The organism is Amycolatopsis rubida (assembly GCF_900115345.1).
GTDB classification, from domain to species: Bacteria; Actinomycetota; Actinomycetes; order Mycobacteriales; family Pseudonocardiaceae; genus Amycolatopsis; species Amycolatopsis rubida.
Genome location: NZ_FOWC01000001.1, coordinates 1,017,776 through 1,132,274, shown reverse-complemented (window position 1 = coordinate 1,132,274; position 114,499 = coordinate 1,017,776). Strand labels below are relative to the sequence as shown.

107 protein-coding genes and 1 tRNA gene (2 of these 108 cut by a window edge) are annotated in these 114,499 nt (G+C 68.6%); 46 read left to right on the top strand and 62 right to left on the bottom strand.

The features are described 5' to 3' along the window. The 3 genes in view from BM362_RS05535 to BM362_RS05525 are tightly spaced (at most 22 nt apart) and all read right to left on the bottom strand, a layout consistent with a single transcriptional unit that may run on beyond the window. A protein-coding gene (locus BM362_RS05535) for a GNAT family N-acetyltransferase (RefSeq protein ID WP_093572369.1) crosses the window boundary here: on the bottom strand, positions 1–360 show its 5' portion. 69 nt of this gene lie to the left of the window's left edge; the window shows 360 of its 429 coding nt (coding positions 1–360); the start codon lies at positions 358–360; the stop codon falls past the left edge of the window. Between the two features lie 22 nt (positions 361–382). Further along, positions 383–943: a TetR/AcrR family transcriptional regulator gene (locus tag BM362_RS05530; protein ID WP_067577567.1), complete on the bottom strand. Its 561-nt coding sequence runs from the start codon at positions 941–943 to the stop codon at positions 383–385. Beyond that, positions 940–1,266 (bottom strand): DMT family transporter, encoded by a 327-nt coding sequence (locus BM362_RS05525; RefSeq protein WP_067577569.1) that lies wholly within the window; start codon positions 1,264–1,266, stop codon positions 940–942. The genes BM362_RS05530 and BM362_RS05525 overlap by 4 nt, the downstream gene beginning before the upstream one ends. 169 nt (positions 1,267–1,435) lie before the next feature. Here BM362_RS05525 and BM362_RS05520 point away from each other — a divergent pair, with 169 nt between their 5' ends. The 3 genes from BM362_RS05520 (at position 1,436) to BM362_RS05510 (ending at position 5,798) form a co-directional block, all read left to right on the top strand. Continuing rightward, the gene (locus tag BM362_RS05520) at positions 1,436–3,727 is read left to right on the top strand and encodes a (Fe-S)-binding protein (RefSeq protein ID WP_067577571.1); all 2,292 of its coding nucleotides are present in this window, start codon (positions 1,436–1,438) and stop codon (positions 3,725–3,727) included. Positions 3,728–3,859: 132 nt separating this feature from the next. Further along, positions 3,860–4,795, top strand: coding sequence for a hypothetical protein (locus BM362_RS05515; protein ID WP_093572368.1), 936 nt, complete (start codon positions 3,860–3,862; stop codon positions 4,793–4,795). A gap of 10 nt (positions 4,796–4,805) precedes the next feature. Further along, complete coding sequence (locus BM362_RS05510) at positions 4,806–5,798, top strand: cation diffusion facilitator family transporter (RefSeq protein WP_067577575.1); 993 nt, start codon at positions 4,806–4,808, stop codon at positions 5,796–5,798. Here the strand turns inward: BM362_RS05510 and BM362_RS05505 are convergent. The 4 genes from BM362_RS05505 to BM362_RS05490 form a co-directional block, all read right to left on the bottom strand. After that, complete coding sequence (locus tag BM362_RS05505; protein ID WP_198545197.1) at positions 5,792–6,469, bottom strand: CAP domain-containing protein; 678 nt, start codon at positions 6,467–6,469, stop codon at positions 5,792–5,794. The two genes, BM362_RS05510 and BM362_RS05505, sit on opposite strands and share 7 nt — an antisense overlap. A 103-nt stretch (positions 6,470–6,572) precedes the next feature. Next, positions 6,573–9,164, bottom strand: a complete 2,592-nt coding sequence (gene rph, locus BM362_RS05500) for a rifamycin-inactivating phosphotransferase (RefSeq protein WP_093572366.1) — start codon at positions 9,162–9,164, stop codon at positions 6,573–6,575. 174 nt (positions 9,165–9,338) lie between these two features. Next, positions 9,339–13,325: a DUF7507 domain-containing protein gene (locus BM362_RS05495; RefSeq protein WP_093572365.1), complete on the bottom strand. Its 3,987-nt coding sequence runs from the start codon at positions 13,323–13,325 to the stop codon at positions 9,339–9,341. A 63-nt stretch (positions 13,326–13,388) separates the two neighbouring features. Then, entirely contained in the window at positions 13,389–13,859 is a 471-nt protein-coding gene (locus tag BM362_RS05490; protein WP_067577584.1) for a MarR family winged helix-turn-helix transcriptional regulator, read from the bottom strand. Between the two features lie 71 nt (positions 13,860–13,930). Here BM362_RS05490 and BM362_RS05485 point away from each other — a divergent pair, with 71 nt between their 5' ends. Next, the gene (locus tag BM362_RS05485) at positions 13,931–15,121 is read left to right on the top strand and encodes an FAD-dependent oxidoreductase (RefSeq protein WP_093572364.1); all 1,191 of its coding nucleotides are present in this window, start codon (positions 13,931–13,933) and stop codon (positions 15,119–15,121) included. A 3-nt stretch (positions 15,122–15,124) separates the two neighbouring features. On the opposite strand, the gene dcd is transcribed toward BM362_RS05485, so the two are convergent. Both dcd and BM362_RS05475 read right to left on the bottom strand, forming a co-directional pair. Next, on the bottom strand, positions 15,125–15,706 hold the full coding sequence (gene dcd, locus BM362_RS05480) for a dCTP deaminase (protein ID WP_037354328.1): 582 nt from the start codon (positions 15,704–15,706) through the stop codon (positions 15,125–15,127). Between the two features lie 9 nt (positions 15,707–15,715). Continuing rightward, a complete protein-coding gene (locus BM362_RS05475) occupies positions 15,716–16,888 on the bottom strand; it encodes an oxygenase MpaB family protein (protein WP_067577588.1) in 1,173 nt (390 codons plus the stop codon). 114 nt (positions 16,889–17,002) lie between these two features. Between BM362_RS05475 and BM362_RS05470 the strand changes: the two genes are divergently transcribed. After that, positions 17,003–17,073, top strand: a tRNA-Gly gene (locus BM362_RS05470). 135 nt (positions 17,074–17,208) lie between these two features. Here the strand turns inward: BM362_RS05470 and BM362_RS05465 are convergent. From BM362_RS05465 to BM362_RS05455, 3 genes are read right to left on the bottom strand one after another with little or no spacing between them, the layout of a single operon-like run. After that, positions 17,209–18,534 carry an MFS transporter gene (locus BM362_RS05465; RefSeq protein ID WP_093572363.1) on the bottom strand — a complete coding sequence of 442 codons (1,326 nt, stop codon included), beginning with the start codon at positions 18,532–18,534 and terminating at the stop codon, positions 17,209–17,211. Between the two features lie 41 nt (positions 18,535–18,575). Beyond that, positions 18,576–20,285: a hydantoinase B/oxoprolinase family protein gene (locus tag BM362_RS05460; protein WP_093572362.1), complete on the bottom strand. Its 1,710-nt coding sequence runs from the start codon at positions 20,283–20,285 to the stop codon at positions 18,576–18,578. Next, positions 20,282–22,357, bottom strand: a complete 2,076-nt coding sequence (locus tag BM362_RS05455; RefSeq protein ID WP_244287047.1) for a hydantoinase/oxoprolinase family protein — start codon at positions 22,355–22,357, stop codon at positions 20,282–20,284. Before BM362_RS05455 ends, BM362_RS05460 begins: the two co-directional genes overlap by 4 nt. A gap of 130 nt (positions 22,358–22,487) precedes the next feature. Between BM362_RS05455 and BM362_RS05450 the strand changes: the two genes are divergently transcribed. After that, positions 22,488–23,207 carry a GntR family transcriptional regulator gene (locus BM362_RS05450; RefSeq protein WP_244287046.1) on the top strand — a complete coding sequence of 240 codons (720 nt, stop codon included), beginning with the start codon at positions 22,488–22,490 and terminating at the stop codon, positions 23,205–23,207. A 10-nt stretch (positions 23,208–23,217) separates the two neighbouring features. On the opposite strand, the gene BM362_RS05445 is transcribed toward BM362_RS05450, so the two are convergent. The 4 genes from BM362_RS05445 to BM362_RS05430 form a co-directional block, all read right to left on the bottom strand. Beyond that, the gene (locus BM362_RS05445) at positions 23,218–24,318 is read right to left on the bottom strand and encodes a pyridoxal phosphate-dependent aminotransferase (protein ID WP_067577597.1); all 1,101 of its coding nucleotides are present in this window, start codon (positions 24,316–24,318) and stop codon (positions 23,218–23,220) included. Between the two features lie 109 nt (positions 24,319–24,427). Next, entirely contained in the window at positions 24,428–25,807 is a 1,380-nt protein-coding gene (locus tag BM362_RS05440) for an amino acid permease (RefSeq protein ID WP_067577599.1), read from the bottom strand. Positions 25,808–25,934: 127 nt separating this feature from the next. Beyond that, positions 25,935–26,585 (bottom strand): hypothetical protein, encoded by a 651-nt coding sequence (locus tag BM362_RS05435; protein ID WP_067577604.1) that lies wholly within the window; start codon positions 26,583–26,585, stop codon positions 25,935–25,937. A gap of 2 nt (positions 26,586–26,587) precedes the next feature. Then, entirely contained in the window at positions 26,588–27,256 is a 669-nt protein-coding gene (locus BM362_RS05430) for a hypothetical protein (RefSeq protein ID WP_232791522.1), read from the bottom strand. 113 nt (positions 27,257–27,369) lie between these two features. Between BM362_RS05430 and BM362_RS05425 the strand changes: the two genes are divergently transcribed. Together BM362_RS05425 and BM362_RS05420 are read left to right on the top strand one after the other, a co-directional pair. Beyond that, entirely contained in the window at positions 27,370–27,747 is a 378-nt protein-coding gene (locus BM362_RS05425) for a nitroreductase family deazaflavin-dependent oxidoreductase (protein ID WP_093572360.1), read from the top strand. A gap of 12 nt (positions 27,748–27,759) precedes the next feature. Continuing rightward, positions 27,760–28,290 carry a GNAT family N-acetyltransferase gene (locus tag BM362_RS05420; protein WP_093572359.1) on the top strand — a complete coding sequence of 177 codons (531 nt, stop codon included), beginning with the start codon at positions 27,760–27,762 and terminating at the stop codon, positions 28,288–28,290. A gap of 1 nt (position 28,291) precedes the next feature. Here the strand turns inward: BM362_RS05420 and BM362_RS05415 are convergent, their stop codons facing one another. From BM362_RS05415 to mug, 4 genes are all read right to left on the bottom strand, one after another. Next, a complete protein-coding gene (locus tag BM362_RS05415) occupies positions 28,292–28,567 on the bottom strand; it encodes a GlsB/YeaQ/YmgE family stress response membrane protein (RefSeq protein ID WP_067577607.1) in 276 nt (91 codons plus the stop codon). Between the two features lie 158 nt (positions 28,568–28,725). After that, positions 28,726–30,570 carry an acyl-CoA dehydrogenase gene (locus BM362_RS05410; protein WP_067577609.1) on the bottom strand — a complete coding sequence of 615 codons (1,845 nt, stop codon included), beginning with the start codon at positions 30,568–30,570 and terminating at the stop codon, positions 28,726–28,728. A 158-nt stretch (positions 30,571–30,728) separates the two neighbouring features. Then, positions 30,729–31,517: a response regulator transcription factor gene (locus tag BM362_RS05405; RefSeq protein WP_067577611.1), complete on the bottom strand. Its 789-nt coding sequence runs from the start codon at positions 31,515–31,517 to the stop codon at positions 30,729–30,731. 245 nt (positions 31,518–31,762) lie between these two features. Beyond that, the gene (mug, locus tag BM362_RS05400) at positions 31,763–32,341 is read right to left on the bottom strand and encodes a G/U mismatch-specific DNA glycosylase (protein WP_093572358.1); all 579 of its coding nucleotides are present in this window, start codon (positions 32,339–32,341) and stop codon (positions 31,763–31,765) included. Between the two features lie 29 nt (positions 32,342–32,370). Between mug and BM362_RS05395 the strand changes: the two genes are divergently transcribed. Beyond that, positions 32,371–33,009 carry a class I SAM-dependent methyltransferase gene (locus tag BM362_RS05395; protein WP_167545208.1) on the top strand — a complete coding sequence of 213 codons (639 nt, stop codon included), beginning with the start codon at positions 32,371–32,373 and terminating at the stop codon, positions 33,007–33,009. Between the two features lie 183 nt (positions 33,010–33,192). Here BM362_RS05395 and BM362_RS05390 read toward each other — a convergent pair whose 3' ends face one another. Beyond that, positions 33,193–33,834 carry a VanZ family protein gene (locus BM362_RS05390; protein ID WP_067577618.1) on the bottom strand — a complete coding sequence of 214 codons (642 nt, stop codon included), beginning with the start codon at positions 33,832–33,834 and terminating at the stop codon, positions 33,193–33,195. A gap of 103 nt (positions 33,835–33,937) precedes the next feature. Continuing rightward, positions 33,938–34,063, bottom strand: coding sequence for a hypothetical protein (locus BM362_RS49850; protein WP_255366059.1), 126 nt, complete (start codon positions 34,061–34,063; stop codon positions 33,938–33,940). A 169-nt stretch (positions 34,064–34,232) separates the two neighbouring features. Here BM362_RS49850 and BM362_RS05385 point away from each other — a divergent pair, with 169 nt between their 5' ends. Further along, positions 34,233–35,921: a bifunctional metallophosphatase/5'-nucleotidase gene (locus tag BM362_RS05385; RefSeq protein WP_093572356.1), complete on the top strand. Its 1,689-nt coding sequence runs from the start codon at positions 34,233–34,235 to the stop codon at positions 35,919–35,921. Between the two features lie 96 nt (positions 35,922–36,017). Further along, the gene (locus BM362_RS05380) at positions 36,018–36,359 is read left to right on the top strand and encodes an MmcQ/YjbR family DNA-binding protein (protein ID WP_198545198.1); all 342 of its coding nucleotides are present in this window, start codon (positions 36,018–36,020) and stop codon (positions 36,357–36,359) included. Here the strand turns inward: BM362_RS05380 and BM362_RS05375 are convergent. Genes BM362_RS05375 through BM362_RS05365 form a run of 3 tightly spaced genes read right to left on the bottom strand, consistent with a single transcriptional unit; the run spans position 36,349 to position 40,375 of the window. Next, the gene (locus BM362_RS05375; RefSeq protein ID WP_093572355.1) at positions 36,349–38,187 is read right to left on the bottom strand and encodes a VanW family protein; all 1,839 of its coding nucleotides are present in this window, start codon (positions 38,185–38,187) and stop codon (positions 36,349–36,351) included. The genes BM362_RS05380 and BM362_RS05375 overlap by 11 nt on opposite strands. 24 nt (positions 38,188–38,211) lie before the next feature. Continuing rightward, the gene (locus BM362_RS05370) at positions 38,212–38,544 is read right to left on the bottom strand and encodes a GroES family chaperonin (RefSeq protein WP_037808959.1); all 333 of its coding nucleotides are present in this window, start codon (positions 38,542–38,544) and stop codon (positions 38,212–38,214) included. Position 38,545: 1 nt separating this feature from the next. Then, the gene (locus BM362_RS05365) at positions 38,546–40,375 is read right to left on the bottom strand and encodes a thioredoxin-like domain-containing protein (protein WP_093572354.1); all 1,830 of its coding nucleotides are present in this window, start codon (positions 40,373–40,375) and stop codon (positions 38,546–38,548) included. A gap of 169 nt (positions 40,376–40,544) precedes the next feature. On the opposite strand from BM362_RS05365, the gene BM362_RS05360 reads away from it, so the two are divergent. Further along, positions 40,545–41,117 (top strand): SMI1/KNR4 family protein, encoded by a 573-nt coding sequence (locus BM362_RS05360; RefSeq protein WP_067577626.1) that lies wholly within the window; start codon positions 40,545–40,547, stop codon positions 41,115–41,117. Positions 41,118–41,120: 3 nt separating this feature from the next. On the opposite strand, the gene BM362_RS05355 is transcribed toward BM362_RS05360, so the two are convergent. The 7 genes from BM362_RS05355 to BM362_RS05320 all read right to left on the bottom strand — a co-directional run bounded on the left by BM362_RS05355 (position 41,121) and on the right by BM362_RS05320 (position 50,638). Beyond that, positions 41,121–41,576: an SRPBCC family protein gene (locus BM362_RS05355; RefSeq protein WP_093572353.1), complete on the bottom strand. Its 456-nt coding sequence runs from the start codon at positions 41,574–41,576 to the stop codon at positions 41,121–41,123. A 17-nt stretch (positions 41,577–41,593) separates the two neighbouring features. After that, a complete protein-coding gene (locus tag BM362_RS05350) occupies positions 41,594–43,897 on the bottom strand; it encodes an oxidoreductase (RefSeq protein ID WP_093572352.1) in 2,304 nt (767 codons plus the stop codon). Between the two features lie 639 nt (positions 43,898–44,536). Then, complete coding sequence (locus BM362_RS05345; RefSeq protein WP_067577632.1) at positions 44,537–45,310, bottom strand: amino acid ABC transporter ATP-binding protein; 774 nt, start codon at positions 45,308–45,310, stop codon at positions 44,537–44,539. Then, positions 45,307–46,266, bottom strand: coding sequence for an amino acid ABC transporter permease (locus tag BM362_RS05340; protein ID WP_161269444.1), 960 nt, complete (start codon positions 46,264–46,266; stop codon positions 45,307–45,309). Before BM362_RS05340 ends, BM362_RS05345 begins: the two co-directional genes overlap by 4 nt. 22 nt (positions 46,267–46,288) lie before the next feature. After that, positions 46,289–47,200 carry an ABC transporter substrate-binding protein gene (locus BM362_RS05335; RefSeq protein ID WP_067577636.1) on the bottom strand — a complete coding sequence of 304 codons (912 nt, stop codon included), beginning with the start codon at positions 47,198–47,200 and terminating at the stop codon, positions 46,289–46,291. A 1,444-nt stretch (positions 47,201–48,644) separates the two neighbouring features. Then, positions 48,645–49,625 carry a FecCD family ABC transporter permease gene (locus tag BM362_RS05325; RefSeq protein WP_093572351.1) on the bottom strand — a complete coding sequence of 327 codons (981 nt, stop codon included), beginning with the start codon at positions 49,623–49,625 and terminating at the stop codon, positions 48,645–48,647. After that, positions 49,622–50,638 (bottom strand): FecCD family ABC transporter permease, encoded by a 1,017-nt coding sequence (locus BM362_RS05320; protein ID WP_067577640.1) that lies wholly within the window; start codon positions 50,636–50,638, stop codon positions 49,622–49,624. Before BM362_RS05320 ends, BM362_RS05325 begins: the two co-directional genes overlap by 4 nt. Before the next feature lie 63 nt (positions 50,639–50,701). Here BM362_RS05320 and BM362_RS05315 point away from each other — a divergent pair, with 63 nt between their 5' ends. Next, positions 50,702–51,715, top strand: a complete 1,014-nt coding sequence (locus BM362_RS05315) for an ABC transporter substrate-binding protein (protein WP_067577642.1) — start codon at positions 50,702–50,704, stop codon at positions 51,713–51,715. 40 nt (positions 51,716–51,755) lie between these two features. Here BM362_RS05315 and BM362_RS05310 read toward each other — a convergent pair whose 3' ends face one another. Next, positions 51,756–53,177, bottom strand: coding sequence for a M20/M25/M40 family metallo-hydrolase (locus BM362_RS05310; protein WP_067577644.1), 1,422 nt, complete (start codon positions 53,175–53,177; stop codon positions 51,756–51,758). A gap of 360 nt (positions 53,178–53,537) precedes the next feature. Here BM362_RS05310 and pdhA point away from each other — a divergent pair, with 360 nt between their 5' ends. The 11 genes from pdhA (at position 53,538) to BM362_RS05255 (ending at position 64,107) form a co-directional block, all read left to right on the top strand. Further along, a complete protein-coding gene (gene pdhA, locus BM362_RS05305; protein WP_067577646.1) occupies positions 53,538–54,743 on the top strand; it encodes a pyruvate dehydrogenase (acetyl-transferring) E1 component subunit alpha in 1,206 nt (401 codons plus the stop codon). Then, positions 54,743–55,735: an alpha-ketoacid dehydrogenase subunit beta gene (locus BM362_RS05300; RefSeq protein WP_067577648.1), complete on the top strand. Its 993-nt coding sequence runs from the start codon at positions 54,743–54,745 to the stop codon at positions 55,733–55,735. The genes pdhA and BM362_RS05300 overlap by 1 nt, the downstream gene beginning before the upstream one ends. Positions 55,736–55,751: 16 nt before the next feature. Beyond that, entirely contained in the window at positions 55,752–57,071 is a 1,320-nt protein-coding gene (locus tag BM362_RS05295; RefSeq protein ID WP_093572350.1) for a dihydrolipoamide acetyltransferase family protein, read from the top strand. 108 nt (positions 57,072–57,179) lie between these two features. Next, a complete protein-coding gene (locus tag BM362_RS05290; RefSeq protein WP_167545246.1) occupies positions 57,180–57,752 on the top strand; it encodes a TetR/AcrR family transcriptional regulator in 573 nt (190 codons plus the stop codon). Between the two features lie 20 nt (positions 57,753–57,772). After that, positions 57,773–59,707 carry an ABC transporter ATP-binding protein gene (locus BM362_RS05285; protein ID WP_093572741.1) on the top strand — a complete coding sequence of 645 codons (1,935 nt, stop codon included), beginning with the start codon at positions 57,773–57,775 and terminating at the stop codon, positions 59,705–59,707. Between the two features lie 10 nt (positions 59,708–59,717). Further along, on the top strand, positions 59,718–60,323 hold the full coding sequence (locus tag BM362_RS05280) for an ABC transporter ATP-binding protein (RefSeq protein ID WP_093572348.1): 606 nt from the start codon (positions 59,718–59,720) through the stop codon (positions 60,321–60,323). Further along, a complete protein-coding gene (locus BM362_RS05275; protein ID WP_093572347.1) occupies positions 60,320–61,504 on the top strand; it encodes a hypothetical protein in 1,185 nt (394 codons plus the stop codon). The genes BM362_RS05280 and BM362_RS05275 overlap by 4 nt, the downstream gene beginning before the upstream one ends. Positions 61,505–61,520: 16 nt before the next feature. After that, positions 61,521–62,018 carry a P-loop NTPase family protein gene (locus tag BM362_RS05270; protein WP_093572346.1) on the top strand — a complete coding sequence of 166 codons (498 nt, stop codon included), beginning with the start codon at positions 61,521–61,523 and terminating at the stop codon, positions 62,016–62,018. Between the two features lie 54 nt (positions 62,019–62,072). Then, positions 62,073–62,540, top strand: coding sequence for an FxsA family protein (locus BM362_RS05265; protein WP_067577658.1), 468 nt, complete (start codon positions 62,073–62,075; stop codon positions 62,538–62,540). 12 nt (positions 62,541–62,552) lie between these two features. Beyond that, on the top strand, positions 62,553–62,981 hold the full coding sequence (locus BM362_RS05260; protein WP_093572345.1) for a very short patch repair endonuclease: 429 nt from the start codon (positions 62,553–62,555) through the stop codon (positions 62,979–62,981). 10 nt (positions 62,982–62,991) lie between these two features. Further along, a complete protein-coding gene (locus tag BM362_RS05255) occupies positions 62,992–64,107 on the top strand; it encodes a DNA cytosine methyltransferase (RefSeq protein WP_093572344.1) in 1,116 nt (371 codons plus the stop codon). Here the strand turns inward: BM362_RS05255 and BM362_RS05250 are convergent. Next, positions 64,104–64,682 (bottom strand): SCP2 sterol-binding domain-containing protein, encoded by a 579-nt coding sequence (locus BM362_RS05250; protein WP_067577677.1) that lies wholly within the window; start codon positions 64,680–64,682, stop codon positions 64,104–64,106. The two genes, BM362_RS05255 and BM362_RS05250, sit on opposite strands and share 4 nt — an antisense overlap. Before the next feature lie 30 nt (positions 64,683–64,712). Further along, on the bottom strand, positions 64,713–65,357 hold the full coding sequence (locus BM362_RS05245; protein WP_093572343.1) for an SCP2 sterol-binding domain-containing protein: 645 nt from the start codon (positions 65,355–65,357) through the stop codon (positions 64,713–64,715). A 121-nt stretch (positions 65,358–65,478) separates the two neighbouring features. Between BM362_RS05245 and BM362_RS05240 the strand changes: the two genes are divergently transcribed. Beyond that, a complete protein-coding gene (locus tag BM362_RS05240) occupies positions 65,479–66,138 on the top strand; it encodes a TetR/AcrR family transcriptional regulator (protein ID WP_093572342.1) in 660 nt (219 codons plus the stop codon). Here BM362_RS05240 and BM362_RS05235 read toward each other — a convergent pair. Together BM362_RS05235 and BM362_RS05230 are read right to left on the bottom strand one after the other, a co-directional pair. Further along, a complete protein-coding gene (locus BM362_RS05235; protein WP_093572341.1) occupies positions 66,127–66,963 on the bottom strand; it encodes a MaoC/PaaZ C-terminal domain-containing protein in 837 nt (278 codons plus the stop codon). The two genes, BM362_RS05240 and BM362_RS05235, sit on opposite strands and share 12 nt — an antisense overlap. A gap of 3 nt (positions 66,964–66,966) precedes the next feature. Further along, positions 66,967–68,301 (bottom strand): 3-oxoacyl-ACP reductase, encoded by a 1,335-nt coding sequence (locus BM362_RS05230; protein ID WP_067577686.1) that lies wholly within the window; start codon positions 68,299–68,301, stop codon positions 66,967–66,969. 95 nt (positions 68,302–68,396) lie between these two features. Between BM362_RS05230 and BM362_RS05225 the strand changes: the two genes are divergently transcribed. Next, positions 68,397–69,686 carry an acetyl-CoA C-acetyltransferase gene (locus BM362_RS05225; RefSeq protein ID WP_067577688.1) on the top strand — a complete coding sequence of 430 codons (1,290 nt, stop codon included), beginning with the start codon at positions 68,397–68,399 and terminating at the stop codon, positions 69,684–69,686. Between the two features lie 54 nt (positions 69,687–69,740). Here BM362_RS05225 and BM362_RS05220 read toward each other — a convergent pair whose 3' ends face one another. Then, positions 69,741–70,247: a DoxX family protein gene (locus BM362_RS05220; RefSeq protein ID WP_009085133.1), complete on the bottom strand. Its 507-nt coding sequence runs from the start codon at positions 70,245–70,247 to the stop codon at positions 69,741–69,743. Positions 70,248–70,432: 185 nt separating this feature from the next. Here BM362_RS05220 and BM362_RS05215 point away from each other — a divergent pair, with 185 nt between their 5' ends. From BM362_RS05215 to BM362_RS05200, 5 genes are all read left to right on the top strand, one after another. Continuing rightward, positions 70,433–71,191, top strand: a complete 759-nt coding sequence (locus tag BM362_RS05215) for a MerR family transcriptional regulator (protein WP_093572340.1) — start codon at positions 70,433–70,435, stop codon at positions 71,189–71,191. Between the two features lie 130 nt (positions 71,192–71,321). Then, positions 71,322–72,512, top strand: a complete 1,191-nt coding sequence (locus BM362_RS05210; protein ID WP_067577692.1) for an ATP-binding protein — start codon at positions 71,322–71,324, stop codon at positions 72,510–72,512. Between the two features lie 256 nt (positions 72,513–72,768). Continuing rightward, complete coding sequence (locus BM362_RS47280; protein WP_162836041.1) at positions 72,769–72,918, top strand: hypothetical protein; 150 nt, start codon at positions 72,769–72,771, stop codon at positions 72,916–72,918. A gap of 262 nt (positions 72,919–73,180) precedes the next feature. Further along, on the top strand, positions 73,181–74,110 hold the full coding sequence (locus BM362_RS05205; RefSeq protein WP_244287045.1) for a bifunctional helix-turn-helix transcriptional regulator/GNAT family N-acetyltransferase: 930 nt from the start codon (positions 73,181–73,183) through the stop codon (positions 74,108–74,110). After that, complete coding sequence (locus BM362_RS05200) at positions 74,111–74,398, top strand: hypothetical protein (RefSeq protein WP_067577696.1); 288 nt, start codon at positions 74,111–74,113, stop codon at positions 74,396–74,398. Here BM362_RS05200 and BM362_RS05195 read toward each other — a convergent pair. Next, a complete protein-coding gene (locus BM362_RS05195) occupies positions 74,386–74,961 on the bottom strand; it encodes a peroxidase-related enzyme (RefSeq protein WP_067578127.1) in 576 nt (191 codons plus the stop codon). The two genes, BM362_RS05200 and BM362_RS05195, sit on opposite strands and share 13 nt — an antisense overlap. 164 nt (positions 74,962–75,125) lie before the next feature. Here BM362_RS05195 and BM362_RS05190 point away from each other — a divergent pair, with 164 nt between their 5' ends. After that, complete coding sequence (locus BM362_RS05190) at positions 75,126–75,713, top strand: pentapeptide repeat-containing protein (protein ID WP_143132384.1); 588 nt, start codon at positions 75,126–75,128, stop codon at positions 75,711–75,713. Positions 75,714–75,757: 44 nt separating this feature from the next. Then, positions 75,758–76,408 carry a hypothetical protein gene (locus BM362_RS05185; RefSeq protein ID WP_093572337.1) on the top strand — a complete coding sequence of 217 codons (651 nt, stop codon included), beginning with the start codon at positions 75,758–75,760 and terminating at the stop codon, positions 76,406–76,408. Positions 76,409–76,415: 7 nt separating this feature from the next. Here the strand turns inward: BM362_RS05185 and mctP are convergent, their stop codons facing one another. Together mctP and BM362_RS05175 are read right to left on the bottom strand one after the other, a co-directional pair. Further along, complete coding sequence (gene mctP / locus BM362_RS05180; RefSeq protein WP_093572336.1) at positions 76,416–78,080, bottom strand: monocarboxylate uptake permease MctP; 1,665 nt, start codon at positions 78,078–78,080, stop codon at positions 76,416–76,418. Then, the gene (locus tag BM362_RS05175; protein ID WP_067577704.1) at positions 78,077–78,355 is read right to left on the bottom strand and encodes a DUF3311 domain-containing protein; all 279 of its coding nucleotides are present in this window, start codon (positions 78,353–78,355) and stop codon (positions 78,077–78,079) included. Before BM362_RS05175 ends, mctP begins: the two co-directional genes overlap by 4 nt. 305 nt (positions 78,356–78,660) lie before the next feature. Between BM362_RS05175 and BM362_RS05170 the strand changes: the two genes are divergently transcribed. Continuing rightward, complete coding sequence (locus BM362_RS05170) at positions 78,661–78,930, top strand: helix-turn-helix domain-containing protein (protein ID WP_067577706.1); 270 nt, start codon at positions 78,661–78,663, stop codon at positions 78,928–78,930. A gap of 54 nt (positions 78,931–78,984) precedes the next feature. Here BM362_RS05170 and BM362_RS05165 read toward each other — a convergent pair whose 3' ends face one another. Further along, positions 78,985–79,881 carry a LysR family transcriptional regulator gene (locus BM362_RS05165; protein ID WP_093572335.1) on the bottom strand — a complete coding sequence of 299 codons (897 nt, stop codon included), beginning with the start codon at positions 79,879–79,881 and terminating at the stop codon, positions 78,985–78,987. A 75-nt stretch (positions 79,882–79,956) separates the two neighbouring features. Between BM362_RS05165 and BM362_RS05160 the strand changes: the two genes are divergently transcribed. Next, on the top strand, positions 79,957–80,670 hold the full coding sequence (locus tag BM362_RS05160; RefSeq protein WP_067577710.1) for an SDR family oxidoreductase: 714 nt from the start codon (positions 79,957–79,959) through the stop codon (positions 80,668–80,670). 4 nt (positions 80,671–80,674) lie between these two features. Here the strand turns inward: BM362_RS05160 and BM362_RS05155 are convergent, their stop codons facing one another. From BM362_RS05155 to BM362_RS05095, 13 genes are all read right to left on the bottom strand, one after another. After that, a complete protein-coding gene (locus BM362_RS05155; RefSeq protein WP_067577712.1) occupies positions 80,675–81,250 on the bottom strand; it encodes an EndoU domain-containing protein in 576 nt (191 codons plus the stop codon). A 46-nt stretch (positions 81,251–81,296) separates the two neighbouring features. Then, positions 81,297–82,565 carry a DUF6297 family protein gene (locus BM362_RS05150; RefSeq protein WP_093572334.1) on the bottom strand — a complete coding sequence of 423 codons (1,269 nt, stop codon included), beginning with the start codon at positions 82,563–82,565 and terminating at the stop codon, positions 81,297–81,299. Then, the gene (locus BM362_RS05145; protein WP_067578129.1) at positions 82,559–83,164 is read right to left on the bottom strand and encodes an ATP-binding cassette domain-containing protein; all 606 of its coding nucleotides are present in this window, start codon (positions 83,162–83,164) and stop codon (positions 82,559–82,561) included. Before BM362_RS05145 ends, BM362_RS05150 begins: the two co-directional genes overlap by 7 nt. Continuing rightward, the gene (locus tag BM362_RS05140) at positions 83,161–84,054 is read right to left on the bottom strand and encodes a TIGR03621 family F420-dependent LLM class oxidoreductase (protein WP_093572333.1); all 894 of its coding nucleotides are present in this window, start codon (positions 84,052–84,054) and stop codon (positions 83,161–83,163) included. The genes BM362_RS05145 and BM362_RS05140 overlap by 4 nt, the downstream gene beginning before the upstream one ends. Positions 84,055–84,139: 85 nt before the next feature. Further along, complete coding sequence (locus BM362_RS05135) at positions 84,140–85,960, bottom strand: phosphoenolpyruvate carboxykinase (GTP) (protein ID WP_067577716.1); 1,821 nt, start codon at positions 85,958–85,960, stop codon at positions 84,140–84,142. 400 nt (positions 85,961–86,360) lie between these two features. Further along, positions 86,361–87,056: a hypothetical protein gene (locus BM362_RS05130; protein WP_067577718.1), complete on the bottom strand. Its 696-nt coding sequence runs from the start codon at positions 87,054–87,056 to the stop codon at positions 86,361–86,363. A 93-nt stretch (positions 87,057–87,149) separates the two neighbouring features. Beyond that, complete coding sequence (locus tag BM362_RS05125; RefSeq protein ID WP_143132383.1) at positions 87,150–87,455, bottom strand: hypothetical protein; 306 nt, start codon at positions 87,453–87,455, stop codon at positions 87,150–87,152. A gap of 87 nt (positions 87,456–87,542) precedes the next feature. After that, positions 87,543–89,369: a dynamin family protein gene (locus BM362_RS05120; protein WP_093572331.1), complete on the bottom strand. Its 1,827-nt coding sequence runs from the start codon at positions 89,367–89,369 to the stop codon at positions 87,543–87,545. Beyond that, complete coding sequence (grpE, locus tag BM362_RS05115; protein WP_202506290.1) at positions 89,366–89,830, bottom strand: nucleotide exchange factor GrpE; 465 nt, start codon at positions 89,828–89,830, stop codon at positions 89,366–89,368. The genes BM362_RS05120 and grpE overlap by 4 nt, the downstream gene beginning before the upstream one ends. Positions 89,831–89,901: 71 nt before the next feature. Next, positions 89,902–90,501 (bottom strand): TetR/AcrR family transcriptional regulator, encoded by a 600-nt coding sequence (locus tag BM362_RS05110; protein WP_093572330.1) that lies wholly within the window; start codon positions 90,499–90,501, stop codon positions 89,902–89,904. Then, complete coding sequence (locus tag BM362_RS05105) at positions 90,498–90,977, bottom strand: YqeB family protein (protein WP_093572329.1); 480 nt, start codon at positions 90,975–90,977, stop codon at positions 90,498–90,500. The genes BM362_RS05110 and BM362_RS05105 overlap by 4 nt, the downstream gene beginning before the upstream one ends. 193 nt (positions 90,978–91,170) lie before the next feature. After that, positions 91,171–91,764: a hypothetical protein gene (locus tag BM362_RS05100; protein ID WP_067577726.1), complete on the bottom strand. Its 594-nt coding sequence runs from the start codon at positions 91,762–91,764 to the stop codon at positions 91,171–91,173. 32 nt (positions 91,765–91,796) lie between these two features. After that, positions 91,797–93,341, bottom strand: a complete 1,545-nt coding sequence (locus BM362_RS05095) for a dynamin family protein (RefSeq protein WP_067577728.1) — start codon at positions 93,339–93,341, stop codon at positions 91,797–91,799. A gap of 151 nt (positions 93,342–93,492) precedes the next feature. Between BM362_RS05095 and BM362_RS05090 the strand changes: the two genes are divergently transcribed. The 8 genes from BM362_RS05090 to trmB all read left to right on the top strand — a co-directional run bounded on the left by BM362_RS05090 (position 93,493) and on the right by trmB (position 100,506). Beyond that, a complete protein-coding gene (locus BM362_RS05090; protein ID WP_420867543.1) occupies positions 93,493–94,701 on the top strand; it encodes a sensor histidine kinase in 1,209 nt (402 codons plus the stop codon). After that, entirely contained in the window at positions 94,698–95,354 is a 657-nt protein-coding gene (locus tag BM362_RS05085) for a response regulator (protein ID WP_067577732.1), read from the top strand. Before BM362_RS05090 ends, BM362_RS05085 begins: the two co-directional genes overlap by 4 nt. Positions 95,355–95,558: 204 nt before the next feature. Further along, positions 95,559–96,494 (top strand): ABC transporter ATP-binding protein, encoded by a 936-nt coding sequence (locus tag BM362_RS05080; protein ID WP_067577734.1) that lies wholly within the window; start codon positions 95,559–95,561, stop codon positions 96,492–96,494. 28 nt (positions 96,495–96,522) lie between these two features. After that, positions 96,523–97,263, top strand: a complete 741-nt coding sequence (locus BM362_RS05075) for an ABC transporter permease (RefSeq protein ID WP_067577736.1) — start codon at positions 96,523–96,525, stop codon at positions 97,261–97,263. A gap of 156 nt (positions 97,264–97,419) precedes the next feature. Further along, the gene (locus BM362_RS05070; protein WP_093572328.1) at positions 97,420–98,328 is read left to right on the top strand and encodes an ABC transporter ATP-binding protein; all 909 of its coding nucleotides are present in this window, start codon (positions 97,420–97,422) and stop codon (positions 98,326–98,328) included. After that, positions 98,325–99,068: an ABC transporter permease gene (locus tag BM362_RS05065; protein ID WP_067577740.1), complete on the top strand. Its 744-nt coding sequence runs from the start codon at positions 98,325–98,327 to the stop codon at positions 99,066–99,068. The genes BM362_RS05070 and BM362_RS05065 overlap by 4 nt, the downstream gene beginning before the upstream one ends. 215 nt (positions 99,069–99,283) lie before the next feature. Further along, positions 99,284–99,778 (top strand): hypothetical protein, encoded by a 495-nt coding sequence (locus BM362_RS05060; RefSeq protein ID WP_198545199.1) that lies wholly within the window; start codon positions 99,284–99,286, stop codon positions 99,776–99,778. Positions 99,779–99,798: 20 nt separating this feature from the next. Continuing rightward, on the top strand, positions 99,799–100,506 hold the full coding sequence (gene trmB / locus BM362_RS05055; RefSeq protein ID WP_093572327.1) for a tRNA (guanosine(46)-N7)-methyltransferase TrmB: 708 nt from the start codon (positions 99,799–99,801) through the stop codon (positions 100,504–100,506). 768 nt (positions 100,507–101,274) lie between these two features. Here trmB and BM362_RS05050 read toward each other — a convergent pair. Together BM362_RS05050 and BM362_RS05045 are read right to left on the bottom strand one after the other, a co-directional pair. Continuing rightward, complete coding sequence (locus BM362_RS05050; RefSeq protein WP_067578186.1) at positions 101,275–103,545, bottom strand: FtsX-like permease family protein; 2,271 nt, start codon at positions 103,543–103,545, stop codon at positions 101,275–101,277. Next, complete coding sequence (locus BM362_RS05045) at positions 103,542–104,237, bottom strand: ABC transporter ATP-binding protein (protein WP_067578189.1); 696 nt, start codon at positions 104,235–104,237, stop codon at positions 103,542–103,544. Before BM362_RS05045 ends, BM362_RS05050 begins: the two co-directional genes overlap by 4 nt. Positions 104,238–104,424: 187 nt before the next feature. On the opposite strand from BM362_RS05045, the gene BM362_RS05040 reads away from it, so the two are divergent. The 3 genes from BM362_RS05040 to BM362_RS05030 are packed head-to-tail and all read left to right on the top strand — an operon-like array spanning position 104,425 to position 108,215. Continuing rightward, positions 104,425–106,227, top strand: coding sequence for a sensor histidine kinase (locus tag BM362_RS05040; RefSeq protein ID WP_067578190.1), 1,803 nt, complete (start codon positions 104,425–104,427; stop codon positions 106,225–106,227). Continuing rightward, complete coding sequence (locus tag BM362_RS05035; RefSeq protein ID WP_093572326.1) at positions 106,224–106,877, top strand: response regulator; 654 nt, start codon at positions 106,224–106,226, stop codon at positions 106,875–106,877. Before BM362_RS05040 ends, BM362_RS05035 begins: the two co-directional genes overlap by 4 nt. 30 nt (positions 106,878–106,907) lie before the next feature. Continuing rightward, entirely contained in the window at positions 106,908–108,215 is a 1,308-nt protein-coding gene (locus tag BM362_RS05030) for an amidohydrolase family protein (RefSeq protein WP_067578194.1), read from the top strand. A gap of 2 nt (positions 108,216–108,217) precedes the next feature. Here the strand turns inward: BM362_RS05030 and BM362_RS05025 are convergent, their stop codons facing one another. The 5 genes from BM362_RS05025 to BM362_RS05005 all read right to left on the bottom strand — a co-directional run. Further along, positions 108,218–108,895, bottom strand: a complete 678-nt coding sequence (locus BM362_RS05025; RefSeq protein WP_093572325.1) for an SDR family oxidoreductase — start codon at positions 108,893–108,895, stop codon at positions 108,218–108,220. A 25-nt stretch (positions 108,896–108,920) separates the two neighbouring features. Continuing rightward, a complete protein-coding gene (locus tag BM362_RS05020) occupies positions 108,921–110,618 on the bottom strand; it encodes an arabinofuranosyltransferase AftB family protein (protein WP_093572324.1) in 1,698 nt (565 codons plus the stop codon). A gap of 84 nt (positions 110,619–110,702) precedes the next feature. Next, positions 110,703–112,100, bottom strand: coding sequence for a DUF7850 domain-containing protein (locus BM362_RS05015; protein WP_093572323.1), 1,398 nt, complete (start codon positions 112,098–112,100; stop codon positions 110,703–110,705). A 54-nt stretch (positions 112,101–112,154) separates the two neighbouring features. Next, the gene (locus BM362_RS05010) at positions 112,155–114,233 is read right to left on the bottom strand and encodes a PhoX family protein (RefSeq protein ID WP_167545207.1); all 2,079 of its coding nucleotides are present in this window, start codon (positions 114,231–114,233) and stop codon (positions 112,155–112,157) included. A 160-nt stretch (positions 114,234–114,393) separates the two neighbouring features. Further along, positions 114,394–114,499, bottom strand: partial view of an MFS transporter gene (locus BM362_RS05005; protein WP_093572322.1) — the final stretch only. It continues 1,115 nt past the right edge of the window; only the last 106 of its 1,221 coding nucleotides appear in the window; the start codon falls outside the window, past its right edge — the gene reads right to left on this strand; the stop codon is at positions 114,394–114,396.

Genomic DNA, 114,499 nt, shown 5'->3' with positions numbered 1-114,499 from the left:
CAGATCATGCGCGTCCGACGTGTGCAGCATCCAGCGGAAGTTCGCTCCCGGCCCGTTGTCGATCATCTCTCGCACGATTTCCTTGCCCAGCCCCGCGCCCCGCGCGTCCGCGGTGATGAACACATCCGCGAGATAAGCCATCGCGACCCCGTCCGAGAACGCCCGCGCGAAGCCGACCTGACGCCCGCTCGCCCTCTCGTACACGCCGACCACCCGCCAAGCGGTCCGCACCTGCTGCTCGACGTGTTCCCGGGTCCGCCACCGGGCCCAGTACGCCTCCCCGGACAGGAACTTCCACACGACATCGAGATCCACCCGCGCGATGTCGTCGTCCAGCTCGTAAGCACCCACAATCCTCATGGCCGCAAGGTAATCAGCGGCGTCAAGCGGGTTTGAGCAGGTAATCCACCACCGGCCGCAACTCCTCCGCCGACGGCGGCTCGTCGTCGATCAACCCCTGGATCAGCAGCCCGTCGATACCCGCGAGAAACACCCGGAAGGCGACCTCGTCGTCATGCCGGACCATCGACGTCAACACATCCAGCCAGCGTCGCGCGGCCGGGCGCAGTTCGGGTTTGCGCGCGGCCAGCAGGTACAGCTCGTACTCCGCCATCGTGCGACCACGGCGCGGCCCCAGCGCCTCCGCGAGCAGGCCCGCCACCTCTTCCGCACCTCGGCTGCCGCGCGAACGGGCGCGGTCGATCATCCAGTACACCTCGGTCGCCATGTCGCGCGCGCACGAAATGAGCGTCGCCACGAGGAGGTCGTCCAGCGAGGAGAAGTGATACGTCGTCGACGTCACCGGTACGCCCGCCTCGGCCGCGACCGTACGGTGGGTGACCCCGGCGACGCCGTCGCGTTCGATCACGCGCAAAGTCGCTTCGATGATCTCCGTCCGGCGCTTCTCGCCGCGGGCCTTGCGGCCGTCGCTCTGGATTTTCACGACTGGCTCCCGACCTCGATGAGCACCACCCCGCCGATCACGAGCACCAGCCCGGAGATCATCGCGAGGTTGATCGGCTCCTTCAGGAACAGCACGCCGACCAGCGCGACCAGCGCCACGCCCGCCGCCGCCCAGATCGCGTAGGCCACTCCGATCGGCAGCCCGAGCTTCAGCACCCGCGACAGCGCGAAGAAGGCGAGCCCGTACCCGACGACCACGAGGATCGACGGCGTCAGCTTGGAAAAGCCCTCGGACAGCTTGAGCGAAACGGTGGCGGTCACTTCTGCGGCGATCGCCAAAGCGAGGTACAAGTAAGCACCCATAGCTCACTAAATTACCTGAACGATCGTCCCACTTGCCAGCGAGGCGTGCACCACATCGGTGGGACTTGGGGCCGCCAGACCGGTTACCCATCAGTAAGAAGCGTTACCCTGCTCGGCACCGGCGCGCTCGCGCGGCGGGACCACCACACCGGACGAAAGGCACCCGACGATGGGCGCTGTACAGCTGACGCTCGGGGGGATCTCCGTCCTCCTGGGCATCGTCGCCTGGGGAATGTTCATCGCGACCATTGCCCGCTTCGTGCGGGTGATCAAGCTCGGCCAGCCCGACGCGACACGCAACGGCCCGTTCGTGCCGCGCATGATCACCCTGGTCAAGGAGTTCGCGGCACACACCCGCATGGCGAAGTTCCGCCAGGTCGCCCCGTGGCACTGGCTGGTCATGTGGGGCTTCCTGATCGGGTCGCTCGCGCTGTTCGAGGCCTACGGCGAGGTGTTCGTCCCGACCTGGGGCTGGCCGATCCTCGAAGACTGGTCGCTGTGGAGCCTCCTGATGGAGCTGCTCGGCGTCGGCACGGTGGTCGGCGGCGTCGCGCTCGCGATCATCCGGCAGCTGAACCACCCGCGCCGCGCCGACCGGCTGTCGCGCTTCGCGGGCTCGAACTTCAAGTGGGCCTACTTCGTCGAGGCCGTGGTGATCGTCGAGGGCATCGGCATCATCGGCGTGCGCGCCGGCAAGGCCGCGATGCACGTCCACGAGACGCCGACCTGGGCCGCGTTCGTGTCGAACCCGCTCAGCGAGCTGCTGCCCTCAAGCGCGGCGCTGGTGTCGGTGTTCGCCTTCATCAAGCTGATGAGCGCCACCGTCTGGCTGATCGTCGTGGCCCGCACGATGACCATGGGCATCGCCTGGCACCGGTTCAGCGCGTTCTTCAACATCTACTTCAAGCGCGAGGCGGACGGCGGCGTCGCGCTCGGCAAGGTCAAGCCGATGATGAGCAAGGGCAAGGTGCTCGATCTCGAAGAGGCTGACCCGGACGAGGACACCTTCGGCGTCGGCGCGATCGAGGACTTCAGCTGGAAGGGCTGGCTGGACTTCTCCACCTGCACCGAATGCGGCCGTTGCCAGTCGCAGTGCCCGGCGTGGAACACCGGCAAGCCGCTGTCGCCGAAGCTGCTCATCACGCAGCTTCGCGACCACGCCTACGCGAAGGCTCCGTACCTGCTCGCTGGCGGCAAGCGCGACATGGCGGGCGATGAGGTTGGCCTGTCCGGCGACAACATGTACGCGGGCATCGACGTCCTCGCGATTGCCGAGTCCGAGAAGGCGCTCATCGGCGACGACGGCGGCGTCATCGACCCGGACGTGCTGTGGTCCTGCACCTCCTGCGGTGCCTGCGTCGAGCAGTGCCCGGTGGACATCGAGCACGTCGACCACATTGTCGACATGCGCCGCTACCAGGTGATGATCGAGTCGTCGTTCCCCACGGAGCTGAACGGCATGTTCAAGAACCTGGAGAACAAGGGCAACCCGTGGGGCCAGAACGCCAAGGACCGGCTGCAGTGGACCGAAGACCTCGACTTCGAGGTCCCGGTCTTCGACGGCGACCTCGGCGACGCGGAGTACCTGTTCTGGGTCGGCTGTGCCGGCGCGTTCGAGGACCGCGCGAAGAAGACCACCCGCGCGGTGGCCGAACTGCTGCACATCGCGGGCGTCAAGTACACCGTGCTCGGCTCGGAGGAGTCCTGCACCGGTGACCCGGCTCGCCGCGCGGGCAACGAGTTCCTGTTCCAGATGCTGGCGCAGCAGAACGTCGAGGTGCTGAACTCGGTGTTCGAGGGCCGGGAACGCAAGGCGCGCAAGGTGGTCGTCACCTGTGCGCACTGCTTCAACACCCTCGCCAACGAGTACCCGGAGCTGGGCGGCCAGTTCGACGTCGTGCACCACACGCAGCTGCTGAACCGCCTGGTGCGGGAGAAGCACCTGACGCCGGTCGCGCCCGTCGCCGAGGACGTCACCTACCACGACCCCTGCTACCTGGGCCGGCACAACAAGGTCTACGACGCTCCCCGCGAGCTAGTCGGCGCGTCCGGTGCGCAGCTGCGCGAAATGCCGCGGCACGGCGACCGGTCGATGTGCTGCGGCGCGGGCGGCGCGCGGATGTGGATGGAAGAGAAGATCGGCAAGCGGATCAACGTCGAGCGCGTGGACGAGGCGCTCGGCACCGCTCCGTCGAAGATCGCCACCGGCTGCCCGTTCTGCCGCGTGATGCTCACCGACGGCGTCACCTCGCGCCAGAGCGACGGCATGGCGAGCGAGAAGGTCGAGGTCGTGGACGTCGCGCAGCTGCTGCTGACCGCGGTGAAGCGCAAGCCGGAGCCGGCGCTGGTCGCCTCAGGCGCGCCGTCGCTGGGCGAATCGGACGCGGAACTGTCCGCCAAGCCGGACGTCCCGACCGACGAGAAGCCGACCGGAACGCCGTTGCCCGAGGGCGACGACTGAGGTTCTCTCCCTGACGACGGCCCCTGGCATCCGCGGATGCCAGGGGCCGTTGGTGTTACCGGGACATTTGTCAGGGTCAGATCAGGATGTTCGGCCCGGGTCCGAAGGTCGGCGCGCTGCGACTGTCCCGGCATGACATTCCGGAAGACCGCGATCGCCGCCTTGGCCGCGCTTTCACCGCTCTTCGCCGAGTTCCTGCTCGGCGACCAGTACCTGGCCGGCCCGCCGGAAGCCGGTCGGCAGCTGGCCATGTTCGCGATGTTCGTGACGCTGTACGGCGCCGGGGCGGTGCTGATTCGCGAGGTCGCGCGGCGGATGAACCGAGGCTGGCCGACCATCGTCACGCTGGCGCTGGCATACGGGGTCGCTGAAGAAGGACTGCTGACTCAGACGCTGTTCAACCCGCACTATCTCGGTCTCGATCTGCTTAAGCCCGCCTACATTCCTTGGCTGGGCGTCGGCGGGCAGTGGACTGTGTACGTGGTGACGCTGCACGTGGTGTGGAGCATCGCGACGCCCATCGCGATCGCGGAAGCCTTCTTCGGCCGTACGCCGTGGTTGCACCGACCTGGCCTATGGGCGTGGAGCGTCGTGTTGGTCATCGGCTGCGCGGCAACGTTCTTCGTGAGCTACCAAATGGGGCACTTCCTCGCGGCGCCCACACAGTTGATCGGTGCGTTCCTCGTGGCCGCTGGACTCGTGTTCGCTGCTCTTCGACTGACGGCCACCCCGAAACCGGTGCGCGGCAAAAGTTGGCTCGGCTTCGTGGTCGGCCTCCTCGCAAGCACCGCGTTCCAGGTCGTCATGAAGACAGGCTTCCTGCCTCCGTGGCCGACTGTTGCCGTCATGCTGGCGTTGGAAGCGGCAGTGGTCGCGTACGCGAGCCGTGTGCGTCCTCCAGCCATTTCGCTGGCTGCGGGTGCCGCGGTGACGTACGGCTGGGTCGGTCTGCTGACAGCCGTCGATGCGGGCCTCGCCGCGACGGTTGAGCAGTCGTTGCTGGTCGCGGGCACGCTCGTACTCGTCGTGGCCGCTTGCAGCAGGCGCGGCACCCCGCAGTGCAGTTAGTCTTTCCGGCGTGAGCGACGAATCGGAGGGCGGCGGCGAAAGCACTCTCACCGTGGTGCTGGCCGGCGGGGTGAACCTGGCCATCGCGATACTGAAGCTCGTCGCGGGCATCATCACCGGATCGGGCGCGATGCTGTCCGAGGCCGCGCATTCGGTCGCCGACACCATCACCGAGGTGCTGCTGCTCACCGCGTTGAAACGGTCCGAGCGACCGGCTGATCGCCGCCATCCGTTCGGGTACGGCAAGGAGCGGTACTTCTGGTCGCTGCTGGCCGCGGTGTCGATCTTCGCTTCCGGTGCGGTCTTCGCACTGTACGAAGGATTTGCCACCGTCTTCGGCGAGGGTTCGGAGCAAACGAAACCGATTGTCGGCTACATCGTGCTGGCGCTGGCTTTCGCGCTCGAATCGGTCTCGTGGGCGCAGGCGGTTCGCCAAGTCCGTCGCGACGCGAAAGCCGAGCAGCGGCCGTTCTTCGCTTACCTGCGGATGATCGACGACCCGGCACCCAAGACGGTGCTCTTCGAGGACTCGGCGGCGCTGGTCGGTCTGCTGCTCGCGTTCGCCGGGATCGGGCTGCACCAGTTGACCGGCTCGGACGTGTGGGACGGCATCGCGTCGATCCTCATCGGCGTGCTACTGGCGTGCGTCGCGTATCTGCTCGGCAGCACGAACCGGGGTCTGCTGGTCGGCCGTCAGGCGGATCCGCGCTTGGTCCGCGGCATCCGGGACCACCTCGGCGCCGCGCCGGAGATCGACGCCTTGGTGGATCTGCAGACCATGCTGATGGGCACCGACAACGTCCTGGTCTGCGCCCGCGTGGACTTCGACGACGCGCTCGGCGCCGCCGACCTGGAACACGCCTGTGTGCGGCTGGCGGACGAGTTGAGCGAGCGGTTCCCGGACGTCTCCGAGGTGTTCATCGAGCCGGTTCCGCGGACGGATCCGAAGCTGCGGGCGGCAGTGCTGGCCCGATACGGCCTCCCGCCGCGGCCGAATCAGTAGCCGAAGTCCTGCGTCCAGTACCAGCCGTCCGTCGTGACGCCGACGCCCAGCTTCTTCAGCGAGCAGTTGAGGATGTTCTTGCGGTGCCCGCTGGAGTTCATCCACATCCGCATCACCTGGTCCGCGCTGGTCGCACCCTTCGCGATGTTCTCCGCGCCCGGCTTCGGGTACCCGGCGTCGGTGATGCGGTCGGCGAAGCTCTTGCCTTCCGGGGTGTCGTGGGAGAAGTAGTCACGCTCGGACATGTCGTCGCTGTGCCCTTGCGCGGCTTTGCCGAGATGTGCTTCCTCGGCCACTGGATCGCAGCCCGCCTTGTCCCGTTCGTCGTTGACCAGTGCGATGACCTGGCCCGCCAGCGTCGGCGCGCTGCGCGGCTGGGGCGACGGCTTCGCGCTGCTGCGCGTCGGAGTGTCCTCTTTGGACTCTTCGGCGGGCGGCGGGGGCGGCGCGGGCGTGGCCGAGGTCGAGGCCGTAGTCGCGGGCGCGCTGCTGCTCGGTGTCGCCGACGTGGAGGACGCCGGCGACACCGCGAACGGCCGCAACGCACCCGAGGACAGGCCGCCGTTGCGGGTTTCCGGGACAGCGACGCTCAGTGTGTCGAGATGCCCGGAGCGCAGCGCGAAAGTCCCGCTGGCTGCTCCGAGGCCCCCAAAGAGAACACTGAGAGTCACACTAACGACCCGGACGCGCACACTAATGGAGGACACAGCCGCGGAAACTATCACGAACTGATTACGATGGTTACCTCCAAATGGCGCAGCGCCCGGAGATCCCCTACCGCGCGTCGAGAACTTCGAGGTACCCGTCCGTCCCGTTGACGCGGATCCGCTGTCCGTCCTTGATCAGCCGCGTGGCGTTCTGCACCCCGACGACCGCGGGCAGGCCGTACTCCCGCGCGATCACCGCGCCGTGCGTCATCTGGCCGCCGACCTCGGTCACCAGACCGGTGATCGCCACGAACAGCGGTGACCAGCTCGGATCCGTGTACGCCGTGACGAGGATGTCGCCCGGTTCGAGATCGGCGTCGGCGAGATCCAGGATGACGCGGGCGCGTCCCTCGATGGTCCCGGCGGACACCGGCAGCCCGCCCAGCGCGCCTTCGGGCAGGTCTTCGCGGCGATAGCTGCCGGAAACGGCCTCGCCGTCCGACGTGAGCACGCGGGGCGGCGTCAGCGATGCGTAGGACCGGAACGCTTCCTTGCGCTGCCGGATCAATTCGCGGTCGACCTCGTTCGTCCGCACGACCTCCTGGAATTCCCGCAAGCGCAGGAAGAAGAGGTCCTCCGGTTCGTCGAGCACGCCGGCCCGCACCAGGCGCTCTGCCTCGCCCAGCAGAGCTTTCTTGTACACGAAGTAGCGGCTGACCATGCCGTACTTCGGATACTCGCGGTACCCGGTGAACGTGCGGACGCGCGCGAGCATCCGCTCGGTTTCCTCCGCCTTCGCCTCGCCGTCCGGCAAGGCGCGCAAGCGCTCCAGGACCTCCCGCGCCTTGTCCAAAGCTTCCCGGCGGCCCTGGTCGAAGCGGCGGTGCCCGGCCCCCGGCTCGAAGTTTTTGATGTTGGACAACAACATCGGCACCAGCGCGACCGGCTGTTCGCTCCACCGCGGCCGGGTAATGTCGATCTCGCCGACGCAGCGCATGCCGTACTTGTCGAGGTATCCCTGGATCGCGGCGCGCGATTCCTCCCCGCCGGCCAGCTTGGGCAACTCGGCCAGGAACCCGTTGTCCTCGACGTCCTGGAGGAACGCGACGACCTCGGGATGGGTCCGGAGCACGTCCGCGACGTCGAGGAGCGCGAGGCCCATCTCCGCGGTGATGTTGTGCGGGACAGACTGGGTGAGCGTGTCGGCGACGTTCTTTTCGCCGAGCCACTCTCGCAGATGGTCGTTCAGCCACCAGTACGACTGCATCGCCGCGGTGAACACCTGATGACTGCGCGGATCGAAGAGGATCCGGCGCATTTCCTCGATGTCGGTGAAGAGGAAGTCGAGCAGCTCGCTGCCGGACTTCGCGGCGATTTCGCGCTGCAGCGCGGCGATGGAAGCCTCGCTGTGCTGGATCAGTTCGGTGACGACGGCCGGATCGGTTTCGATGGTGGCCGGTGCGGCGCCGGGGACCTGCTGACCGGGTCCGTCGTCCTCGGCCGGGGAAATGAAGCCCTCGCGGGAAAGAACGGTCTCCAGTGCGTCCGCCATCAGCGGATCGGATTTCCCCACCACGGCAAGGAAACTGGTGCGGCTCTTGGGCACCGACAGCAGTGCGGTGGCGTCCGCGAACAGCCGCCCGCCCGCCTCGGCCATCGGGCGCGGGGTCGTCAGCTGCCAGACCGACAGGCCCAGCGGCTTCATCGCGTCGGTCATCATCTGCTGGTGGCCGACGGAGAGGTAGACGTGGTTTCCCTCGTCGATGGCCTCCGGGATGGGGAACAGCGTGGTGATCGGGCGGCTCTGGACGAGCTGGAACTCGTCGTCGGCCAGGCACCATTCGATGTCCTGCGGGCGGCCGAAATGCGCCTCGATCCGGCGGCCGAGTTCCACCAGCCGAAGGACCTGGTCGTCGGTCAGCGCGGCCTGTTCCCGCTGGTCCGCGTCGATCACCTGTTCTTCGGTGCCGCCGCCCTCGACGGCGAGGATGGCGCGCTGCTTGACGGAGATCACCTTGTCGACAATCGCGCCGTCGCGTACCTGGTAGTTGTCGGCGTTGACCAGACCGGAGACCAGCGCCTCGCCGAGGCCGAAGCTGGCCTCCACGACGGCGACCTTCCGGTTGGACGTCACCGGATCGGCAGTGAAGAGCACCCCGGCCGCCTGCGGGAAAACCATCTGCTGCACGACCACGGCCATGTGGACTTTCCGGTGGTCGAAGCCGTTGCGCAGCCGGTAGGTCACCGCGCGTTCGGTGAACAGCGACGCCCAGCACCGGCTGATGTGCGCCACGACCGCTTTCGCGCCGAGGACATTCAGGTAGGTGTCCTGCTGACCGGCGAAGGACGCCCCGGGAAGATCCTCCGCGGTCGCGCTCGACCGGACCGCGTAGGCGCGTCCGTCCACCAGCGCGCCGGTGATCTCCGCTGCCAGATCGTCCGGGATGACGATCGCTTCCAGTGCCCGCCGAACCTCCGCACTACCCTCGCTGATCGCGTCCCGGTCGTCCGGATTCAGCTTCGCCAACCGCTCCAGCGGCCCGGCCAGTTCCGGCGCGTTCGCGATGATCCGCTCGAACGCTTCGGTCGTCACGCAAAAACCGGGCGGCACGCGGACCCCGTCGATCCGCGCGAGTTCGCCCAGATGCGCGCCCTTGCCCCCGACGATCGCGACCTGCTCCCGGTCGATCTTCTGGAGACCGAGCACGTAGTTGCCCATTCGTTCGTTTCCCCCGCCTGTGGTCGTTCCTGGCTTTCGTTCGCCGGTCGAGCGGCAGCCTGGTCGGCTGGAGATTCTGCGGCACCACCCGGGTCTTGCGGCAAGCCCCCCAATGCGTTATAAGTTAATTACGGCAGGAAGAGTTGTTCTTCGCTGCCTTTTCTTTTGCCTTCCTCAAGGGCCGATCTTCGTCGTCGTGGTGGCTTCCCTGGTGACCGGACGGCCGGTCTGATCGGTCGCGGTCGCGGTGGTTGTCGTGGTGCCGTCCCCGCGAGCGGAAAGCGTGCAAGCTCGGGTGAGCTGTTCGCCAGGGGCCAGCTGGGTGACGGTGAACGAGCAGGCCGGGTCCGCGGCGCGAACGGCCACCTCGTGCAAGAGTGCGTCCCCGGTATTGCGCAGGGTGCTCACGTACGTCACCGGGTCACCCGGCCGGATCGGCTGCTCCAGGTGCTCGCGGCGCAGGTCCAACGCCGGGTGAAGCACCGCGAAGCCCGCTTTCCCGGTCGCGGTGACCGGCGGGCCCCACGGGGCGGCCGCGGTCGCGGTGACCGGGGCGGCGCTTGCCGAGGCCACGCACTGATAGCGCTGGGTTCCGCCGACCGGCAACTCGGCGAAGACGTGCGCACAGGCAGGGTCGCCAGCCACCCGTACGTCGTGCAACGGCTGGTCGCCGATGTTGGTCAGCACGATCTCGAACGGCACCGCGTCGTCGGCTCGGTATGCGCTGCCGTTGGCGTGCTTGGCCACGGCCAGCGCGGGCTTGTTCACCCTGAACGACGCCTGGGCCGAAGCGCTCACCGTCCGCTGTGTCGGGTCGGTGCCGGTCACCTTCGCGGTATTCGTGAACCCGGCCGGACCTGCGGTGATCGAGCACTGGTACTCAAGTTGAGCGTCCGGAGCCAGGCTTGGGATCTGGTGGGCGCAGGCCGGAGTTCGATCGTCCACAACGGACACAGCGGTCAGCGGGACGTCGCCGACGTTGCGGACCAGCAGCGAGAAGGTGACCTTGTCGCCCTGGCGCACCTCGTAGGGCTGGGCGTCCTTCATGATCGCGATCTCCGGGTGGATGACGTCGATCTTCGCCGAGCCGGACGCGGTGACCGGGCGGTTCGTCGGGTCGGTGCCGGTCAGGGTGGCGAGGATGGCGAAGTCGTCCGGTTTGGCCTTCACCGTGCATGGGTAGCTCTGCGCGGCACCAGGTTCGAGGCGGTCGAACTTCTTCGGACACGCGGGATCAGCACTGGTCACCGCCGTGAGCGGGACGTCGCCGGTGTTGGTGACGGAGACCGTCGCGGTGAGCGTGTCGCCAGCCCGCGCGACGGTCGGGTTCGCCGAGGTCATCACGGTGAGCGCGGGATGGATCACGTCGATGTGCGCGTCGGCGGAGGCAGTGAGCGGCGGGCCGACCGGCGGGGTGCCGGTCACGTGCGCGGTGCTGACCGCGTCGTCGGCGGGGGCGGGGATGGTGCAGTCGTAGGCCTTGTTCGCTTTCGGGGCGAGCGGGTCGAGGGCTTTCGCGCACGGGCCCTGGTCGGCGACCTTGACGGCGGTCAGCGGGGCGTCGCCGGAGTTGGTCGCGGTGATGGTGAAGGTGACCGGGTCGCCTGCGCGGAAGGGGCCGCCGTGGACGGTCTTCGTCAACGACAATCCCGGGTGCACGACGGTGAACGCGGCGTCCGCCGTGGCGGTTGCCGTGCCGCCGATCGGGTCTGCGGCGGTCACCTTCACGGTGTTCGAGTAGCCGTCACTCCCGGCTTTGGTGGCGCAGGTGTAGCGCTGTTCTTCTCCGGGGGCCAGAGTGGGGAAGTCGCGGGCGCAGCCGGGGGTCTTTTCGTCCACAATGGACGCCTTCGTCAGCGGGACGTCTCCGCTGTTGCGCACGGTGACGGTGAAGGTGACTTGGTCCCCCTCGCGCACCTGGGTCGGCGCGACTGTCTGGGTGAGCTGGACGGCGGGGTGGATGACGTCGACGTGCGCGCTCGCGTTCGCGGTGACCGGACGGCCGGACGGGTCAGTGCCGGTGACCGTCGCGTCGCTAGCGAGGTCGTCAGTCGCGGTCCGGGCGCAGGGGTAGGTTTGCTTTGCCTGCGGGGCAAGGGTTCCTATTCGCTTCGCGCATTCCGGGACATTCGGGTCGGCGACCTGGATGTCGTGGAGTTCGGTGTCGCCAGCGTTGGTGACGGTCACGGTGAACGTCGCGGGCTCGCCCGGGCGCACGACGGCCGGCGCCACGCTCTGCGCGAGCGTGACGAGCGGGTGGATGACGTCGATCGCCGCCTCTGCTGCCGCCGCGACCGGTGCTCCGACTGGCGGTTTCGCCGTGACCTGTAGTGCTTCGGTCACGTCAGCCCCCGGCGCGGTCGTGGCACAGTCGAAGGTCCAGTTGGCTCCGGGAGCAAGCGTGTCGTGCTGTTGTGCGCAGCCTTCGGCACGGGCCATGGTGGTGACGGCCAGTCCGTTGAGCGGCACGTCGCCGGCGTTCGTCACGACGACATGGACAGCGATGGCGTCGTTTTCGCGGAACGGTCCACCTTGGACAGTCGCGGTCAAGGTGACCGCCGGGTGCTGCACGGTGAACGATGCGCTCGCCTTTGCCGTGGCCGGGCGGCCGGTCGGGTCGGTGCCAGTGACGGTCAGGTCGTTCGTGACGCCCCGCGTTCCGGCGACCGTGGTGCAGGTGAAGGCCTGCTTTCCTTGCGCGGCAACAGTTCCGAGGGTTCGCGCGCATTCCGAGACCTGGTCGTCTGCCACCGTGACGTCATGGAACTCGGCGTCGCCGGTGTTGCTTACCGTGACGGTAAAGGTGACACGGTCCCCCTCACGCACCTGCGCGGGCGCGGCGGCGACGGCCGCCTCCAGCGCGGGGTGAACTACGTCGACCCGCGCCTCCGCGGTTGCGCGTTGTGTCGTTCCGAGCTGATCTTTACCAGTCGCGACAACGGTATTCGTCACGTCGTCCGCCGGGGCTAACTGTTCGCACTTGTACGTCTCGACCACGTTGGGCGCCATGGTGTCGAACTTGCGCACGCAGCCGGGCGCGCTGTCGTCGGCCACCGCGACGTCGTCGAGCGGCACATCACCGGTATTGCGCACGGTGACGGCGAAGGTGACACGGTCCCCTTCGCGCACCTGCGTGGGGGAGGCGGCAGCGGTGACCGACAAGGCCGGATGGATCACCGTGACAGTGGCCGAGGACTTGGCCGTGACTGGTCGGCCAGTGGCGTCCGTGCCCGTGGCGGTGACGCTGTTTGTGGTGGTGAGCGCGGGTTTCGCGGTGCAGGAGTAGGTCTGCTGGGCACCCGGAGTGAGTCCTCCGAAGGACCGCGAGCACTCCGGCGTCGTGTCGTCGGTGACGTCGACCGGGTTGAGCAAACTGTCGCCGGTGTTGCGCACGGTGACTTTCCAAGTGACCTGGTCCCCGCCGTGCACCACCGGCGGGACGGCCTCCTTCGAAACGGAGATCGCGGGCGCGATGAGCGGGACTTTGGCGGCCGCGGTCGAGCTGACGACCTTGCCCAGCGGGTCGATCCCCTTCACCGTCGCGCTGGCTCCGCCCGGCAACGGCACAGTCGCCGTGCAGATGCCCACCACCGATTGCCCCGGCGCGAGGGATCCGATGGTGCGTGCGCACGAGGGGACCGCTGGGTCGGCGATGGTCACGTCGTGCAGCGGAACGTCGCCGGTGTTGGCGGTCTTGAGCGTGAAGGTCGCCTGATCGCCAGCGCGGTAAGCCGGTTTGTCGACCTGTTGACTCAACGTCACGGCCGGACGGAGGACATCGACGTTGCTGCTCGCCGAGGCCGACAGTTTCTCCCCGCCGGCGCCCACGCCCGTCACCTTGACCGTGGCGACGAACCCCTTCTCCGGCGCGGCGAACGTGCAGTGATAACGCGTGCTGGCACCCGGAGCCAGGGTCCCGATCTTCTTGCCGCACTGCGGGTTCCGCTCGTCCGCTACGTCCACATCGGACGCTGGGACGGAAGCCGGATTCGTCACGCTCACCGTGAACTCCACCTGGTCGCCAGCGTGCACCCGATGTGGTTCGGCGACCGCCGTGACCTGCAATTCCTGCGTTGGCCGGGGCGTCGCATACGCCGCGGGGGTCAGCAGAGTGGCCACCAGGCCGAGGACTAAGAGCAGACGTTTCCCGGCCGAAACCATGCGGGCAAGTTTTCCACCATCCGGTGACGTCGCGGCGATTTCCTACCCGGCAGTGGGATTACCTCACTCCGCTGAGCGATGGGTGAGACGCACGGTTGACTCGTGGGTGATCGCCGCCGCCTGATCGAGGAAACCGATCACCGTTTGGAGTTGCTCGTCGGAGTAGCCGGCCGCGATCGACTTCATCGCGGCGACAATGAAGTCCCACAGCGGCGCGGCGCGTTCGACGTTCGCCGGGTCGACCCGGACGAGGACTTTCCGCCGGTCGTCCGGATGCGGCATCCGGTTGACGACGCCCTTGCGCTCAAGCCGGTCGACCAGCGCGGTGACCGACGCGGGCGCGAGCCCGGCGTACTCGGCCAGTTCCTTCGGTGTGAGCGGGCCGAGCCGGGCGAGGTAGTCGGTGACCTTGCTTTCGACCGCCGAGAGCCCGTTCTGCTCGGCGATGGCGGCATGGAACATGACCGTCTCGGTCGACAGCTTGCGGGAACGAAGCAGCAGCTCAGCGACCAGATCCTCGCGTTCGCTTGACATGCCCCGGAGTCTAGCGGAGTATTTAGTTCGATAGAACGAATTACTTTTCAAGATATTCGAAGGGGCGAACCATGACACGAGTTTTGATCGCGGGCGGGGGCATCGCGGGGGCGATCACCGCGATCGCGCTGCACGAGGTGGGGCACGAACCGGTCCTATACGAGGCGTACGACCGCAGCGCGGAGGGCGTCGGCGCGTTCCTGACACTCGCCGTGAACGGTCTCGACGCGCTGACGCCGTTAGGACTGAAGCCGCTGGTCAAAGACCTGGGTTTCGACACTCCGCGGATGACGCTCGGGCTCGGCAACGGCCGCAGGCTCAGCGAGTTCCCGCTCGGCGGGGCGCTGCCGGACGGCACGGTGAGCCAGACCGTCCTGCGCTCCGATCTCTACGTGGCGTTGCGCGACGAAGCGGTCAGACGCGGCGTGCCCACGGAGTTCGGCAAGCGGCTGACTGACGCCCAGCAGACGGCGGACGGTGTCACCGCGGTCTTCGCCGACGGCACGAAAGCCCACGGCGACCTGCTGATCGGCGCGGACGGGCTACGGTCGGCAGTCCGCCGGATCCTGGATCCCTCCGCTCCGTCGCCGCGATACGTACCGCTGCTCAACACCGGCGGTTTCGCGCGCGGACTCGACCTCGACGACGAGCCGGGCGTCCTGCACATGACGTTCGGCCGCAAGGCGTTCTTCGCACACGTGCTCGCCCCGGACGGTGCGGTCTGGTGGTTCGCGAACGTGCCGCACGCCAGCGAGCCGACGGAATCCGACCTTGCCGCGATGCGCGGTCCCGGCTGGCGGAAGCGGCTGCTCGACCTGGCCCGCCCGGACCGCACCCCGGCCACCGCGATCATCGAGGCCAGCGAAAACATCTACGAACCCTGGGCGACGTACGACTTCCCGACGGTCCCGGTGTGGCAGCGCGGCCGGATCGGCCTCATCGGCGACGCCGCGCACGCGACGTCACCGGCGGCCGGTCAGGGTGCGGCGATGGCGATCGAGGACGCGGTGACGCTCGCGATGTGCCTGCGCGACGTCTCGAACCCGGCAGCCGCGTTGCCCACCTTCGAGGCGTTGCGCCGCGAGCGAGTGGAAGCTGTTGTGGCCCAAGGCAAACGCAACGGCGACGCCAAGGCCCCCGGACCAGTGGGCCGGGTGCTTCGGGACTTCTTCATCACGCGCGCGATGCGCAAACCCGCCACCGACGACCCGAACCGGTTCATGTGGGAGCACCGGATCGACTGGGCGGCCCCGGTGTCGTGAGGCTCAGCGCCAGGTGTCGACGCGATGAAAGTTCTTGTACGCGCGGCTCGGCGTCGGCCCGCGCTGCCCCTGGTAGCGGGAGCCGGCCTCGCTGGAGCCGTACGGGAATTCCGCCGAGCTGGACAGCCGGAAAATGCACAGCTGGCCGATTTTCATCCCCGGCCACAGCGTGATCGGCAGGTTCGCGACGTTCGACAGTTCGAGCGTGATGTGCCCGGAGAAGCCGGGGTCGATGAAGCCCGCGGTGGAGTGGGTGAGCAGCCCGAGGCGGCCGAGCGAGGATTTGCCCTCAAGCCGTCCGGCGAGGTCGTCGGCGAGCCGGACCTGCTCGAACGTGGAGCCGAGCACGAACTCGCCGGGGTGCAGCACGAACGGCTCGTCGCCCTCTTTTTCGACCAGCGAGGTCAGCTCGTCCTGCTGCAGCTGCGGGTCGATGTGGGTGTATTTGCTGTTGTCGAAGACCCGGAAGTACCGGTCGAGCCGGACGTCGATGCTGGACGGCTGGACCATGGCAGGGTCGAAGGGGTCGATGCCGAGGCGGTCGGCGTCGAGCTCTTTGCGGAGGTCACGGTCACTGAGCAGCACGGATGCAGCCTATCGGGCGGGTAACGCGGCCGGGGCACCCCTCCGTCCGAACACCGCGTCCATCCGCTTGAGGTACCGCCGCCGCCCGAACGCGCCGAGCGCTTCCTGCAGCGCAGTCGCGCCGGGCACGAGCTGCCGGACCGTCTCCGCCGCGTAATTCACCCCCGCGGCGGCGAGCACCGCGGCCTGCGCGACCGGGTTGTCCGGCAGCCCGAGAAAGTCGGCGTTGTCCCGCCCGAGCACGAGCCGGCTGATCGCGGAGTGCACGCCGACGTTCACCTGCGCGAGCACCTTGCCGGCGGCCCCGCGCCCCTCGCCGATCGCCGCGTGCGTATCGACGAGGGCGCGGGCGAGCCGTTTGGAGTCGTCGTCGGGGATGAACTCGGTGGCGGCGAGCATCCAGAGCAACCGCCAAGCGTCGTCCTCGTCGGCGGGCAGCAGTTCGTCGGCGACGCCCATCAGCCAGCCGACGTAGCGCCAAAGATGCAGGATGTCGGCCTTCTCGCGGGCGGTGTAGCGGAGGCCGAGCAGCTGCGTGCCGAAGACGTAGACGAGCGAGAAGAGCAGAAGAGTGCCCGCGGTCTGGACCTGATTGACCGGCCGGTCCCACCGCTCGTAATCCCAGTCGGGCCGGTTGTTCATCGCGCGCCGGACGTGCGCGTGCACCAACCGGATCCTCAGCGCGGCTTGATAACCGGTGCCGTGCTTCTCGAGCGCCCCTGGCGTGGTGACGTCAATCCACCACGCCGCGGTCTCGACCAGCCGCCGCGGTGCCCGGTGCTCGATTTCCCCGGTTCCGACCAGGGATTTCGTCGCACGTGAAGCCAGGTAGCCACCCATCAGCGACATGTCGCCAAGCGGGAAGAGCCCGAGCAGCCCGGCCCGCGTGATCGCCTTCGCGCCGCTGACGAGCCGCCGGTGATCGACCCAGTACGGGGTGGCTTCGACCTGCTCGACGAAGGCGGCCAGTTCCGGCGGGACTTGGTCCCCGGCCAGCGCCCGGTCGACTCGGCTCTGGTGGTGGGGTTCCCGGTGCAGCCACTCGACGACCGCGTCGGCAAGGGCGTCTTCCTGCTGCGCGAAGCCGCGGAGCCGGTTGAGCTGGGTTTCGTCGGCGGTGGCGCCTCGGGTCCGGGCTGCCAGCCGGAACCCGCCTTGGCGGAACATCTCGGGGTCGTCCATCGCGCACCTCCGCAGCGTGGGTCGACAACAAGTGTTGTCACTTTGCCGGGGGAGCGTCAAGGCGTGGCCCGCTGGACAGGGGAGTGCCGTGGTTGTGTATGCTGGCGGAGCACTGCGGATGTAGTTCAATGGTAGAACATCAGCTTCCCAAGCTGAATACGCGGGTTCGATTCCCGTCATCCGCTCTCCAAGAGAAGCCCCAGGTCAGTGGATGTCCACTTAGGACCTGGGGCTTTTCTCTTGGACACTCCGCGATTCCCGTCGTGCCATTAACCCGCGAGCGAGCCGACGGTGGTGCCGTGCTGGAGGTCACCCCGTCTTCACGGGATCAGGTGGCCGTCGAGGCGCTCCATCCGGCGGCCTGCTGTCAGCAGCACGGCGAGACCGGCGACCATGATCGCGGCGATCGCCAGCAGGGCGAAGGTGAAGCTCCCGGTCGCGGTTTTGATCGCGCCGGTGAAATACGGGCCGACGAATCCGCTGAGGTTGCTGACCGAGTTGATCAACGCGATCCCCGACGCCGCCGCGGTGCCGGTCAGGCCGATCGCCGGGATGCGCCAGAACTGCGGCATCGCGGTGTAGATCCCGGCCACGCTCAGGCAGACCGCCACGATGAACAACGCGCCGTTTCCCGCGAACGTCGCGAGCAGCAACCCGGCCGCGCCGACTGCCATCGGCACCGCGGTGGCCGTGACGGCGGACCGGCGGCCCGCGAAGCGTACCCAGGCCAGCATCGCGAGCGCCGCGACCACGTAGGGGATGCCGGACAGCAGCACGCTCCCGATCTCCGCCGCACCGCCGACGCCGTGCGTGATCGTGGCGATCATCGTCGGCAGGAAGAACGCGAGCGGGTACAACCCGAACACGATCGCGAAGAACGCCGCCGCGAGCGCCCACACCCGGCCGCTGGTCAGCGCCTGGCGCAGTCCGGTCAGCGCACCGTGCCCGCGCTGCTCGTCGGTCTCCGCGGCCAGGGTTTCTTCCAGCGCCGCCTTTTCCGCTTCGCCGAGCCAGCGCGCGTCGGCGGGCCGGTCGGGCAGGAAGGCGAAGATCAGCACGCCGATGAGAATGGTGACCGCGCCTTCGACGAGGAACAGCGAGCGCCAGCCCGCGATGCCGAACAGGTGCCGCCCCCACTCCAGCAGCGCCGCCGCGAGCGGAGAACCGACGATCGAAGACACCGGAATCATCAGGAAGAATCCGGTCAGCGCCCAGGATCGCTGCCGCCGCGGGAACCAGTAGGTCAGATACAGCAGGATCCCGGCCGCCAGCCCGGCCTCCGCGAACCCGAGCAGCAACCGCGCCGCGTACAGCGAACCTGCCGAGCCGACCGCCGCCGTGGCTCCGGTGACCAGGCCCCAGGTGAGCATGATCCGGGTGATCCACTTGCGCGCGCCGAACCGTCGCAGCGCGAGGTTGCTCGGCACCTCGACGATGACGTAGCCGATGAAGAACAGCCCCGCGGCGAGACCGAGCTGCCCGCTGTCGAGGTGCAGATCGCGCGACATCGGACCCGCGATGTAGCCGAGATTCGCGCGGTCGACGTAACTCATGACGTATGCGACGCCGATGAGCGGGATGATCCGCAGGCCGACTTTGCGCCAGGTGCGCGCGGACACCGCGGTGGTGGTGACGACCGGTTTCATGAAGGAGTCCTTTCTGGACAGTCCTTTCCGGATGACGGGGATCAGCGAGCGCGCAAGGCGGCCGTGGCGTTGTGGTCGAGCACGCCGTCCGCGGTGACGACGACGCCGTAATCGCGGGCCGCGCCCGCTCTGGTCACCTTCTCTTCCCGCACGTCGTCGAGGACGCGACGCGGCTCCCGGGTGAACGGGTCGCCGTGCCCGCCGCCGCCCGCGGTCACGTGCCGGTGCCGGGTACCCGCGGTCAGCACGAGATACGGTTTGGATTCCAGCAGGCGTTCGCCGGGTCCGCCAGGATCGACGATGTTGAGCGACGGCGTGCCCGCGGCTCCGCCGTCGAGGCCGTAGGGCAGGAATTTCCGCCGGTCGGAACGGATCTGCACGCTCGCTTCCGGAGCGAGGACCGTCATGTCGCGGAAGGTCGCCAGGCCGCCCCGGAACCTCCCGGCACCGCCGGTGTCGGGCAGGAAGCCGTAGCCGTCGATGCGGATATGGCCCGCGCGTTCCAGTTCCTCCACCGGCGTGTTGGCCAGGTTGGCACCGAGCGGGCTGATCGCGTCCACCCCGTCGCGGTCCGGCCGGGCGCCCCACGCTCCGCACAGGATGTCCCACAGCACCACGGAGTTCCCGTCCGAGTCGGTGACCCCGACCGCGACGGAGTCCGGACCGCCGTCGCCCGCGGCGGGCACGCGATCCGGGAAAACCGGGGCGAGGGCGCCGAGCACGGCGTCGATGATCCGGTACGCGACCAGGCCGCGCGCACCGCGGGCGGACGGCCGCCGTCCGTCCAGAATGGACGCTTCCGGAATGACGAACGTGAACGGCCGGTAGAACCCGCTGTTGGCCGGGATGTCGCGAGCGAGCGCGCCCTGTACCGCGGCATAGGAGGCTGAGCGGGTGAAGGACGCGGTCGCGTTGAGCGCGGACGCGACCTGCGGCGAGGAGCCGCTGAAGTCCAGCTCGATCCCGGTGCCGGACAACGTGACTTTGACGCGGAACGGGATCGGGCCGGAGCCGAGGCCGTCGTCGTCGATGTGGTCGGTGAACTCGTAGCTGCCGGGTACGGCCTCGGCGAGCGCGGCACGCAGCAAGGTTTCCGAATAGTCGAGCAATTCGTCGGTCAGCTCCGCGAGTCCGTCGGCGCCGTGGCGGGCGGCGAGCGCGCGCATCCCCTCGGCACCGGCGTGGCACGCGGCGAGCTGGGAATCGAGGTCGCCGCGCAGCAACTCCGGTTCCCGGACGTTACGCAGGATGAGGTTGAGAAAAGCAGTGTTCAGCTGTCCGCCGTCGATCAGCCGCGACGGCGGGATCTGCACTCCCTCGGCGAAGATGCTCGTGGACTGCACACCCATCGACCCGGCCACCCAGCCGCCGACGTCCGCGTGGTTGACCACGGTCACCGAGAAGCCCAGCAGGTCCTGGCCCGCGAAAACCGGGGCGACGGCGAAGATGTCCGGCAGGTGCATCCCGCCGCGCGACGGGTCGTTGAGCAGGTAGAGGTCGCCGGGCCGGAGGTCGTCGCCGAACTCGGCGAGCATCGCGGCCATCGCGTCCGGAACCGATCCCAGGTGCACCGGACACGTGTTGGCCTGCGCGATCACGCGGCCGCGGATATCGCACAGCGCGGCCGAGAAGTCCATGCTGGACGCGACGATCTGCGAGTGCGCGGTGCGCACGATGGTGATCGCCATTTCGTCGGCGATGCCGGTGACGGCGTTGCGGAAGACCTCGAAGGTGACGGCGTCGCGGATCATGCGGCACTCCAGGTGATCACGATGTTGCAGAACTGGTCCCGGTGCACGCGGGCACCGGGCGGCACGAGAGTGGTGGCGTCCATGTCCTCGACGATGACCGGGCCCTCGACCGGCTCGGCTCCCAGATCCGCGCGCCGCAGCACAGGGGTGCGGGTCATGGCGGCGAACCGGCATTCGCGGGTCGACGGCGTCCGATCGTCGTCCGGGGCCGGGCGCAAGACATCCTCCAGCGGCACAGTGCTGGGCACCACGCCACGCACGCGAAGGTTGACCAGCTCGACCAGGTCGTCGCCGCCGGCGCGGCCGTAGGTGCGTTGGTGTTCGGCGTGAAACCGCGCCCGCGCCGCGGCGAGGAGGTCTTCGGTGAGGTCGCCGTCGTCCAGGCGGATGCGCAGTTCGAAACGCTGGCCGCGATAGCGCAGGTCGAGCAACCGTTCGAGCACGGCGTTCTCGCCCAGCTCCGCGGTCACCTTCGCGGTGAGCGCGGCGAATTCCGTCGCCAGTGCGTCGATGTCCGCCAGCTCCTCGCGGTACGGGGCGATCTCGTGCAGCTCCGTGTCCGCGACGAGGAGGCCGAGGCTGCTGAACAGCCCGGGATGCGCGGGGACCAAGACGGTGGCGATGCCCAGTTCCCGGGCGAGTTCGGCGGCATAGAGCGGTCCGGCACCGCCGAAGGCGACCATGGTCGCGTCGCGGGGATCGCGACCGCGTTCGCTGGTGACCGCTTTGACCGCCGTGGTCATGTTCGACACGGCGACCTCGTACGCCCCGCGCGCGGTGTCCAGGGGTTCGCGCTTCAGCTGCTCGGCGACGGTGGTGAGGGCCTTGGCGGCGAGGTCGGGGTGGACGGCGACGCGCCCGCCCGCCAACGCGTCCGGGCTGAGGTAACCAAGGGACACGTTGGCGTCGGTGAGCGTGGGCAGTTCGCCGCCGTTGCCGTAGCAGGCGGGCCCGGGCCGCGAACCGGCGCTCGCCGGACCGACGTGCAACGCGCCTGCCTCGTCGACAGCGATGACGCTGCCACCGCCGGAACCGACCTCGGCGATATCGATCGACGGCGTCCGCACCGGGTAGCCCGCGCCGGAACCCAAGCCCCGTGCGACGTTCATCCCGCCGCCGACCTCGTAGTCCGCCGAGACGAACGGCTCGCCGTGCTCGATCAGCGACGCCTTCGCGGTCGTGCCGCCCATGTCGAACGCGACCACCGACGGCAGGTCGAGCAGGTGCGCGAGCCGCCGGACCGCGGTGACGCCCGCGGCCGGGCCGGACTCGATGATCTGCACGGGCCGGTGCGACACCGACTCCGCGTCGAGCAAACCGCCGCTGGACTGCATGACCATCAGCGGCGCGTGCACGCCCTCCGCGCGCAGTCCTGCTTCGAGCCGGGTGAGATAGCCGTGCACGGCCGGCCCGACGTACGCGTTGACGGCGGCGGTGCTGGTGCGCTCGAACTCGTGCGGCTGCGGGGAAATGTCGACCGAAGCGGTCACGTAGACCCCAGGCAGCTCCGCACGCAGCGACTCGGCGACGCGCCGCTCCTCGTCGGGACGGACGTAGGAGTTGAGCAGGCACACCGCGACCGCCTCGATGCCGTCCGCGCGCAGCCGGGAGGCCAGCGCGCGGACCTCGGCCTCGTCCGCGGCCGGGTCCAGGCGGCCGTCCGCGGTGATGCGCTGCGCGAGTTCGTGCCGGTCGCGACGCGCGGCGAGCGGGACTGGCTTGACCCACGACAAGTCGTAGAGCACCGGGCGGCGCAGCCGGCCCAGTTCCAGCACGTCCCGGAAGCCCAGTGTGGTGACCACGGCAGTGCGCGCTCCGGCGGCCTCGAGGATCGCGTTGGTGGCAACGGTGGTGCCGTGCAGCATCGCGGTGACCGCGTCCGGAGCGGCACCGGCCTCCGCTAGCACGCCAGTGGTCGCCGTGACCACGCCGGTCCCGAAATCGGGCGGGGTGGACAGGACCTTCATCGGCACCACCTGTCCGGCTGGGCCGAGCGCGATCACGTCGGTGAACGTGCCCCCGATGTCGGCGCCGACGCGCCAGCCGGAACGAGGATCGGAACTGGGAAGCACTGCGGTCTCCTTCGCCCTGTCCAACATCTGGATGCAGAGTAGGAATCCGTTAAGATATTAGCAAGACGTCTCTAAGATATTTTTCGCCCGGTGTACCGTTTCAACGACCGCCGGACCAAGGGAGCAGCAGGTGCGTTACGAGCCCGACCTGATCCGCGAGCACCCGCCAACGGGCAGCCTGATGGAGAACGCCTACCGGCGGCTCAAGCGGGAGATCATCGAGCTGGACCGGGCACCGGGCGCGACGTTCACGGAGCTGGAGGTCGCCACCGCGTTCGGGCTGAGCAAGACTCCCGTGCGCGAGGCACTCGCGCGATTGCACCGCGACGGCCTGGTGCGGCCGCTGCCCCGCGCCGGCTACGTCGTCTCCCCGGTCACGCTCGGAGACGCGACCGACCTCTGCGACATGCGCGCACTGCTCCAGTCGCAGGCGGCCGCGCTGTGTGCGGAGCGAGGGCTGCCGGCGGCCGACGGCGCCCGGCTGGCGGAGCTGGCCATCGACACCGACGAGGACCAGCTCGGCGGCCCGCACTTCGAGGAGCGGTTCCGCGCGAACTACGAGTTCGAATCGATCATCGCGAACGGCTCCGGCAACCACCGCCTTGCCGCGGCGTCGATCGGCGTGCTCGACGAGATCGAGCGGATCTCCAGGCTGAGCATCCGGCTCGACCCCTCGATGCCGCCGGAACGACTGCGGGAGCGCCAGGCTGTCGTGGACGCCATCGCCGCGCGAGACCCCGACGCGGCCCGCGCCGCGATGCGGCGGCGGACCACGTCGGCACGCCGGGAGACCATCGGCGCGCTGGCCGCGAGCCGGTCGATCACCGACGCCGAGATCGCGGTCCCCTGACCCGCCGCGCTCAGCCCGCCAGCGCGGCGAGCCGTTTCCCCGCCTCGGCGAGATCCGCCTCGGCACCGCCGTAGAGCAGCCGAGCATGCGTGCCCGGCCCCTGGAACGCGTCCCCAGCGACGCCGGGGATTCCCGCACGCAGCAGCAGGTCTTCGAGATCTCGCCCCCGCCTCCCGAGCACGGACAGGTCCGGGAACACGAAAATCCCCGAATCCGGCCGCACCACCGGCAGTCCCGCCGCGTCGAGCGCGGCGCACAGCTGATCCCGCCGTTGCCGGAAAGAGGCGAAGACGACGTCGAGCCAGTCCTGCGGCCCAGAGAGCACCGCACACGCCGCCGCCTGGGGCACGTCGCCGACGTTGATCGCATCCCACTCGAACGCCCGGTGCACGCGCTCGGCCAAGTGGGCCGGAGCGTGCACGTAGCCAATGCGCCACTGCGTGAACGCGTAGTTCTTGCTCAGGCTGGTCACCGTCACCAGCTCGGGCCATTCGCCGCGCAGCAGCTGCTGGGGCGCATATCCAGGTCCGCTGTGGACATACCGGGCGTAGGACTCGTCGGCGAGCACCAGCAGCCCGTGCTCGGAAGCCAGCGCGAGCACGGCCGACAGCTCGTCCCGCGAGGGCGTGTGTCCAGTCGGGTTGTTGGGGTTGCACAGCAGGATCGCCCTTGTCGCCGGGGTGACCGCGCCGCGGAGGCCGTCGACGTCGGTGGCCCACCCGTGCTCCGGCCGTCCCGGCACGTAGACCGGACGGGCTCCGGCCATGCGCACCATGCCATCGAAGAAATACGTCGGGGCGGGCACCAGCACCTCGTCCCCGGTCGCGAGCAGGGCGCGCAGCACGACGCTCATCCCTTGCTGCGCGCCGTGCGTGACCAGCAGTTCGCGGTCCGGGTCGACTGCCAGACCGGATTGCCCGCCCAGGTGCTCCGCGATGGCCCGGCGCAGTTCGGGCGTCCCCCACGACTGGCGCGGCCTCACCCGCCCGGCGGCGTGGCGCACGGCGTCGAGCACGTGTTCGGGCATCGGCAGCGCGGGCACCCCGGGCATCGGGATGCCCGGCAGGACACGCGCCCGGTCGGCCAAGGCCAGTGCAGGCAGCCGCTCCATCTCGCCTCCTAATATCTTAGCGTAAGTTTTTAAGATACTAGGAGGCGACCGATCAGGCCGGCAAGCCGCGGCGCTGGCTCCGCGACCGGGCCAGCTCGATGTCCGCTGCTCACGGGCCCACATCCGCGAAAGCGTTCGCCGCGGGTTTGGCCGACCGGCGGTGGAACCAGTACAACGCGCACAGCACCGCCAGCCACACCACTCCGACCAGCAGCGCCAGGCGAGTGTCCTCGGCGAAGGCCATCACCACGAAGACGAACACCATGAACACCATCGTCAGAACCTGGCCCACCGGCCAGAACGGCACCGGGAACGCCAGATCGGCGGCGGACTTCCCGCGCCGGGACCGGTAGTGGGTAAGCAGGATCATGAACCACACCCACACCGTCGCGAACGTGCCCACCGACGCGATCAGCAGGAAAGCGCTGTCCGGCAGCAGATAGTTCAGGACAACAGCCAGACTCAGCGCCGCGGCAACGACCAGGACGGTCATCCACGGGATGCCATTACGCGTGACCCGGGCCATGATCGCGGGTGCCTGGCCGCGCCGGGCCAGGCCGTAGATCATCCGTCCGGCGCCGAAGATGTCGCTGTTGATGGCGGACAACGCGGCGGTGACCACGACGATGTTCAAAACCGTTGCGGCGGAGTGCAATCCAAGACCAGCGAAGATTTGGACGAAGGGGCTTCCGGACGTGCTGATCGTGTTCCACGGGTTCAGCATCATGATGATCGCCAGGGTCGCCACGTAGAAAAGCAGAACGCGAACCGGGACCGTGTTGACCGCCTTGGGCATGGCGGTGCGCGGGTCCTCGGATTCGGCGGCGGTGAGACCCAAGATTTCCGTGCCGCCGAAGGCGAACATCACCAAGGCGAACGAAGCGATGAAACCGCTGAGGCCGTTGGGGAACCAGCCGCCGTGGGACCACAGGGTGGCGGCGCTGCCGGAGGCACCGCCGAGGCCGAAGATCAGGATCGCCGCGCCGCCGAGGATCATCGCGACGATGGCGACGACCTTGACCAGGGTGAACCAAAACTCCAGCTCACCGTAAACCCGTACGCTCACCAGGTTCGCGGCGGCGATGACCAGGATCGTCAGCACCACCCAGATCCAGCGTGGCACATCGGGAAACCAGAATCCCATGTACACAGCCAAAGCCGTGACATCGGCGACGCAGACGATCACCATCTCGAACGCGTAGGTCCAGCCGGTCAGGAAGCCTGCCAGCGGGCCCAGGTGTTTCCGCGCGTATTCGCCGAAAGAACCGGGCGCGGGATCGTTGACGGCCATCTCGCCCAGTGCACGCAGGACGAAGAAAATCGCCGCGCCGCCGATGAGGTACGCGAGCAGAACCGACGGCCCGGCCTTGGCGATCGTGTCCGAGGAGCCGTAGAACAATCCGGTGCCGATCGCCGAACCAAGGGCGATGAACCGGATGTGCCTGCCGGTCAACCGGCGACTCAAACCGTCCCCGGACTTCGTCGTCATCGACGGAACCTCCCGAAGCGGCCCGCGGCGTGCGAGCGAGTCGGCACAGTAGAACTGATCCGGCCGGGGCCGCCCAACCAACGACTACCGGAAAGCGTCTGCGATTTCAGACAGTCCACAAAGGACGTCAGCCTTCCACCAATTCCCACGGCGCGCCCGGTTCCGCCCGGTCGAACACCTGGCCCGGCGCGGCGAGCAGGGTCGGCACGACGTCCGGGTACAGCTGCACGACGTGTTCCAGTTCCAGGCCCTCCACCTCGAAATCCTCCGCTTCGGGGACCTCGAAGCCGACGAACAGCCAGGTGCCGTCCTGCTCGCGAACGACCTGGCGCACTGCCCGCGCCGGTGCGCCGGCGGTCGTTCCGATCTCGGTCAAGCCGGTGCTCAGCTGGACTTCTTCCAGCGGCGAGCCGGGGTGCGTCCAGGCGGCGATCCGGGCCTCCCGGTGCACGAAATCCTCGTCGAGGTCATCGGAATCCGACACCGAGCTGAGCAGCCAGGTGCGGCGGTCCGGATCCCAGTCCGCGGCCATCCCCGGCGGCACGTCGGCCAGCGCGACCAGGTGCGGCAGCAGGGTCACCGCCTCGCGCAGGGCCGTCGCGCCGAACAGCTGGCGGTTGACCTCCATGTCCTCTTCGAACTCGGCACCGTCGCTGATGAACCAGTCGTCGTCATCGTCGAGGACGACGAAGGCCAGTTTCTCCGGATGGTCCACCAGGTCGTGCGCGATGATCACCGGGGATTCCGGGTCCTGTCGCAGCGGCCATTCCTCGGACATGTTCACTCCCCGTCGTCGATTACGTGCAGCCACTCGGCATCCGGAGCCTCGCGGAAGAACACTTCGCCCGGTTCCGCGTCCAGCAGCTCGACGACGTCCGGGTACAGCTGGGCCACGTGCCCGAGCTCCAGCGTGTCAACCTCGACCTCGGTCTGCTCGTCGGGATCCGGCACCTCGAAGCCGACGAACATCCACGTGCCGTCTTCTTCCCGGCTGACGTAACGCACGCCGCGCGCAGGCGCGTCCGCCGCGGTGCCGATCTCCATCAACCCCAGGCTGAGGTTCACCTCGTCCATCGGCGACCCGGCGTGCGGCCAAGCGGCGGCGCGAGCCTCCCGGTACGCGCGGGCTTCGTCGTCATCGCTCGGCACGAGCGGCGAAATCAGCACCCAGGACGCGTTGTCGGCGTTCCACTCCGCGCCCATCCCGGCAGGCAGTTCGCCCAGCGCCGACAGCTGCGGCATCAGCTCCACGACGTCATGGAGGCACATCGTGGCGAACTGCTCCTCGTCCAGCTCCGGATCCTCGCCGAACTCCGTGCCGTCGCTGACGAACCAGCCTTCTTCGTCGTCGAGCAGCACGTGATCCAGCTGCTCCGGATGCTCGATCAGGCCTCGCGCGACGAGCACCGCCGCGTGCGGTTCCTGCCCCATCGGCCAGTCTTGCGACATCCCGCTCCCCACCTCGTGTCCACCTGCGGGCCCATCCCACCAGACCGGCCCGCGCAGGCGCACAGCGCGTCTCCGGCAGGAAATTCCACGTTCGTTGGATTAGGCTCGGCGGCATGGTGCTGCCCGAACGTCTCGCCCGGTTCAACCGCGTGGTCACCAACCGGGTCACGAAACCCTTCGCCGGCAAACTGCCCGGATTCGGGGTGGTCGTGCACCACGGCCGGAAGTCCGGCCGCGAATTCCGCACCCCGCTCAACATCTTCCGCACCGACGACGGATTCGTCGTCGCGCTCACCTACGGACCGGACGCGGACTGGGTCCGCAACGTCCGCGCCGCGGGCGAGGCGGAGGTGATCACGCGCGGCCGTAAATACCGCGTGCGCGATCCGGAACTCGTGCATGATGAATCGCGCCAGCCGATGCCGCCCGGGGTGCGGCAGTTCCTCGGACTGGTCGGCGTCACGGATTTCCTTGTGCTGAAACGAGAATGAGGGGGAGCGCGGATGCTCACGGGGAAGCTGGTCCGGCTGCGGGCGATCGAACCTTCGGACGCCGAATCGTTTTACCGCTGGATCCACGACCCGGAGGTGGGCCGGTACATGACCGGCGATTACCCGCGTTCACTCGCCCAATTGCGCAAGCGAGGCGAGGAACGCCCGGTGAATACCTACGAGAACGTCGTGCTCGGCATCGAATCGATCGAGGCCGGCAAGCTGATCGGCGTCGTCGACCTGCGGGACGCCCGCCCAGAGATCGGCCGCGCCGAGCTGGACATCTACATCGGCGAGACCGACCACTGGGACGGCGGGTACGGCACCGAGGCGTTGAAACTCATGTGCCGCTACGGGTTCAACGTGATGCGGCTGCACCTGATCGCGCTCTGGGTCGTCGCCGAGAACGAGCGCGCCCGGCACGTCTACCGCAAGGTCGGGTTCGTGGAGGACGGCAGGCATCGCCAATGCCATCGCGGGCCCGACGGCCAGTACCACGACATGTACCTGATGAGCCTCCTCGAACCCGAACTCGACGACTGAACTAGCCCTTGACCTTCCGCTTGCCGTACAGGCTCGCGGCGAGGCTCACGCCGATCGCGGCCAGTACGACCTGGGTGATGATCTCCAGCCAGTCGATGCCCTTCGTGTCGGCGTACCCGATCCCACGAGCGATCGCGGTGCCGACGAACGCGGCGACGATGCCCACGATGATCGTCAGCCAGATCGGGATCGACTGCTTGCCAGGTGCGACCAGCTTGCCGAGCAGGCCGAGAATCAGACCGATCACGATCGCGCTGATGATGCCGGAAACCGCCATGCCGAACTCCTTCTGCCGAGAGAACCGGGCTCGTCCGGTTTAGCCCGGAACCCGGGAGGTTAAACCCGGCTTACCGCTCGCCCGGAACCACCGCCACCGGAAGCACGAAAAATGCCCCGGTCCGGGTGCGGAGCGGGGCATTTTTCCAGCCAGTGCGATCAGAACGCGGCTTCGTCGATCTCCATCAGCGCGTTGTCCGCGGCCTCCACGATGGCGCGGCGCGAGGTCAGCTCCGGCAGCACGCTCTTCGCGAAGAACGACGCCACCGCCAGCTTGCCCTCGTAGAACGGCTTGTCCTTGGCCGACGCGCCGTTGTCGAGCTTGGCCAGCGCGACCTCGGCGCCCTGCAGCAGCTTCCAGCCGACCAGCAGGTCGCCGACCGACATCAGCAGCCGCACGGTGTGCTGGCCGACCTTGTTGATGTTCTGCGGGTCTTCCTGCGACGAGGTCAGATAGCCGATGAGCGAGCCCAGCATGCCCTGGGTGTCCTCAAGCGCCTGCTTGAGCAGCGCGCGCTCGTTCTTGAGCCTGCCGTTGCCAGCCTCGGACTCGATGAACTTCGTGATCTCGCCCGCGACGAACGCGAGCGCCTGGCCCTTGTCGCGGACGATCTTGCGGAAGAAGAAGTCCAGCGACTGGATCGCCGTGGTGCCCTCGTACAGCGAGTCGATCTTCGCGTCGCGGATGTACTGCTCGATCGGGTAGTCCTGGAGGAAGCCGGAACCGCCCAGCGTCTGCAGCGACTGCACGAGCTGCTCGGTGGCGCGCTCGGAGCCGACGCCCTTGACGATCGGCAGCAGCAGGTCGTTGACGCTGTGCGCCAGCTTCAGGGCGGCTTCATCACCCTCACCGGTCCACAGCTGGTCCTGGAACGACGCGGTGTACAGGTAGACCGCGCGCAGGCCCTCGGCGTACGCCTTCTGCAGCATCAGCGAACGACGCACGTCGGGGTGGTGCGTGATGGTGACGCGCGGCGCGGCCTTGTTCAGCATGTTCGGCAGGTCAGCGCCCTGCACGCGCTCCTTGGCGTACTCCAGCGCGTTCAGGTAACCGGTGGACAGCGTGGCGATCGCCTTGGTGCCGACCATCATCCGGGCGTACTCGATGACCTGGAACATCTGCGCGATGCCGTCGTGCACCTCGCCGAGCAGCCAGCCCTTGGCCGGGGTGCCGTGCTGGCCGAAGGTCAGCTCGCACGTGGTGGACACCTTGATGCCCATCTTGTGCTCGATGTTGGTGACGAAGGCGCCGTTGCGCTCGCCGAGGTCGCCGGTCTGGGAATCGAAGTGGAACTTCGGCACCAGGAACAGCGACAGGCCCTTGGTGCCCGGCTTGGTCTCGATGCCGGGGCCCTCGGGACGGGCCAGCACCAAGTGCATGATGTTCTCGACCATGTCGTTCTCGGCCGAGGTGATGAACCGCTTCACGCCGTCGATGTGCCAGGAGCCGTCCTCCTGCTTGACCGCCTTGGTGCGGCCCGCGCCGACGTCCGAACCGGCGTCCGGCTCGGTGAGCACCATGGTGGCTCCCCAGCCGCGGTCGATCATCAGCTGAGCCCAGTGCTTCTGCTCTTCGGTGCCGTTCTTGTCCACGATCATGGCGAAGTTCGGACCCGCCAGGTACATGAACAGCGGGGCGTTCGCGCCGAGGATCAGCTCGGCCGCGGCCCACTGCACCGTCGGGGGCAGGCCGAAGCCGCCGAGGGAGTTGGTGAGGCCGAGCCGCCACCATTCGCCGTCGACGAGCGCTTTGTAGCTCTTCTTGAACGAGTCGGGGATCGTCACGCTGAACGTCTTGGGGTCATACACCGGCGGGTTGCGGTCCGCGTCGGCGTAGGACTCGGCGAGCGGGCCGGTGGCGAGGTTGTTCAGCTCCGACAGCACGCCGCGGGCGGTCTCCTCGTCCGATTCGGCGAGCACGCCCTTCCCGAGCCGTTCCTGCACGCCGAGTACCTCGAAGAGGTTGAACTCCAGGTCTCGGACGTTGCTCTTGTAGTGGCCCATGTCGTCACTCCGTGTCGTGTTCGGCTTTCCGGCCGGGCGCTGGTTCCCTTACTCGCCGGTAACATCAGGATATTACCTACCAGTAACCAGAGCAAGCGAATCCGCCCTTCCAGGGGTGGATATTCGCTCGGAATGACGGGTCGACCAGGGAGCCGGGCTCACCGGGTGCTGCGCGCCACGACCTCCTGCACAGCCGGGGGGACGGCGCTGTCGTCAAGCTGAGGGACCAGAATGCCGCTGCGGAACGCGATGGTCACCGCGTGTGTCCGGTCGCGGGCGGAAAGCTTGCGGAGAATGCTCTTCACGTGGGTCCGCACCGTTTCCACGGACAGGAAGAGCAGCTTCGCGATCCCCGAGTTCTCCAGCCCTTCGGCGACGAGCTGCAGAACCTGGTACTCGCGCCGGGAAAGCGGCATGGCGCTCTTCGGCTGCACGAGGTGACCGTCCGCCGGAGCGGCTCTTGGCGACGGCTCGCGCTTGGGCCGTGCGGTGAGCGCGGACAACGCCGGGTCGATGTAGCGCCGGTCGTGGTGCGCGCGCCGGACCGCCTCGGCGAGCCGCCGGGAATCGACCGCGCGCGGAACGATGGCGTGCGCACCCGCCCCGATGGCGGCGGCGAGGTACTGCTGGGTGCGGTTGGTGTCGCGCACGAGGGTGACCAGCACGAGCGCCGGGTCGCCCGCGTTGAGCAGTTTCGCGAGATGGCAGTTGGGGTCGAGCGCGGAGTCGAGGATCACGACGTCCGGACGGACCTGCTCGCACAACTGCATCGCCGCGTGGTGGCTCGCCGCCTGGCCGGACCAGTGCAGGCCCAGCGTGCGGTGCACCATCGCCGCGATGCCCTCGCGGAAAATCGGGATCGGGTCGACGACCGCGACTCCCAGGCTTCGACCGCCGGCTGGCTGACCGGCCGACATGGGCGTTCGGTGGGGCTCGATGCCACGCATCTCGGGCCTCCGTCCTCAATGGTCGCTCCCGGTGACCGGCACGCCCCCTCGGCGTGCCCGCGGTCCCCCCTGCCGGAACCGGCCGGGAACGACACCTCGTCCCTGGTTCGACTCCGCCGGGACCGGCCTGTGACGCGGTTTCCCCCTCATGGCCGTAACGGCTGGTCGCAGCAAACTCTGAGTAGAAAAGTGGCCCCGAAATGCGGGCGGACGGCGCAGCGAGGGTCCGCCCGACTGGGTTAGCTCTACTGAGGGTTTAACCGCTCGGGTGAATCTCCGATGACCGCCTGTGCGCGCAGCCGACCGAACTCCCCGGCGAGCGTTTTCGGGGTCCAATGGGCGTTCAGGCCGCTCGGATTGGGCAACAGCCAGACCCGAGTTGTTCCTATTGTCCGTTCTTGCGGCCCGACCGCGGCCCGCCGCTCGCCGAACGCGACACGGTAGGCGGTGATTCCCACCACTGCCAGCCAGCGCGGTCGGTACTTCTCGACCTTCCCGGTCAGGATCTGCCCGCCCTCGCGGAGTTCGTCGTCGGTCAGCTCGTCGGCGCGGGCGGTGGTCCTGGCTACGACGTTGGTGATGCCGAGGCCGAGGTCGAGGAGTTCGTCCTGTTCGCTCGGGTCCAGCAGGCGCGGGGTGAAGCCGCTGGCGTGCAGAGCGGGCCAGAAGCGATTGCCGGGACGGGCGAAGTGCAGGCCGAGCGCGCCTGAGTAGAGGCCGGGGTTGATGCCGCAGAACAGCACGTTCAGGTTGGGGGCCAGGACGTCCGGGATGATGGTCCCGTGCGCGGCGGCTTGTTCGGCCTTGGTGGGTTTGGCGGGCATGGGTCCAGTTTCCCGGCACACTGGGCGGGATGAACGTGACGCCTGACGGCTGCCCGGTCGACCTCTACCTGGAGCTGCCCGCCGCTGGCGAGCCGGAGGTGATTCACGGTGCGATCCCGGCGGGTGCCGCGGTGCTTGAGCTCGGCTGCGGAACAGGCCGCGTGACGCATCCACTGCTCGCGCTCGGACATCCGGTGGTCGCGGTCGACGAATCAGCGGAGATGCTCGCGCACGTCGGCGGTGCGGAGACCGTCTGCGCGCGAATCGATGAGCTTCGGCTGGACCGGCGATTCCCGGTCGTCGTGCTCGGCAGCCACTTGGTCAACGGGCCGGATCGGCACGCGCTGCTGGCGGCAGGGCGGCGACAGCTGACCCCGGACGGGCAACTGCTGGTCGAATGGCATCCGCCCGCCTGGTTCGACCAGGTCGCCGACGGCTGGGGCGGCCGGCTGGGCGAGGTGCGTATCGCGCTGGAAGGCGTGCGCCGGGACGGCGACCGGCTCTCCGCCACTGTCGCTTACGCCCTCGGCGACCGGACCTGGAAACAGCCGTTCACCTGCGAAAACTTCCCCCTCGAACCCGCACTCGAACAAGCCGGGCTGAGGTTCGGGCGCTGGGTCACCGCTGACCGGGACTGGTTCTCCGCACGACCTTCGAACGCGGGGTAGCCAACCCGGCGCCCCGCTCGGTAGCCTGTGTGATCTCTCGCACAACGGCGTCGATGAGGAGAGCACATGCAACTGTGGCTAGTGCTCGGCCTGGTAGCACTGATCATCGCCATCGCCTCGTTGATCGTGATCCTGGAAGACCGCCGCGCGGCGCGCCAAGCCGCGATCGCGAGACGAGCCCGGTTAGCGCGTCTTGGCGAGGTCGATCCGCTCGCTCCGGGCAGGCTCCACGCGGAGGGTTGAAGAGATCGGCCGGAGCGCGAGCAGCAGCGCGCCGGCCAGCCAGCCGAGACCGGAGCCGAAGGTGTTGGTCATGAGGTCGTCGACGTCGAAAATCCGGTAGACGAACGGCGCGGTCCCGAAGTTCGCCGTGAGCTGGGTGATCTCGACGGCCAGTGAGGCCGCGAAGCCGATCGCCAGCGCGCCCACCAAGCCACGCCGCCACAGCACTCGGGCGAAGAACCCGAGCGGGACGAACAAGAGCACGTTCATCGCGGCCTGCTGGAACGTCTGGGTGGTGAACCAGTCCGCCGCCGACAGACCGTGTTTCACCAGCTCGGTGTGGATGTCCGCGATCCACTGGAACGGCTCCAGCTGCACGGTCTGCTCCAGCCGCCTGCTGTTCGGGCCGGGCAGCGGCAGGAAGACGACCGCCAGCGCCATGCACGCGTAGAAGACGACCGCCGCCGTGGTCACCAGGCCGCGCAGCCGCACGTGGCCGTAGCGGGCGACCTGGAGCACGAGCTGCGGGACCAGGATCGTCGCCCATCCGGCGAGGAACCCGATGAACCCGTACTGCAGGGCGGTGACCTGTGCGTTCGTCATGCCGAGAACGCTATTGATCGTGCCGCCGCGGCACTTCGGTCGAACAGCCGGAGGCATTGCGACCGGGATCGGCCAGATGGCCGAGTGCTCGCCGACCGATCGGTCAGCCGTCGCGGGGAGGCGGTTCGTCGTCGCGGTCCACCCGCTCCGAGCGCCAGGCCGCGAAGACAGTGCCGGCGATCAGCAAGAGCACGACGGCGAGCGTGAGCACGACGAGCTGCAGTTCCATTCGTCCCCCTCGGCACCTAATGCACAGATCGACGCGGGGTGGGCGAACGTTACCGAAACTTTCATCCGGCACCGGCCGTTCCGCCCTGGTCAGGACCGTCCGATTTGGGCAGACTGCTTCGCCGGGCGTCCGCATCAGGGGTCAGGCGGGCGCGAACACCGGAGGAAACATGAAGCTCTTCACCCGGCTCGCGGCCACCGCCGCGGCCGCACTGGCCACCGTGGCCGTCACGAGCGCGCCCGCCGAGGCCGCACAGACCACCGACGTCCGGATCATCGCGTTCAACGACCTGCACGGGAACCTCGAACCGCCGTCCGGGTCGAGCGGGAAGATCACGCTCCCGGACGGGACCAAGGTGGACGCGGGCGGCGCGGCCTACCTCTCGACGCACGTCAAGCAGCTCGAAGCGCAGGTGCGCAATTCGATGGTGCTGTCCTCGGGCGACAACGTCGGCGCGTCGCCGGTGATCTCGGCGCTGTTCCACGACGAACCGACCATGGACTTCCTCAACGAACTCGGCGTGAAGGCGTCCGTGGTGGGCAACCACGAGTTCGACGAGGGCTACCAGGAACTGCTGCGCATGCAGTTCGGCGGCTGCAACAAGACCGACGGCTGCCAGTTCCGCAAGAGCTACGACGGCGCGCGGTTCCCGCTGCTCGGGTCCAATGTGTACTTCGACAACGGGCTGCCCGCGCTGCTGCCGTTCAGCATCCAGTTCTCCGGCGGCGTCCCGGTCGGCGTCATCGGCGCGACGCTCAAGGACCTGCCCTCGGTCGTGACGCCGGAGGCCATCAAGGGCCTCAAGTTCGGCGACGAGGTCCAGGCGATCAACCGCACCGCGGACATCCTCGACCGGCTCGGGGTGAAGGCCCAGGTCGTGCTGCTGCACCAGGGCGACGAGGCGCTGCCCACCGCCGGTCCGAACGACTGCGAGGTGCAGCCGAACGGCGACGCCTCGGCGATCGCGAAGAAAGTGACGCCGAAGGTCGACGCGATCTTCAGCGCGCACAGCCACCAGCAGTACAACTGCGTGGTCAACGACCCGGCGGGCCAGCCGCGGCCGGTGATCCAGGGCGCGTCGTTCGGCAGGCTGCTGTCGGTCGTGGACCTGAAGATCGACCGCCGCACGCGCGACGTGGTCCGGTCGCAGACCAAGGCGCACAACGAGATCGTCACCCGCGACGTCACGGCGGACCCGGCCGTGACGAAGCTCGTCGACGAGGCCAAGACGAAGGCCGCCCCGATCGCGAACAAGCAGGTCGGCACCATCACCGCGGACCTGCCCGCGGCGGGCGGATCGTCCGGCGAGTCGCCGCTCGGCGACGTGATCGCCGACGCCCAGCTCGAAGCGACCAAGTCCAACAACGCGGTGATCGCGATGACGAACCCGGGCGGCATCCGCGCCGACCTGACGTACAAGTCGTCGTCGGCGGGTGAAGGCGACGGTGTCGTCACCTACGGCGAGGCGTTCACCGTGCAGCCGTTCTCGAACATCATGCAGACGATCACGCTCACCGGCGCGAACCTGAAGAACGTGCTGGAACAGCAGTGGGGTCAGCCCGGCGGCACCAAGATCCTGCAGATCTCGAAGTCGCTGCACTACACCTACTCGGCGGCCGCTCCGGTCGGCTCGCGGGTTTCGAACATCACGGTCAACGGCACGGCGGTCGACCCGGCGGCCCAGTACCGGGTGTCGGTGAACAACTTCCTCGCCGCAGGCGGGGACGGATTCACCGAGTTCACCAAGGGCACCGACCTGGCGGGCGGGCCGGTGGACCTGGACGCGTTCATCGCCTACCTCGGTGCGCACCCGGGCATCGCTCCGCCGCCCGCGGACCGGATCACCGCGACCCCGTAGTTCCGTCCGTGAAGGACTCCTTGCGGGAATCAGGTTCCCGCGAGGAGTCCTTCACGGCTTTTCGGGCTCTCGTTTCGCCAAGACAGCCGGGGGAGAATGGTCGGCATGACGATGAACTGGGACGATGTGACCGCGTGGGCGCAGGAGGAGCTGCCGGAAACCGAGGTGGCTACCTGGTACCGCACACCCGCGCTGAAGGTGGCGGGCAAGGGTTACGCGCGGCTGCGCACCGAGTCCGAAGGCGGGCTGGTGCTGTTCGTCGGCCTCGACGAGAAGGCCGCACTGCTCGCGTCCGGCGATCCGGCCTTCTTCACCACGCCGCACTACGACGGTCACGGTTCGATCCTCGTGCACCTCGACCGCGTCGATCCGCAGCAGCTGCGGGAGCTGCTCACCGAATCCTGGCGGTCGAAGGCCCCGGCGCGGCTCAGCAACTGACAATCGGCTGCGGCGAATACGTCGTGCTGCGGCTTTCTTCGCGGACCTCGCCCCCGCTGGCCAGGTCGTAGAACACCCGGGTGTCGCTGACGGTGAACCCGGACGCGCCCGGTGAGGCGTGACACTGACCGTCCGGACCGGGCCCGAGCTGCACCGGCGGCGGCACCTGGTCAGACGGCGCGCCGCTGCGGCCTTCGACGCGGTAGTGCTTGGTACCCCAGATCTTCACCGTCACCGAATCGCCGTTGACGCTGGCCTGGATCGCGAACCCGGTCGGATCGTTGTTGGCCAGCTTGAGGTCCACGGCGTTGCCGGAACTGTCCACGGCCACCGCGTCCCGGCCAGCTGGATAGCGGTTGATGAAGTGGTCGTGCGCCGCGTGGCCGCCGTCGCCGAGACCGGCGAGGTAGGCCGCGTTGTACAAAGTGGACGAAAGCTGCGACAGCCCGCCACCGGTTACCGCCGGGCCGGTGCCGTCCTCGTCGACCGGCGCGGACGCGTATCCGCCGCCGCGATAGTCGTTGAGGCTGAACGACTCTCCCGGTTTCACCAGGACGCCGTTGATGCGTCCGGCGAGCGTGGCGACGTTCGCCGCGGCCGGGCCGCTGAGCCCGCCGGTGGTGTACTCGCCGATGACCTCCTTGACGCCCAGCGCGTTCGCGCCGTCGGTGGTCAGCGTCGGGTGTTTCTGATCGTAGGCGACCGGCAGATCGCGGCCGGAGGGCTTGGCGAGCACCGCGGTGAGGGTTTTGAAAGTGGTGGCCCAGTTGATCTTTCGCCCGTCCTCGGACGGGGTGACGGCCGGGACGCCGGAGTCGAGGGTGATCTGCGCGTCCTTGCTGTTCGCCTCGGTGGACGCCAGGTCCGGCTGAACGGCCGCGCGCAGCTTCTCCTGGTCGATCCGCAGTTCGAGACCGCCGCCTCCGTTGGGCTGGAACTGGAACGAAGACGCGATGGCCGACGGTCGCAGCGTGCTGTCCTTGCCCTCGCCGTGCAGCACGACCGGCGCGGCGACCGCGGGCGCGACCACGGTGTCCAGCAAGCGGTGCACGTCAGCGGAGGTGGTTTGGGCTGGTGTCACAGCCATCTTCACCGTGACCCCGCGCGGCGAAAGCCAGTCCGCCACTACCGACTGCACCGCGGCCGGGACGTCGGCCAGCTCCTGGCCCTGCCGCGGCTCGACCGCATACGCGGTGACCCCGTTGTTTTCCTTCGGCGTGAACCCGATGCTGCCCTCGACCCGCGGATGGTTGAGCTGCTTCCCGGCAAGCTGCTGGACCGCGGCGGTCACCTCAAGCTGGTCGCTGCGCGTCACGACGCCCACCTCGCGGGTGGTGAAGAACGACAGCAGCCGGGTGAGCGGGCTCCACGGCTGGTGCCCGGCCTGGGCGAGCGTGCCCGGCCAGTCGAGGCCGAGTCCGGAATCCGCGGGCACGAGCGTCGCGGTGACGTCCCCGGCGTGGACCGGCACCGGACGGGTCAGCCGGGGCTGGAGTTCGGTGTGCAGCTTGGCTTCCGCCTCGGCATACGACAGGCCGCCGACGTCGATCCCGGCCACCTGCACGCCGCGCGGCACGTCGCCGGCGCTGGTCATCAGGTCGATGGTGTAGAGCAGCACGAACAGCCCGAGCAGGCAGCCGACGATCATGAAACTGCGGCCGAGGCGGGTGCGGAAGCGGCGGAACGGGGTGTCCGGCGGCGGGGGCGCGTCGGCCACCGCGAAGATCTCCGCGGCCAGATCGGCTTCGCTGACCAGGGCGGAGTCGTTCAGCAGCTCGTCGCTCAGCAGGTCGTCGGCGAAAGCCGACGAACGGTCTTCTTCACGCAACGCCTGCCTCCCCTGGTACGGGAGCTACAGGTAAAGCCCCGTGCCGTGTTCGGTCCGCTCCGTGGCCACCGCGTGGATGTCGCGTTCGCGCATCACCAGATGGCCCTCGCCCTGGATCTCGACCTCGAGCTGGTCCTCCGGGTTGAACAGCACCCGGTCTCCCTGCTTGACGTTCCGCACGCTGTTGCCGACACCCAGTACATCACCCCACACCAGCCTGCGCGCGACTTGCGCGGTGGCGGGAATCACGATGCCGCCGCTGCTGCGGCGCTCGCCTTCCTCCTGCGACAACCGCACGAGGACGCGGTCGTGCAGCATCTGGATCTCGAGCTTCGGCGTGTCCGGCACGCCAGCCATGCTACTGACCGGTTGCCGGAGCCTTGGGCTCGCCCGCCATCATCAGGCTCAGCGCCTTCTCCCCTCCGTTCTCGAACCGCACCGGGACGCCCCAGTCCTGCCGGGTGATCCGGCACGCCGGGTGCTCGCCGCCGTCGTCGCAGCTCGCGGCCTGCGCCACTACCTGCAAGACACCTTCGGTCGCGCCCTCGGCGAACTTGATCCGCCGAACGAGATCAGTTCCGATCCCGGCCCCGTCGGCGAGCAGTTCCGGCGGCGACGCGGTGATCTCCAGCCGCGTCGAAGGCCCGTAGCGCTCGTCGAGCTTCTCGCCCGGCGGTGGGGTGAAAACGACGGAAAACTCGATCTCGCCGGGCGCGAGCAGCGTCGGCGGACGCTGCACGGCCTGGCGCGTGCCCGCGACGGCGGTCGCCTGGCCATTGCCCCCGAGCGGGGTAACCCGGTTGCCCGCCGACTCCACGACGTACAGCTCGCCGTCGTGGCGCACCAGGCCCTGCGGTTCGGCGAACCCGGTCGCGAGGGTCGTGACGTCGCGGGTGAACGGGTCGTAGCGGCGGATCGCGCCGTTGTAGGTGTCGGCGATCGCGACCCGGCCGTCGGACAGCACGGCGAGCCCGAGCGGATGCTGCAGCAGCGCCTGGTCGGACGGGCCGTCGGCGTGGCCGAAGGTGAACAGGTCGGTGCCGACCGCGGTGTGCACGGCGAACGACTCGCCAGCCGGTTCGATCCAGCGCAGGGCCGAGGTTTCCGCGTCGACGAGCCACAGTTTCTGGCCGTCCACGGCGACTCCGGACGTCTGCGCGAAGAACGCCTCGTGCACGTCGCCGTCGCGCAGGCCTTCGACGGTGGTTCCGGCGAACCGGCGGATGTCTCCGGAGACCGGGTCGAACACGCTCAGCGTGTGGTTTCCGGCCATCGCGACGACCACGCCGCCCGCCGGGGCCCACCAGATGAGGTCCCATGGGCTGGTGAGGTCGATGTCCGGCGCCTTGCCGGTGTCGGTGCCATCGCGCCACTGCTTACCGGTTCCGGCAACGGTTTTCACCTCGCCGGTGTTGAGGTCCAGGCCGCGCAGGCGGTGCCCGGCGGTGTCGGCGACGACCGCGTGGTACCCGGCGCGCTCGGCGACTTCGTTGGGCAGCAAGGTGATTCCGGCCGGTTCGGCGAACTGGGCCAGGTCGAACGGCCCGTCCTGCGTCCCGCGCACCCCGCTGCCGAAGCGTCGGATGACGGTCTCGCCGTCCGAAGCGAACTCGACGATGGAGTGGTGTCCGGTGTCCGCCACCAGAATCCGCCCGCCCGCGGTGACCACGGCCTTGCTGGGGAAACGCAGTTCCGTGCGCTGCTCCTCGACCGGCACGTACGGGCTGCCGCCGCGGCGGAGCGTGCCCTTCGCCTCGTGCTTGGCGACGAGGTCGGCGATCACGCGGCGTAGCGCCTCGCCGTGGCCTTCCCCGGCCGCGACGTGCACGACGTAACCCTCGGGATCGACCACGACCAGCGTCGGCCATGCCCGCACGGCGTACTGCGACCACAGCTCCATCTTCGGGTCGTTGACCACCGGATGGTGCACCTCGTAGCGACGCACTGCGGCCTCGATCGACGTGCGCTCGCCCTCGCGGCTGAACTTCGGCGAGTGCACCCCGACGGTGACCAGGACGTCGGCGAATTCCTGTTCCAGCGGACGCAGTTCGTCGAGCACGTGCAGGCAGTTGACGCAGCCGCTGGTCCAGAAGTCCAGCAGCACCACGCGTCCGCGCAGTTGCGCCAGAGTCAGCCGGTGGCCGCCGGTGTTGAGCCAGACGTCGCCGGTCAGCTCGGGCGCGCGCACGCGGGCTTGCCGGGCTTGCGGTGAGGGAGTCACGGAAGGAGTGAACTACATCCGGTCACGCAGTGTTCCGTCAACCACGGCTGGAGAGAAGAACCTCACCCCGGCGAGGGAGCTCATTCCGGCGAAAAAGGACGCGCGAACGCGGGCCGGCGCTACGTACGCTTCGGGCATGACACACGTTCAGCCGGCCGAAGCCTTCACCGTGGAGGAGGCCCGCATCCTGCAGCAGAATCTCGGCGAGCCCTTGCGGCCTGGCCTCACGCCCGCCGAACTGAGCGACGTCGAGGACCAGTTCGGGTTCACCTTTTCCGACGACCACCGGGTTTTCCTCACCGCGGGCGTGCCAGTGGGGGACCGCTGGCCCGATTGGCGCCACGGCGACCCGGACCAGCTGCGCAAACGCCTGGACTGGCCGGTCGACGGCGTCCTGTACGACGTGGAGAACAACGACCTGTGGCTGCCCGAATGGGGGGCCCGGCCACGGTCGATGTGCAACGCACTGGCGGTCGCGCGCCGGCATCTGGCGACGGTGCCGCAGCTCGTGCCGGTGTGCGGGCATCGGTATCTGCCCGCGACCGCCGGGGAATCCGGGTATCCGGTGCTGTCGGTGTACCAGACCGACGTGGTCTATTACGGCTGGGACCTGCGCGGCTACCTGCGGCATGAGTTCGGCGGGGAGCCGCTGGGGGAGGAACCCGCGAACGTCAAGGTCGTGGAGTTCTGGTCCCGGTTCGTGGAGTGAGCCCTACTCGACCGCGCTCTTGAGCCGCGCGAGCGTCTCCCCGATGTTGACGCGGTTGGTCACCGAACGGTCCTTCACCCCGGTGGCCACCACGGTCAACGGCGTGAACCAGCCGGGCCGCTGGTCCCACATGCTCTCGGTGACGACGCAGCCGTCACCGGCGGGCTCGATCACGTACTCCCAGCGGGAGACCGGGATCGGCCCGAGCTTGACGTCGAAGGCGAACCGGCGTCCCGCGTCCGCCGCCGTGATGACGACCGTCGTGGACCACCGGCGCACGCCGCGGCGGTTGCTGCCGCGGAATTTCGCGCCGACCGCCGGACCGGTCGCGCCGCCGAGCCAGCGGTGCCCGCAGTACTCGGTGGCCGCCCCCGCCAGCGCACCCGGGTCGCTGACCAGCGCGTACACCTTCGCCGGAGCGGCGCTGACCTCGATCTGACCCGTCGCATCAGGACTCACATACCCAGAGTATGCGATCAGGACTCCCGGCGCAGCATCCGGCTCACGCCCGCCGCGACCGTCGTCGCGAGGATCCAGCCGGACGCGGTGAATCCGGCCGCCACCCAGTTGTCCGCGCCGTGCATGTACCAGCGCGACTTGTTGCCGAAGTCGACGATCGGCACCAGCAGGTCGGCGGTGTAGATGACCGGGTTCCACTGCAGACCGGAGTCCTGCTGGTTGACCAGGCAGCGCGGGCCGCTGGTCATGTAGCGGCCGGTGTGGTCGTTGACGCAGTCGTCCTTGCCGAGGCCGAACCACAGGCTGCCGAGCACCAGCAGTGTGAACAGCCAGCCGAGCGCGCGCACCGGACGGAAGCCGTAGCCGACCATCGACCGTTGCAGCCAACTCCACACGCGGACGCCGGGGCCGAAGAACTTGAAGCCCCTGGCGAGCGCTTCGTAGCGGAACTGCTGCTTTCGCAGGGCGACCGTCGAGGCGTGCTCTTCGTTTCCGGCCGCGCGCAGGGTTGCGGCGAGCTGATCATAGGGACCTGGCCGGTAGCCGCGCATTGCCTTGCGCAGCAACTCGATCCGGTGATCCAGCGCTTTGTCGTCATCGAGGGCTATACCGTGTTTCAGGGCGTCGTAACGGAAATCCTCGAGTTCGAGACCGTCGGTGGCGTTCCAGATCTCCTCGTTGTCGGCCAGTGCACCGCAATGCGCCCTGCGCAACCGCACCGAACCGGTCGGCGGTTCCGAGGGAGACAGAACGAACTCGTCCGCTGTGACGTCGCTGGCGTCGAGCGCGATGTCATGCGGGGCAAGCGAGCCGAGCTTCGCGCCGTTCAGGTCGAGCCTCCGCGCGATCTGTGCGCCGTCGAGGTTCACGCCGCCCTCAGCGAGGAACGGACGGTCCTTGTCCTCGGTGAGCACCAGGTCGCGCCCGATCCGCGCGGTACGGATGTCGAGGGAGAAGCTGCTCGATTTCCGTTGCCCCGGCTCGGTCAGCAACGTGCCGAACATGTTCACGCTGCCGCCGATTTCCGCGCCCTGGAGTCGCAGCGTGCCCTGCAGCGTAGCGTCCGTCAGCTGGAAATTCCCGGAGATTTTGGCTCTCCGCGCGGAAAACACGTCGCGCCCCGGATGCAGGAACATCGAATTCCAAGCGAGGAAGTTGCCGCCGACCGTGACGTCCGCGAGCCGCAACTGCCCGATCGGCACCCGGAGATTGGTCGCCTCGATGTCGCCGCCGACCGTGGACCCGTCGAGGTGCAACGCCCGGTCGTAATACGGCGTCGCCCGGCCGCGCACCATGGTGATCTCCGCGCCCGCGAGCCTGAGCGACCCGCCGATGCGCGCGTTGACCATGCGGAGCGTGCCGAACGCCCGGAGCCCGTCGGACAACTCCAGATTGCCGTCCACCTTGAGCCGGTCCGCGACCAACGCAGGCCGCGGATCGAGGTAGGGATCCCCGGATTTCCAGGCATCCACGACGATCGGCCCGCGCTGGTCGACCTGAAGCCGCGCCTCGCGCATCACGATGTCACTGTCCACAGTGGCGCTTGGCAGGTAGAGGACTCCCTTGGCGGAGAACCTCTTGCGATCGCTGGCAGGACCGTAGTTGTCGACCTCGCACAGCAAGCTACCGCCGATGTGCAGCCCGTTCCCGTTGAACGCGAAGCCATCCGGATTGTCGAACGTCGCCCCGGAGAAGTTGACGTTACCGCCGGTCCGCATGCCCGGCAGCCGCACCTCGCCCTTGGCGACCATGCGATAAGCCAGCAGGGCACCGGTAATCACCAGACGGTCACCGTGGATCGCCTTCCCGTGCGGATGGCTGATCGTGGTCCTGGTGAGCACGACCGACCCGTCGATCACCGCGTCGGTGAGATTGACCGCGGCATTGGGCATCCCGCGCTCGCGATCATCCCCGCGCTGCACGGTCGTGGTCTCCAGCTCGAACTGATCCGGCGCGACCTCCACGACACTGCGAATCAACCGCACATCATTGCGACTGCGTAAATTTCGCGCCCTCAACCCGGGAAGCCAGCATTTCCGGAAAACGAGCCCGAGAAGCGTCGCCTCGCGCACGTCCGGCGGATGCTCGAACCGGCAGCGTTCGAATTGGAAGAGAAAATTGAGATCGGCGGCGCGAAGATCGAGGGTACCGGTGATGTAGGCGTCCTCGACCAGCACGATCGGCGCGTTGGTGGCCTGCCGTCTCCAGCGAAGGATGCCGCTGCTGCCAGGTTTGAGCAGGTCCGCTGCCGTCACCTCGTACCGCTTGTCGGGAACCCCGGCAAACGGATCAAGCGGCGGCAAGGTCGTATCGGTCGGCACGAGCCCCTTCTCCCCACGATCGTCGGCCCTCAGGGAATCGGATCAACGGCGGATGGGCAAGGGCCCGGGCGGAGTAGTGCTGAATGACCCGCTGGTTCGGTCACTTTGCGCATACGGATGACTACTTGACTGGCCTATTCCGCCCAGATCCGCGCCGGACGATCTCGTCCGAACGCCCCTTATGGGCGGTTCGTGCCTGCTCCCGGAGCTGATCAAGAGCAGCGGGTAGGCCGCACCCGGGAAGCCGCGGCCCACGACATACCAGGCGGAGACGCGGAGTGGATTCTCAAAGAGACGCTCGCCCCGCCTCCGCAGCAGCCACCTGCGGGCAGCCCGCCGCTCCCGCTCCCCGCGACGGAGCAAGTCATGACAACTGGGCAGCCGCCGAACACCAGGAATGGGTGCGAGCCAAGCCAGCACCGACGTTGCCCCGCGTCGGCCAACCGTGGCTGGGAATTCGATAAAGAAACCATGGCGATCTTCGCCACGCGCAGGACACGGCCGTAAAACTAGTGCAGATACGCGCACCCGGAACCGATTTCGGAAGCGACCGCGAAGGCATATCAGCGGTTCCTTCAAAAATGCGGGGCCGACGCCAGGCAAGGCCGCCCGGAGAATCTCCGGGCGGCCTCAACCAACTCAAGCGTTCGGGTTCAACACCCGGGACAAGAACGCCTTGGTCCGCTCATGCTTCGGGTCGCCGATGACCTCGTCCGGAGCACCGGACTCCACGACAACCCCGCCGTCCATGAAGAAGACCTTGTCGGCAACCTCACGGGCGAACTGCATTTCGTGGGTTACCACGACCATTGTCATGCCGTCCTTGGCCAGTTGGCGCATGACGCCCAGGACGTCGCCCACCAGTTCCGGGTCCAAAGCGGATGTCGGCTCGTCGAAGAGCATCAGTTTCGGTTGCATGGCCAGCGCTCGCGCGATGGCGACGCGCTGTTGCTGGCCGCCGGAAAGCTGGCCTGGGTAAGAACCCGCCTTGTCGGCGAGTCCTACCCGGTCCAGCAGTTCCAGCGCGCGTTCCCGGACCTGCGCCTTCGGCTCCCGGCGAACCTGGACCGGGGCCTCCATGACGTTTTCCAGCGCCGTCATGTGCGGGAACAGGTTGAACCGCTGGAACACCATGCCGATGTCCTTGCGCTGAGCCGCGATTTCCCTGTCTCGCAGCTCATGCAGCCTGCCGCCGCGTTCGCGGTAGCCGACTAGCACGCCGTCGACATACAACCGGCCCGCGTCGATTTTCTCCAGGTGGTTGATGCAGCGCAGCAGAGTGGACTTGCCGGAACCGGACGGGCCGATCAGGCAGAGCACCTCTCGGTCGTGCACCTCCAGGTCAATGCCCTTCAGCACATCGAGCGAGCCGAAGCTCTTGCACACCTTCTGTGCGGAAACAACGGGAGTCATCGTGAAGCACCCCCGCCTCCGCTGCCACCGCGGCCGAAGCGGTAGCCCAGCATTCGCGCTCCCCACTTGTTCTTCTGCGTGGTCGCCCGGGAAGTGCCGCGGGCAAAATACCGCTCAATGTAATACTGCACGACCGTCAGCACCGACGTCATGAACAGATACCACAACGCCGCGACGACCAAAATCGGAACAGTTTTGTAGTTCTGCGCATAAATTGTCTGCGCCGACACCATCAGCTCGAAATAGCCGATGGCGACCACCAGCGACGTCGACTTCAGCATCGAAATGGTTTCGTTGCCGGTCGGCGGGATAATCACTCGCATCGCTTGCGGCAGCACGATCCTTCGCAGCGTCCGGCTGCGGCTCATACCGAGCGCGGAAGCCGCTTCGAGCTGGCCTGAATCAACCGCCTGGATACCGCCTCGCACGACTTCCGCCATGTACGCGGCCTCATTTAAGCCAAGCCCAAGCAAAGAGGCGATGAACTGGTTGATTAGCGTATTTGTATCCCAGCTGAAGAATGTCGGGCCAAACGGAACCCCAATTCCGATCTTTGAGTAGGCCAACGCCAGAAAGTTCCAGATGATCAACTGGGTGTACAACGGAGTGCCCCGGAACAGCCATATGTAGATCCCCGCGGCACCAGACATCAACGGGTTCGGCGATAACCGCATCACCGCGAGAAGTACGCCGCCGACGATGCCGATGATCATGGAGATCACCGTGAGCAATAACGTGTTTCGAACCCCGTTGAGAATTCGGTCGTCAAAGAGGAACTGCCCAACGACTGGCCACTGCAAGGCGCTGTTTGTAACCACGCTGCGGATCACGATGAACGCAAGGAACACGATGATCGCGCCAGCCACCCAGCGGCCGTAGCGCCGGACGGGAATCGCCTTGATCGGAGTGGTGTCGACCTCCTGCCGGATTTCGGCAGGACCAGAGAGATTTGACACGAGTACTATATCCTCAGCTCGTTCAGGAGGAGGCCGGATTGATCTCCGATTTGGTAATCGAACCAGAACCGGACAGACCCCACTTGTCGAGGATCTTCCGGTACGTTCCGTCCTCGATCAGCTTCTGGATCGCGCCTTCCACCGCTTTGCCATAATCGCCACTGTTCTTTGGCAGGACAACGCCGTACGGCGCGGTGTCATAGGGCTGACCGACGGCCTCAAGTTGCCCGGCGGTCTGCTTCAACGCGTAGTCGATTACTGGCGAGTCGGCCAATTCTGCCGCTACCCGCTTCGCGGTGAGCGCGAGATTCACGTCCGTCTGCGCTTGGAACTGGGTGATGTTGATTGCCGGCTTGCCCGCGCCAACGCACGCCGTGTTCCGCTTGTCGAGGTCGTTGACCTGCGTCGTGCCTTTCTGCACCGCGACGTTCTTGCCGCACAGATTGGTCACGGACAAGCCCTCTGGATTGCCTTTGAGCACTGCCAAGGAGGTCCCCGCGCGATAGTAGGAGACCATGTCGACTGTTTGGATCCGCTCAGCATTGATCGTGAACGACGAAATGCCCATCTCATACTTCTTCGCCGAGATGCCCGGGATGATACCGTCAAACGACGCGCTCTGGAACTCTGTGGTTAAGCCAAGCACCTGGCCGACAGCGGTGCCGAGGTCGACGTCGAATCCGGTTGGCTTGCCATTCTCCAAGAACTCGTTCGGCGGATAGGTCTGATCCTGGCCGACGACGATCTTGCCATCTGCCTTCACCTCGGCCGGCACGAGCGCGGCCAGCGAGTCATCCTTCTTTTCAGTCAGTGCGCTCCCCCCGCCACCCGGGGCAGTCGACGTCGCCACCCCGCCCGCCCCGTTGCCGCCTGCACCGCAGGCCATAGTCAGGCTGGCCAGCGCAAAAGCCGGGAGAAGGGCGAACGCCTTCATCTGGTGTCCTCGGGCCACTTCGTCACTCCTCGTAGTTCTCAAGAGTCGAGAGCATGCATACTGCCACCCGTACGCGGAGATGCACAGCATCCGAGCGTTACGAGGCAGTTTCACACAGGACAAGTCCTGTCATGCCTGTCGCGCCGGACTGGCAAGGGAACGCGCCTCACCAGTGCCTCAGCCCAACTCTCCGCCTGCTCCTTCTACATCCGCCCCTCCGGCCCGCAGCCGGAGCTGGGTGTGTATCTGAACGGCGAACCACGCTTCAGTCCACGCCGTGAACCGCTAACTGACCGACTTACCTCGCGGTCACCGCGACTGCCTCGCCGCGAGCACGGGCGGGCGACTCGGTGAATTCATCAGCATAAGTCCATCGAGGGTGCACCCCACGGGTCGTCAGACCAGCTCGGACGTTCCAGTACAAACACCCGCCCGATGCCGCAGATGCCAAAGACGGCCCAGGCTGACAGGTCCGCCGTGGTACGGCAACTGGTTAGCGTCACCAGCGATACGCAAGACGGCGACCAGTCACTGAACCACGGCGAACCGATAGTGCCGGGACCGTCCAGCGGAACGCATGCACTAGTCCACAACCTGTGGATCGCTGATCACCACGATAGGTCGATGACTGCGGTGGCCACCCGGACCGGCCAGAGCGCGTCCAGGCCCGGCTCCGCTTCCAGACCTCACGAGTCCCCCTCCGCTCGGTCAGTACAGAACGCGCTCTTCGGACATCGGTACCGGCTGAGTATCGAGTTCAGCGCCGCACCACGGCTGCCTCGGTCAACAATTCCAAGGGATTCACGCCGAGCTGCTCGGCGACTACGAGAAGCGGTGCTCGCTGGAGTACTTCGACGAGCTCCGGCGGACACTCGACCGCCGCGAACAGCGCGGTGGCAAAACTCGACCATGCTGGCACGGCCCGCTCGGGCCTCGCGCACAGACTTGCAGGAAGCGATCAAGGAAGTCGGGGAGCAGTGTCCATTCAGTACCTCCACACGTCGCCGTGACGCACCGGACCGGCTACCGGTACGCGACGCCACCCGGGCCTGTCGCAACACCGATTACTGGGGCACCGACGTCACCTCGTTCGATCTGCACGCGCCGACCGTCCGCGATCAGCGCACGGAGTACATGACGCCGCCCGCCGAACGACCAGGAACTGTCCAAACAGGAGCAGTTGAAATACCAGGCCGGGGGACCGACTCGTGGCGGGTGCGCGAGGACTTCGCGCATGTCTCGCTGGTGATGCTCGGGGTACCTGCACACCAAACCGGAGGCCAAGCTCGGCGAGAAGGTGAAAGCCACGCCTGGGTCGACGTGTGGGCCGGTGGCTGGTGGGCGCACGACCCGACGAACGCGATGCGGCTCCGTTGAGGGGATCTTCACCGGAGCCAGTCAGTCCACTTTGGATGTCTTGGTGGAACTGACCAGGATGGCGTAGTCACGCGGTCTGGCGACGGCGGGAAACTGCCAACAGCCACAACAGATACCCGCCACCCAGCGCGGCCGCGACCACGCCCACCGGGAGCAGCGAAGCGTCCAGCACCCGTTGGCCCACGAAGTCCGCCGCCAGCACCAGCACCGCGCCCATCACCGCGGAGGCGAGCAGGTTCGGGCCCGGCCGACGGGTCAGGCGGCGAGAGAGTTGCGGTGCGGCAAGGGCGACGAACGGAATCGGCCCAGCCGCAGCGGTCGCGGAAGCGGCCAGCGCGACCGCTGCCAACAGCACCACCGCGCGCACTCGTGGCACCGCGACACCTACGGCGACAGCGGCGTCGTCGCCCATTTCCAGCATTCGCAGCGCGGGCTGGTGCACGAAGATGAACGGCGAAAGCACCAGGACGGCCAGGCACAACGGGATGAAGTAGTTCCAGTCGCGGCCCGCGAGGTCACCGGTCAGCCAGCCGACCGCCTGTGCCGCGGCCTCGAGTTTCGCTTGCACCAGAAGGTAACTGTTCACGCCAGCGAGCACCGTGCTCACCGCGATGCCCAGCAGCACCAGCCGTGAGCTGAGCAGACCGTGCGGAGCGCAGAGTGCGGTGATCAGCGCGGCGGTGAGCAGCCCGCCCACGATCGCGCCGACGGAGACCAGTCCGGGACCCGCGCCGAACAGCAGGATCATCATGATCCCGCCGGTCGCCGAGCCGGTGGTGAAACCAATGATGTCCGGGCTGCCGAGCGGATTCCGCGTCACCGTCTGGAAAACCGTGCCCGCCAGCGCGAGCGCGACACCGACGAGAATCGCCACCAACGCGCGCGGCAGCCGGCCGGTGACCACCAGGTACTGCGCCTTCGTGCCGGACCCGGCGAGCGTGCGCAGGACTTCGACCGGCGACATCTCGTAATCACCGGTACCCACGGCAAGCACCAAGAGCACCGCGGCCATCAAGGTCAGCACTGCGACGACCACCCACGTCCTCATCGCCGCACCGCCTTGAGCCGCCGCGCCACGATCACGAAGGCGATCCCGCCGATCACGTCTGTCATCACGCCCACCTGGATTTCGCCGCTGCCGCCGAGCAGCCGGCCGAGCACGTCGCAGCCGAGCAGCAACACCGGCCCGAGCAGCGCGGACAACGGCAGCACCCACCGTTCGTCCTGGCCGACCAGCGCGCGCACGACGTGCGGGATCATCAGCCCGATGAAGGCGATCGGCCCGCATGCCGCGGTCGCGGTCGCCGAAAGCAAGCCGACCGCGATCATGCCGGCCGCGCGGGTCAGCGCCGGGTTCGCGCCGAGTCCGCGCGCGCTGTCGTCGCCGAGCGCGACTGCGTTGAGCGGCCGGGCGAGCGCTCCCGCGAGCACCACGGCGGCCAGGAAGAACGGCAGGAGTCCGGCGAGGCTGTCGAGGCTCCGGTTCACCAGCGAGCCGACGAGCCAGTACCGCATCTGGTCGAGATTGTGCGTGTTGATCATCTGCATGCCCTGGTTGATCCCGACGAACACGGCCTGTACCGCCACGCCCGCGAGCACCAGCCGCAGCGGGCTCACCGAGCCGCCGATCACCGTGACCAGGACCGTGCCGGCCAGCGCGCCGAAGAAGGCGAACCACACCAGCTGCTGCGGCGAAGACACCGAGAACACCGCGCCGCCCAGGACGATCGCGACCGCCGCGCCGTGGTTGATGCCGAGCAGGCCGGGGTCGGCGACCGGGTTGCGGGTGATCGCCTGCAGCAGCGCGCCGGCCAGCCCGAGCCCGAGGCCGACAGCGAGCCCGAGCAGCGTCCGCGGCAGCCGGTCGTCGCGGATCACGACGTCGTCGAACGTACCGCTGTAGGAGAACAGGGCGTGCCAGACGCTGCCGATCGGCAACCGGTTCGAGCCGAAGGCGATGGACAACACCACCACCGCGGCGAGTGCGACGAGCGCCGCGACCAGCACTGTCGCGCGAACGCCCCAGCGCCGGGATGTGACGCGCTCCCCAAGCAGGACCATGGCGTTTACCCTAAGGCAAGGCTAACCTCAGGCGGTACCTCACCCGATCCTCCGGAGTTCCCGATGACCATCTCACCGGCGCGGCTGTCCCGCCGCGGCTTCCTCGCGGGCACCGCCGCCGCGGGCACCCTCGGCCTGCTGAGCGCCTGCGGGTACAAAGACGACCAGCCCGCGGCCGGTGGCGCCACCACCTGGTCCTTCACCGACGACCGCGGCCGCAAGCTCAGCGGCGAGCGTCCACAACGGATCGTCGCACAGGTGACCGCCGCCGCCGCACTGTGGGACTTCGGCGTGAAATCGGTGGGCATCTTCGGCCCGTCGCGGCTGCCGGACGGCAAGACCGATCCGCAGGCGGGCGGCGTCGACCTGAAGTCGGTGACCTCGCTGGGCAACGTCTGGAACGAGTTCAACTTCGACAAGTTCGTGTCGCTGAACCCGCAGCTGCTGGTCAGCGTGATGTACCTGAAGCAGCAGATGTGGTACGTACCGGACACCTTGGCGGACAAGGTGGACAAGGCCGCGCCGAGTGTCGGCATCGGACTGGAGAACATCGCGATGCCGCAGGGGATCGCGAAGTTCGAGGCGCTCGCGAAGGCGCTCGGCGCGAACGTCGAGGCACCGGAAATCCAGCAGGCGAAGGAGCAGTACCAGGCCGCGGACGCCAAGTTCGGCGATGCGGTCAAGAAGGCGGCCGGGCTCAAGGTAGTGCTGCTTTCCGCGCAGAAGGACACGGTCTACGTGGCCAACCCGACGAAGTTCGCGACCTCGAAGCACTACCAGGACAAGGGGATGAAGTTCGTCCTGCCGGAGAAGCCGGACGAAAGCCAGGGCGGCTACTACGAGCAGGTGAGCTGGGAGAACGTCGGCAAGTACTCGGCCGACGTGATCATGTACGACTCGCGCGGCGGCTCGCTGTCGCTCGGCCCGGACGGGCTCGGCGGCGTCCCGACCTGGCAGCAGCTGCCCGCGGTGAAGGCGGGCAAGCTGATCCCGTGGAACAACGAGACGCCGTTCTCCTACCAGCGGTTCGCGCCCGAGCAGACCCGGGTCGCGGACGCGTTGAGCAAGTTCTCGTGAGTGCCTATCGCGGTTCTGACCGCGATAGGCACTCACGAGGTCAGCCGCGGGCGTGCGCGTCCAGCACGTGCGCCACGGCTTCGGTGACCTGCTGGGCGTAGTCCAGGTTCAGCCACTCGTCGGGCACGTGGATGTTCGAGTCCGCGCCGCACGCGCCGGTGACCAGGAACTGCGCCTCCGGGTACTTCTCGCCGAGCATGCCCATGAACGGGATCGTTCCGCCCATGCCCGTGGCGCGGTGCGGACGGCCGAACACCTCGTCGTCGACCCGGCGCAGCGCGTCGGTCAGCCACGCGGCTTCCTCCGGCGCGTTCCAGCCGTTCTCGGCTTGCTGGCCATCAGCGATGGTGACCTTCGCGCCGTACGGAACGTCCGTGGTGAGCACGCGCTTGATCGCCGCCAGCGCCTCGTCCGCGATCGCGGTCGGCGGCAGCCGGAAGCTGAGCGTGAGTGTGGTGCTCTGCCGCAGCACGTTGCCTGCTTCGGCGGGCACCGGGAGCCCCTCGCCGCCGATGATCGACAGCGTCGGCCGCCAGTAGTTGTTCAGCAGCAGCTCAAGCGCGTCCTCGGACACCGTCTTTCCGCCGCTCACCAACGGGAACGCGGTGCGCAGCGCGTCCGGGGCCACCTCCGCGACTGCCTCGATCTCGGCCCGGCGGCTGGCCGGCACCTCGACGTTCAGCTCGGACAGCTTGATCTCGCCGGTTTCGGCGTTCTCGATCCGTTCCAGCAGCTGCCGCAGCACGCGGAACGAGCTGGCGACGACGCCGCTGGCCAGCCCGGAGTGCTGCGCGGTGGCGAGCAGCTGGACGTTGACCGTCAGGTGCACCATGCCGCGCAGGCTCGTGGTGAGCCACAGCCGCTCGTAGTCCATGCCGCCCGCGTCGAGGCAGACGACGAGGCCGACTTCGCCGAGCCGTTCGCTCAGGTGCTCCAGGTAGGCGGGCAGGTCCGGACTGCCGGATTCCTCGCCGGTTTCCAGCAGCAGCGCGATTCGCGCGTGCTCGCCACCGGCCGCGTGCACCGCTTCCAGCGCGGCGCTGGCCGCGTACCCGGAGTAGCCGTCGTCCACCGAGCCGCGGCCGTACAGCCGCCCGTCGCGGATCACCGGCGTCCACGGGTCGAGGCCCTCGGACCAGCCGCCGACCGGGGGCTGTTTGTCCAAGTGGCCATACATCAGGACGGTGCTGTTGCCGGTCGCGCCCGGGGTGGCCGGCACGTCGACGTACAGCAGCGGGGAACGGCCTTCCAGCTCGACGACCTCGATCCGCGCGCCCGGCAGGTCGCGCCCTTCGAGGTAGGTCCTGACGTGCTGGACGGCGGCGGCGAGATGCCCGGTCGACGCCCAGTCCGCGTCGAACGCCGGGGACAGCGCGGGGATCGCGATCAGACCGGACAGGCTCGGCGTGACGTCGTTGCTCCACGTCGAGACCACGGATTCGCGTACGGATTTTTGTTCCACAGCGCCATCTTGCCACGGTGACCGACGTCACCGGCACGAGTGAACGTCGTGAGTGGCGATCCCGGCGAGAACCGCGATCGCCACTCACGAGGCCAGGTCGGACCCCGGTTGAGCACCCGAGTGTCGCCCCTCCGATCCTCGGCCTTCCAAACGTTTCCCCTGTTCAGCGAGGTTTTCTCAGCAACAAATCAGCAACTGCCGCTCTCCATCGGAGCAATTCTCGTGCCAGGATGTGGCCACGAACCGTCAACGCCGACGGTGGCCGGGAGCCTCGGACCCGAGGAGCCGGTCCCCGCCGGTGCAGTCGCTGTGGCCGCCACAAGCGGCCGCTCGCGGCGCCGACACCGAGGAGAACAGCTCATGCCGTCCGAACAGTGGACGCACCCGGAACCTGGAGACGGGCCTGCCGCCGTAGCGGCCCAGCCTTCCCCTGAACAGGTGATCGCCGGTTTGCGAGCGACAAGCGAAGGTGGCGCTGAGCTGACTCAGCTGCTCACCCCCGAGGGCCAGCGGGTCCCGTCCGAGCGGTTCGACCGCTACGTCGAGGACGTCGACGACGAAACGCTGAAGAACCTCTACCGCGACATGGTGCTGGTGCGCCGCGCGGACCGCGAGGCCAACGCGATGCAGCGACAAGGGCAGCTGGGCATCTGGGTGCCGCTGCTCGGCCAGGAAGCCGCGCAGGTCGGGTCCGGTCGCGCGCTACAGCCGCGGGACATGGCGTTCCCGAGCTACCGCGAGCACGGCGTCGCGTACACGCGCGGCGTCGACATGCGCGAGCTGATCGGGATTTTCCGGTGCACGGACCACAGCGGCTGGGACTACCAGGCCCACCGGTTCCACCCGTACACCATCGTCATCGGCAACCAGGTGCTCAACGCGGCCGGTTACGCGATGGGCCAGAAGTTCGAAGGCAAAGTTGGCGACGAGGGTGGCGAAGCCACCATCTGCTACTTCGGTGACGGCGCGACTTCGCAGGGCGACGTGCACGAAGGTTTCGTGTGGGCCGCGGTGTACGACGCGCCGCTGGTCTTCTTCTGCCAGAACAACCAGTGGGCGATTTCCGAGCCGACCGAACGCCAGTCGCGGCTGCCGCTGTACCAGCGCGCCCGGGGCTACGGCTTCCCCGGCATCCGCGTGGACGGCAACGACGTCCTCGCCTGCCTCGCCGTCACCCGGTGGGCGCTGGAGGAATGCCGGCACGGCAACGGCCCGGTGCTGATCGAGGCGTTCACCTACCGGATGGACGCGCACACCACGACCGACGACCCCACTCGATACCGGCTCTCCGACGAGCTGGAGGAGTGGAAGCTCAAGGACCCGATCGAGCGCGTGCGCGCGTTCCTGGCTCGCAACGGATACGCCGACCAGGCGTTCTTCGACAGCGTCCAGGCCGAGGCCGACCAGTTCGCCGCGGAGCTGCGCGACTACACGTTCAACATGCCGGAGCCGCCGCCGGACCGGGTGTTTTCCCAGGTGTACGCGGAACCTTCGCCGGTGCTGGAAGCGCAGCGCGAGGAGTATCTGTCCTATCTCGACGGGTTCGCCGCGGCAGGTGAGCACTGATGACTGATCTGCAGAAGCTCACCATCGGCAAGGCGCTCAACCTCGGTCTCCGGCGCGCGATGGAGGAGGACCCGAAGGTCCTGATCATGGGGGAGGACGTCGGCAAGCTCGGCGGCGTCTTCCGGATCACCGACGGACTGCAGAAGGACTTCGGCGAGCAGCGCGTGCTGGACACGCCGCTGGCCGAATCGGGCATCATCGGCACCGCGGTCGGCTTGGCCGTGCGCGGTTTCCGGCCGGTGTGCGAGATCCAGTTCGAGGGATTCATCTTCCCCGGCTTCGACCAGATCTCCTCGCAGCTGGCGAAACTGCACTACCGCACGCAGGGCAAGGTCAAGATGCCCGTCGTGATCCGGGTGCCCTTCGGCGGCGGGATCGGCGCGGTGGAGCACCACTCGGAATCGCCGGAATCGCTGTTCTCGCACATCGCCGGCCTCAAGGTGGTGTCGATTTCGAACGCGGTGGACGCCTACTGGGGCATCCAGGAGGCGGTCCGTTCGGACGACCCGATCCTCTTCTTCGAGCCCAAGAAGCTGTACCACTCGGGTGCGTTGAAGATGGAGGTCGACACCGCGACGGCGCCGTCGCGGGTGTTCGCTTCGCAGGTGGTGCGCGCGGGCACGGACGCCACGGTGGTCGCGTACGGCCCATCGGTGAAGGTGGCGCTCGACGCCGCCACTGCCGCCGAGGGCGAGGGCAAGTCGCTGGAGGTCATCGACCTGCGCACGCTCTCGCCGCTCGACCTCGGACCGGTGTTCGAATCGGTCCGCAAGACCGGACGGCTCATCGCGGTCAGCGAGGCACCGTCGGAATCGTCGCTGACCTCGGAGATCGCGGCCCGGGTCCAGCAGGAATGCTTCTACTCCCTTGAGTCCCCCGTCCTGCGCGTGACTGGATTCGACACGCCGTACCCGCCTGCGAAGCTTGAGGAGCACTACCTCCCCGACCTCGACCGGGTCCTGCACGCTGTCGACCGTTCGCTCGCCTGGTAAGGGGGTTCCCGCAGAAATGCCCGAGTACAAACAATTCCCCTTGTCGGACACGGCGGAGGGGCTCACCGAGGCCGACATCCTCGCCTGGCGCGTCAAGCCGGGCGACACGGTCACGGTCAACCAGATCGTGGTCGAGGTCGAGACCGCGAAGGCCGCGGTCGAGCTGCCGATCCCGTGGGCCGGTGTGGTCACCGAGCTGCACGTGGAGCCGGGGCAGACGGTCGAGGTCGGGACCACGATCCTGACCATGGACGTGGATCCGGACGGGAAAGCCGCGCCCGCCGCGGCTGAGCCCGCTCCGGCCGCTCCGGCTGCTCCGGCCGAGGAGGAGATGAAGCCGCTGGTCGGCTACGGCTCCAAGGCGGCCGGGACGACCCGGCGGGCGCGTAAGGGAGCCGCCCCGGCTCCTGCCGCGGCTCCGGCTCCGGCTGCGCCGGTGGCCGAAACCCCGCGCGGCGGTTACGTCCCGCTGGCCAAGCCGCCGGTCCGCAAGCTGGCCAAGGACCTCGGCGTCGACCTGCGCTCGCTCACCGGCAGCGCGGACGGCGGCGTGATCACCCGCGACGACGTGCACCGCGCGGCCAACGGTTCGGCCGCTCCCGCAGTGTCCACTGTGGAGAATGGCTACGACCCGGCCACCCGCGAACGGCGCGTGCCGATCAAGGGTGTCCGCAAGGCGACCGCGGCCGCGATGGTGCAGAGCGCGTACACCGCTCCGCACGTCACGGAGTTCCTCACCATCGACGTCACGCCGATGATGGAACTGCGCGAGAAGCTCAAGAAGTCGCGTGAGTTCAACGGCGTCAAGCTCACTCCGCTGGCGTTCGCGGCGAAGGCGGTGTGCCTCGCGGCGAAGCGCACGCCGGATGTCAACGCGGTGTGGGACGAGGCCGCGCAGGAGATCGTCTACCAGGACTACGTGCACCTCGGCATCGCGGCGGCCACCCCGCGCGGTCTCGTGGTGCCGAAGATCCGGGACGCGGATTCCTTGTCGCTCAAGGAACTCGCGGTCGCGCTCACCGAACTGACCGACGTCGCGCGCGAGGGCAAGACGACGCCGGCGGCGATGCTGGGCGGCACGTTCACGATCACCAACGTCGGCGTGTTCGGCGTCGACACCGGCACGCCCATCATCAACCCGGGCGAGTCGGCGATCCTGGCGGTCGGGGCGATCCGCGACACCCCGTGGGTGGTCGACGGCGAGATCAAGGTGCGCAAGGTGATGCAGCTGTCGCTGAGCTTCGACCACCGGGTGGTCGACGGGCAGCAGGGGTCGGAGTTCCTCGCCGACGTCGGTGCGCTGCTGGCGGATCCGGCGGTCGCGATCACGTACTGAGCCGAGGGGCCGTGCCCGCGGGCGCGGCCCCTCGCTGTGCCCAGTTGACGGAGTGAGCACTCACTCCGTAACTTGGAGCGCATGGAAACGAGAAAGCGAGCACCGGGCATGGCGCCGGACGACCGGCGGCGGATGATCGTGCGCGCGGTGCTTCCGCTGGTCGTCGAGCACGGCCGCGGGGTCACGACCGCGCAGATCGCCCGCGCCGCGGGGATCGGCGAGGGCACCATTTTCCGGGTTTTCCAGGACAAGGACGAACTGTTCGACGCGTGCGTGGAAGCCGCGCTCGATCCGGCGGAGGCACTGGAGATGATCGGGGAGATCCCGGCCGAGCTGCCGTTGGAGAAGCGACTGGCGGAGGCCGCCGAGGCGATGAACGCGCACCTCCAGCGAATGGGCGCGGTGATGGCCGCGACAATGAAAGGGCGGCCGCGCGCGTCGGCGGAGGAGGCGCGCAACCGCAAGTCGGTGACCGGGGACAGCCGCCGCGAGTCGCTCGAAGCGATGCAGCGCGCGGTGCGGGAACTGTTCGTCCCGGACTCCGCCCGGCTGCGACTGCCGGTCGACAAGGCCGCTTCGCTGTTCCTGGCGCTGCTGTTCACGCAATCCCGTCAGATGCCCGGTTCCCCGACTACTGACGAGGTCATCGACGTCTTCCTGCACGGTTCGGTGCTGGCGTGATCCCCGGCGGTGGGGGCGGGATCGAGCTGGCCCTCGGCCGCCGCGGTCGCCGCCGGATGGCGCAATCCGTGCCGGACAGCGGACTCACCGGACCGGTCGACATCCCGGAACCGGAACAACCGGAACAACCGAAAGGCCTGCGGGCGCGGCTGTCCCGGATGCGCACTTCGGTGGCAGGCACCGTCCGCGGCCTGCCGAAGGTCGCGAAGCTGACCTGGCAGGCCAGTCCGACGCTGACAATCCTGCTCGTGGTGGTCACGATGGCCTCCGGACTGCTGCCGACGGTCACCGCGTACATCGCGAAAATCCTGCTGGACTCGGTGGTCGCGGCGATCCAGCAGCGCGGGTCGACCGCGGACATCGTGCGCATCACGCTGTTCCAGTTCGGCGTGCTGGCGGCGACCGCGATCAGCAGCGCGATCACCACGATCGCGCAATCCCTGCTGCAGGAACGGATGACGCTCTCCATCCGGCACCAGGTCATGCAGCACGCGAGCGACCTGCACCTGGCGTACTTCGAGGGTTCGACTTCCTACGACATGCTGCGCCAAGCCGCGCAGGAAGCGCCGACGCGTCCGTTGTCGATGATGACCTCGGCACTCGGCCTGATCCGGACGATGATCACTTTCGCCAGCATGATCGCGTTGCTGGTGTCGATCAGTCCGCTGCTCGCGCTGGTCGCCTTGCTGGCCCCGATTCCGGCGTTCATCTCGCAGTCGAAGTACGGTTCGCGGGCGTTCTGGCTCACGTTCATGATGTCGCCGATCAAACGGCGGATGGACTATCTGTCCTCTTTGGTCACCACGGACACGTATGCCAAGGAGACCAAGCTGTTCGGCCTCGGCCCGTACTTCGTGGACCGGTTCCGGAAGCTCGGCGTGGTGGCTTACGAACGGCAACGGAAGCTGACGGTGAAGCGGAATGTCAGCTCGACGTCGTGGGGATTGCTGAGCACCCTGGTCGGCTCGGGGATCGCGTTGTACATCGCGTTGGAAGCGGTCGGCGGCAGGCTCACGCTGGGCGATCTGGCGCTGTACACCGCCGCCGCGACGTCCGTGCAAACCTCGGTGACCGGGTTGTTCACCGCGTTTTCCGGGATGTACGAGAACAATCTCTATCTGGACACGCTGTACAGATTCCTCGACACCAAACCGGAGATCACCGCACCGGCGAAACCCCGGCCACTTCCGTCCACTGTGGAAGGACACATCCAGTTCGAGTCGGTGAGCTTCAGTTACCCAGGCGCGGACGAACCGGCATTGCACGGGGTGAGTTTCGAGATCCGTCCCGGCGAAACCGTCGCGGTCGTGGGCCGCAACGGCGCGGGCAAGTCGACGCTGTTCAAGCTGTTGTGCCGGCTCTATGACCCGACGGCGGGCCGGATCCTGTTGGACGGCGTGGACATCCGCGAGTACGACCCGGTCGCATTGCGTACCAGGATCAGCGCGATGTTCCAGGATTACGTGACCTACCAGGGAACCGCGGCGGAGAACATCGGCCTCGGCGACCTGAACCGGCTCACCGATCGCGAGCACATCGAGGACTCCGCCCGCCGCGCCGGAGCCGACGAGCGCATCGCCCGGCTGCCGACGGGGTATGACAGCCCGCTCGGCCGGTGGTTCGACCAGGGCGTGTCGCTCTCCGGCGGGGAATGGCAGAAAATCGCGCTGGCCAGGGCTTTCCAGCGCGAGGCCCCGATCCTGATCCTGGACGAGCCGACCTCGGCGCTGGACGCGCAAGCCGAGCACGACCTGTTCGACCGGCTGCACACGTTGTCGCGCGGGCGGACGACGCTGTACATCTCGCACCGGTTCTCGACAGTCCGCCAAGCCGAGCGAATTCTGCTGCTGGACCACGGGAAGGTCGCGGAATACGGCACGCACGAAGCGCTGATGGCGGCCGATGCCAGGTACGCGGAATTGTTCACGCTGCAAGCGGAGGCGTACTTGAAGTGACTATCTTGGGGTGATCAGCCGAGGGGGTTTCGTGCTCATCACCACTCAAGAACTGGGAGTCACCGCGGGCGAGACAGCGCTGTTCAGCGGTCTCGACCTGGCCGTCGACGCCGGCGAATGCCTGGTCGTCCGCGGTGCCAACGGAGCGGGCAAATCGACGTTGCTGCGTTGTCTCTACGGGAATCAGGAGCCGACGTCCGGTTCCGTATCCGTCTGCGGCGGGCCGCCCGATGAGCGGTCCGCCGCTTTCCGCCGCCGGGTTTCCGTGCTTTTCGACGATTCGGCGCTCTTCGACGAACTCACCCCGCGCCAGCATCTCGATCTGCTGCGCAATTCCTTCGGCGGCGAGCTGGCCGAAGGCCCGGTCCCGGCTCCCGATGTGCCCGCGGCGGAACTGTCCGCCGGACAACGCCGTCGCCTCCTGCTGCACGCCGCGGTCGCGCGGCCGCACGAAGTGCTGCTGCTAGACGAACCGGAACGCGCCCTGGACGCCGAGGGCCGGGCCTGGCTGTCCACCCTGGTCACCACCAGCACGCAACGCGGCGCTGCGGTCGTCGTGGCGAGCCATCACCCGCCGCTCGCGGACGAGGTCGCGGACTACGTGGTGGACCTGTGAAACGGCCGGACCTGGTCCTGGCGCTGGTCATCGCGGTCGGGCTGCTGGGGTCGCCGTTCTACAACACCGAACTGGTGCGGAGCCAACTGATCGGCGGTGCCCCGGTGGGCGCGCTCGGCAGCGTGCTCGTGCTGTGCACCGGCCTGGCGCTGGCGTGGCGCGCGACCTTGCGCCGCGGCTATCTGTGGGCCCATCCGGCGACGCTGACCTGGGACGATTTCGACGGTCAGCGCCCTGTCGTGCTCACCCGACGGCTCGTACTGGACTGGGCCGCCCGGTTCGCGGTCGCCGCGTATTTCTTCGCCGTTTCCGGGATGCTGATCGGTTTCCCCAGCTCACTCGTCGGCCCGATCGCGCTTTTCGTAGTCGTCGCCGCGCTGGCCTTGACGATGGGCCGCCGCCGTTCGTTCCCGGGCGAATCCCTTCTCCCGCTTACCCTGGCGCTGCCGCTGATCGTTCCACTGTGGACATACGTGGTCGCGGCCGGCCTCGCGTCGGTCGCTTTGGCCCGGTCTTCTTCCGTGCCGCACACGGCTTCTCGCGACACCTTGATCCGGCACTACGCCGAACGCATGGTGCGCCGGACGTCCGCCGCCTTCCTGGACGTCTGGGCACTGCTCCCGGCCGGACGCCCAGTGCCGTGGCGCAACGCGCTGGCCGGGCGCTTCATCGTCACCCGGTATGTCGTCACGGGGACTCTCGCGCGCCGGTCCGCGCTCGGCCTGCCGGTCTTCCTGGCACTCGCGGTAGTCGCGACCCACGCGACCTTCCCCGCCGTGACGTCAGTGTGGCTGCTCGGCGTCGGCGGCTATCTGGCGCTGCTACCGTTCACCGCGCCGGTCGCGCAGCTGCATCGAGTGCCCGGACTGCGCCGCTGGCTTGACGCGTCGAACCTGCGCCTAAATGCCGTGACCTGCGCTTTTCTCTGCCTGCTGGCCGTGCTCTGGGCGGGCGTCGTCCTGCTGCTGGGCATCCCGGCTTCAGTCAGCGCGATCGTGGCCGTTCTGATCGCCGCGCTGTCCGCGGTACGTTCGGTGACCCGCGGCCCGCTGGACTTCAGCTCGATGGGGATGGTGCTGTACGAGGGCGTCCTCATCCCCGCCGGCCTGGTGCGGCAACTCGTCCGGGGCCCGGATCTCCTGGTGCTCGGATTAATTGCCGCGAGTTTCCTCCCGATCTAGTTCTAGGCTGCCCGCCATGGGGCGACGCATCATGGTCACCGGGTGCTCCGGGGCCGGAAAATCCACCCTGGCCAGGCATATCGGCGCAGCCCTCGACATCCCGGTCACGCACCTGGACCGGCTCCACTGGCGTCCCGGCTGGGTCGAGGCTCCGCGCGAGGAGTTCCGCGCCGCCGTCGCCGAGGCCGCGAGCACGGACAGCTGGGTGATCGACGGCAACTACAGCAGGACCTTCGACCTGCGCCTGCCGTTCGCCGACACCGTCGTGCTGCTGGACGCGTCGCGCTACACCTGCCTGTACCGCGTCGTGCGCCGGCAACTGCGCGAATGGGGCCAGGAAACGCAGGCTCCCGGATGCGTGTCGAAGATCGACGCCGAACTGGTCCAGTGGATCTGGAAGTGGCCGACCCGCCGCCCGCTGATGCTGCGGCGGATCGCCGCCGAAGCCCCGTCCGCGCGGCAGGTGCTGCTGCGCTCGCCACGCGAGGTGACCGCGTTCCTGAATACCCTCTGACCTGGGCTTTTTCGCACCCGGGAGCAAAACACGGCACTCGTTCGTTCACTGGGTATGGCTGTCGTGTTCCTGCTCTACGTCATCGCTGAAGTCGCCGCCATCTGGGCGGTCGGCTCGGTCGTCGGTGTGCTCGGCACGATCGCTCTGCTGATCGCGGGCGCGTTCGTGGGCTCGTGGCTGGCCCGCCGCGAGGGCGGCAAGGCGATGCGCGCGTTCATGGCGACCGCGCAGTCCGGCCGCAACCCGGAGAAAGAGCTGACCGACGGCATGCTCGTCGCGCTCGGCGGCGTGCTGATCATGATCCCCGGCTTCGTCAGCGACGTGCTGGGCCTGCTGTTTCTGCTGCCCCCGACCCGTTCGATCGCCCGGCGGTTGTGGCTGCGCCGCGCGGAGAAGCGCGCCATCCGGTACGCCAACCAGCGCCGCGGCCCGGTGATGGTGGTGGACAGCGAGGTCGTCGAGGAGGAACCGCGGCCGGCGAAGAATCACCCGGTGATCGAAGGCCGGATCGTCGAAGGCTGAGCCTTTGCCACAATGACTCCCGTGGAGCGGCTGGAAACGACTTCCGCGGTGAGCGCCCGCATGAGCAAACAGAAGTCCCGCAACACCGGGATCGAAATGGCGCTGCGCAAGATCCTGCACGCCGCCGGGTACCGCTATCGAGTGCACCGCCGTCCGGTGAAAGGCGTCCGCCGCGAGGCTGACCTGGTGTTCGGCCCCTCCCGGGTAGCGGTTTTCGTGGACGGCTGCTTCTGGCACGGCTGCCCGGAACACGGCACGTGGCCGAAGAACAATGCCGATTACTGGCGGACCAAGATCGAAACCAACCGCCGCCGGGACGCGAATACCGACGCGGTGCTGCTCGAAGCGGGCTGGCTGCCGGTGCGCATCTGGGAACACGAGGCGACCGAGGTCGCCGCGTTGCGGGTGATCGAGACCGTCAAGGAACGCCGGCGCCATTAATGTTGGCACCATGCCTCTACCGGGTCAGCCCACCGCCGCGGAGTTTTTCGCCGGCATCGGTCTCGTGCGCCTAGGCCTCGAACCGGCCGGCTTCGACGTCGCGTGGTCCAACGACATCGAGCCGGCGAAGCAGGCCATGTACGAGGCGCACTTCAACGACCGGGGCGCGCACGAGTACGTACTAGGCGATGTCGCCGCCCTCCGCGGCACCGATCTGCCCGCCGGCCTCAGCCTGGCGTGGGCGTCCTTCCCCTGCACAGACCTTTCGCTGGCCGGCTGGCGCCGCGGCCTGGCGGGCTCGCACTCGTCGACGTTCTGGGAATTCACCCGCATCCTCGACGAACTGGGCCAAGACCGTCCGCCGGTAGTCGCGCTGGAAAACGTCGTCGGCCTAGCGACCAGCCACGGCGGCGGCGACCTCCGCGCGGCGATCAGCGAACTCAACCGCCTCGGCTACTCCGCCGATGTCTTGACCCTGGACGCCCGGCGGTTCGTCCCGCAGTCCCGGCCTAGGTTGTTCATCGTCGGCGCGCAAAACCCGCCCTCGGACTCGCCTGCCCCGTCGCCGCTACGCCCTCCTTGGCTCGCGCTCGACCCTTCCCTGCGGACACATCGCGCCTCCTTGCCCACACCGCCACCGCTGCTGGTCACCGGCCTGTCCGCCGCCGTCGAACGCCTCTCCGCCGATGATGAACGTTGGTGGACCGCGCCCCGTGCCGACGCGTTCATCGGATCGCTGTCGCCGCTCCAGCTGGAACGACTGACGCAGCTCCAGGCAGGGAAGAAACTGGTCTACCGGACGGCCTACCGGCGCACCCGGAACGGAAAACCAGTGTGGGAAGTCCGGCCGGACGACATCTCCGGCTGCCTACGCACTGCCCGCGGCGGGTCGTCCAAACAGGCCGTCGTGCAAGCTGGCCGTGGCTCAGTGCGGGTCCGGTGGATGACGCCCCGCGAGTACGCCCGGCTGATGGGAGCGGGGAAGTACGCGCTGGATGGACTGCGGAACAACCAAGCCTTGTTCGGCTTCGGGGACGCGGTGTGCGTGCCGGTGGTGCGGTGGCTGTCGGAGAACTACCTCATGCCGTTGGCTCGTGGGGAGATGAGCCTCGAAGTCGCGGGCTAGTCCGCCCCAGTCGGCTTAGGAATGTCGAAATACCCCGACAACCGCACCGCCGGCGCGTACTCTCCCTTGACCTTCACCTTCCCCGTCACGAACATCGCCGCCACCGCGGCGTTCCCGGTCGCCATCCGGATGAAGTCCTCCACCGCCACCGTGATCGTCGTGTCCGGGGTGCGGGTCAGGTCGGTGCTCGACACGCACAGGCCGTCCTCGATGACCGTTTGGTAGCGGTCGAAGTCGTCTCCGGCGGGGAAGCGCCAGGAGACCACGACGTCCACGTGCCGGGCTCGGTCCGGGCGGAAGTGTTCTGACATCCGGCGGAAGATCTCGTCCAGGAAGACCGCGCGCAGTTCGTCGTGGTCGGCGATGCCTTTCAGCTGCTCCCGCGAAGCCGCCGCGACGACATCCACCAAGGACTGGGTCGTCAGCGAGCCGATGTCGATGCCGGCTCCGGCCGTGCCGAGCATGTGCAGGGTCTCCAGGACCTGCACGAACTGCTCCGGGGTCAGTTTGCCCACCTCAAGGGTGCGGGCGAAACCGTTGACCGCGTGCTCACCGGGTGAGTGCGCGGCACGCATGCGCGAGCGCCAGCGGGACACCGGAGCGGCTCAGGCCGGTCGGGGGAGGTCGAAGTGGCCGACCAGCCCGGCCGCGAAGGCCAGGTCGCCCTTGACCTTCAGTTTTCCGGTGACGAACAGGACCGCGGGCGTTGCCTGGTGGGTGATGATGCGGAAGAAGTCCACGGGCGAAAGCGTAATCGTCACGCGGGGTTTCTCGCGCATTTCGCGGGAAACCGTGCAGGTTCCGTCGGAAAGCACCGTCTCGTAGCGGTCGTAGCCGCCGTCGCCGGTGCCGCCGGACAGCCGCCAGTGCACCACCGCGCGCAACGATTTCGCACGGATGTGCGCTCCCATGCGCGCGAAGATCTCGTCGAGCACCCGCTCGCGCAGCGGACGTTCGGCGACCACGGCTTCCAGCTGTGCCCGCGACGCCCGCGCGACCAGCGTGGCGAACTTCGTCGGGTCGACCTTGTCCAGCGAGAACGCCGGCACCTGCTCCGACAGCCGCATCAGCGTCGCCAGCAGCCGGTTCATGTCGGAGCGGCCCAGCTCTCGGGGATCGATGGCGTCCGCGACCGCGTTGACGTCGAGCGCGCTCGCGTCGACGGCTTCGGTGCGGTCCAGCGCGTCCAGCAGCGCGACCCCGCGCAGGCCGGCCAGGTCAGAGCTGGTCGCCTCCGGGTTGTCGGCCATCTTCCACCCCTTCCGGAACTTTCCGCCGTAAGGCTACCGGCGAGTAGGTAGCGCGGCAAGCAACGCCGCCGACCTGGGGACGGGTACCGTCCGTGCCAGCGAGAGGGAGGAAACAACCACCGTGTCCGACGAAGACCAGCGCCCACCCGAGCGAGCGAGACGGCTCCCGAGAGCGGTCCGTGAACGCCAGATCCTGGACGCCGCGGTACAGGTGTTCTCCCAGCACGGCTACCACTCGGCGTCGATGGACGAGATCTCCGAGGTCGCGGGCGTCTCCAAGCCGATGATCTACACCTACCTCGGCTCGAAGGAAGACCTCTTCGGCAAGAGCATCCAGCGCGAGGCGACCCGCCTGCTGGAAGCCATCCAGGCCGGCGTGCAGCCCGATCTCCCGCCGGACATGCAGCTGTGGCACGGCCTGCGCTCGTTCTACCGCTTCGTCGCCGAATACCGCGAGTCCTGGACAGTGCTGCACCGCCAGGCGTTGACCGTCGGCGGCGGGTTCGCGGCGGAGATCACCGCGATGCGCACGCGCGCGATCGAACTGGTCGCGGCGCTCGTGGTGGCCGCGGGCACCCGCAAGGGCCTCGGCGAGCAGACGGAGTTCTCCGGGCCCGGCCTGGCCGCGGCGCTGGTCGGCGCGGCGGAATCGCTGGCCGACTGGGCACTGGACCACCCGGAGATCTCCGACGGCGTGCTCGCGTCCTGGCTGATGAACCTGGTGTGGCTCGGGTTCAACGACCTCGTCGAGGGGCAGGTCTGGAAGCCCTCAGCGGGCTGAGATCACCCCGTCCAGGTGCGGTTTCGGCTTCCGCGCGTGCCACAGCTCGAAGGCCCACCCGTCGTCGGTCTGCCAGGTCGTGAAAGCCGCGCGACCAGGCAGCAGCACCGGCTGCTTGAACCGCACCGCGACGCTGTACGCGTCCGGCAGCCTGCCCTCGAAGGACGCCAGCGCGTGCGCCTTCGTCCACATGCCGTGCGCGATCGCCTTCGGGAAGCCGAACAGGCGCGCGGTCAGCGGGTGCAGATGGATCGGGTTGCGGTCGCCGGAAACCTCGGCGTAGCGGCGGCCGATGTCTCCCGGGACCTGCCACAACGCGGACGGTTTCGGGGGCGTCAGCTGGGTCTTCGGAGCAGAGCCAGAACCCGAGCCGGTGCGGCGGAGGTAAGTCGACACCTCGCTCCACACGGTGTCCGTGCCGGAGCGGACCTCGCTCACCATGTCGAACTGGCTGCCCTTTTCGTGCGGGCGCAGGTTTTCCGCGCGCACGCTTACCCGGAACTTCTCGCCAAGCAACAACGGACGGTGCTGCGTGATCCGGTTCTCGACGTGCACCAAGCCCAGCAGCGGGAACGGGAAACCCGGTTCGGTCATCAACGCCATCTGCAGCCCGAAGACCAGCATGTGCGGATACGTCGCGGGCAGCTCGTCCGAGAAGCGGAATCCGCAGACTTCGTTGTAGGCCGCGACATGTGCCGGGTCCACGACGACCTCCGGACGCACCAGCTCGGTGTTCGGGAGAGTCGAGCCGCCGCCGCGACGTAGCAGGGCTTTCGGGTACAGCGTCGCCAGGCTTGGCGCGCTCGTCACTTCACGGACGGCCATCCCTCACGCCCCCAGCAGCGCCTGGCCGCAGACGCGGACCAGGTTCCCGTTGACCGCGGCCGACGCCGGGTTGGCGTACCAGGCAATGGTTTCCGCGACATCCACCGGCAGCCCGCCCTGGCCGAGGCTCGACAGCCGCCGTCCGGCCTCGCGGATGAACAGCGGCACCGCGGCGGTCATCTTGGTCTCGATGAACCCGGGCGCGACCGCGTTGATCGTGCCGCCGTACTCCGCGAGCTGCGGCGCGCCGACGTTCACCATCCCGATCACGCCCGCCTTCGACGTCGCGTAGTTCGTCTGGCCGACGTTGCCCGCGATGCCCGCGATCGACGAAACCCCGATGACCCGGCCGTTTTCACGCAGGATCTTGTCGCCGAGAAGCTTGTCGTTCACCGCGAGCTGCGCGGCGAGGTTCACCGAGATCACCGAATCCCAGCCGCCCTCGGTCAGGTTGCCGAGCGTCTTGTCGCGGGTGATGCCGGCGTTGTGCACCACGATGTCCACGCCGCCGTGGCGCTCAGTCAGATACTCGGCGAGCTTGGCGGGCGCGTCGGCGGCGGTGATGTCCAGCTGCAGCGCCGAACCGCCGATCCGATTGGCCACAGTGGACAGATCGCCGCCCTGCGCCGGAATGTCCAGCGCGACCACGTGCGCGCCGTCGCGGGCGAGGGTTTCGGCAATCGCCTCGCCGATGCCCCGCGACGCACCGGTCACCAGCGCGACCTTGCCGTCCAGCGGCTTTTCCCAGTTCTCCGGCGTGGGCGCGGTCTTCGCGTGCGTGCCGACGCGGATGACCTGGCCGTCCACGAACGCCGACTTCGCCGACAGCAGAAACCGCAGCGTCGACTCTGCCGCGTCCTCCGCTCCTTCGGCTACGTACACCAGCTGCGCCGTCGCGCCGCGCTTGAGTTCCTTGCCGACCGAACGGACGAACCCTTCCAGCGCGCGCTGCGCGATCCGCTCGCGCCCCTCGGCCTGCTCCGGCGGCGTGCCGAGCACGACCACCCGGCCGGATGAACCGACCTTGCGGATCACCGGGTGGAAGAACCGGTAGACCGCACGCAGCTGGCCCGGATCCTTCACGCCGGTGGCGTCGAAAACCAGCGCCGCGTGCCGGTCGGCGGGCGCGCTGATCACCTCGATGCCCGCCTCGGCCAGCTGCGCCCGGACGGTCTTCTCCAGCCGTCCGCCCGGCGCGGCCCCGAGAAGTGCGGGACCCTCAAGTGCGGGCTGGCCGGGACGGTACCGGCGCAACGTCGCGGGGTTGGGCAGGCCGAGCTTCGGCACCACGAATTTCCCCAGCGGGGTCTTCGTGAACTGCTGGTACCTGTCCGCCATCACGTGCCTCCCGTGCAGTCTGCGTCACGTCGCAGTCTAACCTACTCGCTAGTAGGTTACAGTGTGAAAGGCACGACTCCAGAGAGGTGGACGGCATGGCGACCAGGAAAACCCCGGCGGTGCGCAAGGTCGCGATCGTCGGCGGGAACCGGATCCCCTTCGCGCGGTCGAACGGCCCGTACTCCCGGGCCTCGAACCAGGACATGTTCACCGCCGCGCTGGACGGTCTGGTCAGCCGGTTTTCGCTGCAGGGCGAGGTGATCGGCGAGGTCGCCGCCGGTGCGGTGCTCAAGCACTCCAAGGACTTCAACCTTGCCCGCGAAAGCGTGCTGGGCAGCAAGCTCTCGCCCGCGACGCCGGCCTCGGACGTGCAGATGGCGTGCGGCACCGGATTGCAGGCAGTCATCAACGTCGCCCACAAGATCGCGCTCGGGGAAATCGATTCGGCGATCGCGGGCGGCGTGGACACCACGAGTGACGCGCCGCTGGCGGTGAACGCCAACCTGCGCCAGATCCTCGTGCAGCTCAACGCGGCGAAGACGCTCGCCGACCGGCTCAAGCTGGTCGCGAAGATCCGCCCGGGCCACATCGTGCCGGAGATCCCGCGCAACGCCGAACCGCGCACCGGGCTGTCGATGGGGGAGCACGCCGCGCTCACCGCGCAGGTCTGGGACGTCACCCGCGAGGCGCAGGACGAACTGGCCGCGACCAGCCACCGCAACCTCGCCGCCGCCTACGACCGCGGCTTCTTCGACGACCTGGTCACGCCGTACCTCAAGCTCGCCCGAGACCAGAACCTCCGTCCGGACTCCTCGGCCGAAAAGCTGGCCAAGCTCAAGCCGGTCTACGGCGGACCGGACGGGACCATGACTGCGGGCAACTCGACGCCGCTCACCGACGGCGCGTCGACCGTTCTGCTCGCGACTGAGCAATGGGCGAAGGCACACAACCTGCCGGTGCTGGCGTATCTGACGTTCAGCCAGACCGCCGCCGTCGATTACGTGCACGGCGACGAGGGCCTGCTGATGGCACCCGCGTACGCGGTGCCGCGGATGCTTGAGCGCGCCGGATTGACGTTGCAGGACTTCGACTTCTACGAGATCCACGAGGCGTTCGCCTCGCAGGTGCTCGCCACGCTCAAGGCGTGGGAGGACCCGGCGTTCGCCAAGGAGAAGCTCGGCCTCGACGCGCCGCTCGGCTCGATCGACCGCGCCAAGCTGAACGTGAACGGGTCCTCGCTGGCGGCCGGACACCCGTTCGCCGCGACCGGCGGCCGGATCGTCGCGACGCTCGCGAAACTGCTGAACGAGAAGGGTTCCGGACGCGGCCTGATCTCCATTTGCGCGGCAGGCGGCCAGGGCGTCACCGCGATCCTGGAGAAGTAAGCGCACGGCGAAGGCCGCCGCCCGAGCACTCGGGTGGCGGCCTTTTCCGTGTGCTCAGTCGGTGAGCGACTTCTCCGCGCGCTTGGCCAGCTTGTCGGCGCGCTTGCCCGCCTTCTTCGCCGCGCGCCGGGCCCGCCAGCCCAGCGACGGCTTGCCCGCCGTGTCGCTGGCGGCCAGCAGCAGCCCGCCGGCCAGCGACGCGTTCTTGAAGAACTGGATCTGCTGGGCCTGCTTCTCGCCCGGATCGGACAGCTGCCAGAACCGGTGCGCGGCCAGCGTCGTCGGTACCAGCGAGCCGAGCAGCGCCACCGCCGCCAGCCGCGGAGCCTTGCCGCTCGCCAGCGCGAGCCCGGCCCCGATCTTGACCGCCGCGTCGATCCGCACCAGCGTGGCCGGATCGCGCGGAACCTGGTCCGGAACCAGGCCCTCGACCTTGTCGAAGGTCTCGGTGAGGAACGGTTCGGCCGCCTTCGCGTGGCCTTGGGTGTCACGCAGGGCACCGATGCCGCCCAGCACGAAAATCGACGCGAGCAGTGGACGTGCCACCCGGCGCAGTATCACGGTCTCGCCTCTCTGATCTGGAATCCCTGGAGAAGAACCTACAACCGGGATTGCCCGCCACGCTCCTCGTCGAACCGACCTAGTGATACCTAGGCAAATATTGCTCTTTTCCTAGATTACTCTAGACAGTTCTAGCGGACTTCGGCCTTGACCTTGACGCTGCGTCAACCTCTACCGTCGAAGCCGTGGTCAGGACGGAATGGTCGATCCAGGACATCGCCCGATTCGCGGGCACGACGAGCCGGACCCTGCGGCATTACGATGCCGTCGGGCTCCTGCCGCCGACGCGGATCGGCAGCAACGGTTACCGCTACTACGACGAGAGTTCGCTCGTCCGGTTGCAGCGGATCCTGCTGCTGCGCGAACTGGGCCTGGGCCTGCCCGCGATCGCCGAGGTGCTCGACGGCCAATCCGACGGCGTCGCGGCCCTCGAAACGCACCTGGCGCTGCTGGAGCGCGAGCGGCAGCGAATCGGGCGGCAGATCGAGTCCGTGCGGACCACATTGCGGAAACTGAAGGGAGGTGAACGACTGATGGCAGAGGAAATGTTCGACGGCTTCGACCACACCCAGCACCAGGAGGAGGTCACCCGGCGCTGGGGAGCCGAGGCTTACCGCAAAGGCGACCAGTGGTGGAGTTCGCTGCCGGCGGCCGGGAAGAAGGCCCACCAGCGGGAGCAGGTCGACATCGGCGTCGCGTTCGGAGCCGCTCGCGACGCTGGTCGCGACGCCGGTTCGGCCGAAACGCAGGCTGTCACCGCGCGGCTGCACGAGTGGCTGAAGCCCACCGGGATCGAGATTTCGAAGGGCTACTTCGCCGGTCTCGGACAGCTGTATGTCGACGACCCGCGGTACGGCGCGTACGACGAGAAGCACGGCCCCGGCACGGCCGAGTACATCCGCGACGCGATGAAGATCTACGCGGAGCGGAACCTGACGGACTAACGCTCCGTCAGAAGGTGCGCTGGGGGTAAGGATGGACGGGGCTGCAGACCCGGCCATCCTTCGGCGACACGCACTAGCTGTATATCGCTGAATATCGGGCCCGCGCTAGATACCTCGATACGGTGACAGAGTGGACCCCATCCGCAACCCCTTCGCGCCCGGCGCCGGGCAGCGGCCGCCCGAGCTGGCCGGGCGGGAAAGGGAGCTGAAGGCGTTCGAGGTCGTCCTTGAACGCGTCGCTCGCGGACGGCCGGAGCGCAGCCTCGTGCTGACCGGCCTGCGCGGGGTCGGCAAGACGGTGCTGCTGGGGGAGCTGCGGTCGATGGCCGTCCGGCACCGATGGGGTGCGGGAAAAATCGAAGCGCGGCCGGACGCGGAACTGCGGCGGCCGCTGTCAGCCGCGTTGCACCGGGCGATCCGCGACCTCGCCGTGCGGCATCGCGCGCCGGACCGGGTCGAGGAAGTGCTCGGGGTGCTGAAGGCGTTCGCGCTCAAGGCGAACAAGCCGGACGCGAAGCTGCGCGACCGCTGGCAGCCCGGCATCGACGTGCCCGCGGCGCAGGGCCGGGCGGATTCGGGCGACATCGAAATCGACCTGGTCGAGCTGTTCACCGACGTCGCCGAGCTGGCCGCGGACGTCGGCACCGGCGTCGCGCTGCTGATCGACGAGATCCAGGATGTGCAGCCGGACGACGTCTCGGCGCTGTGCGCGGCTTGCCACGAGCTGTCGCAGTCCGGCGCGCCGCTGGTCGTGGTCGCGGCGGGGTTGCCGCATGTGCCCGCGGTGCTGTCGGCGTCGAAGTCGTACTCCGAGCGGCTCTTCCGTTACTCGCGCATCGATCGGCTCAGCCGCGAGGACGCCGACTACGCGGTGCTGGCTCCGATCGAACGCGAGGACGCCGGGATCGAACCGGAGGCGCTCGACGCGCTCTTCGACGCGTCCGGCGGTTATCCGTATTTCATCCAGGCCTACGGCAAGGCCGCCTGGGACGCCGCACCCGCCGACCCGATCACGGTCAAGGACGTGCAGGTCGCCGCACCCGAGGCGGAGTCCGAGCTGGCGGTCGGGTTCTTCGGGTCGCGCTACGAACGCGCGACGCCCGCCGAACGCGAGTACCTGCTCGCGATGGCCGAGCTGACCCAAGGCCGCGACGAGGCAGCCGGCACCGCCGATGTGGCCGTCTACCTGGGGCGCAAGCCCTCGTCGCTGTCGCCGGCGCGCGACAGTCTCATGAAGAAAGGCCTGGTCTACTCCGCCGAACGCGGGCAGATCGCCTTCACCGTGCCGCATTTCGGGCACTACCTGCTCGGCCGCGACTGAGCGGGTCCTCCCTTCGCTACCGGTCTATGCGGCCGCCTAGACAGTTCTAGTGATTTTCCTAGATATCCGTAGAGGCTGTTAGGGCGTTAGCAGTTTGTGACTGCCAACACCTGATCTGTCCGGCGACCATCAGGAGAGTGCCGACGATTCGTCGGCAAGTGCCCCATGTCACCGTAGATTCGTTGGCTTCCTTGTGAAAAAAGGTGCATACTAGAGACACAGCCACCGAAGACCTCTGAAGGGGATGCAGAAGACCATGAGCAACATCGCCGCCAAGCTCCGTGCCCGTCGCGCCGAGGCTCGCACTCGCCGGGCGCTGAACCGGGCGATCGACACCGCGGCCACCTCGACGGTCCGGCAGGAGCTCATCGCCCTCGCCCAGGCGCGTCAGCCGTTCATGCGCTGACCTGCACAAACAACCTGTTGGTGGGTCACTCACGTGAGTGATCTAGACCACAGTGAATCCTGGGTGTAACGCCGCGAAGAGCCGCGTCGATACCCACTACGACCCCGTGATGCTGGCGGACCCCCGACCTGGCAGCATCACGGGGTTTCCATATGTCTGGACCAATTCGGACACAGGTTCCCCCACCGGGGGAATTCGCTTGCCCCGGGCGGGCGACGGGGCGATGCTTGACTCGGTCAACGATCGAGTCAAGGTGGTCCCCGTGCCGGATTCCGTCCTCACCGAACGCGTCGCCACGGTTCGCGCTTTCAACCGGCTCTACACCGGCGTGATCGGCGTCCTCGACGAGGGACCGGCCGACGCCGAATATTCGCTGAGCGAAGCGCGGGTGCTGTTCGAACTCGCCCAACAGGACCAGCTGCAGGTCAGTGATCTGCGCAAACGGCTGTCCCTCGACGGCGGTTACGCGAGCAGGCTGCTCGGCAGGCTGGAAACCCGTGGCCTCGTCACCCGAGAACGCTGCGCGGACGACGCACGTCGCCAGCTCGTCACGCTCACTGCACAAGGGCGCGCCGCCTTCGCCGACCTCGACCACCGTTCGGCCACTCAAATCGGGAGCCTGCTCGACCAGTTCGCGGACACCGACCAGCGCCGTCTGCTCGGCGCGATGGGGACTATCACCGCACTCGTCGGCGAATCGGCACCGGAACCGACGGTTGCCCTGCGCGCCCCACGTCCGGGCGACCTCGGCTGGGTGGTGCACCGGCACGGCGCGCTGTACGCCGAGGAGTACGGCCTCGACGAACGCTTCGAAGCCCTCGTCGCGCGCGTGATCGCCGACTTCGCCGAACACCGCGACGACCCGCGCCAGGCCGGCTGGATCGCCGAACTCGACGGCGAACGAGTCGGCAGTATTTTCTGCACTCCCGGCGACGAGGACGGCACCGCGAAGCTCCGGCTGCTTCTGCTGGAACCGGTCGCGCGTGGACACGGTGTCGGCAAACGGCTGGTGCGGGAATGCGTCGAATTCGCCAGCGCGCAGGGGTATCGGTCGATGGAGCTGTGGACGCTGTCGCTGCTCGCCGCCGCGCGCGGGATCTACCGCGGCGCTGGGTTCGAACTCGTCGGCGAAGAAAAAACGGACGCGTTCGGGCCGTTGGTGACCGGCGAAACCTGGCGGCGGGAGTTATAGATGTTCGTCCTGTACTGCGCCGTGTGCGATCGCCGCACGCTGCTGGGCGTCGACGAGGTCGACTGGGTCGAGAACCTGACGCGCGGCGTGATCTCGGTGTCCGGCCACTGCCCGCTGGGACACGACGCAGCCATCCTGACCGGCGACGCGTTCACCCCGCACGCGGACCCGAGATACTTCGGGCCCGCGCCGCGGGTGTGGACGAAACCGGTGCACCGCCTGCGCGGCTGGCTGCGCACCCGGTTCGAGATGAGCCGCGACCTGCCCGGCCCGTTCTATCGCTTCTGACGCCCCATCAAGTAAAACTCCGGATTCGGCTTGAGCGCGGTCAGATGCGCGAGCCGGTTGGACATCGCGAACAACGCGGTGATCGCGCCGACGTCCCAGATCTCGTCCTCGGTCAGGCCCGCCTCGCGCGCCATCGCCAGATCGCCCTCGCCGAACAACGCGGAATCGCGGGACAACGCGAGCGCGAGATCGACGATCGCCCGGCCGCGCTCGTCGAGTTCGACCTGCCACGGGTTCGTCGCTACCTGGTCGGACAGCTCGGGGTCCTTGGCGCGGATCCGCAGGATCGCTCCGTGCGCGACGATGCAGTAGGTGCAGTGGTTCGCGCCGGAGGTGGCTACGACGACGAGTTCGCGTTCGGCTTTGGTGAGTCCGCCGTCGCGTTCCATGAGCGCGTCGTGGTAGTCGAGGAAGGCCCTCAGCTCGGCTGGGCGGTGGCCAAGAGCGCGGAAAATGTTCGGCGTGAAGCCGGATTTCTCCGCGATGGCACCGATGCGCTCGCGGAGATCGTCGGGAAGGTCTTCGAGTTCCGTCACGGGGAACCGGCTCACGGGGTTGGTCATGCCGACCACGCTAACCCGCGCGGTGTGCGTACGGGAGGTGGTTGGGTGGGCCAAGGTGGGCGGGTGAATGGACGAGTCGGACTGGCGGGACGCTCGGGGTCGGGCTGGGTGGGGCGGTGGCGTTGTGGTTGGCGGTGCGGAAGCAGCGGTCGACCGAACTGGACTTGCTGCAGAAGCACGAACCGCATCGGCTCGCGGAGCAGGTTGCGGCGGACACACGGCAACATCAGCTTCGTACGGCCGCTGATGCTCGGGAAGACGCGCTGGCTCGGCGGGTGATCGCTGAAGTTCTGTGCGCGTATCTGCGGATGCCACCGGACGGTACGGCGGAAGAGGTTCAGGTTCGGCGGGCGGCGCAGAAGATCTTGGAGAGGCACACGCACCCAGGCGACATCAGGCACTGGCCCGGTCTCTTCCTCGACTTTTCCGGGGCGCACCTCGACCGGGTCCGCTTCACCGGATGCCGCTTCGAGGCCATCCTGTTCACCGGCTTCGCCAGCTTCATCAGTGCGCGCTTCGACGGAGAGGGGAATTTTCAGGGTGCGCAGTCCGCCGATCAGGTCGATTTCCACAACGCGCGATTCGTCGACGACGTGAACTTCGGCGATGCCGAGTTCGCGGCTCTGCCCAAGCTGGATCACGCCGAGGCGGGACCGGATCACCTGAAACTACTCCAGCGACACTGGCCAGCCGGGTGGACTCTCGGCGATCCCGAGGACGACGGCTGGGCACCCCTGCTCCGAACCGACTGACCCCGGATTCCCTCCGTTCACCCGGAAGGGGTTTGCTTACCCCCGTGAACTGGACCGCGTACGTGGACGGTTACTGCGAGCGCACCGCGCCCGGACTCTGGGGAGAGCCGCTCAACGACCTGGCCAACCTGGCCTTTCTCGCTGCCGCCGGGATGGTGTGGTGGCGGGCCGACGGGCAGCGCGCCGGGCGGGTGCTCGCTGCCCTGATCGGGTTGATCTTTGTTGCCAGCGGCGTGTTCCACCTGGTCGCCACGCGCTGGGGTGCGGTCGCCGACTCCACTGCCATCCTGATCTTCACCCTGTTTTACGCCGCGGCCTTTCCCCGGATCTTCTTTCCGGCGAAAGCCGCCTGGTCCTGGCTGGGTGCACTGGCTTTCCTGGCAATCACCGGCGCGTCGGCGGCGCTTGGCGGCGGCCTGTATCTGCCAGCGCTCGCGGGCCTGGCCGGGTTCGCTATCGCGTTGGGAGTAAAGCGCGACCCGTACTGGCTGCACTTCACCATGGCCGCCGCAGTGTTCGCGTTGTCGCTGTCCTTCCGGGCTATCGACGGAGTGATCTGCGGAGACTTCCCGGCAGGCACGCATTTCCTGTGGCATGTGCTCAACGCGGTAGTCCTGTACATCGTCGCGAAGGCGATGATCGGCAGAACCCAAGAGACCTCCGCGCCGGAAACCGACGCGGAGGCCTCTGTCTAAAAAGGACTCAGTGGGCACCGATGGGGCGCAGGTCCTTGTCGTGTTCGTCGGCGTGGTAGTCCTCGGGCGCGGTTTCGTCGTTGCCCGGGCTCCACTTCAGGGCCCGTGCGATGACCGAGACCACCGCGGCCACCACGATGTTCGCGATCAGGGCCACGAAACCCGGATAGATCTGCACCGCGGCGAGGCCGGTGCCGCTGAACGGGTGCCAGCCGAAGATCGACAGGTTGCCCATGGCCAGTGCGGAACCGCCGAAGTGGAGTTTTCCGTTGGCGGGGTTGGGGATTCCGTACAGCATGATCAGGCCCCAGCCCATGCCGACGATCCAGCCTGCGATGAGGCCCGCCTTGTGGAACCAGCGCGTGTACAGGGCGATCGCCACCGCGGGCAGGGTCTGCAGGATCAGCACGCCGCCGATGAGCTGCAGGTCGATCGAGAACTGCGGGTCGATCAGGATGATCACCAGCACCGCACCCAGCTTGACCACCAAGGACGCCAGTTTCGCCTGCTTCGCCTCCTGCTTCGGCGTCGCGTCCTTGCGGATGTACTCCTTGTAGATGTTGCGCGTCCACAGGTTCGCCGCGGCGATCGACATGATCGCGGCGGGCACCAGAGCACCGATGCCGATCGCGGCGAAGGCGATGCCGGCGAACCAGTTCGTGAACTGCGAGTCGAACAGCAGCGGGACGATCGTGTTGCCGTCCGGCTTTCCGGTGGCGGCGTTCTTCAGCGGCTTGACACCCGCCGAGATCGCGACGTAGCCCAGCAGCGCGAGCAGACCCAGCACGAACGAGTAAGCCGGCAGCGCCACCATGTTCCGCTTGATCACGTTGCGGCCGCGCGAGGCGAGCACGCTCGTGAGCGAGTGCGGGTACAGGAACAGCGCGAGCGCCGAACCCAGCGCCAGCGTCGCGTACTGCAACTGGTTGCTCGAGGTCAGCAGGATCGAACCGGCGGGCTTGCCGGTGGCCGGACTCGGCTTGGCGAGCGTTTCCTTGGCGGTGCTGAAAATGTGGTCCCAGCCGCCGAGCTTCGAAGGCAGGTAAATGACCGCCACGATGATCACGATGTAGATCAGGATGTCCTTGACGAACGCGATCAGCGCGGGGGCGCGAAGGCCGGACTGATACGTGTAGAGCGCCAGGATGACGAACGCGACCAGCAGCGGCAGGTGCCCGACGATGCCGGAACCGTTGATGCCCATCGTGCGCAGCACGGCTTCCAGGCCGACCAGCTGCAACGCGATGTACGGCATGGTCGCGACGATGCCGGTGATCGCGATCAGCAGTGCCAGCGTCGGCGAACCGAAGCGACCGCGGACGAAGTCGGCGGGGGTCACGTAGCCGCGCGAACGGCTGACCGACCACATGCGCAGCGCGGGAAGCAGGACGATCGGGTAGACGACGATCGTGTAGGGCAGCGCGTACAGGCCGAGCGCGCCGGCGCTGAACACGAGCGCGGGCACGGCGACGAAGGTGTATGCGGTGTAGAGGTCGCCGCCGAGCAGGAACCAGGTGATCCACGAGCCGAACTTGCGGCCGCCGAGGCCCCATTCGTCGAGGTGGTCGAGGCTGCCGCCGGCTTTCCACCGCGAGGCGACGAAGCCGAGCACGGTGACGACCACGAACAGCAACGCGAAGACGATCAGTTCGACCCACTGAATGTCGCTCATCGGGCGTCCCCCTCGTCCAAGTCGTCGACGCTCAGCTCGTCCCGGCCGCCGCCCCGCGGCTTGTTCTTGGTGGCCAGGTAGACGATGCCGGTGCACAGCACGCCCAGTACGACGAACGCCAGCTGGAACCAGTAGAAGAACGGAAGGCCGAACAGCCGCGGCTCGTCGAAGTTGAACAGCGGCGTGACCAGGATCAGCAACGGGATCAGCAACAGCAGGTTCCAGGCACTGAACTGGAACCCGCGCACCCGACCGCCCGGTTTGGCAGTGGACATCAAACCCTCACCTAACACTCACGTGACACGCGACCGCCTGACCCTAGACCTCGGTCATCCCGCCGTCATACGACTTCGATATCGATTCGATCAGCACTGCGACCACGTTCCAGGGTGTGGACAACCTCGGGGACAACCCGCTTTCGCGCGGCCCCGGCGAGCCGTTCGCTACCCCTATCGGCGGGACCGGGCCGCCTCGAATGCCCCAAGAGCTTGTGCCGGACGGCGGTTGTCCACGGGGTTCGGCAGCTTGTGCACAGAGTTATCCACAGGCAGTGGACAACTCTGTGGCTAAACTGAACGACATGGTCCGCGTGCCCCTCACCGACGAAGAACGCTCCCGCGGCGAGCGGCTCGGCCTGGTGCTGCGCGCCGCCCGAGCCAGCCGCAGCATGGTCGACGTGGCCGCGGAAGCGGGCATTTCAGTCGAAACCCTGCGCAAGATCGAGACCGGCCGGATCCCGACGCCCGCGTTCTTCACCGTCGCGGCGATCGCCGACGCGGTGGGCATGCCGCTGGAGCGGCTACGCGTCGCGTGCGCGGGTGACGCGGCGGCGTTTTCGCAGGCCAGTTGAGGTTCCGGGGCGTCCCCGGGAGGATCGCGCAGCGCGCCGAGAAGAGCGGCTGAGTCAGCCGCCGGGGGCAGGATCGGCGAACAGATCGGGCAAGTACTGGACGCGTGCGGACAACTGCGGCTCGGCGCGAAGCGCGACCGCGTTCCGGACGAGCGCGGCAACCTCCGGGGAGTGGCTGTTCGGCGACCAGCCGATCACCGTGGTGACGTCCGGGGCATCGACGACCGGGACCGCGACGTGCTCCGGCCACTGCCAAGCCCGGCTCGACGCGGGAATCACCAGCAGCGTCCGGCCGAGCGCGACGAGCTGGGCGAGGGTCGACTGGGTGCGCACCTCCGGGCCGGGGCCGTCCGGGTAGCTGCCGTCGAGGCGGGGCCAGCGGGCCATCGGCAGGTCCGGCACGTCGCTGACCTCGGCCAGGGTCAGCGTTTCCCGCGCGGCGAGCGGATGTGCGGCCGGCAGGATCGCGACCTGGCCTTCGACCTGCAGCGCCTCGGTGTCGAACCCGGCGAGGTCGTCGTAGGGGTGGTGCATGATCGCCACGTCCGCCGAACCGTCGCGAAGCAGTCCGGCCTGTTCGCCGACCTCGCACAGCAGGATCTCCACCGGCGGGCTCGCGGCCAGGAGCCGTTGCAGGAGTTCGTGCGACGCTCCGGCTTTGGTCGCCAGCACCAGCGGATGCTTCCCGGCTCGGCGCGTGCGGCGGACAGCGGCCGCGACGGCGTCGAGGGCCAGCCGGGATTCGCGGAGCAGCACTCGACCGGCCTCGGTCAGCGCGACGCCCCGGCGGTTTCGCTCAAGAAGCTGGACGCCGAGCCGTCGCTCCAGCTGGGCGATCGCGCGCGAGAGGGGCGGCTGCGCGATCCCGAGCCGTTCAGCGGCGCGGCCGAAGTGCAGTTCTTCGGCGACCGCTGCGAAGTAACGGAGTTCGCGAGTCTCCAGGTCGTCCACAGCACCAGCTTAATACCCTGCGGGTATCACAGCAGACCCCTTTGATCTTGGACGTCCGACCGGACCGCGCCGACCATGGACGGAGTGAACGACACGAAGACCGCGCTGGTCACCGGCGCGAACAAGGGAATCGGCCTCGCCATCGCGCACGGCCTCGGCTCGATCGGCTTCACCGTCGCCGTGGGTGCGCGGGACGAAAACAACCGCGAGAAAGCCGTCGAGGAACTGCGCGCCGCGGGCATCGACGCATTCGGCGTCGCGCTCGACGTCACCTCCGAGGACAGTGTCGCCGTCGCGGCCAAGTCCATCGAACGGCTCGACGTCCTGGTCAACAACGCCGGCATCGGCGGCCAGCTCGACGGCGGCGCCCAGGACCCGACGACACTCGACCTCGACGTCGTCCGCACGGTCCTGGACACGAACGTCTTCGGCGTCGTCCGGGTCACGAACGCGATGCTTCCGCTGTTGCGCGAAGCGGAGTCGCCGCGCATCGTCAACATGTCCAGCAACATGGGTTCGCTCAAGCTGCGAAGCGGCCCGGTCCTCGCCGCTTACGCGCCGTCGAAGACGATGCTCAACAGCATCACCGTGCAGTACGCCCGCGTGCTCGCGGACACGAACGTGATCATCAACGCCGGCTGTCCCGGTTACGTAGCAACGGATTTCAACGGTTACGCCGGAACCCGGACACCCGAACAGGGCGCGGCAATCGCGGTCAAACTCGCCACCCTGCCCGACGACGGGCCGCGCGGCGGGTTCTTTGACGACGCCGGGGAAATCCCGTGGTGACGGCTCAGTCGCGCAGGTCGGCGAGGATCCGTTCGCGGTCGTTGAGGTAGCGGCAGTCGCGGACCGGCAGTTCGAACGAGTTCAGCAGCTTCTCGAAGTCCGCGTACTCGTCCGGGTTGAGCTGGATGCCGGTCACCTCGAAGTGCGCGGCCAGGGTGTCGGCCAGCTCCTCCCATTCGCCGGACCACTGCAGATCGCGGTAGTGCTCCAGGTCTTCGGCAGGCATCCGATCGGCGAGCAGGCGCAGGACGCTGTCGACGAAGTAGCTGATCCGGTTGCCCGCGCGGTCGTCGACGGTCGGGTTCGCCGGGTCTCGCGCGGCGTCCGCGTTCCGGACGACGCCGGGACCCGGCAGCGGGTAGCTGGTGTGCACGTTCCCGTCGCCGTTGACCAGGACGACCACGCGCACGCCGTACCGTTCGCCGACGCAGCGCCAGCGGCCGTTGTACTGCTGCCGCCGGGGTTCGCCCGGATCGTTGGCGACGTCCTTGACCACCGCGATGATCTGCTCGTCGCTCCATCCGGGCGGAAACTCGCACGTCGCCCTGCGTCCGATGCCGGAAGCGTGTCCACCGCCCACCTTCGGCTCCTCTCGTCGGCACGGAGCCTAACCCGGGCGCGGCCGTTCAGCCGAGTTGCGCCAGCACCAGGATTCCGAGCGCCAGCAGATCCGGACCGCGGAACAGTTGCCGCATAAGGTTTGCCGGCATCGGGCCGGCGGGAGTGTCGACGAAACCCGCGCTGCTGTAGTCGACCGGCTGCCGCGTGACGGTGCGCAATACCGAGAGCACTGCCAGGGCAACGGTCACCCACGAGAGCGGTGAAAACGCGGTGCCCAAAGCCAAAAGCGCCACTGAGAGCAGCGCGCACCAGACCAGAGCAACCACAGTCAGCGCGACGCCGTGCGCGATCACCAGCTCCTGCGACGACGAACCCAGCCACCGCCGCCGCCCCGGATTCCGCCACAGCACGCCGAGACCGGCCCCGAAAGGAGTAAGCGCCACGTACGCGCCGATCCCGACGAGCACCGGGCCCGGCAGAGTGGGAACAGCAACATGTCCGACGGCTACCGCGAAAGCCACTAACAAAACCGCGCCCGCATACCGGGAACGGCCAACGATCCCGACCCACGCGAGCCGGAACGCGGTGGGCGGGCGCAGCGACCACGAACCGGCGGACCCGGACTCCGGCAGCATCATCATCGGGTCGAGAAATGTCACCGCCATCGCGCGCAGGACCCGCGCGTTCCAGCCGTCGAGCAGCACCGCGCGACCGGCGCCACTGACCGCTTCGCCGCCAAAAGCCAGCAACAGACCACATAATGCGAGCGCCGCGCCGACGTACTGCACCGCCATCGCGTCGAGGCGAGCCGCAGCGATCACGACGCCGGCCACCGCGAGGAGCAGCGGTCCAGCGGCTTCGAGCCGGAACGCGGTACGACGCGCAGTGGTGAACGCGAGGATCGTGCCGCCCGCGACGAGGGCGGCCGCGGCGCGCCACCAGTCGACCGAACTGCCGCCGACCGCCAGCATCAGCGCGGCGAGATATCCGATCACCACCACGAATCCGGTGAGCACGCTGGCCAGCCGGGTCCCGACGACGCGGCGGCGGTCCACCTTGGCGAAGTCCATCCAGGTCAGCTCGGCCGGTTCGGCCCAGACGAAACCTCGGCGCAGCAGGCTTCGCCAGCCGACCGCGGCGCACAACGCGACCAGGCCGAGTACCGCCGAGTAGTCCACTGCGGACGGTCCAAAGAGGACTCGATGCCAGGCGTCAGTACGGAAAAAGGCGGTGAACAGGAAGCCGACACCGAAGATCAGCACGAACGTGGGGCTGTCGCCACTGAAAATGCCGCCGAACCGCTTGCGGCCAGGCACGCGTAACCGGGTCACCACAGTTCGAGCACGCTGTCTGCCGTGTCCAGCAACGGTTGATGATGCGTGGCAACGACAACTGCCGCACCCGCCGCGGTGGAGCGGCCGATCAGCTTGACCAGCCACTCCTTGCCCGCGGTGTCGAGCGCGCGTTCCGGCTCGTCCAGCAACAGCACGCGATGCGGCCGCGCGGTGACGCCCAGCAGCAGCAACCGGCGACGCTGTCCGGCCGAGAAATGCCCAGCGGTGACGCGGGCTCGTTCGGCGAGGCCCGCGTCCGCCAGCAATTCGTCGTAATCACCGAGGTCTTCCCCGAAGGAGCCAGCGAGCAGTTCCAGGTGCTGCATCGGAGTCAGTTCAGCGAAGAAGTCGGAATCGTCGAAGAGCACGGACACCTTGCGCCGGAAGGAAACACTGCGCTCGTCCGGCTTCGCACCGTCGATCAGCACCCGGCCCCGCTGCGGTTCCTGCATCCCGTACAGACACCGCATCAGGGTGGATTTCCCGACGCCGTTGGGCCCGACGAGCACCGCGCATTCGCCCGGATCGACCGAGAAGTCGAGATCCTCCAGCAACCACAGGTCACCGGCCTTCACGCCGAGCCCCCGCGCGTCCACTATCGGCGACACAGCAGCTTCACCACCGGGGCCAGCACTTCGAGGTTCGGCTCCAGGATCGTGAAATAGCTGAAACCGAACCGAGCGCGGTGCGCGACCAGCTGCTCAGCGATTTCCTCGACGGTCCCGACCAGCACGGTCGGGACCTCCGCCAGCTCGTCGAGCGTCAGTGTGCCACCCAGGCGCGCAAGGATTTCCCGCAGCGCGCTTTCCCGATCATCAGTGATCTGGACGAATTGCACCAGCACGTTGAATTCGGCGGCGCGCCCGGCGAGTCGTTCGGCGACAAACCTCGTGCGCTCTTCGACCGATTCCGCGGTCGCCAGCATCGGCGGCGCACCGTCGCGCACCTTTGCCATGCCGCTGAAGGCAATCGTCGCCGCGTGCTCGGCGGCCAGCGACAGCAGCCGGTCGCCGCGGCCGCCGATCATCAGCGGCGGACCGCCGGACTGCACCGGTTTCGGCGCGTATTCCGGATCCGCGTACAGCCGCCCGAGTTCCTTGATCGTGAGTTCGAGGTGATCGACCCGCGCGCCCGCGCTGGGAAACGGCATTCCGGCCGCTTCGAACTCCGCTTTGACATATCCGGCGCCGAGACCGAGTTCGAGCCGTCCGGACACGAATTGGTCCGTGCCCGCGACGTCGCGCGCGAGCAGCACCGGGTTGTAGAACGGCGCGTTGAGCACAAAAGTGTTGAGCCGCACCCGTTCGGTGACCGCACCGGCCAGCACGAGCGCGGGAAACGGCGGCGCGATGGCGAGGTGGTCGGCCACGCTCAGCACGTCGTAGCCGAGTTCCTCGACCCGGCGGCACTTCGCGCCCCACTCGTCGCGCGAGCCCGGAAGCACCATGTTCACGCCGAACCGGAAAGTCTTCTCCCCATCAGAGACCATGCGACCCACGCTACCGTTTCCGGGAACGAAGAAGGGGACGTCCGCGCCCGGTGCGAACGTCCCCTTCTCACGCTTGACGCGGGCGTCAGCCCAGACGCTGGGCCAGCGCGTCCAGCTCGTCGCGCAGCGAGGAGGGCACCTCGCCGATCTTCGCGAACCACTCCTCGATGAGCGGCAGCTCCTCGCGCCACTCCTCGTTGCGCACCTCCAGCGCGGCCTGGATGTCCTCGACCGGCTCGGAAAGGCCGTCGAGGTCGAGGTCCTGGGCGTTCGGCACGAACCCGATCGGGGTCTCGACCGCGTTGCCCTTGCCCTCGACGCGTTCGAGCACCCACTTGAGCACGCGCGAGTTCTCGCTGAAGCCCGGCCACAGGAAGCGGCCGTCGTCGCCGCGGCGGAACCAGTTGACGTAGAAGATCTTCGGCAGCTTGTTCGCGTCGGCGTTCTTGCCCAGCGTCAGCCAGTGGTTGAAGTAGTCACCGGCGTGGTAGCCGAGGAACGGCAGCATCGCCATCGGGTCGCGGCGCACGTTGCCGACCGCGCCGACCGCCGCGGCGGTGGTCTCCGACGACATGGTCGCGCCCATGAAGACGCCGTGCTGCCAGTCGCGGGCCTCGTTCACCAGCGGCACCGTCGTCTTGCGCCGTCCGCCGAACAGGATCGCCGAGATCGGCACGCCGTTGGGGTCGTCCCACTCCGGCGCGAGGATCGGGCACTGCGACATCGGCACGCAGTACCGCGAGTTCGGGTGGGCAGCCTTCTCCTCGGAGTCGGGCGTCCAGTCCTGGTGCTTCCACGAGGTGGCGTGCGCGGGCTTGTTCTCCATGCCCTCCCACCACACGTCGCCGTCGTCGGTGAGCGCCACGTTCGTGAAGACCGTATTGCCCTTCTCGATCGTGCGCATGGCGTTCGGGTTCGTGTGGTTGTCGGTGCCCGGCGCGACGCCGAAGAAGCCGAACTCCGGGTTCACCGCGTACAGCCGGCCGTCCTCGCCGAAGCGCATCCACGCGATGTCGTCGCCGAGGGTCTCCGCGCGCCAGCCCGGGATGGTCGGCTGCAGCATGGCGAGGTTGGTCTTGCCGCAGGCGCTCGGGAACGCCGCCGCGACGTAGTGGACCTTGTCCTCGGGCGAGATCAGCTTGAGGATCAGCATGTGCTCGGCGAGCCAGCCCTCGTCCCGGGCGATGACCGAGCCGATCCGCAGCGAGTAGCACTTCTTGCCCAGCAAGGAGTTGCCGCCGTAGCCAGAGCCGTAGCTCCAGATCAGCCGCTCCTCCGGGAAGTGCGAGATGTACTTGGTCTCGCTGCACGGCCAGGCGACGTCCTTCTCGCCGTCCGCCAGCGGCTTGCCGACCGAGTGCAGGGCGGGCACGAACTCGGCCTCGGTGCCGTCGGCCTTGACGAACTTGTCCAGCGCGGCCTTGCCTGCCCGGGTCATCACGCGCATTGACGCGACGACATAGGCGAAGTCGGTGATTTCGATGCCCAGCTTGGGGTTTTCGTCGCCGAGCGGGCCCATGCAGAACGGGATCACGTACATCGTGCGGCCGCGCATGCAGCCGCGGTACAGCTCCGTCATGGTGGCCTTCATCTCGGCCGGGGCGACCCAGTTGTTCGTCGGGCCCGCGTCCTTCTCTTCCTTCGAACAGATGAAGGTGCGGTCCTCGACCCGCGCGACGTCGCCGGGGTCCGAGGTGGCCCAGTAGGAGTTCGGCTTCGCGTCCAGCTTCACGAAGGTGCCGGCGTCGACCAGCTCCTGGTTGATCCGGGCGGCTTCCTCGTCAGACCCGTCGACCCACACCACGCGGTCCGGGGTGGTCAGCTCGGCGACCTCCCGGACCCAGGACAGCACGCCACTGTGCGTCGTCGGCGCGTTGTCCAGTCCGGGGATGGCGACTGCGGTCATCTCTACTCCTGACTTCCGACGACAAAAGAGCCCACACCGCGAACGACAGTGTTCTTGGTGCGGGCTTCGTTGCCGGCGACCGAATGGCTTCGCACACCGGCGGAAGACCGGTGTGCGGGTTTTGGGATTCCCCGACTGTAGCCGGATGGACGGCAGGTAACCGAGAGCTGACCTGTCGGTTCTCTCACAAGAACGATAAGGGAATCGATTCAGTTTCACCGGAACGGGCCAGCGGCGAAAATCTTTCCGCGTGGCCCGCGTCGCATTCGCGCCGGATGCCGGGTGCCGGGCTGATCAGTCCGCTCGGGGTGTCAACGCTGTCAGTCTTCCCGGCCAGGAAACGACCAAACGGGCCCGGCGCGCGGCCGGACCCGTTCGGGTGACGTCAGTTACCGAGGGCTCAGTTGGGGCTGATCCACTGCCCGGTTCCGCTGTCGATCTTCGCGACGCCGCTGAGCAGCTGGGCGCCCTCGCCGCCCCAGGCCGAGTCGCTGCCGGGGTCGGTCGCCGCGTGGTTCGAGCCGCCGTCGGCCTCGGTCCACTGGCCCTGGCCGGTGTGCTCGAAGGTGTGGGTGGAGCCGTCCGCGCCGACCTGCACCGCGACGTCGGCCTGGCCGTCGCCGTTGGTGTCGGTGAAGGCGATCGTGCCGCCGGAGCGGGTCTCGACCACGGCGGTGTCGTTGTGCCCGTCGTGGTCGGTGTCGATGGTGGCGACCCCGGCGTCGACGTTGCCGTCGGGAAGGTCGGCGTGGATGTGCCCGGTGGTCGAGGTGTCCTGCGAATGCGTGTCGGTGCCGTCCGAGCCGGACTGGCCGTGGCCGGATTCGACCCAGCTGCCGCTCTGCTCATCGTAAACCGCCTGGTCCACGACGTGCCCGGTCGAATCGAGCACCGCGTAGTGGTCGGCGACCCCGTCGTGATCGGTGTCGGCGAACGCCTGCGCGGTGCCGTCGTCGTGCTCGACGACCGCGGTGTCGGAGACCCCGTCGTGGTCGGTGTCGTAGTTGACCTCGGCCTGGTACTCCTGGCCGTCGACGTGGACGGTCAAGGCCTCCGGGCCGGTCGCGTCGGTGCCGCCGCTCTCGTCGACCCACATGGGTTGGTCCCCCTTAGTACGCCGGGTCTGCCGCTGGTTGCTTCGCTCGGTATGACTCACGTTAGGCCGGTTCGGTTCCCGTCCACAAGCCGATCACCTGCTCACGGCGGCAGACCGCCGCCGGTGAAAGAAAACGCACCCACGGCCCGCGTCGTCGTGGGGCACTTCCCGCCGGGCCGTGCCCCGCCCCGCTGACCTGGAACCCTCGTAGTACGCCCAGTACGGAGTGCCGAGTCTCTTGCCGAGCTGGATCTGGACATTGTCCTTGGCGAAACCGTCGACGGCCACCGTCGCCGGGTACTCGCTGGAGGCGTGGCAGTTGACGTTCCGCAGGCCGATCGGGTGCTGTCGTCGCTCACCGATGGCGAAGATCGCGAAGCCGCCACCACCGAGCAGCACCACGGCGGACGGTTGCCACTGCCGAGGAGGCGGCACCCCATCGCGGGGCTGGCGGCACGCCCCACTGGTCCGTGCGTCACCCGCTGATCATGCCCGATCACGGACCGTGCGAATGCGGGAAAGCAGGGCTTCGGCCCGGGTATGCCCCTCGGTCACGTCCTTGAGGCGTTTCGAGACGATCGCGATCTTCTTCGCCCGCTCCTGCGCGCTCATCTTGATCGTCTGGTCCACCTCCTTCAGCTCCGCCTCGATCGCCTCGATGCGGCGGCCCAGCGCCTCGTCGAGGGCGAGCGACAATTGCTGCTCAGCCTCGATGAGCTGCTCGGCGATCAGCTGGTCGAGCGTCGAGCGGGCGTCGGCGATCGCTTCGACCAGCCATTGCTTCAGGTGCTGTTTGTCCGAGGCGTGTTTGCGGGTGCGCGCCATCCACCAGCCCGCGCCGAGGCCGATCACGATCGTCGCCGGGAGCACGACCGGGTTGAGGATCGCGACGCCTGCCAATGGCAACGCGGCGATCTTCCCCGCGCCGACGCCACCGGAAATGCCCATGAACACCAGCAGTTTGTCTTCGGCGGTCGGCGGTTTCTTGTCCGGCGGGCGCAGCACCACCGGCGGACCGCCGGCGCGCGCGAACTGGGCGCGGATCACGTCGAGTTCCTCGGCGGAGAACAACTCCGAAAGCGCCGTGTTCGTCACCTGGTTCAGCCGCCTCGACAGCTGCATCGACACCCGCTGCGACGCGGTCTGCAGCGCGATGTCGACTTCCTGCGGCAGCGCGGCCAGTTCGTCGCGGTTCGCCGCGTCGATGCGCTGGCGGAAATGTGCCTGCGCCTCGCGCATCTCGCGGCTGCTCTCGTGGCCGACCTCGACTCGCGTGCGCTGGATTTCGCCGCGCAGGCGCAGTTGCCAGCCGCGGGTGGAGGTGCGGCGTTGGGACTGAAGATCGTCGCGGCGGGCGCGGAGTTGTTCGGCTTCCGCTTCGCCCGCTGACAACGCACGGCTTTCGGCTTGCAGCTTCGCCTTGATCCCGGCCAGCGCGCTCGACAGCGAGCGGAGCGTGTTGGCTTCCTTGAGCATCATCGACCGGCCGACCAGCAGTTCCTGCAGCGCGACCTGCACCGCCGCGATGCCCGACTTCTCCCGCAGCATGGCGGCGACCTGCGCGTTCGGCGCTTTCGCGGCGGTCTCGAACACGCGTGCCGACACCGGGTGGAAGACCGCGTCGGCAAACCGCGGCGCGTGTTCGGCGAGCAGGTGCCGGTCGGCTTCCAGGATCTCGCGCCAGCCGCGGAACGCGTCGGTTTTGGCCAGTACGAACACCACCGTCTCGACGCGGTCGGAGACCTCGCGCAGGAACTGCAGTTCGGTGGAGGTGAACGGGGCCGACGCGTCGACCACGAACACCAGCGCGGTCGCGCCCGCGGCGGCTTCCTTGGCCAGTTCGCCGTGCAGCGAATCGAGCCCGCCGACACCCGGAGTGTCGACCAGGGTCAGCCGTTCCAGCAGCGGGACCGGGCCGGACACCTCGACGTAGCGCGGCGGCAGCTGACCCGGCGGCAGCTCGTGCGAGGCGGACACCCAGTCGACCAGTTGCGTCAGGTCGAACGGCACCGACGCCAGCTGACCGGGGTAGCAGGCCTGCGCGCCCCACTGCTGGGCGTGCTCGAAAACGAGGTAGGTCGCGGTGGCCACGTCAGCGTCCACAGGGGACAGTCCCGGGGTCGCGAGCAGCGCGTTGACCAGCGAACTCTTCCCGCGGTTCGTTTCGCCGACGACCACCACGGACGGTTTCTCCGAACGGGCCTTGCGCTGGTCCTCAACCCATTTGGCGGCGGGGGAATCAGCCTCGCGGACGACGCCGAGCAGCTGTTCGCGTGCGGCCTGGACCTGAGCGGGAAGCGTCGGTGCGGTCACTGCGCCCGCTTCGCGTAGACGGTGACGATCGGCGCGCGCAACAGCCGGTCCTGATCGGCGAACCCGACGACCTCGGTCTCCGCGACGACGCCTTCCAGCTCCGGATCGTCGGTGGGCACCGCGCCGCCCGCCTCGTGGCGAGCCGGGTCGAAGCGTTCGCCCTCGGCGCGCAACGCGGTGACGCCGATCGAGGCGAGCCCGTGTTCGAGCCGTTCCACGACACCGCTGCTGCGGGCGCGGTCCAGTGCGTACAGGCACAGCTGGATGAGCGCCTGCCGGTCGGAAAGCGCACGTTCGAGGTCACCCGGGGCAGCTACGAGGTCCACATCGGGATCCGACGCATCCGCCGCGGCGGCGGTTCCGTCCGCCTCGGCGATGATCCGGGCGAGCGCTTCCGCGCTGATCTCGCCGGTCGGAGCTTCGGCCGCGTCGGCAGCTTCCTCGTGGCCGAACCACGCCATTGAGACCCTCCCCCCTGGTCGTCCGGGTGATTTCACCAGTTTGCGGCACTGCGGCGCGCGGCGGGGGCGGATCACTCAGACGGGCCGAGAATCCGCGCCAGCAGCTGCCGCAGCACCGCCTGCTCGTGCTCGACGTCCAGATCGGGATCGAGGCTCGCGCGGGAAAGCAACGCGTCGACCAGCGCGACGACCCAGTTGCCCGCGTCGGCCGGGGACAGCATGGGGGAGAGCCTGCCGGTCTGGACGCCGCGCTCGATCAAGCCCGCGAGACCGACGCGCATGAGGTCGTCGTTGCTGCGGATCAGCTCGTTGAACTCCGGATCGCGCGCGGCTTGCGCGGCCGCTTCGAGGATCAGCCGCACGACGCCGGGCAACACGATCGCCGCGGTCATCCGCTCAACGACAGCGAGCACGCCTTCCCACGGGTCGGCCATGTCCACCGCAGTGGCGAGCAGGTCCTCGTTGCTGGTGGCGTCCGCCTCGAAAATGCCGACGAAGACCGCGCGCTTGCTGGGGAAGTAGTGGAACAGGCTGCCGGAGCTGATCCCGGCCGCACGGCAAATGTCCGCGGTCGAGGTCTTTGCGAAGCCGTCGCGGGCGAAGCACCCGGCTGCCGCGTCGAGAATCGCGCGCCGTTTCGCCGCGTGCTTCTCCGGATCGACGGTCCTCATCGCTCTGGCGGCGGTTCGTCGAGCCACGGGCGGCCGTGCGAAGTGAACGCTTCGGCCAGCTGCCGCCGAGACAGGTCCGTCTTCTCCCTGGCAATTTCCCGGTCGTTCTCGCCGAGCAGCACGAGCTTGCCGTCGTCGACGAACACCGCGGCGAGAGCAGTGTCGATGCGCCGGCGCCGCTCGCGTCGTTCGAGCGTGACGCGCGTGGCGGACACCGTGACGATCAGCCGGTCCCACGCCCACATCCAGGCGAACGCGACCCCGAGCAGCGCGCCGACGGCGACCGCGCCGATCAGCCGCCACGGCTGCGGAACCGAATGCAGCAGCCGGAACGGGCCCTGCACCGGAAACCAGGTCAGCGAGGTGATCCAGCCGCTGAGTGCCTGCACGCCCCAGCCCAGCAGTGCCCCGGCGACCGGGCAGGCCAGCCACGAGCCGCGGCGCACCCACGCCGGTTCGTCGACCACGGTCTCCATGGTGGGCAATAGTAGACCGCGTACTCGGTTTATGAATGCCCGGACTGGTCGAGCGAACGCCAAAGCGGCGAACCCCCGCGGGCGCAGCGGCGAGATTGCCCCTGGCCGGGTGGCCCTCACGTACGTCAGCGGGAGCGGAGAGAGCCCGCGGGTCGGGCACCGCAGGCGAGGTGGCGCAAGCGTTTGCGCGGGATCAGGCGAGTTCGTGGATCAGCGAGCGCATCGCCTGGTCGAGCGCCGGAACGTCCGCGGCCAGCCGGGACGACACCAGCAGCTGATGCTCCGCCGTCCGCAGCCACACCCGGCCCGCGACCGGGATCTCCAGCACCGACAGCCGGAACGGCCGGGCGCGACGGCCCAGCTCCACCTCGGTCTCGCGGACCAGGCGGCCCAGCCGTTCCCCGGCGAGGATCTGGCGGCGGTGGAAGCCGGACGAGACCGGGCGGCGGGCCGCGGCGAAGTGTTCGGCGGCGGCCGGGGCGAAGTGCTGGGCCGCGAGGTCGATCGCCGAACCGTCGCCGGGAGCGGGGCTTTTCCGGCGGGTACGGGCGGAACCGCGCTCGCGGAGGAAGGTCAGCAGGCCGTTCCACCACGGTTCCCACTGCGCCTGCACCGCCGCGCGGTCGAGAGCGGGCGGGACGTGCACCGGGACGGCGGGTTCCACCGGCGGCAGCAGCTGGCCGTCGGCGATCGAGAGCGCGAGAACGTCCCGGAGGAACAACGCCACGTCGACGTCGTGGTCGCTGCCCCAGTTCACCCGCCACGAGGTGGTGTCCTCCAGCCGCACGACATTCAGCCTACGCGTCGCGGACGAGGTGTTTACTGTTCGCGGATCTGTTGCCAGATCAGGAAATAGGCACGGTGCACGACGTGGGCCACGCGGCTTTGCGCCGGAGTCGCGCCGAAAGACGCGAAAGAACGCCACCAGCCGGCGCGTTCCAGCGCGTGCGCCGCCAGCTCCGGGCGCGGGGCGCCGGGAAGGCCGAGCTGCGCGCCGATGTCGGCGTTGCTGCCGACCCGAAGCACCTCTTCCGCCAGGTCTTCCGGCATCTCGACCGCGCCAGACGCGACGAGCGTCAACGCTTCCAGCAACCGCAGCTGATGCGCTTCCGGGCGGGCCAGCAGCACCTCGATCGCGTCGTGCACGCGCTGCCGTTCGCCCGGGTCGCCGGACGCGTGCGCCAGCGCGGTCACCGATGCCAGCGCGGCCGCCGCCTTGATCCCGTCCGCGCGCGCGGCGAAGACGATCGACAGCCGCCGCCGGACCGCGTCGAGTCCGGAGATGTCGAGGAGCTTGCGCCGCAACGCTCCCGCGGTGATCTCCGGTTCCGCGCGGATCGCCTCGACCGCACAGCGGATTCCGAAGAGATCGAGGTTCTCCAGCAGCCGCAACCGGATTCCGGTCGGGACGTCGCACTCCCAGCTGGTGAAGATGTCGGCCGCGATGAGCATGGTTTCGAGGACGTCGTCGTCGAGTGCGGCGAGCTGGCCGAGCGCTTCGGCGTCGGCGGAGGTGAACCCGCCGGACTCGGCCGATTCGGCGATCAGGCCGATCACCGGCAGCACGTCCGCCACCCGCGGCTTCAGCGTCGCGGCCTGCTTCTCGGCGAGCAGTTGCGCGGCTTTCCAGACGTCTCCGCCGGAGCCTTCGACAGTTTCCGCGACGACCGTGTCCGCTTTGTTCAACACGGCGATCGCGTTGACCGGTCCCGCGTCCCGGCTCGCGGTCGCGGCGGTGAACGCGGCCAGCGCCTGCTGATCGTCCGCGCGCACGCCCTGGGTCACCACGTACAGCACGGCCTCCGCGCCCGCGACGGCGTTGCGCGAGGTGTCGTCGAGGTCGTCGGAACCTTCGTCCTGCTCGGCCGCGCCCAGCAGCTGCTCGGTCCGCGACACCGACGCGGCGTCCAGCGAGCCGAGACCGGGGGTGTCGATCACCGTCATGTCCTGCAGCACGGCGTTGGTGAGGTAGGCCTCAAGGTGCGAGACCTCGGAGATGTCGACGCCGAGCTCGGCCGGGATCGACCCGTCCGCGGCGAACGGCAGCACCTGCTTGCGGCCGTCGAGGAACACCACCTCGACCCGGTCGACAGTGCCGTACTGGAACCGCGTGACCAGCCGCGTGCACTCGCCGACGTCGGTGGGCGCGACCAGCCGCCCGATCAACGCGTTGACCAGCGTCGACTTACCCGATTTGATCCGGCCGGCGACCGCGACCTGCAGCGGCGCGCCGAGCCGCCGCAGCACCTCGGCGAACCCGGCGGCGGTGCGCGGGGACACCTGGGACCGCAGCCGGTGGCACAGCTGCGCCACCGACGCGGACAGTGGGCCGGCGAGTCGCCCCCGTTCCGCCGCTGCCGTCACCGCCCCGGCCCCCTTCCGGCTCGTTCGCTCACCCGAGCAGGAATCGTCGCATGCCGGTCATCCTTCGGTCGCACCGAAGGTGCTACCCGCGACCGACGCGGCCGCCCGCGCCGCGACCTACTGTTGAGTCGTGCGACGGCTCAGCCTCTGGATGCGTGCTCACCCGATGGTCGGGGACTCGCTGCTCGCGGTGCTGCTCGCGGCGTTCGACATTCTCGTGTTCGCCGCCGGCGGCCTCGATCCCGACGCTCCCGGCCCGTCCTGGTACATCGCGGTCCCGATCGACATCGCCGTCGTCGCGCCGCTGGTGTTCCGCCGCAAACGGCCGGTGCTCGCCGCGTACGCCGTCTACGTCGTTTCGTACGCACACAGCGCACTGGACCTCGGAGTGTCCGGCCTGGTCGCGCTCGCGATCAGCCTCTACTCGGTCCAGGTCTACGTCGGCCGGAAGCAGGGCCTGCTCTACGGCGGCGCGTTCGTGGTGGCCATGGCCGTCGCCGCGATCGTCAAACCCGAACCGTCGGTGGCCGCGCAACTGCTGTTCAGCGCCTTCACCATCGCCTTCTGCTGGCTGCTCGGCGAATTCATGTACGCCCGCCGCGCCTACCAGCGCGAACTGGAGGCCCGGTTGCATCTGCTGGAGACCGAACGCGACCAGGCCGCGCGCATCGCGGTGGCCGAGGAACGCGGCCGGATCGCCAGGGAACTGCACGACGTGGTGGCGCACTCGGTGAGCGTGATGGTCGTGCAGGCCGACGGCGCGGCGCTCGCCCTGAAATCCAATCCGGAGCTGGCCGGACGCGCGCTCGGGACGATCTCCGAAACCGGCCGCGGCGCGCTGGGCGAACTGCGCCGGCTGCTCGACGTGTTACGGGGCGACCGCGGCGACGACGAACCGCGGGTGCCGCAGCCGGACGCGACCGCGCTGGGCGACCTCGCCCAGCGGATGCGCGCCGCCGGCGTCCCGGTCGACCTCGCCCTCGGCGACGGACTGGACGACCTGCCCGCCGGGGTGTCGCTCGGGATCTACCGGATCGTCCAGGAATCGCTCACCAACACGCTCAAGCACGCCGGGGCCGGGGCGAGCGCCGCGGTCCGGGTGCACCGGACCGGCGACCAGATCGAGGTGCTCGTGCGCGACGACGGCGCGGGCCGGGCGCGGCGGCTCGAACAGGTCGGCGCGAACGGGGCGACGGGAACGGCCCGCCAGCCGGCGCCCCGGCTGTCGGTCGCGGGCGGGAACGGGCTGATCGGGATGCGGGAGCGGGCGCACGTGTACGGCGGGACACTGGAGGTGGGCCCCGCCGCCGGCGGTGGCTGGCAGGTGCGAGCGGTGCTGCCGGTTAGGTTGAACTCGTGATCCGAGTGGTGGTCGTCGACGACCAGGAACTGATGCGCGTCGGGTTCCGGATGGTGCTGGGCGCGCAGGCCGACATCGACGTGGTCGGCGAGGCGGGCGACGGCGCGCAAGCCGTGCGGATGGCCGCCGAACTGCGGCCCGACGTCGTGCTGATGGACGTGCGGATGCCGGTGCTCGACGGCGTCGAGGCGACGAAACAGATCGTCGCGGCGGGCACCGCGCGGGTGCTCGTGATGACCACCTTCGACCTCGACGAGTACGTCTACGCCGCGCTGCAGGGCGGCGCGTCCGGCTTCCTGCTCAAGGACACCCAGCCGGACTACCTGGTGTCCGCGCTGCGTTCGGTCGCCGACGGCGACGCGGTGATGTCGCCCTCGGTCACGCGCAGGCTGCTCGACCGGTTCGTCGGCTCCGGCGGTTCGGAAATGCGTGATCCGGCCGAACTCGACGTGCTGACCGACCGTGAACGCGAAGTGCTCGTGCTGATCGCGAAAGGCATGTCGAACGTCGAGATCGCCGAGACGTTGTTCCTTTCCGAGGCTACGGTGAAAACACACGTCGGGCGGATCCTGTCCAAGCTCGACCTGCGCGACCGCGTACAGGCGGTCGTCCTCGCGTACGAGACCGGGCTCACCCGGCCGGGGATCGGCTGAAGCGTCCGATTCGGACACTGTCCACACCGGACCGTGCGGGCAAAGTTCAGGGTCGGCTCAGGGGCATCCCCCATCGCGCTCCACCCTGCGACACGATTGAGTACTACTCAGGTCGGGTAGCCAGTTCGATCCACAGGATGACGCGAAAACGGCCGCGCTGAGACAGGATGAATTCCGTCAGCACCGCCGTAGAGGGAGCAGGGGATGATCGAGGCAACAGGTCTCACCAAGCGGTACGGGAACACGCTCGCGGTGAACAACCTGTCGTTCAGCGTGGCCGCGGGGAAAGTCACCGGATTCCTCGGCCCGAACGGCGCCGGCAAGTCCACCACGATGCGCATGATCCTCGGACTGGACAACCCGACCGGGGGCCAGGTCCGGATCGGCGGGAAGCTGTATCGCGACCTGAAGGAACCGCTGCGCACGGTCGGCGCGCTGCTCGACGCGAAATGGGTGCACCCCAACCGCTCGGCCCGCGCGCACCTGCAGTGGATGGCCCGGTCCAACCGGATTCCGGCGGCGCGGGTGGACGAGGTGCTCGACACCGTCGGCCTCACCAGCGTCGCGGGCAAGCGGGCGGGCGGGTTCTCGCTCGGCATGTCGCAGCGGCTGGGGATCGCCGCCGCGCTGCTCGGCGACCCGGAGGTGCTGCTGTTCGACGAGCCGGTGAACGGCCTCGACCCGGAGGGCATCCTCTGGATCCGGAAGTTCATGCAGCGCCTCGCCGCCGAGGGCCGGACCGTGTTCGTGTCGAGCCACCTGCTTTCGGAGATGGCGCTCACCGCGACCGACCTCGTGGTCATCGGCAAGGGCCAGCTGATCGCGCAGTCCACCACGGAGGAATTCGTGGCGCGGGCCGCGGAGAACACCGTGAAGGTGCGCTCGCCGCAGCTTCCGGCGCTGCGCCAGCAGCTGATCTCCGCCAGCGCTCAGGTCGCCGATGCCGGCGAAGCACTCATCGTGTCCGGAATGGACAGTGCGAAGATCGGCGAGATCGCCGCTTCGGCGAACCTCGTGCTGCACGAGCTGAGCCCGCAGACCGGCTCGCTCGAACAAGCCTTCATGCAGATCACCGGCGACTCCGTCGAGTACCACACCGGGCTCGAAGCAGAGGCGCAGCAGGCCGCGGCCATCCGCTGACCACACTCTCGTTGGGAAGAGATAACTCATGACTTTGCTCGCGGTCGAACGCATCAAGCTCCTCACCACCCGGTCGCCGTGGTGGTGCGCCGTCATCGCACTGGCCCTCACCGTCGGATTCGCCGGTCTCATCGCCGCCTCGCTCCCGAGCGGGGAATCGCTGTCGGTCGCCAACACCCAGGCCGGACACCAGTTCGGCATCGCGGTGATCATGGTGCTGGCGGCGCTGGCGGTCACCACCGAATACCGCTTCGGCACGATCCGCACGACGTTCCAGGCGGTGCCGAAGCGGGGCAGCGTGCTCGTCGCGAAGGCCACCATCGTCGCGCTGCTGTCGTTCGTGATCGGCGAGATCGGCGCCTTCGCCTCGTGGGGCCTCGGCTACGCGATCCGCCCGTCGGACGAGACCGCGCTGAGTTCCTCCGCGGACTGGATCCATGTCGCGGGCGTCGGACTGGTGTTCGCCTTCGCCGCGGTCATCGCGGTCGCGGTCGGCACGCTGATCCGGCACAGCGCGGGTGCGCTTTCGCTGCTGCTGATCTACGTGCTGGCGGTGGAAAACCTCGTGCAGCTGATCCCGACTGTCGGACCGAAGATCCACGAGTGGCTGCCGTTCACGGTCGCGGAGCGGTTCCTCGGCAGCAGTTCCGGCGGACCGGGCGCGGCGGACGCGGCGCTGTCGCAGTGGGGCTCGCTGGCCTACTTCGCCGGCGTGGCCGTGGTGCTGCTGGCCATCGCGATCGGCGTCGCGAAGAAGCGCGACGCGTAAAGACCCACAGGGTGTTCGGGCGAGTCAGGCGGGGGCCGGCGGAGCCGAACAAGGGGAAAAAAGGGGAAAAGGGGAACAAGATCCGGGTCGCCATTCGGGGGGCGGCCCGGATCTTTTCGTTTCGGTAGAGTTCGGTGCCACGAGAAGGGGGGCGGCGTGCTCGAAGCGACTGGACTCACCAAGTCCTACGGCGACACCGTCGCGGTGCGGGACCTGACATTCACCGCGCGAGCCGGTCGCGTCACCGGGTTCCTCGGCCCGAACGGGGCGGGCAAATCCACCACGATGCGGCTGCTGCTCGGGCTCGACGCGCCTACCGCGGGCACCGCGCACATCGAGGGCAAGCCGTACCGGCAGCTGTCCGATCCGCTGCGCACGGTCGGCGCGCTGCTCGACGCGACGTGGCGGCATCCGGGCCGCTCCGCCCGCCAGCATCTGCGGTTCCTCGCCGCGACGAACGGGCTGCCGGATCGGCGTGCCGACGAGGTGCTGGAGCTCGTCGGGCTGTCCGCGGTGGCCCGCAAACGCGCGGGCACCTTCTCGCTCGGCATGCTGCAGCGACTCGGCATCGCGAGCGCGCTGCTCGGCGACCCGCGCGTGCTGTTGTTCGACGAACCGGTCAACGGGCTCGACCCGGAGGGCGTGCACTGGGTGCGCCAGCTGCTGCACGGGCTCGCCGCGGAAGGCCGCACGGTGTTCGTGTCGAGCCATCTGCTGCCGGAAATGGAGCAGACCGCGCAGGATCTCGTGGTGATCGGCCGCGGCCAGCTGATCTACCAGGGCACGATGGCCGATTTCGTGGACCGCGCCGGCTCGCGCGGGGTCCGGGTGCGCACACCGCACGCCAACGCGCTGCGAACCGCGCTCACCGAAGCGCGCGCGGTTTTCACCGAGGATTCCGGTGCGTTCCTGGTGTCCGAAATGGACAGTGACGCGATCGGCGAACTCGCTTTCGCCGCGCGCGCCACGCTGCACGAGCTGAGCCCGCTGGCCGGTTCGCTCGAGCACGCCTACCTCGAATTGACCGGCCAGGCGGCCGAATTCACCAGTGGAGGTGCGCGGTGAATCTGCTGCGGGCGGAACGCATCAAACTTTTCAGCACTCGCGCGCCCTGGTGGTGCGCGCTGATCGCGGTGGCCGCGCCGATCGCGTTCACCGCGTTGTTCCTCGGACTTTCCGGGGCCGAAATCACCGCCGACGTGAGCAATACCCAGCTCGCCACGAGCACCGGCCGCACGGTCGCGCTGGTGCTCGCGGTGCTCGCCGCGACGGCCGACTTCAGCTGGGGCACGCTGCGGCTCACCTTCCAGGCGGTGCCGACGCGGACGCCCGCGCTGCTCGCCAAGGGCACCGTTGTGCTCGCGGTCTGCGCGGTGCTCGGCCTGCTCGCCGGCGTCGGCTCGTGGGGGCTGGCGCATCTCGTGCGCCCGGACGCCGACCTCGGCCTGCACTCGGGGGCGGACTGGCGCATCGTGTTCGGCCAGATCCTGACCTTCGCGCTGACCGGACTGCTCGGCGTCGGCGTCGGCCTGCTGCTGCGCAGTTCCGCGCTGGCACTGGCGATCGTGCTCGTGTGGACCCAGCTGGTCGAGGGCCTGGTGCTGCTGATTCCCAAGATCGGCGGCGATCTTTACCAGTGGATGCCGTTCTACGCGGCCTCGCAGTTCGCCGGTGGCGATTTCACCAGGACGACACTGAAACTGTCGCCTCCTTTCGGGCCGTGGGGTTATCTCGCGTATTTCGCGGCGATCAGCGTGGTGTTGTTCGCCGCGGGCGTGGCGACCGCGAATCGGCGGGACGCCTGACCTGCACGTGCACATTCCCGATTGCCCGGCAGGCATTCGGATTAACTTCACGTAAACCGGTGTGGCTTCTCTCACAGGGAGCGGACATACTGTCGGAAACCCACGGATATTCACAGCAGAGCCCCGTCTCAGCTCTCCGGAGGTGAACCGTGACGGTGGACGTTGATCAACTCGTTTCCCGCGACGCTGCGGTACCAACCCCTCGGCTCGAACCGATGCTGGACCTCGAATGGTCCCAGGCGATCGAGCTGCCCCGGTTCGCGCTGCCCGCGACCCGGCCCGCCGAACTGCGCCAGGCGTGGGTGCATCGCGCACCCGAGGACGCGGTGCTCGGGCTGTACCGGCGGACGAGCGGAGCCGACGACGCACTGCCCGCGCCGTGGTGGCTGCGCGCGGTCGCGAGCGGACGGCTCGAATCGCGCGAACTCGGCTTCCGCATCGAGGACCGGGTAGCGCAGCTGCTGGGCAAGCGGATGGGCTGGGAGTTCGTCCCGTGGGCGGCCGACGGCGAATCCGGGTACTGGGAGTTCATGCCGTCCGAACGCGGCAAGTCCGGCCATTCCATCCCGACCACCGTGCTGAACACCGACCGGCACGACGGCTGGATCGACGTGTTGCCCGCGCATTCCGCCCGCGCACCGGAGCCGGTGGCGGTCGCCGGACTCGCCGGGCTGCGCTCCCGGCTCGGGGAGTTCGAAGCGGTCCGCTGACCCGCCCGTATGTTGTCCGGGTGGAAAACGAGGACCAGCCACGGCTGCGCAGCGTGGTCAGCTACGTCAAACGCGGCGGACGGATGACCGTCGGCCAGCAGCGAGCCTGGGAGGAACACTGGCCGCGACTCGGCCGGACGGTGTCGGAGCTGCCTTCCGGGCCAGTCGACTTCACGGCATGGTTCGGCCGCGAAGCGCCGGTGATGCTGGAGATCGGTTCCGGCATGGGCGAGACGACCTCGCAGCTGGCCGCCGCCGCGCCGGAGCTGAACTACGTGGCCGTCGAGGTGTACGACCCCGGGCTCGGGCAGCTCATGCTGCGTGCGGAGAAGCTCGGAGTGACGAACCTGCGACTCATGCACGGTGACGCGGTGGTCCTGCTGACGTCGCATGTCCCGCCCGGGACGCTGTCTGGTGTGCGGCTGTTTTTCCCGGACCCGTGGCCGAAGAAACGGCACCACAAGCGGCGGATCGTGCAGCCGGAGTTCGTGGCTTTGATCGCGTCGCGGCTTGCTCCCGGCGGGACGTTCCATATGGCGACGGACTGGGAGCACTACGCGGAGCAGATGCTCGAGGTGTGCTCGGCGGAGCCTGCGCTGCGGAACCGGTACGCCGACGAGCCTGGCGGCTGGGCGCCCCGGCCCGAGTGGCGGCCGGTGACGAAGTTCGAGCAACGGGCGGACCGGGAGGGACGGGTTTCGCACGATTTGATCTTCGAGAAACGCTGAGCCCGCCCGTGGGGCGAGGGCTGGCGTCGGCTGGGTCTTCGGCTGGACGCGGGCTGGGGCTGGCTGGGGTCTTGGCTGGGGTCTTGGCTGGGGTCTTGGCTGGAGCTGGCTGGTCCTGAAGCGGTGGGGCGAAGGTGGCCGAGCGGGGCGGGGCTGGCGAGCGTCGGCGATGTTGTGAAGCACGCGAGAGCAGCGAAGCTGGCGAAGCGGCGGAACGCGCCGGGTTGGCGAAGCAGCGAGGCTGGCAAGCGCCCACGGTGTCGCGAAGTGCGCGAGAGTGACGAAGCAGGCCAAGCGGGTGACGCGGCGAAGCACGCGAGGCTGCCGAACATCCACGGTGTCGCGAACCACGCGAGGCTGCCGAACGCCCACGATGTCGCGAAGCACGCGAGAGCGGCAAAGCAGGCCAAGCGGGTGACGCGGCGAAGCACGCGAGGCTGCCGAACATCCACGGTGTCGCGAACCACGCGAGGCTGGCGAATCGGGCGGAACGCGCAGCGTTGACGAAGCGGCGAAGCGGGTCGAGCTGGCGAAGCTGGGGAAACTGGCAAACGTCCGCGGTGTGGTGAAGCGCCCGAAGCAGCGAAGCAGGCGTAGGCAATGCGGCAGGCGAAGCAGCGAAGCAGGCATGCGGCAGGCGAAGCCAGCCCAGCAGGCGAAGCAGCCGAAAGCGACGAAGGGCCGTCACCGGGTTCCCATCCCCGGCAACGGCCCTTCGCTTCCTTCACCCCCGGTGCCGCCCCTCCCCCGACGAGGGGCGGCCGCCAGCTATTCGTCGGCCAGTGGTTCCGCCTGCACTCGCTTCAGCGCGGGCGTGCAGACCGACGCGCCGAGCAGGGCGACCCCGATCCCCAGCACCACCGGCGCGGCGATCCATGGGCTGAACACGACCGATCCCCGTTCCATCGTCGCCATGAACAGGCCGAGTCCGACCGCTACGCCGACCACACCGGCACCGATGGTCGCCACCAGCGCGGGCAGTGCGGCTTCCATCCGAAGCGCACGGGACAGCACGCGTACCGGGGTGCCCGCCGCCATCAGGGCACCGAACGTCCGGCGTCGGTCCATGACCGAGCCCGCGGTCGCGACCGCCGCGCTGCAGCCGGCGAGGATGCCTGCTGCGATGAGGCCGATCACGGTGACCCGGCGCAGGTCGCTGAGCTGCACTTGCTGTCCGTAAAGGTACTGCTCGCGGCTGCCGATTTCCGCCCCGACCGCGTTGGGCGCCAGTGCGGTCCGCACGATCTCGCGGTTGGTCTCGGCGGTCGGCACGACCAGGGTGACCTGGCTCGCTTTGACCCCGGCCGGCACCGCGGACGGGTCGATCACGTATTCGCCGAAGCTGTTGAGCCGTTCCGGGTGGTACGTCCCCGGGTTGACCGCGCCGAGCGGGGTGCCGGTGTTGTCCTCGCCGCCGTACCGCGCGATCCGCAGGTTGTTCGTGTCCAGCTGGTACGGGGCGTACAGCCCGACGCCGGGCTTGCAGTCCTGCTGGGTGATCCCGAGCCGGGTCAGCTTGGCGGCATCAGTGCAAGTCATGACGTACGCGCGCTGCATCGACCGGTAGTTCCCCTCGCCCTGCATCACGTAGACGCTGGACACCGGGATGACGCGTTCGGACAGTCCCGCCTTCGTGAGCGTGGCGTTGGTCCGCTCGGTCGCTTCGGGGGCGCGGTCCGGGGTGACGTCGACGTACAGCGCCGAGTCCACGTATTGGCGTCCGCCGCCGGCGAGGGATTCGATCGACGGCAACAGGGTGAGTGCCATCGATCCGGTGAACACCGCGAGCACGATCCCGGCCGAGGCCCGGTAAGAGCCCTTCGGGTCGTTGCGCAGCCGGCGTCCGGCCAGCAGTGACGACGGCCGTCGCCAGATCCGCACGAACGTGCCGCCGACCGCCGAGGTCACCCACGGTCCGACCACCATCGCCGAAGCGACCACCAGCAGCAGGCCGAACAGCACCAGGTTGCCGCTGCCGCCGCTGCGTGCGCCGAAAACGGTGTAGAAGAAGAACAATCCGGCCGCGGGCAGCGCGAGCAGCCGCCACCAGCGCAACGGCTTGACGGCGTGCCCGCCGGTCGCGAACAGCGGCGTGCGCACGACCCGGCGCAGGCCGAGCACGCCGGCGAGCACCACGAGCAGCGGGACCAGCAGCACGGCGAGCACGGTCAGTCCCACCGGAAGTGCGAAGTCCGACGCCAGCCAGGTTCCGCCGTCCCACGGCACGAACGTGGCCAAGCCGCGCAGCGCCGGGCTCAGCAAGAGGCCGAGCAAGGCGCCGACGCCCGCCGACAATCCGGTTTCGGCGGCGACCATCGCGGTCACCTGACCAGGGGTCGCACCGGCTAGCCGGATCGCGGCGAGCCGTTGTTCGCGGCGGGCGGCGGTGAGCCGGGCCGACGACGCGACGAGCACCAGGCTCGGCACGAGCAGCACGATGATGCCGACCCAGGACAGCACCGTCAGCAGGCCGTCCGGATGTCCCTGCCCGTTCGGGAAGGCCGCGGCCGGGAAAGCGTCCTGGCCAGGCTGGTCCGTGTGCCCGTACGGCCGCATCTCCTGCGGGCTGTGTCCGACGAGCGCGACGAGCTGCTCCGGGTACCGCAGCGCCTCGTCGCCGAACGCGGCGACCGGTTTGCCGAAACGGTTCCCGAGCTGGTCGGCCGGAGTCGCGTTGAGCAGTTTCCCGAGCGCGGGCGACACGATCGTCTCGCCAGGACCGGGCAGCTGCGGGATGCCCGGGGGCAGCCGCAGCGAGTCGGCCGGGCCGGTGACCGCGATGTCGACGCGGGCGACCTGCTTGCCGTCGAAGTAGTCCTTGGACGAGTTGACCAGCAGGGCGTTCTGCTGGCCGGAGTCGTAACGGCCGCTGCTCTGCCACAGCGCCCGCTGCTCACGTGCCTGAGTGGCGTACGGCAGGGTCGCCAGCAGCAGGACGAGCCCGGTCGCGACGGCGACGCCGACCGCGGTGAGGATCGCCGAGGTGCGGGTCCGCCGGTCGCCGCGCAGCACCCGCAGGGCGAGCTGGAACGGGTTCATGCCGCGAGCCTCGTCGCGATCAGGCCGTCGCGGATCGCCACGGTGCGCGGCATCGATTCGGCGAGTTCCCGGTCGTGGGTCACCACGAGCACCGCGGCTCCGGACGCCTGCGCGGCGGCCAGCAGCGCGTCCATCGTCTCGCGGCCGGTGCGGGTGTCGAGCGCGCCGGTCGGTTCGTCGGCGAAGATCACCTTCGGCCGGTGGGTGAGCGCGCGGGCGATCGCCACGCGCTGCGCCTCGCCGCCGGAAAGCTCTCCGGGACGGCGCGCTTCCTTGCCGGACAGCCCGAGTTTGCCGAGCCATTCCCGCGCCGCGGCAAGGGCTTCGCCACGAGTTCCGCCGGCCAGCAGCGACGGAAGTGCGACATTCTCCTCGGCGGTCAGCTCGGACACGAGCATTCCGGACTGGAAGACGAAACCGAATTCGGTGCGCCGCAGTTCGCTGCGCCGCTTTTCGCCGAACTGGTCGATCCGCTGTCCCTGCAACCAGATTTCGCCGCTGTCGGCACGCAGGATGCCCGCCAGCACGTGCAGCAGCGAGGTCTTGCCGGAGCCGGACGGGCCGACGATGGCGATCGCCTCGCCCGGCTGGACGTCGATGTCGATTCCGGCCAGCGCGTGCTGCTGTCCGTAGCGCTTCACCAGCCCGCGCCCCGACAACACCGGTCCGGCACTCCACTGTGGATTCGTCATCCGCCAGCTCTCTCCCTGTCTCCGTCATTCGTCTTCGACTGCGACGGAAGGCAGCTTCGCGGATCCGAGCGGGTGTCCACTTCGGGCAGACGGCCGGTACCGGCGAGCCCGCCATCGGCCGATCGGCCGATGGCGACGAACCACGTGGCCAAGGTGCGCGCGGGCGCGGATCATCTACCGTCACGGTGTGCCGCACTCCCCGCCGTCGAAAACGCTTGTCGCGCGGGCGACCGAACTCGCCCGCCGCCTCGACATGTCCGTGCTCGTGTTGCTCGCCGCGCTGGCGTTCGACCTCGTGTTCGTGACCGACGCGGCACTCGACAACGTGGGCCCGCGCTTCGCCGATCTCGGTCTTTTCCCGGGTATTTTCGCGATGGCGGCGTGGGCGTTCTGGGCCCGTAAACGCGCGGCGGTGGCGGGCGTATTCGGCGCGCTGACGCTGATGTTCTGCACCTTCGCCATCCGCTATCTGCACATCCCGACCTACTCCAGCGTGCTGGCGAACCTGACCATCACCGAGGTCGTGGCCGGGGTCGAAATGGTCTACTTCCTCGCCCGCCGGGCCCGGCCCGGGGTCGCTTTCGCGGTGATCAGCGCGCTGGTGATGGGCGCGCTCACCGCGGTGTTCGGCCGCGAATACGACGGCAGGCTCTACGGCAGCGCCATCGCGCAGGCGCTGCTTTTCGGTTTCCTGTTCCTCGTCGCGGCGGTGCTCACCGGCGTGATCGGCCGCCCGCGCCGCGAACGGGATCCGGCGACGGCGGAACGCCTGCGCAGCATGCACCGGTTCACCGAGCTGGTGCGCGGCCAGTGGCCGTTGATCGGCATGCTCGGCATCGGCGTGCTGATCGAATTCGGCTACACCTACGAAAGCGGCAGCCGCGGGTTCCCGCTGCTCGCCTGTTCGATCGGCGCCGCCGCGGTGACCACGCTGTCGCCGCGCCGGCCGCGGGATTCGATCCTCGTGGTGGCCGGGCTTCTCCTGCTGTCCGCGCTCGCGACGCCGTTCCTGCACCCCAGCCACAGCTACCAGCTCCTCGGCGGCATCCCGCCGACGCAGATCGTGGCCGCCTTCGGCGTCGTGGTGAACGTGGTGCGGGCGGTGCCGCTCGCGCGGGCCTGGCCCCGGATCGTGGTGCTGTCCGGCGTGGTCGCGGTCGGCTCGGTGCTGAACTTCAGCCAGTACCGCACCGGGCGGCTGCTCACCGACCCGATCACGCTCGGGATGCTCGCCACCGTCGCGGTCCTGCTGCTCGGCATCGCCATCGCGATCGGCCTCTACCTGCGTTCGCGCGATTCCGAACGCGCGCAGGTGGTGAAATCGGCGGTCACCGACGCACAGACGTCCGAGCGGATGGCGCTGGCCAGGGAGCTGCACGACGTCGTCGCGCACCACGTGACCGGCATCGTCGTGCAGGCGCAGGCCGCGCGGATGATGGGGGAGAAGAACCCGGAGCTGGCGCTGGAGGCGATGGGCCGGATCGAGAACGCGGGCGTCGAGGCGCTCGCCGCGATGCGCCGCCTGGTCCGCAGCATGCGCGGCGACGCACAGGCCGGCTCGGGGGAGTTCAACGAGCAGGCGACCACTGACCTGGCCGCTGACCTGCGCAAACTCGTCGACGCGGGCAATCACGGCATCCCGACGCAACTGCGGCTCGACCTGCCGGCGGACTTGCCGCAGGAGGTCGGCCGGTCCGCGCTGCGGCTGATCCAGGAGTCGCTCACCAACGTCGGCAAGCACGCCTCGGACGCCACCGAGGCGCTCGTGCTGGCCGAGGTCGTCGACGGCGAACTGCACTTGCGGGTGACCGACAACGGCAGCGGGCAGACGCATCGTCCGGCGGGCGGGTCGGGCGGATACGGTCTGGTCGGCATGCGCGAACGCGTCGCGCTGCTGCACGGCAGGCTTTCGGCAGGCCGCGAGCCGAACGGCGGCTGGCGGGTCGAGGCGTGGCTGCCGCTCGAGGCGAACGGGGAGACTGACAGGTGATCCGGGTACTGATCGCGGACGACCAGGAAATGGTGCGGATGGGCTTCCGCATGATCCTGGACGCCCAGGACGACATCGAGGTGGTCGCGGACGTGCCGGACGGGGTCTCCGCGGTCGCCAAGGCGCGCGAACTGCGCCCGGACGTCTGCCTGCTGGACATCCGCATGCCGGGCCTGGACGGGCTTGAAGTCACCCGCCAGCTGGCCGGGCCGGACGTCGCCGACCCGCTGAAGGTCGTCGTGGTCACCACCTTCGATCTCGACGAATACGTGCACACCGCGCTGCGCAACGGCGCGAGCGGCTTCCTGCTCAAGGACGCCGGGCCCGCCCTGCTGATCGAGGCGGTGCGGGCGGCCGATCGCGGCGACGCGCTGGTGTCCCCGCAGATCACCGTGCGGCTGCTGAAGCATTTCGACGGCGGGACCACCACCAAGCGGGAAGCTCCGGCACCGTCGGAGCCGCTGACCGCGCGCGAGCTGGACGTGGTGAAGGCCGCCGCACGCGGGCTCACCAACACCGAGATCGGCGCGGAGCTGTTCCTGTCGCTGTCGACGGTCAAGACGCATTTGGCTTCGGTGCAGGGCAAAGTCGGCGCGCGTAACCGAGTGGAAATCGCAGCTTGGGCCTGGCGTAGCGGCGTAGTGGACTAACCGCTACTGGGACGCCCGTACTATCTCGTTATGTCGCGTCGATTCCATGCCCCGGTTGTTCTGCCCGCCGACCCGTCCTGCTCGCTGCTCCGCGACGCCGTCGTGGATGTCGACGACGAAGGCCGGATTTCCTTCGTCGGACCGGCTTCGACCGCGCCGGAATTCACCGGCGAGCTGACCCGGCTGACCGGAATCCTGTTGCCCGGCTTGGTGAACTCGCACGCGCACAGCCCGATGACGCTGCTGCGCGGCATGGGCGGCGACCTGCCGCTGCTGCGCTGGCTGCGCGAGATCATCTGGCCGACCGAGGCGAAGCTGAAGCCTGCGGACGTGCGCACCGGCATGCTGCTCGGATCGGTCGAAATGCTCCGGCACGGCGTGACGACCAGCGCGGAAATGTATTTCGAGGGCGAGCAGCTGGTCGACGCGGTGCTCACGACCGGCGGCCGGGTGCTCGTCGCGCCGCCGGTGATCGAGCTGCCCGGGCTGGATTGGCGGGAGACGCTGGCGGCGATCGACCGGTGGATCGACGCCGACGGGCTGCGGTTCGGCCCCGGGGAGCGGATCGAGCTGGGTTACGGGCCGCATTCGGCGTACATGCTGAACCCGGACGGGCTGCGAGCGACTGCGGAATCCGCGGCTGCCCGAGGGGCTTTGGTGCAGATCCATATCGCCGAGGCGGCCGCGGAGGATGTCGAGCAGCGCAAGGAGCACGGGTCGGTCCCGAAGCTGCTGGATTCGCTGGGGATGCTCAACGGGCGGACGCTGGCGGCGCACGCGGTGCATTTGTCGGATGAGGACATCGCGATCTTCGCCGCCCGCGGGGTCGGGATGGCGCATTGCCCTGGGTCGAATGCGAAGCTGGCTTCGGGGATCGCGCGGATCAAGGACCTTCGGGCGGCGGGGGTCGCGATCGGCCTCGGCACCGACGGTCCGGCGTCGAACGACGACATCGACCTGTGGGAAGAGCTTCAGCTGACGGCGATGCTGGCTCGGCTGGCCAATGCCGATTCGACCGTGGTGACCGCGAAGGACGTGTTCCTGATGGCGACCCGCGGCGGCGCCGAAGCGCTCGGCCGCCACGATCTCGGCGTGCTGGAGCCGGGGCGCTGGGCTGACCTGGTGCACGTCGACCTCGACGACCCGGCCTTCGCCGCCGGTCTCGACGTGCCGGACGAGCAGTTGCTGGCGAATCTCGTGTGGGCGGCCGGTTCGCGCCGGGTGCGTGAGGTGTGGGTCGCGGGCGAACAGGTCGTCGCCGACGCCGAACCGACGCGGGTCGACCGCCGCGAGATCCAGGCGGCGGTGGCCGACACCGCCGCCCGGCTGCGGGCCTGACCTCAGCGAGGACGGACCTGGATTTCGGTGAAGTGGGCTTCCGGGGTGGCGGTCACCGCGGTCAGCACGGCCGTCGCCACGGAGTCCGGGCGCAGGTATTTGTCGGCTTCGTACTCGCCGCCTTCTTGGACGCGGGCTTCGCGCTGCATGTCGGTGTCGGTGCGGCCGGGGAACACCGAAGTCACGCGCAGGTCCGGTTCTTCCGCGCGGAGTGCGTCGGTGAAGGCTCGGACAGCGAATTTGCTTGCCGCATAAGGTCCCCAGCCCGGGCGGGCGGTGTAACCCGCGCCGGAGTTGATCACCACGACGTGGCCGTTCGCGTTGCGCAGGGCGGGCAGCAGCAGGCGGGTCAGCTCGGCGACCGCGATGACGTTGAGTTCCAGGTTCGTGCGCCAAACCGAGGACGGCGAGTCGGCGACCGTGCCGATCTTGCCGATGCCCGCGGAGTGGACCAGCACGTCAAGGCGGTCGATCTTGCTGGCGGCGGCTTCCAGGGAAGCCGCGTCGGTGAGGTCGACCGGCCATGGCTCGGCACCGGGCAGTTCCTCGGCCACCTTCGCCAGTGCGTCGGTGTCGCGGCCGCCGAGGAGGAGACGGTGCGTCGGGGAGAGCTGGTGCGCGATAGCCGCGCCGATGCCCCGCGAGGCACCGGTGATCAGGGCGAGCGGGAGGTCGGTCATACCGGCCACGGTAGGCGTCCGCAGCTCAGCCGCCAGCCCGGGGAGGTCCCTTCCCGCAGTAAGCCGCGGCCGCCGGGTCGCGCGGGTAGCGGATTTCCGTCCGATGCAGCGCGCCGGTGAAATTGTCGATAAACCGACTCCAGGTGAGCGGTTCACGCGTGGAGGCGAGCACCTCCCGCACGTCCGGGCAGCGCAGCGCCTGGCGAGCGGCGTCGATCTCGGAGGGCTGGAACATCCGGATCTCGCCGTCGGTGGCCAGGTCCCCGCGTCCGGCATCGGCGATCTCCCACGCCGCGACCAGCCACTTCGAGTGTCCGGGACGGCCGCCCGCGATGGCCGACGAGTGTGCGGCCAGGTCGCTTGCCAGGCCGTAGCCGTCGTGGATGCGGACGTCCAGGGACACGATGTTGCTGATCGCGCCCATGCTGTCGGCCGCCATGATCACGTACGGCCGGTCGGTCGGGAAGCGGAACCACTGCTTCACGTCGCCGTAGCTGTAGACGAGCACAGCCGGCTGCTTCGTTTCCCGCACCGCGTCGACGGCGTCGCGGATGACGTCCTGACCGAGGAAATCCGTCGCCAGCACCGGGTGCTCGTGACCGGTCGCCCAGGACCAGTAGCCGCGTTCGTCAGTGACGCTCACCGCGAGATGGGCGCCCTCGTACGGCACGCGCAGCCAGCCGCCCGCGACTGCGGACCACGCGGCGACTCCGGCGGCGAGCGCGACTGTCTTTCGGGTCAGCGGGATCGCCATGACGGGAAGCAACAGCACGAACAACGCGGGCAGCAACATCCGGCCGTGCATGAAATCGCCACCGACGCGCACGACGTACAGCGCGAGCAAGAGTGCGCTCACCAACGAAGCCAGCAGCAGGATGCGCGACTGGCGCACTAGCGCGGCGGCAATCACGAGCAGCAGCAACGGAATCCACAGCACGTACGGGCTGACCAGATCGGCCAGGTACGCGAAGCCGCGCGGCCAGTCGCTGTTGGCCGCCTCCTTGGCGAGCGCGGTGTTCGGCGTGAGCAAACCGTAGTAGCCCATCCGAAACACCTGATATGCCACCGGAATCGCGACTCCCGCACCGAGCCAGCCAAGTGCGGCAGGCCATCGCGGGCGAAGCAGGAGCACTAGGGCGATGAAGCCGACCACGCTGAACAACGCCAGGTCCGGCCGGACGAGCGGGCCCAGCCCGAGCACGATCGCGGTGACGACCGGCGTTGTGCCGCGCACCAGAAGCCACCAGCTCAGTCCGAGCCACAACAGCACCAGGCCGGTTTCCAGCCCGGAAGTCGCGAAGTCGCGGAACGGCGGGAGCGCGCACACGATCAGCGCACCGGCGGGAGCCACTGGTCCGGCGTAGAGCCGACGGGCGCCGTCCAGGCCGAAGAACAGGCCGCCGACGGCACACAGCAGGCCGGCGATCACCGCGATCCATTCGAGCGGCGGTCCGGGAATCGTGCCGAATCCGGCGAGCAGCCAGGTCCACAACGGACTCGTGCTCGCTTCGACGCGTTCGCCGACGTTGAACACCGGACCGTTCCCGGCGAGGATCTGCCGGACGGTGCGGAGCACGAGCAATCCGTCGTCGCTCATCCACCGGCGCTGCCAGGCAAGCACCGTGTACAGCACGAGGACCGCCCCGGTGGCGGCCCACGTCCAGGCCATCGGGCGGCGGTACCACGGGAGCGGGTCGGCGGGCAGGCCGGCGGCCGCTGTCATGATTGGTCCAGACCTCCCCGAGACGTGGTGTGCAGCCACAGTCTCGCATTCGCCGGGCAGCGACGCCGAGCGGTCGCCGCAATGTCAGCGGTCGGACGAGGCGGAGGCGGCCGGCATCGGCGGTCCGCTCGGCGCGGGCGGGACGGCCGGCGCCGGCGGGGCGAGGCCGATGTCCAGGTCCATCCGCTCGCGCTCCTTGCCGCCGAGGGTGAACGGCGAGGTGCAGCCGGTCGCCGGGTCGACCGCCGAGTCCAGACCCGGGGCACCCGCGCCGCGCTCGGTGACGGTGAGGCCGTCCGGCAGCTTGGAGATGTCGAAGCACACCTGGTAGGTGCCGTCCTTGCGCTGGTCGAACAGGTAGCTGCCGTCGGCGTTCGTGCGCGCGGTGGCGACGGTGCCGCCCGCGCCGTCCTTGAGCGTGACCGGCAGCTCCGGGAAGCCGGGTTCGTCGTCGTCCTGCGTGCCGTTGCGGTTCAGGTCTTTCCACGCGCGATCGCCGATCTTGCCGACCGCGGGCTGCGGCGTGACGGTGACCGTCGCGCTCGCCTTCTGCTCGGCGAGCGGGCCGCCCGGACCGGTGCCGGTGACCTTCGCGGTGTTGACGTGCCCGTTGTCGTCCTCGGTGAGGTTCTGATGATCGCAGGTGAGTCCTCGCGACGCGTTGGCGGCGAGGTCGAAGGCTCCGGGAAGCCCGGAGCACCACGGGTCTTTCACGAGCAGTCCGGTGAGCGGCTGGGAGCCGGTGTTGGAGACCGAGACGCGGAAGTGCGCGGTATCGCCGGCCGGGATGGCAGCCGAGGAGCCCCACGTTCCGTCCGCCGGATTCCGCACCTCCATCTTCACCGCGAACGCGGCGAGAACCACGTGCACGCAGTCCCACAGCACCCAGTTGTGGTTGGTGCTGGCGAAAAACGAAACCGCCGAGGTGTCGTCCGGCGCGGTGAACGGCGGCAGTTCCTGCTGCGCGAGCTTGCCGTCGGACGCGACGTCGTGCGTCACCGCGAGCGGTTTCTCCGCCAGCACGCGGCCGGCGCGGTCGGCGAAGCGCAGCCCGGTGGTCGCGCTCGCGTGCGAACCGAGGCCGGACTGCGCCCTACCCGCCCACACCGACAGCGAGTATTGCCCGCCGGGCACCGCTTTCACCTGCTGGGCGGCCGAGCTGACCCGGCCGTCCGGCGTCTGGATCTGGGCGTTGACCTGCCCGTCGACCGCATGCGCAGTGCTGGTGACGAGCTTCGGCATCCGGTCCGGCGGGGTGCCGCGCGGAACCGGCGCGGCAGGGCTGAACAGGTACCCGCTCGGCGGCCCGCCGGGCGAACCGGCATCCTCCACGCTCGGGTTGGCCGCGATGCCGCCGCAATCCGGGACTCCCTCGGCGGGAGCTGATCCGGGAGTGACGACGGCGAGCGCGCCGACCAGCATCGCAGTGCCCGCCGCCGCGCCCGCCGTACGTCCGATCGCGACTCTCCTTGCCCGCTTCACGCGGTGAAGCTAGACCCAGGAGGCCCGATCGTCGGTGAGAAACACCCCAAAGTGTTACCGGTGCCCGATCCGGCCGGGCAGCCCGAAGGCACCCCTCTTCCACACCGACACGATCGCGGGCCGCGGCTGCGAGGCACCGCCGTCCGGCCAGTGCGAGGTCGGGTTTGCCGAACTGGCCGCGTCCTCGCCGGGATGCTGCACCGCGACGAGCACCAGGTTTTCGGTGACGACCGGACCGCACGTCTCGGCGCCGACCGGCACGGACAGGAACTGCTTCACGTGCCCGCGCTCCGGTCCGCTCACCGGGACCGAGAAGAGGCCGTCGTTCGCGCCGAGGGTGTTGCCGTCGGTCGAGATCCACAGGTTGCCGTGCGGGTCGAAGGCTACGTTGTCCGGGCACGAGATCGGGCTGACCTGGTCCTTCGGGAAACCGCCGAAGTAGGTGTCGGCGGTGGCCGGGTCGCCGCAGACGAGCAGCAGCCGCCAGGAGAACCGGGTCGACGCGCTGTCGCCGCGGTCCTCGTCCCATTCGAGAATGTGCCCGTTTTTGTTGCGGGTGCGCGGGTTCGCCTCGTCCGGGCCCGCCTTGCCCGCCGCGCCGCGGTCGGAGTTGTTGGTGAGCGCGGCGTAGATCCGGCCGTTGACCGGGTTCGGCTCGATGTCCTCCGGACGGTCCATTTTGGTCGCCCCGGCGCGGTCGGCGGCGTGGCGGGTGAACACGTAGACCTCCTCCGCGGTGAATCCATCCACAAAGGACTTATCTCCGCTGGCAAGGGGAATCCACTCGCCGGTGCCGTCGAACTCGCCGTCTGCGGGCAGCTTGCCGGAGCCGTCGATCTCGCCGTGGCTGTTGCCGGAGAACTTGGCGACGTACAGGGTCCCCTCGTCCAGCAGCGCCGAGTTGTGCCGCCGGGCGAGCGCGGAATGCCCCTTCTTGTACTTGCCCTTCGAGACGAATTTGTAGATGTACTCGAACCGCTCGTCGTCGCCGGAGTACACCGCGACCCGGCCGTCCGCGGTGATCTTGACGTTCGCCGCCTCGTGCTTGAACCGGCCGAGCGCGGTGTGCTTGACCGGCGTCGAATGCGGGTCGTTCGGATCGATTTCCACGACCCAGCCGAACCGGTTGGGTTCGTTGGGCTCGCGGGAGGCGTCCCAGCGCCGGTCGAACCGCTCCCACTTGCGCGTGCTCTCGCCGGTGCCGATCGCGTACCGCTTGAGCCGCGCGGCTTCGGTCGGGTCGGAAACCTTGTCCGCGTGGGCGAAGTACTGGTGGAAGTTCTCCTCGCCGGACAGCACGGTGCCCCACGGCGTGACGCCGCCGGAGCAGTTGTTCTGCGTGCCGCGCACGCGCTTGCCGGACGGATCGGCCGACGTCTTGAGGTACTTCGAACCGGCCGCCGGACCGCGCACCTCGAAGATCGTGTCGAGCGTGATCCGCCGGTTCAGCGGACTCGGAACAGTGCGCAGCGCGCCGCCGATCGGGTCGCGCAGCGTCTGCAGCACCGACAGTCCGTGCGCCGCCCAGGCGATCTTCACCTGCTCCTCGGTGGGATTGGCCGGGTCGTACTGGTCGGCCGGGAACAGGTGCACCTCGGTGGTGTACTCGTGGTTGACCACCAGCAGATTGCCCACGCCCAGCGGGTCCTGCGGGATCAGGCCGACGAAGTCGTTGTTGTAGCCGAACTGCTTGGCCTGCGCGGCCGCGGTCTGCCTGCGGAAATCGAACTTCGGCGCGCCGGGGACGACCGGGTCGCCCCAGCGGATCACCACGTGCTGGGCGTACCCGTCGGGGATGCTGACGGCGTCGAGTTTGTTCGGCGGCACCGGGGTGAAGTCGGTGCCGGGCACGGCGCGGCCTTTCGCCAGCGGGGCCGGGGGAGCCGGGGGAGCCGCGGCAGCGGTGCCGGACAGCGCGGCGAACCCGCCCGCGGCTGCCGCCATCACCGCACCCGCCTTGAACACGCCGCGCCGCGAGACGCCCTTGGCGATGTCGCCGAAGTATTCGTTGCCGGTCGGGTTCGGGGCCTCGTGCGCGCACGCGTTGCCACAGCGGTATTCGCAGGTGATCGGTGACCGGCCGCCGGAATGCGCGGTGAACAAGGGCAGCAGTCGTCCGGGCTCCAGGGACACGGGGCCTCCAGGGTCGCTTCTCGGTGGGAACCCGGCGACCGTATGCGGCGAAAACCCCCTTAATCAGACCAAAAGGTTAACGGCGAATGTATTCACGCAAAGACGGCGATCGCCCCCGAACAGACAGTCCGGGGGCGATCGCCGAATGTGGTCGGCCAGCTCAGAACTCCTCGTCGCCGACGAGCGCGGCCTCCTTCGGCACAGTGTGCGGGTCGGCCTTCTTCTCGCGCTGCGACAGCAGCACAGCGGCGATCACGCAGAGCACG

Excerpts from the sequence above, each read along its gene's own strand:
- BM362_RS05295 (WP_093572350.1), top strand. The coding sequence starts at position 55,752 with ATGCCCGAGTACAAACAATTCCCCTTGTCGGACACGGCGGAGGGGCTC.
- BM362_RS05175 (WP_067577704.1), bottom strand. The coding sequence starts at position 78,355 with ATGTCCACTGCCAAACCGGGCGGTCGGGTGCGCGGGTTCCAGTTCAGT.
- BM362_RS05110 (WP_093572330.1), bottom strand. The coding sequence starts at position 90,501 with ATGAGGACCGTCGATCCGGAGAAGCACGCGGCGAAACGGCGCGCGATT.
- BM362_RS05260 (WP_093572345.1), top strand. The coding sequence starts at position 62,553 with ATGACTCCCGTGGAGCGGCTGGAAACGACTTCCGCGGTGAGCGCCCGC.
- pdhA (WP_067577646.1), top strand. The coding sequence starts at position 53,538 with ATGCCGTCCGAACAGTGGACGCACCCGGAACCTGGAGACGGGCCTGCC.
- BM362_RS05300 (WP_067577648.1), top strand. The coding sequence starts at position 54,743 with ATGACTGATCTGCAGAAGCTCACCATCGGCAAGGCGCTCAACCTCGGT.
- BM362_RS05225 (WP_067577688.1), top strand. The coding sequence starts at position 68,397 with ATGGCGACCAGGAAAACCCCGGCGGTGCGCAAGGTCGCGATCGTCGGC.
- BM362_RS05525 (WP_067577569.1), bottom strand. The coding sequence starts at position 1,266 with ATGGGTGCTTACTTGTACCTCGCTTTGGCGATCGCCGCAGAAGTGACC.
- BM362_RS05230 (WP_067577686.1), bottom strand. The coding sequence starts at position 68,301 with ATGGCGGACAGGTACCAGCAGTTCACGAAGACCCCGCTGGGGAAATTC.
- BM362_RS05265 (WP_067577658.1), top strand. The coding sequence starts at position 62,073 with ATGGCTGTCGTGTTCCTGCTCTACGTCATCGCTGAAGTCGCCGCCATC.
- BM362_RS05200 (WP_067577696.1), top strand. The coding sequence starts at position 74,111 with ATGTTCGTCCTGTACTGCGCCGTGTGCGATCGCCGCACGCTGCTGGGC.
- BM362_RS05485 (WP_093572364.1), top strand. The coding sequence starts at position 13,931 with ATGACACGAGTTTTGATCGCGGGCGGGGGCATCGCGGGGGCGATCACC.
- BM362_RS05405 (WP_067577611.1), bottom strand. The coding sequence starts at position 31,517 with ATGCGTGGCATCGAGCCCCACCGAACGCCCATGTCGGCCGGTCAGCCA.
- BM362_RS05420 (WP_093572359.1), top strand. The coding sequence starts at position 27,760 with ATGCTCACGGGGAAGCTGGTCCGGCTGCGGGCGATCGAACCTTCGGAC.
- BM362_RS05140 (WP_093572333.1), bottom strand. The coding sequence starts at position 84,054 with ATGGTCTCTGATGGGGAGAAGACTTTCCGGTTCGGCGTGAACATGGTG.
- BM362_RS05255 (WP_093572344.1), top strand. The coding sequence starts at position 62,992 with ATGCCTCTACCGGGTCAGCCCACCGCCGCGGAGTTTTTCGCCGGCATC.
- BM362_RS05315 (WP_067577642.1), top strand. The coding sequence starts at position 50,702 with ATGACCATCTCACCGGCGCGGCTGTCCCGCCGCGGCTTCCTCGCGGGC.
- BM362_RS49850 (WP_255366059.1), bottom strand. The coding sequence starts at position 34,063 with ATGGAACTGCAGCTCGTCGTGCTCACGCTCGCCGTCGTGCTCTTGCTG.
- BM362_RS05270 (WP_093572346.1), top strand. The coding sequence starts at position 61,521 with ATGGGGCGACGCATCATGGTCACCGGGTGCTCCGGGGCCGGAAAATCC.
- BM362_RS05335 (WP_067577636.1), bottom strand. The coding sequence starts at position 47,200 with ATGAAGGCGTTCGCCCTTCTCCCGGCTTTTGCGCTGGCCAGCCTGACT.
- rph (WP_093572366.1), bottom strand. The coding sequence starts at position 9,164 with ATGGGCAACTACGTGCTCGGTCTCCAGAAGATCGACCGGGAGCAGGTC.
- BM362_RS05160 (WP_067577710.1), top strand. The coding sequence starts at position 79,957 with ATGGACGGAGTGAACGACACGAAGACCGCGCTGGTCACCGGCGCGAAC.
- BM362_RS05290 (WP_167545246.1), top strand. The coding sequence starts at position 57,180 with ATGGCGCCGGACGACCGGCGGCGGATGATCGTGCGCGCGGTGCTTCCG.
- BM362_RS05395 (WP_167545208.1), top strand. The coding sequence starts at position 32,371 with ATGAACGTGACGCCTGACGGCTGCCCGGTCGACCTCTACCTGGAGCTG.
- BM362_RS05020 (WP_093572324.1), bottom strand. The coding sequence starts at position 110,618 with ATGACAGCGGCCGCCGGCCTGCCCGCCGACCCGCTCCCGTGGTACCGC.
- BM362_RS05380 (WP_198545198.1), top strand. The coding sequence starts at position 36,018 with ATGGTCGGCATGACGATGAACTGGGACGATGTGACCGCGTGGGCGCAG.
- BM362_RS05080 (WP_067577734.1), top strand. The coding sequence starts at position 95,559 with ATGATCGAGGCAACAGGTCTCACCAAGCGGTACGGGAACACGCTCGCG.
- mug (WP_093572358.1), bottom strand. The coding sequence starts at position 32,341 with ATGCCCGCCAAACCCACCAAGGCCGAACAAGCCGCCGCGCACGGGACC.
- BM362_RS05475 (WP_067577588.1), bottom strand. The coding sequence starts at position 16,888 with ATGGACGACCCCGAGATGTTCCGCCAAGGCGGGTTCCGGCTGGCAGCC.
- BM362_RS05435 (WP_067577604.1), bottom strand. The coding sequence starts at position 26,585 with ATGTCCGAGGAATGGCCGCTGCGACAGGACCCGGAATCCCCGGTGATC.
- BM362_RS05430 (WP_232791522.1), bottom strand. The coding sequence starts at position 27,256 with ATGTCGCAAGACTGGCCGATGGGGCAGGAACCGCACGCGGCGGTGCTC.
- BM362_RS05075 (WP_067577736.1), top strand. The coding sequence starts at position 96,523 with ATGACTTTGCTCGCGGTCGAACGCATCAAGCTCCTCACCACCCGGTCG.
- BM362_RS05105 (WP_093572329.1), bottom strand. The coding sequence starts at position 90,977 with ATGGAGACCGTGGTCGACGAACCGGCGTGGGTGCGCCGCGGCTCGTGG.
- BM362_RS05045 (WP_067578189.1), bottom strand. The coding sequence starts at position 104,237 with ATGACGAATCCACAGTGGAGTGCCGGACCGGTGTTGTCGGGGCGCGGG.
- BM362_RS05030 (WP_067578194.1), top strand. The coding sequence starts at position 106,908 with ATGTCGCGTCGATTCCATGCCCCGGTTGTTCTGCCCGCCGACCCGTCC.
- BM362_RS05515 (WP_093572368.1), top strand. The coding sequence starts at position 3,860 with ATGACATTCCGGAAGACCGCGATCGCCGCCTTGGCCGCGCTTTCACCG.
- BM362_RS05025 (WP_093572325.1), bottom strand. The coding sequence starts at position 108,895 with ATGACCGACCTCCCGCTCGCCCTGATCACCGGTGCCTCGCGGGGCATC.
- BM362_RS05490 (WP_067577584.1), bottom strand. The coding sequence starts at position 13,859 with ATGTCAAGCGAACGCGAGGATCTGGTCGCTGAGCTGCTGCTTCGTTCC.
- BM362_RS05320 (WP_067577640.1), bottom strand. The coding sequence starts at position 50,638 with ATGGTCCTGCTTGGGGAGCGCGTCACATCCCGGCGCTGGGGCGTTCGC.
- BM362_RS05245 (WP_093572343.1), bottom strand. The coding sequence starts at position 65,357 with ATGGCCGACAACCCGGAGGCGACCAGCTCTGACCTGGCCGGCCTGCGC.
- BM362_RS05460 (WP_093572362.1), bottom strand. The coding sequence starts at position 20,285 with ATGATCCGCGACGCCGTCACCTTCGAGGTCTTCCGCAACGCCGTCACC.
- BM362_RS05415 (WP_067577607.1), bottom strand. The coding sequence starts at position 28,567 with ATGGCGGTTTCCGGCATCATCAGCGCGATCGTGATCGGTCTGATTCTC.
- BM362_RS05135 (WP_067577716.1), bottom strand. The coding sequence starts at position 85,960 with ATGACCGCAGTCGCCATCCCCGGACTGGACAACGCGCCGACGACGCAC.
- grpE (WP_202506290.1), bottom strand. The coding sequence starts at position 89,830 with ATGGCGTGGTTCGGCCACGAGGAAGCTGCCGACGCGGCCGAAGCTCCG.
- BM362_RS05410 (WP_067577609.1), bottom strand. The coding sequence starts at position 30,570 with ATGGGCCACTACAAGAGCAACGTCCGAGACCTGGAGTTCAACCTCTTC.
- BM362_RS05345 (WP_067577632.1), bottom strand. The coding sequence starts at position 45,310 with ATGACTCCCGTTGTTTCCGCACAGAAGGTGTGCAAGAGCTTCGGCTCG.
- BM362_RS05090 (WP_420867543.1), top strand. The coding sequence starts at position 93,493 with ATGCGTGCTCACCCGATGGTCGGGGACTCGCTGCTCGCGGTGCTGCTC.
- BM362_RS05060 (WP_198545199.1), top strand. The coding sequence starts at position 99,284 with ATGCTGGACCTCGAATGGTCCCAGGCGATCGAGCTGCCCCGGTTCGCG.
- BM362_RS05385 (WP_093572356.1), top strand. The coding sequence starts at position 34,233 with ATGAAGCTCTTCACCCGGCTCGCGGCCACCGCCGCGGCCGCACTGGCC.
- BM362_RS05360 (WP_067577626.1), top strand. The coding sequence starts at position 40,545 with ATGACACACGTTCAGCCGGCCGAAGCCTTCACCGTGGAGGAGGCCCGC.
- BM362_RS05170 (WP_067577706.1), top strand. The coding sequence starts at position 78,661 with ATGGTCCGCGTGCCCCTCACCGACGAAGAACGCTCCCGCGGCGAGCGG.
- BM362_RS05440 (WP_067577599.1), bottom strand. The coding sequence starts at position 25,807 with ATGACGACGAAGTCCGGGGACGGTTTGAGTCGCCGGTTGACCGGCAGG.
- BM362_RS05195 (WP_067578127.1), bottom strand. The coding sequence starts at position 74,961 with ATGACCAACCCCGTGAGCCGGTTCCCCGTGACGGAACTCGAAGACCTT.
- BM362_RS05495 (WP_093572365.1), bottom strand. The coding sequence starts at position 13,325 with ATGGTTTCGGCCGGGAAACGTCTGCTCTTAGTCCTCGGCCTGGTGGCC.
- BM362_RS05250 (WP_067577677.1), bottom strand. The coding sequence starts at position 64,682 with ATGCGTGCCGCGCACTCACCCGGTGAGCACGCGGTCAACGGTTTCGCC.
- BM362_RS05325 (WP_093572351.1), bottom strand. The coding sequence starts at position 49,625 with ATGAGGACGTGGGTGGTCGTCGCAGTGCTGACCTTGATGGCCGCGGTG.
- BM362_RS05130 (WP_067577718.1), bottom strand. The coding sequence starts at position 87,056 with ATGTGGGTCGACGAGAGCGGCGGCACCGACGCGACCGGCCCGGAGGCC.
- BM362_RS05390 (WP_067577618.1), bottom strand. The coding sequence starts at position 33,834 with ATGACGAACGCACAGGTCACCGCCCTGCAGTACGGGTTCATCGGGTTC.
- BM362_RS05465 (WP_093572363.1), bottom strand. The coding sequence starts at position 18,534 with ATGAAACCGGTCGTCACCACCACCGCGGTGTCCGCGCGCACCTGGCGC.
- BM362_RS05050 (WP_067578186.1), bottom strand. The coding sequence starts at position 103,545 with ATGAACCCGTTCCAGCTCGCCCTGCGGGTGCTGCGCGGCGACCGGCGG.
- BM362_RS47280 (WP_162836041.1), top strand. The coding sequence starts at position 72,769 with ATGAGCAACATCGCCGCCAAGCTCCGTGCCCGTCGCGCCGAGGCTCGC.
- mctP (WP_093572336.1), bottom strand. The coding sequence starts at position 78,080 with ATGAGCGACATTCAGTGGGTCGAACTGATCGTCTTCGCGTTGCTGTTC.
- BM362_RS05235 (WP_093572341.1), bottom strand. The coding sequence starts at position 66,963 with ATGGCCGTCCGTGAAGTGACGAGCGCGCCAAGCCTGGCGACGCTGTAC.
- BM362_RS05520 (WP_067577571.1), top strand. The coding sequence starts at position 1,436 with ATGGGCGCTGTACAGCTGACGCTCGGGGGGATCTCCGTCCTCCTGGGC.
- BM362_RS05425 (WP_093572360.1), top strand. The coding sequence starts at position 27,370 with ATGGTGCTGCCCGAACGTCTCGCCCGGTTCAACCGCGTGGTCACCAAC.
- BM362_RS05370 (WP_037808959.1), bottom strand. The coding sequence starts at position 38,544 with ATGGCTGGCGTGCCGGACACGCCGAAGCTCGAGATCCAGATGCTGCAC.
- BM362_RS05445 (WP_067577597.1), bottom strand. The coding sequence starts at position 24,318 with ATGGAGCGGCTGCCTGCACTGGCCTTGGCCGACCGGGCGCGTGTCCTG.